Annotated in this window: 113 protein-coding genes; 80 read left to right on the forward strand and 33 right to left on the reverse strand. The window is 36.2% G+C overall.

From position 1 onward, the window contains the following. Positions 1-369: 369 nt before the first annotated feature. Together A5819_RS11200 and A5819_RS11205 are read left to right on the forward strand one after the other, a co-directional pair. Positions 370-1,167, forward strand: a complete 798-nt coding sequence (locus A5819_RS11200; RefSeq protein ID WP_086353057.1) for a hypothetical protein — start codon at positions 370-372, stop codon at positions 1,165-1,167. Between the two features lie 821 nt (positions 1,168-1,988). After that, the gene (locus tag A5819_RS11205; protein ID WP_086353058.1) at positions 1,989-2,897 is read left to right on the forward strand and encodes a bifunctional helix-turn-helix transcriptional regulator/GNAT family N-acetyltransferase; all 909 of its coding nucleotides are present in this window, start codon (positions 1,989-1,991) and stop codon (positions 2,895-2,897) included. A 352-nt stretch (positions 2,898-3,249) separates the two neighbouring features. Here the strand turns inward: A5819_RS11205 and A5819_RS11210 are convergent, their stop codons facing one another. From A5819_RS11210 to A5819_RS11230, 5 genes are all read right to left on the reverse strand, one after another. Further along, positions 3,250-5,586, reverse strand: a complete 2,337-nt coding sequence (locus A5819_RS11210) for a glycoside hydrolase (protein ID WP_086278870.1) — start codon at positions 5,584-5,586, stop codon at positions 3,250-3,252. A gap of 500 nt (positions 5,587-6,086) precedes the next feature. Further along, positions 6,087-7,493: a cell wall metabolism sensor histidine kinase WalK gene (locus A5819_RS11215; RefSeq protein ID WP_086278871.1), complete on the reverse strand. Its 1,407-nt coding sequence runs from the start codon at positions 7,491-7,493 to the stop codon at positions 6,087-6,089. Continuing rightward, entirely contained in the window at positions 7,477-8,121 is a 645-nt protein-coding gene (locus tag A5819_RS11220) for a response regulator transcription factor (RefSeq protein WP_086278872.1), read from the reverse strand. The genes A5819_RS11215 and A5819_RS11220 overlap by 17 nt, the downstream gene beginning before the upstream one ends. 15 nt (positions 8,122-8,136) lie before the next feature. Then, positions 8,137-8,763, reverse strand: coding sequence for an FtsX-like permease family protein (locus A5819_RS11225; protein WP_086278873.1), 627 nt, complete (start codon positions 8,761-8,763; stop codon positions 8,137-8,139). A 66-nt stretch (positions 8,764-8,829) separates the two neighbouring features. Beyond that, positions 8,830-9,399 (reverse strand): glycoside hydrolase family 73 protein, encoded by a 570-nt coding sequence (locus tag A5819_RS11230; protein ID WP_086278874.1) that lies wholly within the window; start codon positions 9,397-9,399, stop codon positions 8,830-8,832. Positions 9,400-9,637: 238 nt separating this feature from the next. Here A5819_RS11230 and A5819_RS11235 point away from each other — a divergent pair, with 238 nt between their 5' ends. The 4 genes from A5819_RS11235 to A5819_RS11250 are packed head-to-tail and all read left to right on the forward strand — an operon-like array spanning position 9,638 to position 12,153. Further along, positions 9,638-9,952, forward strand: coding sequence for a rhodanese-like domain-containing protein (locus tag A5819_RS11235; RefSeq protein WP_086278875.1), 315 nt, complete (start codon positions 9,638-9,640; stop codon positions 9,950-9,952). Continuing rightward, positions 9,952-11,604: an FAD-dependent oxidoreductase gene (locus A5819_RS11240; RefSeq protein ID WP_086278876.1), complete on the forward strand. Its 1,653-nt coding sequence runs from the start codon at positions 9,952-9,954 to the stop codon at positions 11,602-11,604. The genes A5819_RS11235 and A5819_RS11240 overlap by 1 nt, the downstream gene beginning before the upstream one ends. After that, positions 11,604-11,909 carry a rhodanese-like domain-containing protein gene (locus tag A5819_RS11245; RefSeq protein WP_086278877.1) on the forward strand — a complete coding sequence of 102 codons (306 nt, stop codon included), beginning with the start codon at positions 11,604-11,606 and terminating at the stop codon, positions 11,907-11,909. Before A5819_RS11240 ends, A5819_RS11245 begins: the two co-directional genes overlap by 1 nt. Next, the gene (locus tag A5819_RS11250) at positions 11,899-12,153 is read left to right on the forward strand and encodes a metal-sensitive transcriptional regulator (protein WP_086278878.1); all 255 of its coding nucleotides are present in this window, start codon (positions 11,899-11,901) and stop codon (positions 12,151-12,153) included. Before A5819_RS11245 ends, A5819_RS11250 begins: the two co-directional genes overlap by 11 nt. 42 nt (positions 12,154-12,195) lie before the next feature. Here A5819_RS11250 and A5819_RS11255 read toward each other — a convergent pair whose 3' ends face one another. Then, complete coding sequence (locus A5819_RS11255; protein WP_086278879.1) at positions 12,196-12,828, reverse strand: Crp/Fnr family transcriptional regulator; 633 nt, start codon at positions 12,826-12,828, stop codon at positions 12,196-12,198. Between the two features lie 208 nt (positions 12,829-13,036). Between A5819_RS11255 and A5819_RS11260 the strand changes: the two genes are divergently transcribed. The 8 genes from A5819_RS11260 to A5819_RS11290 all read left to right on the forward strand — a co-directional run bounded on the left by A5819_RS11260 (position 13,037) and on the right by A5819_RS11290 (position 19,421). Further along, positions 13,037-13,327, forward strand: a complete 291-nt coding sequence (locus A5819_RS11260) for a GntR family transcriptional regulator (protein WP_254907259.1) — start codon at positions 13,037-13,039, stop codon at positions 13,325-13,327. Positions 13,328-13,394: 67 nt separating this feature from the next. Continuing rightward, positions 13,395-13,745, forward strand: a complete 351-nt coding sequence (locus tag A5819_RS19820) for an ATP-binding cassette domain-containing protein (RefSeq protein WP_254907260.1) — start codon at positions 13,395-13,397, stop codon at positions 13,743-13,745. A gap of 180 nt (positions 13,746-13,925) precedes the next feature. Then, positions 13,926-14,099, forward strand: coding sequence for a hypothetical protein (locus A5819_RS19825; protein WP_254907261.1), 174 nt, complete (start codon positions 13,926-13,928; stop codon positions 14,097-14,099). 105 nt (positions 14,100-14,204) lie between these two features. Continuing rightward, on the forward strand, positions 14,205-14,726 hold the full coding sequence (locus tag A5819_RS11270) for a hypothetical protein (RefSeq protein WP_254907262.1): 522 nt from the start codon (positions 14,205-14,207) through the stop codon (positions 14,724-14,726). Positions 14,727-14,736: 10 nt separating this feature from the next. Continuing rightward, positions 14,737-16,746, forward strand: a complete 2,010-nt coding sequence (locus A5819_RS11275; protein ID WP_086278880.1) for an ATP-binding cassette domain-containing protein — start codon at positions 14,737-14,739, stop codon at positions 16,744-16,746. Positions 16,747-16,768: 22 nt separating this feature from the next. Next, the gene (locus tag A5819_RS11280; protein WP_086278881.1) at positions 16,769-17,299 is read left to right on the forward strand and encodes a hypothetical protein; all 531 of its coding nucleotides are present in this window, start codon (positions 16,769-16,771) and stop codon (positions 17,297-17,299) included. A gap of 146 nt (positions 17,300-17,445) precedes the next feature. After that, positions 17,446-18,450, forward strand: coding sequence for an IS30 family transposase (locus tag A5819_RS11285; protein ID WP_086278882.1), 1,005 nt, complete (start codon positions 17,446-17,448; stop codon positions 18,448-18,450). A 92-nt stretch (positions 18,451-18,542) separates the two neighbouring features. Continuing rightward, positions 18,543-19,421 carry a MurR/RpiR family transcriptional regulator gene (locus tag A5819_RS11290; RefSeq protein ID WP_086278883.1) on the forward strand — a complete coding sequence of 293 codons (879 nt, stop codon included), beginning with the start codon at positions 18,543-18,545 and terminating at the stop codon, positions 19,419-19,421. Here A5819_RS11290 and A5819_RS11295 read toward each other — a convergent pair. Next, positions 19,418-20,374, reverse strand: a complete 957-nt coding sequence (locus A5819_RS11295) for an NAD(P)-dependent oxidoreductase (protein WP_086278884.1) — start codon at positions 20,372-20,374, stop codon at positions 19,418-19,420. The genes A5819_RS11290 and A5819_RS11295 overlap by 4 nt on opposite strands. A gap of 239 nt (positions 20,375-20,613) precedes the next feature. On the opposite strand from A5819_RS11295, the gene A5819_RS11300 reads away from it, so the two are divergent. From A5819_RS11300 to A5819_RS11330, 8 genes are all read left to right on the forward strand, one after another. Next, positions 20,614-21,015 (forward strand): DUF3224 domain-containing protein, encoded by a 402-nt coding sequence (locus A5819_RS11300; protein WP_086278885.1) that lies wholly within the window; start codon positions 20,614-20,616, stop codon positions 21,013-21,015. Then, complete coding sequence (locus A5819_RS19830; protein ID WP_254907263.1) at positions 21,008-21,502, forward strand: YafY family protein; 495 nt, start codon at positions 21,008-21,010, stop codon at positions 21,500-21,502. The genes A5819_RS11300 and A5819_RS19830 overlap by 8 nt, the downstream gene beginning before the upstream one ends. Then, a complete protein-coding gene (locus A5819_RS19835) occupies positions 21,436-21,894 on the forward strand; it encodes a YafY family protein (RefSeq protein WP_254907309.1) in 459 nt (152 codons plus the stop codon). Before A5819_RS19830 ends, A5819_RS19835 begins: the two co-directional genes overlap by 67 nt. Before the next feature lie 81 nt (positions 21,895-21,975). Further along, on the forward strand, positions 21,976-22,407 hold the full coding sequence (locus tag A5819_RS11310) for a hypothetical protein (protein ID WP_086278886.1): 432 nt from the start codon (positions 21,976-21,978) through the stop codon (positions 22,405-22,407). Positions 22,408-22,877: 470 nt separating this feature from the next. Then, complete coding sequence (locus A5819_RS11315) at positions 22,878-23,147, forward strand: ACT domain-containing protein (RefSeq protein ID WP_086278887.1); 270 nt, start codon at positions 22,878-22,880, stop codon at positions 23,145-23,147. Positions 23,148-23,530: 383 nt separating this feature from the next. Further along, a complete protein-coding gene (locus A5819_RS11320; protein ID WP_086278888.1) occupies positions 23,531-24,874 on the forward strand; it encodes a PFL family protein in 1,344 nt (447 codons plus the stop codon). Between the two features lie 125 nt (positions 24,875-24,999). Next, entirely contained in the window at positions 25,000-25,389 is a 390-nt protein-coding gene (locus A5819_RS11325) for a DUF1149 family protein (protein WP_086278889.1), read from the forward strand. 460 nt (positions 25,390-25,849) lie between these two features. Beyond that, positions 25,850-27,241, forward strand: a complete 1,392-nt coding sequence (locus A5819_RS11330) for an L-cystine transporter (protein WP_086278890.1) — start codon at positions 25,850-25,852, stop codon at positions 27,239-27,241. Between the two features lie 75 nt (positions 27,242-27,316). Here A5819_RS11330 and A5819_RS11335 read toward each other — a convergent pair whose 3' ends face one another. Next, a complete protein-coding gene (locus A5819_RS11335; protein ID WP_086278891.1) occupies positions 27,317-28,126 on the reverse strand; it encodes an MBL fold metallo-hydrolase in 810 nt (269 codons plus the stop codon). Between the two features lie 121 nt (positions 28,127-28,247). On the opposite strand from A5819_RS11335, the gene A5819_RS11340 reads away from it, so the two are divergent. Beyond that, entirely contained in the window at positions 28,248-28,619 is a 372-nt protein-coding gene (locus A5819_RS11340) for a VOC family protein (protein ID WP_086278892.1), read from the forward strand. A 236-nt stretch (positions 28,620-28,855) separates the two neighbouring features. Then, positions 28,856-29,797 carry a rhodanese-related sulfurtransferase gene (locus A5819_RS11345; RefSeq protein ID WP_086278893.1) on the forward strand — a complete coding sequence of 314 codons (942 nt, stop codon included), beginning with the start codon at positions 28,856-28,858 and terminating at the stop codon, positions 29,795-29,797. Positions 29,798-29,852: 55 nt separating this feature from the next. Here the strand turns inward: A5819_RS11345 and A5819_RS11350 are convergent, their stop codons facing one another. The 3 genes from A5819_RS11350 to A5819_RS11360 all read right to left on the reverse strand — a co-directional run bounded on the left by A5819_RS11350 (position 29,853) and on the right by A5819_RS11360 (position 33,991). Then, positions 29,853-30,956, reverse strand: coding sequence for an SLC13 family permease (locus tag A5819_RS11350; protein ID WP_086278894.1), 1,104 nt, complete (start codon positions 30,954-30,956; stop codon positions 29,853-29,855). A 142-nt stretch (positions 30,957-31,098) separates the two neighbouring features. Then, on the reverse strand, positions 31,099-31,836 hold the full coding sequence (locus tag A5819_RS11355; protein ID WP_086278895.1) for an amino acid ABC transporter ATP-binding protein: 738 nt from the start codon (positions 31,834-31,836) through the stop codon (positions 31,099-31,101). A 1-nt stretch (position 31,837) separates the two neighbouring features. Further along, positions 31,838-33,991, reverse strand: coding sequence for an amino acid ABC transporter substrate-binding protein/permease (locus A5819_RS11360; RefSeq protein ID WP_086278896.1), 2,154 nt, complete (start codon positions 33,989-33,991; stop codon positions 31,838-31,840). A 572-nt stretch (positions 33,992-34,563) separates the two neighbouring features. Here A5819_RS11360 and uvrB point away from each other — a divergent pair. From uvrB to A5819_RS11395, 7 genes are all read left to right on the forward strand, one after another. Next, complete coding sequence (uvrB, locus tag A5819_RS11365) at positions 34,564-36,558, forward strand: excinuclease ABC subunit UvrB (protein ID WP_086278897.1); 1,995 nt, start codon at positions 34,564-34,566, stop codon at positions 36,556-36,558. A gap of 122 nt (positions 36,559-36,680) precedes the next feature. After that, the gene (gene uvrA / locus A5819_RS11370; protein WP_086278898.1) at positions 36,681-39,497 is read left to right on the forward strand and encodes an excinuclease ABC subunit UvrA; all 2,817 of its coding nucleotides are present in this window, start codon (positions 36,681-36,683) and stop codon (positions 39,495-39,497) included. A 443-nt stretch (positions 39,498-39,940) separates the two neighbouring features. Continuing rightward, positions 39,941-40,147 (forward strand): hypothetical protein, encoded by a 207-nt coding sequence (locus tag A5819_RS11375; protein WP_086278899.1) that lies wholly within the window; start codon positions 39,941-39,943, stop codon positions 40,145-40,147. 363 nt (positions 40,148-40,510) lie between these two features. Further along, positions 40,511-41,395, forward strand: coding sequence for an RNase adapter RapZ (rapZ, locus tag A5819_RS11380; RefSeq protein WP_086278900.1), 885 nt, complete (start codon positions 40,511-40,513; stop codon positions 41,393-41,395). Then, a complete protein-coding gene (gene yvcK / locus A5819_RS11385) occupies positions 41,392-42,390 on the forward strand; it encodes a YvcK family protein (RefSeq protein ID WP_176271415.1) in 999 nt (332 codons plus the stop codon). Before rapZ ends, yvcK begins: the two co-directional genes overlap by 4 nt. A gap of 31 nt (positions 42,391-42,421) precedes the next feature. Then, positions 42,422-43,357 carry a DNA-binding protein WhiA gene (gene whiA / locus A5819_RS11390; RefSeq protein ID WP_086278901.1) on the forward strand — a complete coding sequence of 312 codons (936 nt, stop codon included), beginning with the start codon at positions 42,422-42,424 and terminating at the stop codon, positions 43,355-43,357. A gap of 48 nt (positions 43,358-43,405) precedes the next feature. Next, positions 43,406-43,606 carry a hypothetical protein gene (locus tag A5819_RS11395; protein WP_086278902.1) on the forward strand — a complete coding sequence of 67 codons (201 nt, stop codon included), beginning with the start codon at positions 43,406-43,408 and terminating at the stop codon, positions 43,604-43,606. A 15-nt stretch (positions 43,607-43,621) separates the two neighbouring features. On the opposite strand, the gene A5819_RS11400 is transcribed toward A5819_RS11395, so the two are convergent. Continuing rightward, positions 43,622-44,143 carry a DsbA family protein gene (locus A5819_RS11400; RefSeq protein WP_086278903.1) on the reverse strand — a complete coding sequence of 174 codons (522 nt, stop codon included), beginning with the start codon at positions 44,141-44,143 and terminating at the stop codon, positions 43,622-43,624. Positions 44,144-44,247: 104 nt separating this feature from the next. Then, complete coding sequence (gene clpP, locus A5819_RS11405; protein WP_010760682.1) at positions 44,248-44,844, reverse strand: ATP-dependent Clp endopeptidase proteolytic subunit ClpP; 597 nt, start codon at positions 44,842-44,844, stop codon at positions 44,248-44,250. Between the two features lie 250 nt (positions 44,845-45,094). Here clpP and A5819_RS11410 point away from each other — a divergent pair, with 250 nt between their 5' ends. The 7 genes from A5819_RS11410 (at position 45,095) to A5819_RS11440 (ending at position 54,714) form a co-directional block, all read left to right on the forward strand. Then, complete coding sequence (locus A5819_RS11410) at positions 45,095-45,610, forward strand: hypothetical protein (protein ID WP_086278904.1); 516 nt, start codon at positions 45,095-45,097, stop codon at positions 45,608-45,610. Between the two features lie 481 nt (positions 45,611-46,091). Beyond that, complete coding sequence (gene ilvD / locus A5819_RS11415; RefSeq protein ID WP_086278905.1) at positions 46,092-47,783, forward strand: dihydroxy-acid dehydratase; 1,692 nt, start codon at positions 46,092-46,094, stop codon at positions 47,781-47,783. Between the two features lie 13 nt (positions 47,784-47,796). Continuing rightward, positions 47,797-49,491, forward strand: coding sequence for a biosynthetic-type acetolactate synthase large subunit (gene ilvB, locus A5819_RS11420; protein WP_086278906.1), 1,695 nt, complete (start codon positions 47,797-47,799; stop codon positions 49,489-49,491). Position 49,492: 1 nt separating this feature from the next. Then, the gene (gene ilvN / locus A5819_RS11425) at positions 49,493-49,975 is read left to right on the forward strand and encodes an acetolactate synthase small subunit (protein WP_086278907.1); all 483 of its coding nucleotides are present in this window, start codon (positions 49,493-49,495) and stop codon (positions 49,973-49,975) included. Positions 49,976-50,029: 54 nt separating this feature from the next. After that, positions 50,030-51,025 carry a ketol-acid reductoisomerase gene (ilvC, locus tag A5819_RS11430; protein ID WP_086278908.1) on the forward strand — a complete coding sequence of 332 codons (996 nt, stop codon included), beginning with the start codon at positions 50,030-50,032 and terminating at the stop codon, positions 51,023-51,025. An 82-nt stretch (positions 51,026-51,107) separates the two neighbouring features. Then, positions 51,108-52,361 (forward strand): threonine ammonia-lyase IlvA, encoded by a 1,254-nt coding sequence (ilvA, locus tag A5819_RS11435; RefSeq protein ID WP_176271416.1) that lies wholly within the window; start codon positions 51,108-51,110, stop codon positions 52,359-52,361. Between the two features lie 484 nt (positions 52,362-52,845). Further along, on the forward strand, positions 52,846-54,714 hold the full coding sequence (locus tag A5819_RS11440) for an acyltransferase family protein (RefSeq protein ID WP_086278910.1): 1,869 nt from the start codon (positions 52,846-52,848) through the stop codon (positions 54,712-54,714). Positions 54,715-54,849: 135 nt separating this feature from the next. On the opposite strand, the gene A5819_RS11445 is transcribed toward A5819_RS11440, so the two are convergent. Together A5819_RS11445 and A5819_RS11450 are read right to left on the reverse strand one after the other, a co-directional pair. Beyond that, positions 54,850-55,371 (reverse strand): GNAT family N-acetyltransferase, encoded by a 522-nt coding sequence (locus A5819_RS11445; RefSeq protein WP_086278911.1) that lies wholly within the window; start codon positions 55,369-55,371, stop codon positions 54,850-54,852. A gap of 39 nt (positions 55,372-55,410) precedes the next feature. Continuing rightward, positions 55,411-56,238 (reverse strand): NUDIX hydrolase, encoded by an 828-nt coding sequence (locus A5819_RS11450; protein ID WP_086279680.1) that lies wholly within the window; start codon positions 56,236-56,238, stop codon positions 55,411-55,413. A 195-nt stretch (positions 56,239-56,433) separates the two neighbouring features. Between A5819_RS11450 and A5819_RS11455 the strand changes: the two genes are divergently transcribed. The 6 genes from A5819_RS11455 to A5819_RS11480 all read left to right on the forward strand — a co-directional run bounded on the left by A5819_RS11455 (position 56,434) and on the right by A5819_RS11480 (position 62,718). Further along, complete coding sequence (locus A5819_RS11455; protein ID WP_086278912.1) at positions 56,434-56,979, forward strand: biotin transporter BioY; 546 nt, start codon at positions 56,434-56,436, stop codon at positions 56,977-56,979. Between the two features lies 1 nt (position 56,980). Further along, positions 56,981-57,286, forward strand: coding sequence for a CHY zinc finger protein (locus A5819_RS11460; protein ID WP_086444108.1), 306 nt, complete (start codon positions 56,981-56,983; stop codon positions 57,284-57,286). Positions 57,287-57,577: 291 nt separating this feature from the next. Next, a complete protein-coding gene (locus tag A5819_RS11465; protein ID WP_086278914.1) occupies positions 57,578-59,023 on the forward strand; it encodes a PTS mannitol transporter subunit IICB in 1,446 nt (481 codons plus the stop codon). A 29-nt stretch (positions 59,024-59,052) separates the two neighbouring features. Next, on the forward strand, positions 59,053-61,134 hold the full coding sequence (locus A5819_RS11470; protein ID WP_086278915.1) for a BglG family transcription antiterminator: 2,082 nt from the start codon (positions 59,053-59,055) through the stop codon (positions 61,132-61,134). Between the two features lies 1 nt (position 61,135). Next, positions 61,136-61,570: a PTS sugar transporter subunit IIA gene (locus tag A5819_RS11475; protein ID WP_086278916.1), complete on the forward strand. Its 435-nt coding sequence runs from the start codon at positions 61,136-61,138 to the stop codon at positions 61,568-61,570. Continuing rightward, positions 61,567-62,718: a mannitol-1-phosphate 5-dehydrogenase gene (locus A5819_RS11480; RefSeq protein WP_086278917.1), complete on the forward strand. Its 1,152-nt coding sequence runs from the start codon at positions 61,567-61,569 to the stop codon at positions 62,716-62,718. The genes A5819_RS11475 and A5819_RS11480 overlap by 4 nt, the downstream gene beginning before the upstream one ends. A gap of 57 nt (positions 62,719-62,775) precedes the next feature. On the opposite strand, the gene A5819_RS11485 is transcribed toward A5819_RS11480, so the two are convergent. After that, the gene (locus tag A5819_RS11485) at positions 62,776-63,963 is read right to left on the reverse strand and encodes a toxic anion resistance protein (protein WP_086278918.1); all 1,188 of its coding nucleotides are present in this window, start codon (positions 63,961-63,963) and stop codon (positions 62,776-62,778) included. Positions 63,964-64,244: 281 nt separating this feature from the next. After that, positions 64,245-64,910, reverse strand: coding sequence for a 5-bromo-4-chloroindolyl phosphate hydrolysis family protein (locus tag A5819_RS11490; protein WP_176271417.1), 666 nt, complete (start codon positions 64,908-64,910; stop codon positions 64,245-64,247). Positions 64,911-65,184: 274 nt separating this feature from the next. Between A5819_RS11490 and A5819_RS11495 the strand changes: the two genes are divergently transcribed. From A5819_RS11495 to A5819_RS11520, 7 genes are all read left to right on the forward strand, one after another. Next, positions 65,185-65,880: a hypothetical protein gene (locus A5819_RS11495; RefSeq protein WP_086278919.1), complete on the forward strand. Its 696-nt coding sequence runs from the start codon at positions 65,185-65,187 to the stop codon at positions 65,878-65,880. Positions 65,881-66,079: 199 nt separating this feature from the next. Beyond that, positions 66,080-66,664: an NUDIX hydrolase gene (locus tag A5819_RS11500; protein ID WP_086278920.1), complete on the forward strand. Its 585-nt coding sequence runs from the start codon at positions 66,080-66,082 to the stop codon at positions 66,662-66,664. Beyond that, the gene (gene macP, locus A5819_RS11505) at positions 66,661-66,957 is read left to right on the forward strand and encodes a cell wall synthase accessory phosphoprotein MacP (RefSeq protein ID WP_086278921.1); all 297 of its coding nucleotides are present in this window, start codon (positions 66,661-66,663) and stop codon (positions 66,955-66,957) included. Before A5819_RS11500 ends, macP begins: the two co-directional genes overlap by 4 nt. A 16-nt stretch (positions 66,958-66,973) precedes the next feature. Then, positions 66,974-67,666, forward strand: coding sequence for a 5'-methylthioadenosine/adenosylhomocysteine nucleosidase (locus tag A5819_RS11510; RefSeq protein ID WP_086278922.1), 693 nt, complete (start codon positions 66,974-66,976; stop codon positions 67,664-67,666). A 27-nt stretch (positions 67,667-67,693) separates the two neighbouring features. Further along, complete coding sequence (locus A5819_RS11515; RefSeq protein WP_086278923.1) at positions 67,694-68,242, forward strand: cysteine hydrolase family protein; 549 nt, start codon at positions 67,694-67,696, stop codon at positions 68,240-68,242. 179 nt (positions 68,243-68,421) lie between these two features. Beyond that, entirely contained in the window at positions 68,422-68,550 is a 129-nt protein-coding gene (locus A5819_RS19840; RefSeq protein ID WP_254907320.1) for a hypothetical protein, read from the forward strand. After that, positions 68,529-69,521, forward strand: a complete 993-nt coding sequence (locus tag A5819_RS11520; RefSeq protein ID WP_254907310.1) for a low temperature requirement protein A — start codon at positions 68,529-68,531, stop codon at positions 69,519-69,521. Before A5819_RS19840 ends, A5819_RS11520 begins: the two co-directional genes overlap by 22 nt. Before the next feature lie 43 nt (positions 69,522-69,564). Here the strand turns inward: A5819_RS11520 and A5819_RS11525 are convergent, their stop codons facing one another. Genes A5819_RS11525 through A5819_RS11540 form a run of 4 tightly spaced genes read right to left on the reverse strand, consistent with a single transcriptional unit; the run spans position 69,565 to position 71,475 of the window. Then, positions 69,565-70,038 carry a GNAT family N-acetyltransferase gene (locus A5819_RS11525; RefSeq protein ID WP_086278924.1) on the reverse strand — a complete coding sequence of 158 codons (474 nt, stop codon included), beginning with the start codon at positions 70,036-70,038 and terminating at the stop codon, positions 69,565-69,567. Then, positions 70,029-70,304: a GIY-YIG nuclease family protein gene (locus A5819_RS11530; RefSeq protein WP_086278925.1), complete on the reverse strand. Its 276-nt coding sequence runs from the start codon at positions 70,302-70,304 to the stop codon at positions 70,029-70,031. The genes A5819_RS11525 and A5819_RS11530 overlap by 10 nt, the downstream gene beginning before the upstream one ends. Continuing rightward, positions 70,294-71,028, reverse strand: a complete 735-nt coding sequence (locus A5819_RS11535; protein WP_086278926.1) for a tRNA1(Val) (adenine(37)-N6)-methyltransferase — start codon at positions 71,026-71,028, stop codon at positions 70,294-70,296. Before A5819_RS11535 ends, A5819_RS11530 begins: the two co-directional genes overlap by 11 nt. Before the next feature lie 30 nt (positions 71,029-71,058). Next, complete coding sequence (locus A5819_RS11540) at positions 71,059-71,475, reverse strand: GNAT family N-acetyltransferase (protein ID WP_086278927.1); 417 nt, start codon at positions 71,473-71,475, stop codon at positions 71,059-71,061. A gap of 158 nt (positions 71,476-71,633) precedes the next feature. Between A5819_RS11540 and A5819_RS11545 the strand changes: the two genes are divergently transcribed. The 4 genes from A5819_RS11545 to A5819_RS11560 all read left to right on the forward strand — a co-directional run bounded on the left by A5819_RS11545 (position 71,634) and on the right by A5819_RS11560 (position 79,956). Beyond that, the gene (locus A5819_RS11545; protein WP_086278928.1) at positions 71,634-72,254 is read left to right on the forward strand and encodes a 1-acyl-sn-glycerol-3-phosphate acyltransferase; all 621 of its coding nucleotides are present in this window, start codon (positions 71,634-71,636) and stop codon (positions 72,252-72,254) included. 199 nt (positions 72,255-72,453) lie between these two features. Then, the gene (locus A5819_RS11550; RefSeq protein WP_086278929.1) at positions 72,454-73,593 is read left to right on the forward strand and encodes an exonuclease SbcCD subunit D; all 1,140 of its coding nucleotides are present in this window, start codon (positions 72,454-72,456) and stop codon (positions 73,591-73,593) included. 1 nt (position 73,594) lies between these two features. Next, positions 73,595-76,738, forward strand: a complete 3,144-nt coding sequence (locus A5819_RS11555; RefSeq protein WP_086278930.1) for an AAA family ATPase — start codon at positions 73,595-73,597, stop codon at positions 76,736-76,738. A 20-nt stretch (positions 76,739-76,758) separates the two neighbouring features. Further along, positions 76,759-79,956, forward strand: a complete 3,198-nt coding sequence (locus A5819_RS11560) for a DEAD/DEAH box helicase (protein WP_086278931.1) — start codon at positions 76,759-76,761, stop codon at positions 79,954-79,956. 49 nt (positions 79,957-80,005) lie between these two features. Here the strand turns inward: A5819_RS11560 and A5819_RS11565 are convergent, their stop codons facing one another. Continuing rightward, complete coding sequence (locus A5819_RS11565) at positions 80,006-80,716, reverse strand: HAD family hydrolase (RefSeq protein ID WP_086278932.1); 711 nt, start codon at positions 80,714-80,716, stop codon at positions 80,006-80,008. 518 nt (positions 80,717-81,234) lie between these two features. Next, on the reverse strand, positions 81,235-81,582 hold the full coding sequence (locus A5819_RS11570; protein ID WP_086278933.1) for a hypothetical protein: 348 nt from the start codon (positions 81,580-81,582) through the stop codon (positions 81,235-81,237). Positions 81,583-81,853: 271 nt separating this feature from the next. On the opposite strand from A5819_RS11570, the gene A5819_RS11575 reads away from it, so the two are divergent. Then, complete coding sequence (locus tag A5819_RS11575; RefSeq protein ID WP_086278934.1) at positions 81,854-83,569, forward strand: ABC transporter ATP-binding protein; 1,716 nt, start codon at positions 81,854-81,856, stop codon at positions 83,567-83,569. A gap of 42 nt (positions 83,570-83,611) precedes the next feature. On the opposite strand, the gene trpS is transcribed toward A5819_RS11575, so the two are convergent. After that, on the reverse strand, positions 83,612-84,628 hold the full coding sequence (gene trpS, locus A5819_RS11580) for a tryptophan--tRNA ligase (RefSeq protein WP_086278935.1): 1,017 nt from the start codon (positions 84,626-84,628) through the stop codon (positions 83,612-83,614). A gap of 363 nt (positions 84,629-84,991) precedes the next feature. Here trpS and spxA point away from each other — a divergent pair, with 363 nt between their 5' ends. From spxA to pepF, 4 genes are all read left to right on the forward strand, one after another. Next, entirely contained in the window at positions 84,992-85,390 is a 399-nt protein-coding gene (gene spxA / locus A5819_RS11585) for a transcriptional regulator SpxA (protein ID WP_010760718.1), read from the forward strand. 256 nt (positions 85,391-85,646) lie between these two features. Further along, entirely contained in the window at positions 85,647-86,297 is a 651-nt protein-coding gene (locus A5819_RS11590; RefSeq protein ID WP_086278936.1) for an adaptor protein MecA, read from the forward strand. Positions 86,298-86,390: 93 nt separating this feature from the next. Continuing rightward, entirely contained in the window at positions 86,391-87,581 is a 1,191-nt protein-coding gene (locus tag A5819_RS11595) for a competence protein CoiA (protein WP_086278937.1), read from the forward strand. 36 nt (positions 87,582-87,617) lie between these two features. After that, on the forward strand, positions 87,618-89,435 hold the full coding sequence (gene pepF / locus A5819_RS11600; RefSeq protein WP_086278938.1) for an oligoendopeptidase F: 1,818 nt from the start codon (positions 87,618-87,620) through the stop codon (positions 89,433-89,435). A gap of 56 nt (positions 89,436-89,491) precedes the next feature. Here the strand turns inward: pepF and A5819_RS11605 are convergent, their stop codons facing one another. Beyond that, on the reverse strand, positions 89,492-90,142 hold the full coding sequence (locus tag A5819_RS11605) for a ClpXP adapter SpxH family protein (protein WP_086278939.1): 651 nt from the start codon (positions 90,140-90,142) through the stop codon (positions 89,492-89,494). A gap of 117 nt (positions 90,143-90,259) precedes the next feature. Further along, the gene (locus A5819_RS11610) at positions 90,260-90,844 is read right to left on the reverse strand and encodes a CYTH domain-containing protein (RefSeq protein ID WP_086278940.1); all 585 of its coding nucleotides are present in this window, start codon (positions 90,842-90,844) and stop codon (positions 90,260-90,262) included. Between the two features lie 194 nt (positions 90,845-91,038). Here A5819_RS11610 and A5819_RS11615 point away from each other — a divergent pair, with 194 nt between their 5' ends. The 6 genes from A5819_RS11615 (at position 91,039) to A5819_RS11640 (ending at position 95,967) form a co-directional block, all read left to right on the forward strand. After that, positions 91,039-91,719, forward strand: a complete 681-nt coding sequence (locus tag A5819_RS11615) for a GTP pyrophosphokinase family protein (protein WP_086278941.1) — start codon at positions 91,039-91,041, stop codon at positions 91,717-91,719. A gap of 10 nt (positions 91,720-91,729) precedes the next feature. Continuing rightward, a complete protein-coding gene (locus A5819_RS11620; RefSeq protein WP_086278942.1) occupies positions 91,730-92,527 on the forward strand; it encodes an NAD kinase in 798 nt (265 codons plus the stop codon). A gap of 7 nt (positions 92,528-92,534) precedes the next feature. Beyond that, positions 92,535-93,428, forward strand: a complete 894-nt coding sequence (locus tag A5819_RS11625; RefSeq protein ID WP_086278943.1) for an RluA family pseudouridine synthase — start codon at positions 92,535-92,537, stop codon at positions 93,426-93,428. A gap of 19 nt (positions 93,429-93,447) precedes the next feature. Continuing rightward, the gene (gene mgtE, locus A5819_RS11630; RefSeq protein ID WP_086278944.1) at positions 93,448-94,809 is read left to right on the forward strand and encodes a magnesium transporter; all 1,362 of its coding nucleotides are present in this window, start codon (positions 93,448-93,450) and stop codon (positions 94,807-94,809) included. Positions 94,810-94,979: 170 nt separating this feature from the next. Next, complete coding sequence (locus A5819_RS11635) at positions 94,980-95,618, forward strand: TetR/AcrR family transcriptional regulator (protein ID WP_086278945.1); 639 nt, start codon at positions 94,980-94,982, stop codon at positions 95,616-95,618. Between the two features lie 112 nt (positions 95,619-95,730). After that, positions 95,731-95,967, forward strand: coding sequence for a hypothetical protein (locus A5819_RS11640; protein ID WP_086278946.1), 237 nt, complete (start codon positions 95,731-95,733; stop codon positions 95,965-95,967). Between the two features lie 267 nt (positions 95,968-96,234). On the opposite strand, the gene A5819_RS11645 is transcribed toward A5819_RS11640, so the two are convergent. After that, positions 96,235-96,867 (reverse strand): copper homeostasis protein CutC, encoded by a 633-nt coding sequence (locus A5819_RS11645; RefSeq protein WP_086278947.1) that lies wholly within the window; start codon positions 96,865-96,867, stop codon positions 96,235-96,237. Positions 96,868-97,005: 138 nt separating this feature from the next. Between A5819_RS11645 and A5819_RS11650 the strand changes: the two genes are divergently transcribed. Both A5819_RS11650 and trmL read left to right on the forward strand, forming a co-directional pair. Next, positions 97,006-97,851 (forward strand): methyltransferase domain-containing protein, encoded by an 846-nt coding sequence (locus A5819_RS11650; protein ID WP_086278948.1) that lies wholly within the window; start codon positions 97,006-97,008, stop codon positions 97,849-97,851. A 240-nt stretch (positions 97,852-98,091) separates the two neighbouring features. Further along, positions 98,092-98,598: a tRNA (uridine(34)/cytosine(34)/5-carboxymethylaminomethyluridine(34)-2'-O)-methyltransferase TrmL gene (gene trmL, locus A5819_RS11655; protein ID WP_086278949.1), complete on the forward strand. Its 507-nt coding sequence runs from the start codon at positions 98,092-98,094 to the stop codon at positions 98,596-98,598. Between the two features lie 70 nt (positions 98,599-98,668). Here trmL and A5819_RS11660 read toward each other — a convergent pair whose 3' ends face one another. Continuing rightward, a complete protein-coding gene (locus A5819_RS11660) occupies positions 98,669-99,049 on the reverse strand; it encodes a VOC family protein (RefSeq protein WP_086278950.1) in 381 nt (126 codons plus the stop codon). 217 nt (positions 99,050-99,266) lie between these two features. On the opposite strand from A5819_RS11660, the gene A5819_RS11665 reads away from it, so the two are divergent. The 3 genes from A5819_RS11665 (at position 99,267) to A5819_RS11675 (ending at position 103,930) form a co-directional block, all read left to right on the forward strand. After that, complete coding sequence (locus A5819_RS11665) at positions 99,267-99,896, forward strand: histidine phosphatase family protein (RefSeq protein WP_086279682.1); 630 nt, start codon at positions 99,267-99,269, stop codon at positions 99,894-99,896. 32 nt (positions 99,897-99,928) lie between these two features. Next, positions 99,929-102,520, forward strand: coding sequence for an ATP-dependent RecD-like DNA helicase (locus A5819_RS11670; protein WP_086278951.1), 2,592 nt, complete (start codon positions 99,929-99,931; stop codon positions 102,518-102,520). Between the two features lie 294 nt (positions 102,521-102,814). Further along, on the forward strand, positions 102,815-103,930 hold the full coding sequence (locus tag A5819_RS11675; RefSeq protein ID WP_086278952.1) for a PLP-dependent transferase: 1,116 nt from the start codon (positions 102,815-102,817) through the stop codon (positions 103,928-103,930). Positions 103,931-103,980: 50 nt separating this feature from the next. Here A5819_RS11675 and A5819_RS11680 read toward each other — a convergent pair whose 3' ends face one another. Further along, the gene (locus A5819_RS11680; RefSeq protein WP_086278953.1) at positions 103,981-104,940 is read right to left on the reverse strand and encodes a diacylglycerol kinase family protein; all 960 of its coding nucleotides are present in this window, start codon (positions 104,938-104,940) and stop codon (positions 103,981-103,983) included. A 232-nt stretch (positions 104,941-105,172) separates the two neighbouring features. Here A5819_RS11680 and A5819_RS11685 point away from each other — a divergent pair, with 232 nt between their 5' ends. Both A5819_RS11685 and A5819_RS11690 read left to right on the forward strand, forming a co-directional pair. Beyond that, positions 105,173-105,679, forward strand: a complete 507-nt coding sequence (locus A5819_RS11685; protein WP_086278954.1) for a QueT transporter family protein — start codon at positions 105,173-105,175, stop codon at positions 105,677-105,679. A 159-nt stretch (positions 105,680-105,838) separates the two neighbouring features. Then, entirely contained in the window at positions 105,839-107,044 is a 1,206-nt protein-coding gene (locus tag A5819_RS11690; protein ID WP_086278955.1) for an aminoacyltransferase, read from the forward strand. A gap of 32 nt (positions 107,045-107,076) precedes the next feature. Here A5819_RS11690 and A5819_RS11695 read toward each other — a convergent pair whose 3' ends face one another. The 4 genes from A5819_RS11695 to A5819_RS11710 are packed head-to-tail and all read right to left on the reverse strand — an operon-like array spanning position 107,077 to position 110,055. After that, positions 107,077-107,721 (reverse strand): ECF transporter S component, encoded by a 645-nt coding sequence (locus tag A5819_RS11695; RefSeq protein WP_086278956.1) that lies wholly within the window; start codon positions 107,719-107,721, stop codon positions 107,077-107,079. Between the two features lie 16 nt (positions 107,722-107,737). After that, positions 107,738-108,280, reverse strand: a complete 543-nt coding sequence (gene coaC / locus A5819_RS11700; RefSeq protein WP_086278957.1) for a phosphopantothenoylcysteine decarboxylase — start codon at positions 108,278-108,280, stop codon at positions 107,738-107,740. A gap of 2 nt (positions 108,281-108,282) precedes the next feature. After that, positions 108,283-109,050 (reverse strand): phosphopantothenate--cysteine ligase, encoded by a 768-nt coding sequence (coaB, locus tag A5819_RS11705; protein WP_086278958.1) that lies wholly within the window; start codon positions 109,048-109,050, stop codon positions 108,283-108,285. 15 nt (positions 109,051-109,065) lie between these two features. Further along, positions 109,066-110,055 carry an oxidoreductase gene (locus tag A5819_RS11710; RefSeq protein WP_086278959.1) on the reverse strand — a complete coding sequence of 330 codons (990 nt, stop codon included), beginning with the start codon at positions 110,053-110,055 and terminating at the stop codon, positions 109,066-109,068. Between the two features lie 209 nt (positions 110,056-110,264). Between A5819_RS11710 and A5819_RS11715 the strand changes: the two genes are divergently transcribed. The 7 genes from A5819_RS11715 (at position 110,265) to A5819_RS11745 (ending at position 115,187) form a co-directional block, all read left to right on the forward strand. Next, a complete protein-coding gene (locus A5819_RS11715; RefSeq protein WP_086278960.1) occupies positions 110,265-110,804 on the forward strand; it encodes a biotin transporter BioY in 540 nt (179 codons plus the stop codon). After that, the gene (locus A5819_RS11720; RefSeq protein ID WP_086278961.1) at positions 110,801-112,144 is read left to right on the forward strand and encodes an AMP-binding protein; all 1,344 of its coding nucleotides are present in this window, start codon (positions 110,801-110,803) and stop codon (positions 112,142-112,144) included. The genes A5819_RS11715 and A5819_RS11720 overlap by 4 nt, the downstream gene beginning before the upstream one ends. Next, the gene (locus tag A5819_RS11725) at positions 112,134-113,288 is read left to right on the forward strand and encodes a thiolase family protein (protein ID WP_086278962.1); all 1,155 of its coding nucleotides are present in this window, start codon (positions 112,134-112,136) and stop codon (positions 113,286-113,288) included. Before A5819_RS11720 ends, A5819_RS11725 begins: the two co-directional genes overlap by 11 nt. Then, a complete protein-coding gene (locus A5819_RS11730; RefSeq protein ID WP_086278963.1) occupies positions 113,285-113,608 on the forward strand; it encodes a hypothetical protein in 324 nt (107 codons plus the stop codon). Before A5819_RS11725 ends, A5819_RS11730 begins: the two co-directional genes overlap by 4 nt. Before the next feature lie 6 nt (positions 113,609-113,614). Further along, positions 113,615-113,905 carry a hypothetical protein gene (locus A5819_RS11735; protein ID WP_086278964.1) on the forward strand — a complete coding sequence of 97 codons (291 nt, stop codon included), beginning with the start codon at positions 113,615-113,617 and terminating at the stop codon, positions 113,903-113,905. Then, positions 113,895-114,677, forward strand: coding sequence for an SDR family NAD(P)-dependent oxidoreductase (locus A5819_RS11740; RefSeq protein ID WP_086278965.1), 783 nt, complete (start codon positions 113,895-113,897; stop codon positions 114,675-114,677). Before A5819_RS11735 ends, A5819_RS11740 begins: the two co-directional genes overlap by 11 nt. Before the next feature lie 225 nt (positions 114,678-114,902). Beyond that, positions 114,903-115,187 carry a hypothetical protein gene (locus A5819_RS11745; RefSeq protein WP_086278966.1) on the forward strand — a complete coding sequence of 95 codons (285 nt, stop codon included), beginning with the start codon at positions 114,903-114,905 and terminating at the stop codon, positions 115,185-115,187. Positions 115,188-115,343 lie beyond the last annotated feature (156 nt).

Consider the following 115,343-nt stretch of genomic DNA (forward strand, 5'->3'; position numbering starts at 1 on the left):
GGTGTAACATTACAGGAGATAAAAAAATGATTGATATTAGCAATGAATTAATAAAATAGTATTGAACGAAGGAAAATTTAAGAGTACTAAAATGATGGATAGCTCCCTACATGAGATTTTAAGTAAATCAAAAGAATAATTTAAAATTGAATATGTATGATGTAATTAATTGATCAAGAATAAGCTAGTAATGCATTTGCTATTAAAAATAAAATCGTCATTATTTTTTGTTGAAAAAATATTAATATTTGATAGAATTAATATATTAATGAATTATATTCGAAAACAATGAGCTAAATAGAATGATTTTAACATTATTAAGGAATTTTTTTGATTTTGAATAGTTAAAATATTAAGGGGGAGTAGTGTATGTATTTTAATAAAAAAAGAAAATTTTTTTTCGTATTATGGACTTTGCTAATTGGTTTGGTTATTTCAGGCTGTTCTACATCAAATCAAGAGAACAAAACTGTAACATCTGAAACTACAATATCTGAGTCAGTAAAAAAAGAGGTAAAAAAGATTAATGAAAAAGCAGATGAAATTTTATCTGAAAAGGATAATGATAAAAAATTATCTGATTTGAAAGTTTTTATAGAAGAAGTAAAAGACTATTCAAAAGTTGACAAAAAAGAAAAAGATGTGACAAAAGCATATAATGATTCGAAAAATAAAATCATCAGCGAATTAAAAAAGGAAGACAAGAAAAATTTAGAAACTATTAAAGTGGAAGCTTTAAAAACCGAAAAAAGCGAATTATTAAGCACGAAAGTTGGTAATCTGGAAGAGCTTAGAGATTGGATGAACAAAGAAAATGGAATCATTTATAGTGAAAATGAAACAAAAGAATTAATAAGGGAAATAGATAGACTTATTGAAGCATATAAAGACCAATTAAAAAAAATAAGTATAGCCGAGAAAGCAGCGGCGGAACAAGCAGCAGCCGAGAAAGCGGCAGCGGAACAAGCAGCAGCCGAGAAAGCAGGGGCGGAACAAGCAGCAGCTGAGAAAGCAGCGGTGGAACAAGCGGCAGCCGAGAAAGCGGTAGCGGAACAAGCAAATAGTAACAGTACAGGTTATACGAAAGATTATAGAGGGCGTTGGCATAGGCCTAATGGACAATATGCTTCTAAAACCGAGATAGCAGCTGCTGGTTTATCGTGGTGATTGAAAAATTACTAAATGTATCAAACATTACTATTTTGAGGGACTAGCGCTAATATTAGTGAAAGTAAATAAAAAATCCGACTTTATTATGGGTAAGGTTGGCTTTTTTATTACTTATATAATCTACTATAAAATCAGCTTTTTTGATTCTTATTACTGGAAAAGTCATCAACCATTTTTACTTTATTATCTTTATTAGTGATTTTGTTTTTGTAATAATAGTTTAACAGAATAGTATCAAAATCTAATCCATTTATACACGTATAAAAATAACTTATTAAAACAAAAAATTTATGCTTCATCAATAAACCTAAAGTTATTATTTTTTCCAAAATAGCAACTGTAATCCTTTCCTTTTGAATTTTTAATAAATTTACTAAAACGTTAGAAAATTGAAATTTCTATGCGCACTTAAAGTCCTTCAATCATCCATGTAACTATTTTTCATAGTCGCAGATAAAAAGGCATAAATACTCTACTTTATAAAGTTATTAATGCTATGGATGCTCTCAAAATATCAAAACTATCATCATTTGTGAAAGTAATGGTTTCCTTGACATAGAAAAGTGTTCTCATTTATTTTAGTTGACAAAGTAAACTTTATATTATAAAGTTTACTTTGTCAACTAGTTTTTGGGAGATTTGCATATTTTCGAATTATAAATAATCAAGGTTGTTAAAATGAAGTTTATGCCAAGTTATTGACCAAAAAATATACAAATCTTCTTAGATCATAAGTTAAGATGGGGTCGAACTAACGTTAATTTAGCTTTAAAATTTTAACATGTTATGATGAATAGAATATGAGGGAGTGAAGCATAATGGATATTAAAGAATTCATTGGAAATTTTCGTGGATTTAATAGATATTATTCTAATTTATTAAGTAAATTTGATAAAAATTTATACGATAAATTATTGAATTTAGTTGAATCTAGAGTAGTTACGGAGATATTCAATAATGTAACAATTACGGCAAGAGAAATTAGTGATAATTTAAATATTAATAAGAGCCAACTGAGTAGAATCATTGCTCAACTAGAGAAAAAGGGGATAATTGAAAGAAAATCTATTGCTGGTGATAAAAGATCATATACAATTTTTCTAACAGCTGAAGGTAAAAAAATACACCAAGAACAAGTTGAAAATATACGTAAAGGTTTATATGAAGAACTGTCTGGTTATAATAAAAAAGAATTATTTTTGCTAAATTTAGCTATGAATATCTTTAGAAATACCTATGAAAGAAATCATAAGATTATGATTTATGAAGGTAAAACAAAAGATCTAGGTTTTATTAGCGATCTACATTGTCGCATATACACAGAAATGAAGTACAAAGACTCATTCCAAAAGTATGTTTTTTTATCTATTGCAAATTCTATTGATAGTATTAAACAAAGCAATATATGGATAGCAGAAGTTGATGGTATCAGAGTAGGAACTATTGCGATAGTGGAGACAAATAAAGGCTGGTGGCAAGTTAGATGGTTTGCAGTTGATTCAAAGTATCAAGGGCTAGGAATTGGTAAAAAATTAGTTGAAAAAGTAATGAAATATATTGAAAAAAGAAATATCTCTAAAATTTTTTTATGGACAGTAAAAGATTTAAGTGCTGCTCGTAGTTTATATGGGAAAAATGGTTTTTTATTGAAAGAAAGTGTAACGAATGAGGAGTGGAAAGATACCATAGTTGTTGAAGAAAAATGGGTTCTTGATAGAACCAAATAATAATTTGTATATGCAATCGGAAAAATACTAGAAAATAGTGTAGCTATAGAGACTATATATAGAGAGCTTTATGCTAATCCTGATGACTATAAAATTCTAGTAAAACCGATCTAAAGCTTATTACTAGTCCTGAGAATGGGAATCTGTGGCGTACAATGAAGCAAGAAAGAGATAGAAAATATTATTTAACTAAATATCGAAAAGATAAATTACTAAAGTAATAAAGTAATTAAGAGAAGTTTTGAAAACTGAAATTCACTTCATATGTAAAACAAGACTGAAAATCAATCTAACGATTTTCAGTCTGCTTTTTGTAGATTCAAACATATTTTATAAGCTCTTCCTTAATTTATTATCCTTCCGTTTTTATAACCGTTTCTTTCCCATCATTAATAATCAAAGCAGTCTTTCCGGCAACTTTTAACCCATCCGCTTCGTAATCTTGATCTGAGAAATTAGCAATGACAGACAAATTTTCGCCAAACTCCGTTTTTTGAATCAAGCGATCCCCTGTCAGTACCTTAAAATCGGTCATTTCATGTTGTAAAGCCGCTTTTTGGAAAGGTGCCCAAATTTTCGCATTATCAGAAATATCTTGCTTGTGTTCTTCCCAAGCCGCTTTGTCAAGGTGCATCATTGGCGGTGTATTGTATAAATATTCTCTCATACGACGCTCGCCAACTTGGCTTTTGATTTTATAACTATCCCATTCCCATTGATGTGAAGTGATCACAGAACGGTTATAAACAAGTTTATAAAGTGGGAGGGAATAAACTGGATCAGTATAGATGGCTTTATATTCTTCTTTGATCGGGACAACTTTTTTATATTTTGAAGGAATCCCGCCATCTAGTGTAGCGTAACTTCCTACATAATATTCACTTTCTTTATTTTCTCGCATATCAGGATCTGACCACATGATCACAGGAGTTTCAATCCCGTGTGCAAAGACCATTTCTTTTGAAGCAAAATCATTACCGCCTTCAGAACCCACAACAAGACCATTTTGATCGAAATAAGTCATGCGTTTTAAGCGACCAGCAACATCTTCGGTTTGCGTAGTTAGGTGATCAGGGCTGTAGTCATTATAAATTTCACCAGCTGCATCTGTGTCTAAGAACCAAGAATTAAATGGAATTCCATTTTCAGTGATGCCTTTAAACCGTTCTTCTACATCAGGAGAGATCAGTGTTGGGTTTAATTTACGACCTTTCCCTAAGAAACCAGCCACTTTTTCGCCGTTTTTCTTTGTTACTGTGGCATGTTCATAGAGATCTTGGTTAGGAAATGAGGCTGTGTTCCAATCGATACTAGCATTTTCTTGGATAGATTGATAAGAATCATATGGTCCGATCAGATAACCTTCATCAGCTGCTGTTTTGACCATTGTTGGATTCATCAAACCAGTGGCCCAATTAGGTAGGCCAATCCACGCATTTTCTACGCCAGCCTTTTTCATATCTTTAAAGACGTCGGATGACGTTGCTTGACCCCATTGTTCTAATGGAGGTGTCAAATCATCTAAGACACCTGCTAAAAGATGTTTATTTAATGTGTACCGTTCTTCTTCACTCAATTTATCGATTCCTTTATCCAGAAGTTTTTTTGCGTCAGCATCCGGATTTTTGAAAATTTCTTTATTATAGAACTGAGGATAAAGTAAAACATAATTAAGTGAAGTCAAAAACGTATTTTTTTCATATTTATAACCTTCATTGTGTTTAAATGCGTCTAAAGCTTTAAGATACTCCTCGGAACCATCTTCGCCATATTGACCTAGGAGTTCCCCAATCCATTGGAAAATCGGTTCGTCAATTTTCTGAGGTAATTTGTTCCATTTGATATCTTCTGTGTTTAAAATACGACTATTCCAGTAGTAAACTTGAATAGCGCCACGCATTTTTTTGATTTGAGGATTTTCTTTTTCTTTCTCGTCTAGGGGTTTGAATTCGCCTAAATTAATTCGATCCATTTGATACGTTTTAGCGATCGCAACAGGATCATTGTCGGTTACATAAAGTCGATAATTCAAGGTTTTATTTTTGTCAAAACCAATAAAATGGTGATTCGCAGTCAACCAAAGATGGGGTTCGGTAGATGTTAACATATCACTATTAAACGTGTTATCCATTACAAAAGTTGTCGCAAAGGTCTCTTGATTGGTGGTGAAAAAACTCATAGAAAAAGCTTCACTCATTGACAATTCTTCATTTTGCTTAAAGTAAGCTAACCAATCTTGTTGGTTGTTAGGAATGGTTTTACCTTCTGCAATTGGTAATACATAGTTTTTAGCATCTAATTTTGGCCAAGAGAAAGAATTATCTTCATCAGATAAACTTGTCAGTGACACTGCCAAATGGTTCTTTTCTTTTTTTAATTTGACTTTGATCTGTTCAGTCGGATAAGTCCAACTGATTTCGTCTTTACTCTTTTTTAAATCAGTGACTTCTTTTGCTTCCTGCGGTTTTGATACCTCTGCTTTTTCACCATTTTCAGTAATTGAGACAGTGAAAGTGGCAGGATCAACATCAAATGCAAAATCAGTTTTTGCATAAGTCTGGTTCTTTTCGATTTCTTTGTTGCTAATCAATTCTTCTGATTTGCTTGTTGCGCTTGTTTTGTTGAAATTACAAGCAGATAAAGAGAGTGTAATGGCAACTAAGCTGAGATAGATCGTAAATTTTTTCATAGGTTCCTCCTAAATTTAAAAGCTGAATGAGCTCGTTTAGCACCGACTGAAAAATAGAAAAACATGACTGAGGCGTTTTTTGCCTCATTCAGGTTTTATCTTTTTTCCGAGGTGCTAGCTCATGAAGCTAGATAACAATAAAAGCGGAGCGGGCTCGTTCAGGCTCGTAGAAAAATAGGAAAATATGTTTGTGACGTTTTTTGTCACAGGTATATTTTATCTTTTTTCCTAGAGACTAGCTCGCGTAGCTAGATAATGCACGGTAACAACGTTTCGTTTCGCTACACCTTGTATTTTTCAACATCTTAATAACTGATGGAAGCAACGTTCCTTTCAGTCACCTTGTACCATTCAACCTCAACTCAGTTCTTCGTTGTGTTTCTTGGCATGTTTCAAAGCAAAAGTAAAGCTTCATCCAACGTCCTGACACTTCTCAATCCTATCAACTCAATGTTACAGAAAAATGCCAAAACCACACATAAAAAAACAAGCGAAATTATTTACGCTTGTTTACCAGGTTTATAAAAATGTAAAACAAAAATCAATGTTTGGTGAACCAATCTTGCTTCAATCGTAAAACCATGTTCATTCATGATCGATTGAACAATGGATAAACCGAGGCCTGTTCCTGATAGGTTTTTATTGCGTGATTTCTCATGAACATAAAAGGCTTCCCATAATTTAGTTACATCAAAATTCGAAGTTAAAGAAGTTTGATTGCTGATTGAAAACTCAATAAAATCATCAGTTTCCCGCCAGCTTGCTTGAATTTCTTGATCCGTTGTATATTTAAGGCTGTTCGTCAATAAGTTTTCAAACACACGCTTGATCAAAATCGGATCGGCTTCGATCAAGGATAAGGGGCTATCAGTATCAGCTTCTAACAACATAATATTTTCCTCAGCTATGGTTGGACTAAGCGAGGTTACGGTTTGTCGCCAAGCATCTGACAGCTGTATAGGGACTCTGTTAATTGGCTGTTGCTGTTCTAATTTTGCGTAGTCTAACATTTGATCAACGATCTCATTCAGACGTTCAGTCTGTTGCAAGATTACATCTAAATAGGTTCCATCATCTAAATCATCTTCGATACCTGATCCATATGCTTTGATCAACGCAATCGGTGTTTTTAACTCATGTGTCAAATCGGCTGTAAATTGTTTGAGCTGTTCATTTTTAGCAAGTAAATTTTTTTGATAAGTGGCTAAAGCATAACTCATTTTATTGATACTTTGAGCTAATTCACCAATTTCATTTGCTGGGATGTCTTCAGTTGTAACGAAAGTCAGAGCAGTGATCTCTTCGGCTACTTTTTTTAAGTTTACCAATGGATCGGTTATTTTGCGGACAGTGATATAAATTAAGCTAATGATCAGAATCAAGGTTAAGCTTAAAGAAATAAAATTGAACGTATTGATCAAGCTGGCTGTTTCCGAAAAATTCACAGTGGAAACACCGACTAAATAAAAGGTTTGGTCAATGACTTGCATTTCAACTAAGAAACTGGATTTTTGTTTGCCTTGATCGAAATTACGCTGAATCGGCTGCGGGCTATTTTCTAGCTGATCTAACGTTTCCTGAGTGATCCAAAAGCGATTAAGCGCAACTTTTTTTCGATTTAATTCAATATTGAGTGATTCATTGAAATCATCTAGTGAACTCTGTTCTAAGCTTCGGCTAAGGATCGTAACTTGATTATTGTTTTCTAATTCAGCTAGTTGTTGCTCTGAATGAGCATTTTTCTGGATATCAGTCATGACGGAAGAAACTTTAGCTTCCATTTTGGAAAAATAGTAATGGGGAACGATCAGACTGTTTAAAATGAACATGATGATAAAACTACCAACAATGATCGATGAAAAAGTTAATGTTAGAGTCGTGCTGATTTTTCTAGTTTTCTTTTTCAATGAGATAGCCCACTCCTCTTTTAGTGGTGATGATCTCATCGCCGATTTTTTCACGAAGTCTTCTAATATGAGTATCTACAGTTCGTGCCACGCCATCATAATCCATGCCCCAAACACCGACTAAAAGCTGTTCTCTAGTTAGAATATGTCCGCGATTTTTGACTAACATCATCAACAAATCAAATTCTTTTTTTGTTAAATCCAATGCTTGTTCCTCTTTCCAAACTTTTAAATTAGCTGGATCGATCAACAACTCTTTTACATAAAATGAATGGGTCAAGCCTAGTAACTTTTTGACACGCAATAATAGCACTTGGGGATGAAAGGGCTTTGTAATGAATTCATCTGCACCACTGGATAAAGAAAGAAACTCATCTTCACCCGTCGTTTTAGCTGTTAGCATCAGGACTTTTAGAGAACTTTCCGCTTTGATCGTTTTGATGACAGCAATACCATCGATCTTTGGCATCATCCAATCAACAATGGCTAAATCTAATTTTTCTTGGTAAAAAATATCTAAGGCAGCTTCACCATCTAGCGCAGTAAAAACTGTAAAGCCAGCCTTTTTTAGATAAGCAATGACTATTTGAACCATTTCGGGACTATCATCGGCAACTAAAATATTCATACGTAAGGACTCCTTTTAAAGATCCGTTATTTTGTGTTTTAGAAAAAGAAACTGACAAACAATTAAAAGAGCAAAAAAGCTGATCAAGGGTAAATCTACAAAAATCAGGAAATAACTTGATGGATGTAAACGATCTGCGAGCGAAAAAGTTGAAAAATGTAGAAATGAACGATAAAGAATTTCAGCTGTAAGCAGTCCTAAGAGACAGCTCGGAACAATAAGCAATAAGGAGTCACAAAACGGCTCACTTGTTACTTGAAAAGCTGAACTACCCAATATTTTTTTAATAATGAACTCTTTTTTATCCAGTATCAATCTTCTATGGAAATGAATAAAGAGATAAAAAATGCCGAATAATAATAAACCAATACTGAAAATAAATAGGGTAGTGGTTAAACTATGTAATAAAGTCAGTAAACTATCGTTAGTATTTGACTGGGTGAAAAAATCAAAAGCTTCAGCTTCTCGCGCCGTATTTTCTTTCTCTACTTTGGCTAACTGGGTCACATTTATCCAACCGTGAAATAAGGAAGTCAAAAGAATGACATAAAGGAACGCAACAATACATTTAAAAACAGCAGCCCCTTTGTTTCGCAAGAGGATGGTGCAACTATCTTTTAACACATAATAAGCTTTATCCATACCAACAATACTCCTAATCACAAGGCTAACAAGGTTACTTGAGAACAGCTACAAGCCATCCCTTGGTTATTTATCATAACGATCCAATTTAAATTCAGCAATCAATTCAATCAATTTATTAGCATATTCGGGATCTGTCGCATAGCCACCATTTTGTAAAGCAACGGCTGCTTCACGATAATTTTTACTTGTTTTAATGGCATCATAGGTGCCACCTTTTAAAAACTCAACGTGGTCTGCCATGGATTCTTGGACTGTTTCATATTTTTTAAATGAATCATCAATGGTGATTCGTTCTCCATCAATAAACTCATCTGTAGGCATAATGCTCGATTGTTCATTAAAAGCGCCCTTGATCCCAAATAAATTTTTTGCTTCTACCGCTAAATCACTCCGGCCCCAATCTGATTCTAAGATCGCTTGGGCAATCGTGATACTGGCGAATAGATGGGTTTGCTTTTGTAAAAGTTTGGCTTCAGGTGCTATTTCATCAATAAAAATCTGCTGATAAGCAGTGGCTTCATCTTGGATTGGTTGTTCTTCTCGATTAAAAAGAAGAAAAATACTAGCAAATGAAAGAAGTAGAATCAATAGTAATGGTAAAATATTTTGCTTTTTTAGAATTCCTTGATTCATAGAATAACCTCTTTTCTATATGTGTTATCTCTAGTATAGAGGTTGAATGTTACAAAAATATGCCAAATAAGTTAATAATTGTTGGACTTTCTTAAGAAATGATTCAGTTTGATTAAGAATAGATACAGTGAATTTTTTAGTTACATTTAAAACAGAAAGCAACCCTCTTTACAAGTAAGTAAAAATCATTTATGATTACTTTTTAAAAATACCCTTTAGGGTATAAATGGAGGAGTATATGTTTTCATTTTTCAAAGGAAATGCCACAAGTACAACCGAACTTCAACAAAAACTAGCTTCAAAACCAGAAATCCTTGATGTTCGAGAAAAAACAGAATTTGCTGCAGGTCATATTCCAGGTGCAAAAAATAATCCATTAGGGAAAATCGCATCATACAAAGCAAAAGAAAATCAACCTGTATACGTCATTTGTCAATCAGGTATGAGAAGTCGACAAGCAGTTAAAAAATTAAAAGCTAAAGGCATCGATGCAATCAACGTCAAATGCGGGATGAGTGCTTGGCGTGGAGAAACCAGAGGAGGAAAGTTATAATGCGTGTAGTGATTGTAGGTGGAGTTGCTGGCGGAATGTCAACTGCAACTAGATTAAGAAGATTATCCGAAGAAATCGAAATCATTGTTTTAGAAAAAGGACCATATGTTTCTTTTGCAAATTGTGGTTTGCCTTATTATGTTTCAGGCGAAATCAGTGACCGTTCAGAATTGATTTTACAAACGCCTGAACAACTAAAAAAACGTTTTAATATCGATGTCTATCCAGAAACGGAAGCCATCAGTATCGATCGGAAAAATAAAACAATCGTAACAAACTCAAAAGGAAAAGAAGAACAAATCACTTATGATAAACTGATTCTTTCTCCAGGAGCGGAACCTGTCATTCCACCAATTGAAGGATTAGCTGATGCAACAAATGTCTATACATTAAGAAATGTACCTGATGTTGATAAAATCGTCACAACGGTAAAGCAGGAACGGCCTAAACAAGCGGTTGTGATCGGAGCAGGTTTTATTGGATTGGAAATGGCAGAAAACTTAAGTCACTTAGGAATTGAAGTGACTCTTGTTGAAGCCGCACCACAAATTTTACCGCCTTTAGATGAAGAAATGGCGGCCTTTGTTGAAAAAGAATTGAAACAAAAAGGCATTACGGTCTACACAGGAGCTGCCGCAACGGCTTTTAAAGAGTCTGGTGAAAAAATCGAATTAAGTTCAGGTAAAACCATTACAAGTGACTTTACCGTCCTATCTATTGGTGTTAAACCATCTAGTGATTTAGCGGTTAAAGCAGGTTTAGCAACTGGTTTGCGAGGTGGAATTCTGGTGGATCAAACTTATCAAACCAATGATCCTGCTATTTATGCTGTAGGTGATGCAATTGTGGTCAAACAACAAATCACAGATGAAGACGCCTTGATTTCACTTGCTTCACCAGCTAATCGTCAAGGACGCCAAGTTGCAGACGTAATTGCTGGAGTAGCTCGCAAAAATCAGGGTAGCATCGGAACTGCAATTGTCCGAGTATTTGATCTTGCAGCAGCCAGTACAGGTTTAAGCGAACGCCAATTACGAAATAGCCAGCTAGAATATGAGGCTGTTCATACAACATCAAAAAGCCATGCGGGGTATTTTCCTGGTAATCATCCAATCGTGATGAAACTATTATTCCACCCTGTAACAGGTAAAATCTATGGTGCTCAAGCAGTCGGTCAAGATGGTGTCGATAAACGTATCGATATTATTGCGACAGCGATAAAGGCGGGACTAACCGTGATGGATCTACCAGAATTAGAATTTACGTATGCACCGCCTTTTGGTTCTGCAAAAGATCCTGTAAATATGATTGGTTATGCTGCAGCCAATATTATCGAAGGTTTTTCTGAGAATATTCAATACTATGAATTAAAAGAAGCAATCCAAAATGGCGCATTATTCCTTGATGTGAGAAATCCTGGTGAGCTAAAAACTAATGGCTCCCTGCCATATGCTGTAAATATTCCACTAGATGAGTTAAGAGATCGTTTAGCTGCGCTACCAAAGGACCAAGAGATCATTGTCAGCTGTCAAAGCGGTCAACGCAGCTATTTGGCAGAACGAATTCTGAAAAATAATGGCTTTAACGTTAAAAATTTAGATGGTGCATTCCAAATATATAGTACAATTTACCCTCAGGAGGTTATAAAATAATGTATAAATCAATGATGATCGATGAATTTGAACAACTAGAAAAAAGAAATGAATTGGCAATTGTCGATGTGCGTGAAGAGGATGAATATGTTTCAGGACATATCAAAGGCGCAAAAAACATGCCATTAAGCCAGTTACAAGAGACAGCTACTTCGTTAGATAAGACCAAATCTTACTATATTATTTGTCATTCTGGCGGACGCTCACAAATGGCTAGTGAATATTTTGCCTCTTTAGGGTATGATGTTACTAATGTGATGGGCGGCATGTCTGCCTGGAGAGGAGACGTTGTGAATGGCTTGTGATCCTAAACTAGGAAATCGGCTAAAACGATCTGAAGGACAAATTCGTGGTATTTTAAAAATGATGGATGAAGGCAAAGAATGTCGCGAAGTTGTTACTCAGTTAATGGCAGTCCGTTCTAGTATCGATAAAGTCATTGGTCTTGTCGTGACTGAGAATCTGAAACAGTGTATGGAAGATGAAAACATCGACTTAGCTAGTGATGATCTAGCGAAAGCGTTGGAAATGATTGTAAAAACGAGATAAACTAAGAAAGTGGCAATCAACATTACGTTGATTGCCACTTTCTTAGTTTATGGTGATAGGGACCTTCTTTCTTAAAAGCCATCCAGCTCTTTCTAACTCACCTAAAGAAACAGAAACTCTAGATTGAGAGGTACGGCAGAATTTTGAAAGAATCTCCTGCGTAATAAATGTTGGCAGCTCCAAATGTTCAGCAGCCGTTAAAAGACCAATATGATCGCTTAAATAATGCAAAGCGTGTTTGATCCGTTCAGTGGTTGGTAAATGAAGAAAATTGAAATAACCGTAATGTCGCTGGAAAATATCAGCAAAATTAGTCAGTAATAATTCATAATAATCTGGTTCTTTATTTAGTAAGCGCAGCAGTATTTCTTTGGATATAGCAAAAATCGTTGCCTGCTCACTAATGACTCGAATACTGTGCTCTTTTTGTTTAAAGGTAGAGAAGCTGTCTAACCCGAAAAAATCATTTTGAAAAATGAAAGAAGAAATATAGCGTTTGCCTTCATTTAGAATTTCAACGGAGATAACACCTTCAACAACATAATAAAAAGTGGATGATTTTTCATATTCATCAATGATCAAACGGTCTTTCTCATATGTTTTTTCAGTCCATTTAGTGAGCGGGTCTTGTTTTAAGTAGTCAACTAAAGCTGAATTGTTTTTATATAATTCGATTTTTGGCCTCTCCTCGTATTTATAATTTCAAGTACAAAAAGTATAACATAAACGGGTTATTTTTTGAGTCAAAATCTAAATAAATGGAACAAGCAGCAATTTATATCATTGATATGAATTGTTTTTTTTATTTCCTCTAAAATAAGTTTTATCAGCTGAGTGTGTGACATGAGCATTACAGTGAGTAACTAGAGAAGGGAGGATGCATGTGAATTATGACGGGAACAGACCCATCTACCAGCAAATCATCGAGCAAGTCGAACATTGGATCGCCAGTAATCATTGGCAGCAAAATGAAAAAGTTCCATCTGTTAGACAACTAGCCGAAGATCTAGAAGTAAACCCAACCACCATCCAAAGAGCTTACAGTTTACTAGAACAAGAAGAAATTTTAGTTAGTCAGAGAGGAATTGGTAAGTTAGTGACAGATAAAACCGAAAAAATCAGCGATTTACGCTTGCGCTTGATCGAAGCCCATTTAACAGCATTTATCACGTAATTACGAAAACTTGAGCTAACACAAAATGAAAAAGAGCATATCATTGAGCAGATTGTGAGGAGTGCAAATGAATAAATTACAAATAAAAAATATTGGTAAGCACTATCGAAAAAGTGTTTTTCAAGACCTGTCTTTTAACTTAAACGAGGGTCAGATTCTCGGAATCCTTGGGAAAAACGGCACAGGGAAAACAACCTTATTGGATTGTATTTCAGGACAAAAGCAAATAAGCAGCGGCATGGTCATGTACAATGACCAACCGCAAAGCAGTCTGGTATTTAAAACAAGTGTTGCTCATGTTTCAACCAAAAATTATTTTGATGAAAGTGAAACGGTACAGCAGATTCTACTGGAATACACGCTTTTATTTCCAGATTTTCAGCTAGCAAAAGCTGTCGAACAATTGGAGTTGTGGTAGATTTCGCCTAAACAAAAATGGCAAGAACTTTCAGAAGGCAGCAAAGTTAAAGTCAAGATTGCTTGTGAATATGCCAAAGCGACAAGCCTTTTGCTATTAGATGAACCATTTGCCTATTTAGATTATTCCTCTCGTATCCAAGTGAAAAAGATGTTGAGAAGAGCCAGTGGTGAAAACAAGATGATCATAGTTTCGACTAATTTTATTGAAGATATGGATACATTGTTTACAGACGTTTTATTTATGAATCCATTTCGCTATTGCGAAGTGATCAATCTAGAAGACTTACGAGAACAAAAAGGAATGTCCCTGAAAGAAATCTATGAGGAGGAAGCCGATGATACATTTATTTAATTTTTACCATGAAAAAAGCAAGAAGTTCTTTTTTAGTAGTTTACTTTTGATTTTAATTAGCTATTTTGCCAAATACGTTTTTCAATGGATCATGCCTGAATCTCAGTGGGAACGTTTGCCGCTGTAGTGCTGACTTGGCGGATCAATCAGCTTGATATTCAGCCAAATCATCAAACCTTAGCAAGTACAGCAACACAGTCGACGTTAGAAAAAATCATTGCGAAGTATTTACTAGCTTATTTTCAAGTACTTGTAATTGGTACTGTTAATTTAGTATTTAATTTTACGACTGTTTCACTAGGAGTGATACAGCTGTTGATTATTGCATTAGAATTGGCCGTTTATCTAGCGAGCATGATCAGTTATGCCATTTTATTTAGAGGCGTGATCGCTAAACTTTGGTTACCAAATGTTTCCAAACCATTTGCTGTTGCAATCGGTTGGGTCATGATCGTTTTAATGAACGATGTGACACGTCATTATTTCCCTCAAAGCATAGATAGCATACTAACGGTTAATAATGGAGAGTTTTATCCAGGCACGTTTATTTTAAATGCATGCTTATCTGCAGCAATTGTATTCGTTTATCTATGGCTAGAAAAAAATCAACTAAAAGACGATCGTTAGGAGGAATAAAATGTATCAACTAAAAAAAATATCGAAAAGTTTTATAATCGATCATAATAAAGAACCGGTTTTACACGAGATCACGACCACCTTTAAAGCTGGCGATTTTGCTTTGATTTTAGGTGCCAGTGGGAGTGGTAAAACGACATTATTGAACATTATCAGTGGACTAGATAGCGATTATGAAGGTGAGATTCTTTATGAGGGGCAAAATTTAAAAAAAGAAAATATGGATGATTTTCATAAAAATGAGATTGGTTTTGTTTTTCAAAGCTTTAATTTAGTTTCGTATCTATCTGTACTTGAAAATGTCAAGAGCGCTCTTTATTTAGATAAAATGTTAAACCCTTCTGAGCAAACAGAACGAGCAGTTCAGCTTTTAACTAAAGTTGGTTTAGCGGAGCATGTCAATAAATACCCTAATCAGCTTTCAGGAGGGCAAAAGCAACGTGTGGCAATCGCCAGAGCACTTGCTAATGATCCAAAAGCAATTATCGCAGATGAACCAACAGGAGCTCTAGATTCAGTCACGGCTTCTGCGATTATTGACTTATTAAAACAATTGAGTAATGAAGGGACGTTAGTGATAACTGTTACTCATGATGAAAGTTTGATGGCTTATGCAACGAAAATTTTAAGAGTCAAAGACGGTCACATTTTAAGCGACGATCGAATCAAGACATCAGATTTCACTAAGACACAGTCGCAGCCAAAAGTTGCCTCTAGAGTTTCGCTTTCTTTAGGTGCTACCTTACAGCTAGTTAGTAAAAATTTTTTTAGTCGGATCTTGAGAAATCTGTTAGTCGCTTTCGGCACTTCGATCGGTATTACGGCAATTTTATTAGCACTGGGAATCGGTAATGGGATTACAGAAGTACTGGGTGATTTTTTTCAAACAGCCTATTCTCCCAATCAAATCACTTCTTATTATCAAGATCCAGAAAGAGGGGGACCGCCGAGACCTTCTGAATTGTTAAAAGGGGAAGAAATAAAAAAATTAAAAGAGCTCTATAAAAATGAAGGAATCACAGAAGTTTATGAGCGTGCCAATTTGGTGGGAATCCGCTTTAAATATGACGATCGATTAATTGAAAACTTAGCACCATCACAAATGGATGAAGCAAATTTAAATAAAGAAAGATATCAGACAAATACAGTGGCAGATGGCTATTTGTTAGCTGGAAATTTTATAAAAGCAGATGAAGCTGGTATTGTTTTACCAGCCTCTGTTGCAAGAGAAATCCTAGGCTTAAAAAGTTCAGAATTAACGCAAGAGAATGTGACACAGCTGATCAACAAGCCTATCAGACTAGTTTACCAAGGGCGAGAACAAGGAAGTGTAAATGGCTCAGTTGAGATCGAGACAGTTGTTAAAGGGATCACCTCACCAGATGAAGAAGGTTTTGTCCAAGGATTTATGGCCTCACCAAAAACCTTTGCGGAAATGATAAAGAGTATTGGGATCGATAAGCCGATCTATACGGTTGATGCTTTTGCAAAAAATCCAGAAGATGCTGAATCATTTATTGAAAAATATAAAGAAGATCCAGAATATGAAAATTATGCCATCACGAATGCATCTTCATTCTTAGATACATTTAAACAATTTACCGATATTATCGTTTATTTATTAGCCTTTATTGCAGGACTTTCATTGATCGTTGCCGGTGTGATGATAGCTGTTGTGTTATATATCGGAGTTGTTGAGAGGACGAAAGAAATCGGCGTACTGCGTTCTATTGGTTATAAAAAAGGCTATATCAAGCGTTTATTCAGGATGGAAGCAATCTACATTATGCTCTTATCAAATGTTATCTCAGTGGCTTTTGCTTATTTGATTCAAATTGTCGCAAACCCTGTCATCGAATCAAGTATCGGTTTTGACCAAGTGATTCAAATCGCACCGCTCAATGCGCTAGCTACGTTAGGGATCACTGGACTTTTAGGTGTCATTTTTGCCCTATATCCGGCAGCTAAAGCAGCAAAATTAGATCCAATAACTGCATTACGATACGAATAAAATCAGGAAAGTAGGAATAAAAATGAAAAAATTATGGGAAAATAAACTAATTAGATATGGCGTGCTCGGAATCCTTGTGATCGTTTTAGGAAGTGCTGGTTTTTTAGGGTATTACCGCTTGACCAGAGTTCAAGGAATTATTTCAAGTTATGAAATCAATGGAGCACTGAAGGATAAACCAAACGTATACAAAGCAATCATTTACACCCAAGATCGAGCGTTTAAAAATGAGGTGATAAATGAAGTGAAAAATAATTTAGCAAATGAAAATATCTATTTGAAAGTTGAACCAGTTGAAGAAATCGGAGAGAATAAGCTAGTGGATTGGGATAAAGTTATCATCTTATCTACTGTACAATCAAGCGACCCTCCCAAACCTGCTTTAGATTATATGAATAAGCATAAAGATGAAAAGAAACTGAGTATTTACTTAACGGCAGATTCAGGTGGGTGGTCAAAAGATCCTGGGTATCTAGATGTGACAACAGCAGCATCAAAATCAGAAAATATTACTGTGTTTAGTAGAAAAATCAAAGAATTTCTATTGAACTAAGAATAAGCCAAAATTTGGAACAAACAAAAAAATTATCGTAATGTTCGCTCTAGAATGTATAATTTAAGTGCAACACTAAAACTTGAAAGTAAAAAATCCTGTTATAATAGTGTTGACGAATTATATCGATTAGGAGGTATTCAGCTATGACTTCATACACACACCTTACGATACGTGAACGGGAAATGATCTTTCTCTATCATGGTTTTGGCTTTACTATTCGTAGAATTGGACGCTTAATCAAAAGAAGCCCTTCGACTGTTATGAGAGAACTTAAAAGGAATACTACAAAGTATAGAGCCTATTCGCCTTCTCTAGCACAAAAATCGTATCATAATAACAAGCAAAAATGCGGAAGAAAGAAAATCTTGGATCACTCGCCTTATAAGGAAGCCATTCGTAAACTACTTTTTGAAGATCAATGGTCTCCAGAACAGATAGCGAATAGAATTAATTTAGAGAGTAATGAATCAGTTGTCAGCTATCCTACTATTTATCGTTCTATTTACAATGGTCTATTTGATGAAGGATTTCCTGAAGGTAGTCCTGGGACACGAAAAATGTTAAGACGAAAAGGAAGAAAATCAGTGAATAAAAGAATTGGTGATCGTCGTGGAAGATTTACTGATGTGAAAACGATTCATGAACATCCGACAAAAGCTGAGACTAGAGAAGAACTTGGCCACTGGGAAGCAGATACTGTCTTGGGACATCGAGGAAAATCATGTCTTGTAACACTAGTTGATCGAAAATCTCGATTTTTGCTAGCGGGAAAAATTCCTAAAAATGATTCAATTTGCGTAAGGGATATGATTGTACAATTGTTATCTCCTCTAAACAAAAAGCAATGCAAAACTATTACGCCAGATAGAGGACCAGAATTTGCAAAGTATAAGTACTTCAGTAGAGTATGCGGTATTGATTGCTACTTTGCAGATCCTTGGTCTCCATGGCAGCGTGGAACGAATGAAAATACAAATGGATTAATGCGAGAATACTTGCCCAAACGTTCGGATATGACACCCGTATCAGAAAAATACATCGAATCTGTTGTTTACAAACTAAATAATCGACCTAGAAAGTGTTTAGGTTGGAAAACACCACATGAAATTTTTTATGATGCGTCGGCAAGAGCAATTCAAATTTGTTGATTATTGTGCTTTTCTATTAACAATTTTTTAAGTAAGAAAAGAAGTTTAGTAAGGTTGACTTTTTTATAGAATTTATACAAAGGACTGATTTAATGCTATTACTAGAGAAAATAGAACTTACTCGATTTTCTCCAACCGAAAAAATGGTTGTAGATTTCATGTTGGAAAAGCGAGAATCGATAGAAAAATACTCTGCAACCATGATTGCTGGAGAAACATATACTTCGCCTTCCTTGCTATCAAGAATAGCAAAAAAGCTTGATTTTAACGGCTGGAGTGAATTAAAAAGAGAGTTCTTAAATGAGATAGCCTATTTAGACTCAAATTTCAAAAATTTGGATGCAAATTTACCATTTAAAAAAAGTGACTCTATTATGGCAATTACTAATAAAGTGGCGCAACTCAAAACTGAGAGTCTGAAGGATACACTTACACTAATAAACCATGATTCTTTAAAGAAGGCGATTCGACTAATTGAAACTCATGATACTGTAAAGATATTTTGTCTTTCTAATTTGATATTTTTAGGAGAAGAATTTGTCTTTAAGATGAGACATATTAATAAAAAGGCTGAAATTTACCCAATCCAAAATACAATGTTTCAAGAAGCTGTTATGACAACAAATAGAGACTGTGCCATATTTATTTCTTATTCTGGTGAATCTGATCCACTGTTTAAAACAGTTCAGCTGCTTAAACAAAATGAGGTCCCAATTATTGCTATTACAAGTATTGGAGACAATCAACTATCTAGGCTCGCTGATATTACGCTACATGTCACTACACGAGAAAAATCATTTTCAAAAATTGCTGGTTTTTCTTCTATAGAGTCTATTTCCTTAGTTTTAGACGCACTATATTCCTGTTATTTTGCTATCAATTATGAAGAAAACTATGAGTATAAAATAAAATTGGCACAAGCTACAGAGCTGCGCCAAATAGATAATCAAATTGTTCGTGAAGACAGTTAGTTTTTAACGGAAATCCATTCGTTATCAATGTAACTTTTTAAGCTTTCTTCTATTACTTCCAAAGTGGAATATTCAGGAGAATAGTTGATTCGATCTTTTGCATTTTCAATACTGTATTTTCCACTTCTAGCAATATGAAAATAGGTTTTATCAATATAATCTTCATTATTTATAAACTCACACCACTTTTCCCAAGATAAGAATTTGATCTTGGGCTCTTTTTTAAAATAGTGATAGGTAGCTTGCGCATAACCAAAGAGAGTGAGTGAATCTTCTGCTACGGCATGAAAACTTTCTCCCAATGCTGACTCTCTATGCTTGATAGCATCCACAAATATTTGTGCCACATCACTAGCGTGAACATGATGTAATGTCTCCATTCCAAAATTTGGTAAGTAAATCACCTCACCATTTGCTATCTTTTGAAAAATCTCTGGATCATGATTAGCCAAAGGATTAATGATTGTCCATTTAGGGCCGGATATTTGTCCTGGCATAATAATAGTCGCTGGAAATCCGTTTGTGTAATATTCATTTTTTAGTAACTTTTCACTCTCATATTTTTGGATACCATACTCGTCTAGTGGATATTTTTTGCTATTGGGATCTGTAGGAAGAATCGTTGCTCGTCCATGAGCCCAAATAGAAGAGCAGTACAGATAGTGACTAATATCTGTTTCTTTCAATGCTGTAACCATTAACCGAGTATCTTCTACAGTGAAATTAATTAAATCAATGACAATATCTCCTTTTAATGCTGCAATTTTTTCTGGAAAATTAGGTTCTTTGCTTCTGTCCATAGTGATATGCGTTACCTGTTTCCATAAGATATCTTCTGTGTAAGGCTTACTCTTTCCTCGGCTGATTGCTATTACTTCATAGCCTGCTCTTATTAGTTTTGGAACTAAATATGATCCTATGTGACCATATGCACCTATTACAATAGCTTTCATGTGATAATTACCTCCTTCAATTTGGTTTAAGAGTATCATTTTTATTCTGCTATAGACATAGTTTTGCGTCATTTTAGAAAGTCTTTCTAAAAAAAATGAAAAGAACTTCTTTTTTTTGTGAAAATCGATTACAAACTCCTAAAGCCAAAACTTTTTATAATGTTGCACTTAATTAGACAATTCTAGCTTGTAAAAAGAACATATGTTTGCTATCCTGTTATTCATAAGGAGGGATCGTTATGAGCGCAACATTCAACGTGACAAGATGGGATGAACAACCAGTAGATGAACAAAAGATCAATTTTCCAGTGAATCGAGTTCAGGCAGAATATGAACTTGAAGGGGATCTAGAAGGCAAAGCTTGGGTCGAGTATCTTCTTTATTATTTAGAAAGCAACAAAGAAGATGGACACCTTGCAACAGCACGAATATCAGGATTTCTTCACTTTGAAGGCCAATATAAAGGAAAAACAGGAACCTTTACAGCGGCTGAAAAAGGAATTTTTGATAAAGGATCACTTGATTCACCAGGAATGATCATTAAAGGTACAGGAGAGTTACAAGCCTTGACGGGGTCTTATCAATATGATTTTGTTGGCGAAAACAGTAAGTTGATCTTGGACTTTAAGGCTGATGAATAATCTATCTAGATTATTTTATATTATGCATTATTTAACCATGCATAATAAAGCAAACGCGACAATTTTGGCAGAGCAACTGGAAGTATCGACTCGTACGATCTATCGAGATATTGATACACTGTCTTCCTTAGGTTTTCCAGTATATGCTCAAAGTGGACGAGATGGCGGAATCCGTTTGTTGGATACGCATCATCTGTCCGCAACGTTTGTGGATGATGAAGAGCAAGATCATATTATGGTGGACTTGCAGAATTTAGCCGCTACCAATCTAAAAAGCATTACCCCATTAATGAATAAGCTTTCCTCCTTATTTAAGAAAGAAGTCGAACCTTGGATCGATATTGATTTTTCAACATGGGGACGAGAAGATGAAGCAACTGTAATCGAATTGATCACTAAAGCAAAAAATCAAAAAAATGTATTACTTTTTCCTATACGAACGGAAAAGGAAAAAAAGCTGACAGAGAAGTCATGCCAAATAAATTGATCTTCAAACAAAATGCCTGGTACTTGGCAGGCTATTGTTGTGCTAGAGAAACGACTCGACTATTTAAATTAAGACGGATGAAGGATTTGCTAATTTCAGCAAACAATATTGATGATGCTTATTTGATCAAAGACTATCAACCAGAATCTGCCAAGATATGTGTTGAGTTTAAGATAAAAAATGCCCTGTTTTACCGCATACAAGAAGACTTAACAAATATTGAATTCGAGCAAGTGGGTGAATTCACCAAAGTCAAAACTTGGCAGCCAGAAGGCACGTGGCTGACTACTTATTTATTGTCATTCGGCGCGGCGGTTGAAGTGGTGAAGCCAATTGAATTGAAAGAGAAAATCAAAGAAGAGATCACGAAGATCACTCAAATTTATTTTTAATTCGTTTATTCAACTATTTCTATTTTTCCTCTTGAAAGAATGCTGATTGATTGAGATAATAGCAAAGAAAAGAGGGAGCATATGGGACAAATTTGGCTTGAACGATTACTTCGTTGGAATGCAAAGATTCAAAAATTATTGGTAGAACGATACGCTCAAATGGATCGATTGAACAATATGCTGATGAAAAGCACTCTAGTTTTATTATTGCTCAATTTAGTTTTACCAACATCGATCGCTTTTTGGCTAGCAGTAGCGCTATTAATCTGGATCAACTACCGCTTTTTTTCAAAAAGAATTTATCCGCGTTCGAATGAAAATACTCGTTATATTTTAAAAATGCAGCAATTAAGAAAAAAATTCAATCGTGTAAAAGAAAGAGTCAACACACGTAAGACGTATACTTTTTTTAAGTGTCCCACTTGTAAACAACAATTGCGAGCACCAAAAGGAAAGGGCAAGATCAAAGTAACTTGTTCAAGTTGTAAACAACAATTTACTAAAATAGTATGAAGAAAAACTTCTGAGAAGCTTCTAAAGCTCAGAAGTTTTTTAATTTATATAAAAAACGAACGATAAATCTATTTATAAGTATTTCGTTCTGATTTTTTGTTAATAATTGAACAAATTATGATATAATGAAAAAAACTTATTTTGCTTTGAAACACAGTGAACTGATGTTGAAAAGTACTGGGTGAAATGAAGCGGAACGTTGTCACTATATGTTATCTAGCTTCATGAGCTAGCTTCTCAAGAAAAAGATAAAAAATGAATGAGGTAAAAGGCACCTCAGTCATTTTTTCCTATTTTCTTGTCGAAGCTGACCGAGCTCATTCAGCTTTTAAAACTATCTAGCTTCATGAGCTAGCACCTCGGAAAAAAGATAAAAATCGAGTGAGACAAAAACGCCTCAATCAATTTTTCCTATTTTTCAGTCGGTGCTAACCAAGCTCATTCAGCTTTTAAAATTAGGAGGAATTTATATGCGTGCAGTATTAACAGTAATTGGTAAAGACAAGGTTGGAATCATAGCTGGTGTTAGTCATAAATTGGCTGAGCTTGATATGAACATCTTGGATGTTTCGCAAACAATCATGGACAGCTATTTTACAATGATGATGGTGTTAGAAATCTCTAAAGACAAAAATAATTTTGAAGAAATTCGTTCTGAGCTGAACACTCTAGGTGAAAAATTAGGTGTGAGCATTAGTATTCAAAACGAAGAGATTTTTAATGTTATGCATAAACTATAATAATTATCAGTTCCGCGGGTTTGTATCTCGGAAAAAAAGTAAAAATAGAGTGGGATAAGAAATGTCTTAATCGATTTTTCCTATTTTCCTGTCAAAGTTGGACGAGCCCGCTAAGCTTTTAAAACTATCTAGCTTCACGGACTAACCTCTCGGGAAAAAGATAAATTATGAATGAGGCAAAAAGCACCTCAGTCATAATTTCCTATTTTCCAGTCGAGGTTGAATGAGCCCGCTAAGCTTTTAAAACTATCTAGCTTCATGAGCTAGCCCCTCGGAAAAAAGATAAAAATAGAATGAGACAAGAACCGTCTCAATCGATTTTTTCTATTTTTCAGTCGGTGCTGACCGAGCTCATTCAGCTTTTAAAATTAGGAGGAATTATTTTGGAGACGAATCAAATTCTAGAAACGATCCGTATGATCGAAGAAGAAAATTTAGATATTAGAACCATTACAATGGGGATTTCATTGTTAGATTGTATTGATAGTGACAGTGATCGAGCTTGTCAAAAAATTTATGACAAAATAACGCGTTTAGCGAAGAATCTAGTCAAAGTTGGAGAAGAGATCGAATCTGAGTATGGGATTCCGATCATCAACAAGCGGATTTCTGTAACGCCGATTGGAATTGTAGCGGCAGCTAGTTCGGATTCAAATTATGTTAAATATGCGAAGGTTTTAGACAAAGCGGCTCGAGCGGTTGGGGTTAATTTTATCGGCGGATTTAGTGCTTTAGTTGAAAAAGGGTATCAACACGGAGATGAGCTTTTGATCAATTCTATTCCGCAAGCTTTAGCTGAAACTGATTTTGTTTGTTCTTCTGTAAATATCGGCTCAACAAGAGCTGGAATCAATATGGATGCTGTTCGTCATATGGGGTATGTCATCAAAGAAACAGCGGCCCAATCTGATATGGGCTGTGCCAAATTAGTCGTATTTGCAAATGCGGTGGAAGATAATCCCTTTATGGCGGGTGCTTTTCATGGTGTGGGAGAAGCTGATTGCGTAATCAATGTTGGTGTCAGTGGACCTGGCGTTGTCAAACGTGCGTTAGAGAAGGTCAAAGGAGAACCTTTTGATGTAGTCGCAGAAGTTGTCAAACAAACGGCATTTAAAATTACTAGAATGGGTCAACTAGTTGGGAAAATTGCGTCAGAACGTTTGAATGTTCCCTTTGGCATTGTGGATCTATCGTTAGCTCCAACGCCGGCTGTGGGTGATAGTGTGGCTTATATTTTAGAGGAGATGGGTTTAGAAAGTGTTGGGACGCATGGAACGACTGCTGCACTAGCTTTATTGAATGATGCAGTAAAAAAAGGAGGCGTGATGGCATGTAACCATGTTGGAGGATTATCAGGTGCGTTTATCCCTGTTTCAGAAGATGCAGGAATGATCGATGCAGTCAATAATGGTGCACTGAATTTAGAAAAATTAGAAGCAATGACGGCAATTTGTTCCGTTGGTTTAGATATGATCGCTATTCCTGGTGAAACATCAGCAGAGACGATTGCCGCAATGATTGCAGACGAAGCAGCAATCGGTGTGATCAATCACAAAACAACAGCTGTTCGTATCATTCCAGCTGAAGGAACAAAAGTTGGTGATATGGTCGAGTTTGGTGGTTTGCTAGGAAGAGCACCCGTTATGAAAGTTAATGATTATGCTTCAACAGACTTTATTCTCCGTGGTGGCAGAATCCCTGCACCAATCCATTCATTTAAAAATTAGATTAGAAAAAATGAGTATAACTATTTGTGATAAAAAGATGTATGGTATAATAAAAACATAGATAAACTATATTCATTATAGAGTGAACGAATAGTTATTGAACATAAAAAAGGAGATTTTAATACATGGAAATAAAACGTCAACAAGAAGTCGTAGAGGCTTTTCATTATGATATGCGTACCCAAGATATGGAAGAAGTCGAAACAGATCTTAGAGTTGGTTTTTCACCAATCGAATCAACTGATGAAAATTATCCAAAAGAAAATTCAATTATCGCAGCTCGTTTAGAGTTTCGTCTAGTTTTTGAAGAGTATGTTTTATCAGGTTCAGTTAGTCAAATCAATCATGTGATCAATCATAAGATTGAAAACCAAGAAGATATCTCACAAGAAGAAGTCGATGAATTAGTTAGTCCATTATTCAGCATTGTTCAACGTATGGCGTATGAAGTGACTGAAATTGCATTGGATAAACCAGGGATTCAATTGAACTTTCAATCTGCACCAGAACAGTAATTTAAATAAAGTAAAATCGAAGAGTTTGTGATAGTTAAAAACTATCACAAACTCTTTTTGCTATCATATTAGAGACAAAATAATACCCCATGACCTATTAAATCAGGTACAATAGACATATCACTGAAAATGAATTACTTTTATTTTTAGGGGGCTTGTTGAAGAATGATCCCCGGGAACCTTTACTTCCTTTGATGTACTTGTCATTTGTATTATCTAGCTTTATGAGCTACTACCTCGGAAAACGATAAAATATGGATGTGGCAAAAAACACCCCAGTCCTATTTTTCCAGTTGATACTAGGCGAGCCCGTTCAGCTTTTAATACATCTAGCTGCGCAAATCAATTCTTAGAAAAATAGATAGATTATCAATGAAACATAGATTGTTTCATTGCCAATTTCCTAATTTTCTACAGGATTAATCTATTTGCTACGCTTATAAATTTAGGAGGGAAAAAAATGACAACACTCATCACTGTTTTAGTGGTCCTTGCTTTTCTTGCAGTGTTATACGTCTTTTATCGTATGCAAACAAAACACTATAAGTTCTCTACACGTGTTTTTGCTGCATTAGGTGTCGGTATTGTATTAGGTGCAATTATTCAATTCGCATTCGGTACCCAAGACAAAGTTACTACGCAAGCAATGGAATGGATCGGTATTGTAGGTAATGGTTATGTAGCATTTTTACAAATGCTCGTAATCCCCTTAGTTTTTGTTTCTATCGTAGGAGCTTTTACTAAGATGAAAGAATCCAAACAACTAGGAAAAATCAGCTTCAATGTATTGGCAACATTGTTAGGTACAACCGCTGTGGCTGCGTTGATTGGAATCGGAACAACATTATTATTTGGACTACAAGGTGCGCAATTTACTCAAGGAACGGCAGAAACGGCACGAATTGCAGAACTTGCAACGAGACAGGAAACCGTTGAAAATCTATCGATTCCACAACAAATTTTAGCTTTTATTCCTAGAAATGTGTTTGCAGATTTTGCAGGGACGCGTCCAACAAGTACAATTGGTGTGGTGATTTTCGCAGCTTTTGTCGGTGTGGCATATCTAGGCGTAAAAAGAAAAGCACCGAAAGAAGCAGAATTTTTTGCTAATTTGATCGACAGTCTTTATAAGATCACAATGCGTATCGTAACCTTGGTTTTACGTTTAACACCTTATGGGGTTTTAGCGTTGATGACCAACGTTGTTGCAACTAGTGATTTTGATGCGATTCTTAACTTAGGAAAATTTGTGTTAGCTTCCTATACTGCGTTGATTATTGTAATGCTTGTTCATCTATTGATTTTAATGGCAGTAAAAGTAAACCCGGTGAATTATTTGAAAAAATCATTCCCAGTATTGAGTTTTGCTTTTACATCAAGATCAAGTGCTGGAGCATTACCTTTAAATATTGAAACACAAACAAAGGCTCTAGGTGTTGATGATGCAACAGCGAACTTTGCTGCAAGTTTTGGCTTATCCATTGGTCAAAATGGTTGTGCTGGTGTTTATCCTGCAATGTTGGCGACGATCGTTGCACCAACTGTGGGAATCAATGTCTTTAGTTTAGAATTTATTTTAATGTTAGTTGCAATCGTCACAATCAGCTCATTTGGTGTAGCTGGTGTCGGCGGTGGAGCAACATTTGCTTCATTGATCGTTTTAGGTGCTATGAATTTACCGGTCGCAATCGTTGGTTTAGTTATTTCTGTAGAGCCATTGATTGATATGGCAAGAACTGCTGTTAACGTTAGTGACAGTATGGTAGCTGGTATCGTGACAAGTTCTCGAATCAACGAATTAGATCGTGACGTATTAAATGATCGTAACTTAGTGATTGAAGAAAATGTTTAAGATGTGATCCGCTTCTTCTTCCCCAAGAGAGTTATAATAAAAAAAGTAAGATCGTTTAAACGATCTTACTTTTTTTTAATGCCATTCAAGCTGCAGACCAACGCCAACTTCTTCGATTGGTATATGATAATGAAGTTTAGCTTTGGCTTGAAAGGAAACACAATGACAAGGATAGAGCGTAGTAATTTGATTTTTTTCAAAATATTCAATCGTTTTGTCTAACTGTTGATCTTCATCAAATAAGTGGAACCCGCCAATAATACTCTTAATCGTCTGGATACCGGTGACTTGCTTGGCGTACTCACAAATATTACTAATACCACTGTGAGAACAACCAGTGATAATATAAAGACCATCATGACCTTCATAGATCAAGGCAGAGTCGTCTAGCACATAATCAGGTGTAAAATGATCAGATAATTTTGTTTCGCCTACTTGTTTACGTGGCTCGAAATCTACTAGTTGAGGTATTTCGCCTAAAAAAGTAATATTAGGTGAAAGTTTAACTGGATCTTTTGTAAGCACCAACTCATAGTTTTCTTTTAGTTCTTCTTTAGTCACAGCTGAACCGATAACCAATTCTTCTTCTTTTTTAGGAAAAAAAGTGAGTGGATGGGCTATGATTTGTGGTTTCTCTTTTGTAAAAATGCTAGAAATTAATTTCAAACCACCAGTGTGATCATTGTGACCATGAGATAATGCTAACTTTGAAACTTTGCTCAGGTCAATAGAAAGCAAGTCTGCATTTTTTATAAAAACGTCACTGTAACCTGTGTCAAAGAGAATTTTTTCGTCACCATCTTCTAGATAAAAAGATAAAGCGGGTTCTCCTAAGTAATAGTGATCGATATAGACATTATTATCTACCAAAACAGTTAAGTTCATTTTTTCTCCTTTTTGAAGCAAATTTATTTTCATAAAGCTTACCATAAGCTATGATAAAAAGTATATAATGAAAAAGCATTTAGTTTAAAATGAGAAAAAACAATGATGAGGAGCTAAAACCATGTTTACAAATCAAATTAAAATCATGCTATACGTCACAAATGTAGAAAAATCAAGCCAATTCTGGCAAAAAATCGGCTTTGTAGAAAAAGAAAGAGATGCAGTGGACGGTACCCTAGTAGTAGAGATTGCACCGAGTGAAACTGCGGAAACAATGATTGTGTTATATGACTTAGCATTTATCCAAAAACATTCACCAGAAGTTGCAGGAAATACACCATCACTGATGTTTTTTGCAGAAGATGTAGTGGAGCTATATAAAAAAATGAAAGATGCTGACGTGCGTGTCGGTGAATTAGTACAATTACCAACTGGTTTAGTCTTCAACTTTGCAGATAATGATGAAAATTATTTTGCAGTATCTGGTCAATAAAGAGTTAATTTAAATGAACTACCCACATTTTTTTTAAGTGTAGGTAGTTTTTCTATTTTTTAGTGCGTGCTAAACGGTTCATTTCGCCTTTCGTTTTATGTTCACTATTCCACAAGCAAATACCTCGCTTTTTGTATTTCTTTTTTTATATACTGAATACGTATGAATAGAAAATCGGAATTGTACAGTTATTTTGGAGATAGCTAAGCAGTTTCTAGAAAAAGGAGTAAGATAAAATGGATTACCGCGTATTACTGTATTACAAATATACGACGATCGAAAACCCGGAGGAATTTGCAAAGGAGCATTTAGCTTTTTGTAAATCGTTGAACTTAAAAGGTAGAATTTTAGTAGCGACTGAAGGGATCAATGGTACACTTTCAGGTACGATTGCTGATACAGATGCTTATATGGAAGCAATGTTAGCAGATGAGCGTTTCAAGGATACGTATTTCAAAATCGATGAGGTACCAGAAAATGCCTTTCATAAAATGTTTGTCCGTCCTAGAAAAGAACTGGTCTCTTTAAGCCTAGAAGAAGATGTGAATCCGTTAGAGTTAACCGGAAAATATTTGGAACCTATTGAATTTAAAGAAGCACTTCTAGATGAAAATACAGTAGTGATCGACGCTAGAAATGATTATGAATATGATCTAGGTCACTTTAGAGGAGCTGTTCGTCCTGATATTCGTAACTTTAGAGAATTACCACAATGGATCAGAGACAATAAAGAACAATTTATGGATAAAAAAGTGGTAACTTACTGTACTGGTGGAATTCGCTGTGAGAAATTTTCTGGATGGTTGATCAAAGAAGGCTTTGAAGATGTTGCTCAGCTACATGGTGGTATTGCTGTTTATGGAAAAGATCCAGAAACACAAGGCGAGTTATGGGATGGAAAAATGTATGTTTTTGATGAACGAATCAGTGTTGAAATCAACCATGTCGATAAAAAAATTATCGGTAAAGACTGGTTTGACGGGACACCTTGCGAACGTTATATTAATTGCGCTAATCCATTCTGTAATAAACAAATTTTAGCCTCAGAAGAAAATGAAGCAAAATACCTTGGCAGCTGTTCAGATGAGTGTCGTCATCATCCGGCAAATCGTTATGTAATGAGAAATGAACTGTCAGAACAAGATGTAAAGGCTAGACTTGAAGCAATTGCAAATTAATCACTAAAACAAAAAATTCGACACAAAGCGATTGACCGTTGTGTGTCGAATTTTTTTATAGTATAAAAGCAAAAAATAAGAGAAAGAAAAGTAAAAATACTAGATTCACAGCAGTGAACTGCCAAAGAAATGTTTTTGACTGGGTAGGATAATACTCTTTATACAATTTGAATCCGATCAGATTTGCTAAAGAAGAAATAATGGTTCCCAAACCACCAACATTCACACCCCAAAAAAGTGCTTGAGATTGATCTGTAAATGGCGCAATCAAAATGGCTGCAGGAACATTACTGATAATCTGACTGATTAGAATACTACCAAAAAAGGTCCGTGTACTTGTCGTAAATTGTACCTTTATAAATGAGGAAAGTAATTCTACTTGTGCAAAATTTCCAACGGCAATAAAGAAAAAAATGAATGTCCCCAACAGTTTATAGTCAAGTTGTATTAGCAAACGTTTATCATATACAGTGAGAATTATCACAGCAATTGGAATGACAATATAATATGGAAGGACATTGAAAATGCCTAAAAGAATGAGGCCTCCAACCATACTTGAGAAAACTGTTTTATTTTTGTTGACCGTTGGAACTGAGGTATGTTGTGTGGGAATCACACTTTTCTTTATAAACAAAAAAGAAATCAATAAAAATAAAATTGAAGAAAAAAGTAGCACTATAGACCACTTAAAAAAAGACAACGTGGAGAGGGAATAATAAGAAAATAAAAAGAGATTTTGTGGATTACCAAACGGGAAAAAACTACTCCCTAAATTTGCTGCAACAATCAGTAAGACAGCTCCCAAAATCTTATTTTCCATTTCAGGGAATTTTTTGATGATTGTTAAGTAAATCGGCATTAACGAAAGGATTGCGACATCATTCGTCAAAATCATAGAACTAACAAAGGATAAGATCACAATATTTCGAATCAGACTGCGAGTGTTAGCAGAGTAATCGATCATCTTGTCAGCAAAATAGGTTAGACTCCCTAGGTTCTCAAAATTTTTTACCAAAAGCATCAAACCTAATAAACAAAAAACAACTTTAAAATCAATTGAGTCTATAGAGAATCGACCAAATGCGCAACTGATGAGAGCAATAAGAAGCGAAAGTGAAAATAATAAATCATTGGTAAAAAAAGTGTATAATCGTTTCATTTAGTAACACTCCTTTTTTAGGAAAAGATATTCTGAAGACTGTTCAAATTTACTTTAAAAAGACTAAATTATCAAGTGTAACGTTAGAGGAAATAAAAAAAGATAGATTACTTTGTAATAGAAGCAATCTATCCTTTTTTATCTAAATATTAAGTACTTTATCCAAGAAATCTTTTGTACGCTCATTTTGCGGATTTTCAAAAATTTGTTGTGGTGTACCATCTTCTAAGAAATTACCACCATCAATAAACATCACGCGATTTGCAACTTCTTTAGCAAAGCCCATCTCATGTGTTACGATCACCATGGTCATACCTTGTTTTGCTAATTTTTTCATAACGTTCAGTACATCACCGACCATCTCTGGATCAAGTGCAGATGTTGGTTCATCGAATAACATGATATCAGGATTCATTGCTAAGGCACGAGCAATCGCTACCCGTTGTTTTTGTCCACCAGATAATGATTCAGGATAACTATCTTTTTTATCCGCTAACCCAACAGTATCTAAAAGCTTAATAGCTTTTTCTTCCGCATCTTTTTTTGAAAGACGACCTAGGTCGGTTGGGGCTAATGTAATATTTTCCATGATCGATAGGTGAGGGAATAAATTAAAATGTTGAAAAACCATACCGATGTGTTGACGTACTTTGTTGATATTCGTATTCTTATCCGTTAGATTAGCGCCATCGATGATAATATCACCACTAGTTGCTTCTTCAAGTTGATTCAAACAACGAAGAAAGGTACTTTTACCAGAACCAGAAGGGCCGATAACACAAACTACATCGCCTTCTTGAATGGATACATTGATATCGTTAAGCACGGTATTATCACCATATTTTTTTACTAAATGTTCTACTAGAATTTTTTCAGCCATATTATTTCACCTTCTTTTCTAAAACTTTAGCTAATTTCGTCAAGGCTGTGATCAAAATCAAATACATCATGGCAATCACGAAGTAGACCATTGTGCTTTGTAAGTTTCTAGCAACGATGATTTTACCTGTTTGCAACAACTCGATCAGACCAATCGCAGAAAGGATCGTTGTATCTTTTAATGAGATAACAAATTGATTGACGAAAGAAGGAATCATGATTTTGATTGCTTGTGGTAAAATGATTTTTTGCATTGTACGGTTGTATGAAAGACCTAAACTACGTGACGCTTCCATTTGACCGACTGGCACTGCATTGATCCCGCCACGGACGATTTCAGAGATATAAGCACTTGCATTTAAGGTCAGTGTAATGATTCCAGCAAGAAATACTGGAATGTTGAAACCTAGAATTCCAGGTAAGCCAAAGTAGATAAAGAAAGCTAAAACCATTAAAGGAATCCCACGAATGATATCAACATAAATCGTCGAAATCACACGTAAAGTTTTTGATGGTGAGGCACTGAATAATCCAAAAAGTACTCCAACGATCAGAGCTAAAATAAATGAAACCAAGGTTAATTGAATAGTCATCCATAATCCGTTTAATAATCGTTTCCAGTTATTTTGAATCATGCCGACAAATGTTGATTCATCCACTTTATTTTCAGTAGCGCCATCTTTTACGTATTTTCCGATGATCTCATCATATTCACCAGTTCGTTTTAATTCTGCTAAACCTTCATTAAACATTTGGATCAGTTCAGGATTTTTACCTTTTTTAACAGCAAATCCATATTTTCCGCCTTCTTCACGTGGAATTGGCGTTGTTAATGGTTGTTTTTGTGCCACACCATAACCAATGACAGGATAATCATCAATCATAGCATCGATCTCATTGATCTCAAGCGCACTGTATAATGCATCTGTCGTATCTAGATATTTGATCGAGTAACCATATTTATCTTTGTTCGATTCAAGGAAATCAGCACTTTCAGTCCCAATTTTAGCGCCAACTTTTTTATCTTTTAAATCCTCATAAGAATGGATTTTGTCATTGCCTTTTTTGACAGCGATTTGAATGCCACTATTGAAGTAAGGCGTAGAAAAGTCAAAGGAATTTTCACGTTCATCTGTAATCGTCATGCCGGCGATCATTGCATCTGCTTGACCAGACTCGACTGCTTGAACAGCAGAGCTAAAGCCGATAAATTTAAACTCGATAGTAAAATCTTGCAGTTCGGCAATTCGATTTACTAAGTCAACATCAATTCCTTCGTATTTACCATCAGCATTTTGAAATTCAAAAGGAGCGAAGGTTGAATCACTAGCGACTACATAGGTATCTTTTTTAGGTTGGATCTTTTTCATTTTAGAATCAGAATCTGTTTCAGTTCCTGTAGTAATATATTTCGCTAAGATAGCGTCATATTTACCTGAGCTTTTTAGTTCTTTTAAACCAGCATTAAACTTTTCAATCAATTCTTTGTTTTGCCCTTTTTTAACAGCGAAACCATATGAACTACCTGTTTCTTTTTTACCAACTAATTGCAGGTTCTGGCCATTCGTTACGGCATAGCCTAAAACTGGATAATCATCGAAAATGGCATCTGCTTCATTATTTTCAAGTGCTTGATAAAGACCCGTTGCATCATCGAAATTTTTGATTGTATAGCCGTATTTTTCTTGGTTTTTCTCTAAGAAAGCAGCACTTTCAGTTCCCACTTTAGCAGCAGCTGTCTTGCCTTTTAGATCATCATAGCTTTTGATTTTATCGTTTCCTGTTTTAACGGCCATTTGCAGACCACTATCAAAATAAGGATCTGAGAAATCAAATGATTTTTTTCGTTCATCAGTAATGCTCATACCGGCAATCATACCGTCTACTTGTTTTGATTGTACAGCTTGAATGGCGCTATCAAACCCAAGCGGCTTCAGATTAACTTTAAAATCTTGAGCTTCAGCGATTGCCTGAAGCAGATCCACATCGATTCCAACATATTCTCCTTTAGAGTCTTGGAATTCAAAAGGGGCGAAAGTCAAATCTGTTCCTATAGTATATGTTTTTTCCTCAGCCTGAGCGCTTTGCCCAAGTGTAAATGTCAGTAGACTTGCCATCATTACAATGAATGAAAGTAAAAAGTGTTTCTTTTTCATAAAATACCTCCTAATTTTAAAAGCGTAGTGGGCTCGTCCAGTCTTGATGAGATCGAAGTAGAGCGTAGTGACTAGCCCACCCAGCTAGATAACGTTTTAAAGCGGAACAAATCGTTTAGTCCTGTAGAAAGTTAGGGAATTGACTTTGAAACGTTTTCTGTTTCAATGACAATTTTTCTAGTTTCCTAAGAATTAATTTGTGTAGCTAGATAGCTCGCATATTGGATAATTATATAGTAAAAAAAGGCAAAAACACAAGTCATTCACAATGAGAAAGTCAAAAAAAACTCATTTCCTCACATCTTATGTTATGAAATGTGACATAAAAGAGTTGGGAATTATCGAAGGATACTAATTTAGAGGCAAACAAAAGATTAAATAAAATGTAAATTGGCAAAAAATACGTACACGCAAACCATTCTAAAACTAGCGAAAATATGTTCGGTATGTTAAAATAATGACAGTAGTTTCATTTCAACTTAAGGCGAGTTGTATCAGTTAGTGAGATTCATATTCCCAGTTGTTTTTAGTAAATGAAGCCGTAATTAAAAGAAGTAAAAGGAGGATGTTGGATGATAGAAAGAGAGACCTCCAATACATTTGATTTAGTCTCAAAATATAAACCAGATGGAGATCAGCCAGAAGCAATCAAACGATTAGTAGACGGTATCGAAGGCGGGGAAAAAGCACAAATTTTATTAGGTGCAACTGGAACCGGGAAAACATTTACGATTTCCAATGTGATTACCGAAGTAAACAAACCAACATTAGTCATTGCCCATAATAAAACATTAGCTGGACAGCTTTATGGAGAGTTCAAGGAATTCTTCCCTAATAACGCGGTCGAGTATTTTGTTAGTTATTACGATTATTACCAACCAGAAGCCTACGTACCCTCAAGCGATACCTATATAGAAAAAGATGCCAGTATCAATGATGAGATCGATAAGTTACGACATTCAGCGACAAGCTCTTTATTAGAACGAAATGATGTGATCGTAGTGGCATCTGTCTCATGTATTTTTGGTTTAGGTGATCCCAAAGAGTATAGTGAGCAAGTTGTTTCGATTCGTGTAGGCATGGAGATGGATCGTAGTCAGCTGTTGACTGATTTAGTAAATATTCAATTTGAGCGAAACGATATAGATTTTCAACGTGGGCGCTTTCGTGTTCGTGGCGATGTTGTTGAAATTTTTCCTGCATCACGAGATGATCATGCGTTACGAGTTGAATTTTTTGGCGATGAGATTGAGCGGATTCGAGAAGTTGATGCATTGACTGGTGAAGTGATCGGTGAGACAGAACATGTCGCGATTTTTCCAGCAACGCACTTTGTAACCAATGAAGATCATATGGAACATGCAATTTCACAAATCCAAGCAGAGTTGGATGCTCGTTTGACTGTTTTGCGCAATGAAAATAAATTACTGGAAGCACAACGTTTGGAGCAGAGAACAAATTACGATATCGAAATGATGCGGGAAATGGGCTATACATCTGGTATCGAAAATTATTCTCGTCATATGGATGGCCGTTCAGAAGGCGAACCGCCGTATACATTGATTGACTTTTTCCCAGATGACTTTTTACTTGTGATCGATGAGTCACACGTGTCGATGCCGCAAATTCGTGGTATGTATAATGGTGACCGTGCTAGAAAACAAATGCTGGTAGATTATGGTTTCCGTTTACCTAGTGCTTTGGATAATCGTCCGTTACGGTTAGAAGAATTTGAAAAACATGTGCATCAAGTGGTGTATGTTTCTGCAACACCTGGACCATACGAGTATGAACAAACAGATACTGTTATTCCTCAGATCATTCGTCCGACAGGCTTATTAGATCCATTGATCGAAGTTCGTCCGATCATGGGACAAATCGATGATTTAGTAGGCGAGATCCATGAACGAGTTGAGAAAGATCAACGTGTATTCATCACGACTTTAACGAAGAAAATGTCTGAAGACTTAACCGATTATCTTAAAGAGTTAGGGATCAAAGTCAAATACCTGCATAGTGACATTAAGACCTTAGAACGAACAGAAATCATTCGAGATTTACGTTTAGGTGAATTTGATGTCTTGATCGGGATCAACTTGCTCCGTGAAGGGTTAGATGTACCTGAAGTATCATTGATTGCGATTTTAGATGCTGATAAGGAAGGTTTCTTGAGGAGTGAGCGCTCATTGATCCAAACTATTGGTCGTGCCGCCCGTAATTCAGATGGTCGAGTTATTATGTATGCTGATAAAATCACTGATTCTATGCAAAAAGCGATGGATGAAACAGCACGACGCCGTTCGATCCAAGAAAAATATAACGAAGAACATGGTATTATACCGAAAACAATCATTAAAGAAATCCGCGAGTTGATTTCAATTTCTAAAACAAATGAAAAAGGCGAACCAATCAAGATCGATAAATCATATCATGAGTTGAGTCGCCAAGAAAAAGCTGATTTATTAATGAAACTAGAAAAAGAAATGCGCGATGCAGCTAAAGCATTGGACTTTGAAACAGCAGCAACTCTAAGAGATACGATTTTGGAGTTGAAAGCAGCAGAGTAAGGTGGATTGGCTAAAGGAAATAGAAAATAATAAGGATCAACGTTCCCTGTGGTCACCTTGTACTGTTCAACATCAGTTCAGAAAAACATTATCACTGTGTTTCACAGCAAAGGAGAGTAGTAATGGCAAATGATAAGATTGTTATTCATGGTGCACGTGCACATAATTTAAAAGATATAGATGTCACGATTCCTCGTGACAAAATGGTTGTAGTAACTGGGCTTTCTGGTTCTGGGAAAAGTTCACTGGCTTTTGATACGTTATATGCAGAAGGACAACGCCGTTATGTGGAAAGTCTTTCAGCTTATGCAAGACAATTTTTAGGTCAGATGGATAAGCCAGATGTGGATAGTATTGACGGGTTGAGTCCAGCGATTTCGATCGATCAAAAAACAACAAGTAAAAACCCACGCTCGACAGTAGGAACCGTAACCGAGATCAATGATTACTTAAGATTGTTGTTTGCTCGAGTAGGGCATCCAATTTGCCCAAATGATGGTACTGAAATTACTAGTCAGTCTGTTGAACAGATGGTAGACAAAGTCTTGGAACTGCCAGAAAAAACAAAGCTCCAAGTATTAGCACCTGTGATCGTGAAGAAAAAGGGTCAACACAAAAAAGTATTTGAAATGATTCAACGGGAAGGCTATGTTCGGATGCGAGTAGATGGGGAAACCTATGATGTCAGCGAAGCACCTGAACTTGAAAAAAATAAAAAACATGATATTGCGATTGTGATTGATCGTATTGTTGTAAAGGAAGGTATCCGTTCTCGTTTATTTGATTCATTTGAAGCAGCATTGAGATTAGCAGACGGTTATGCACTAGTTGATGTGATTGGTGGAGAAGAAATGTTGTTCAGTGAACATTATGCTTGTCCATACTGTGGTTTTACTGTAGGTGAATTAGAGCCAAGATTGTTTTCTTTTAATGCGCCATTTGGAGCTTGTCCTGATTGTGATGGATTAGGAATAAAATTAGAAGTCGATCGGGATCTAGTCATTCCAGATCCAACTAAAACATTGCGAGAAGGGGCAATTGCACCTTGGAATCCAATCAGTTCTCAATATTATCCGCAAATGTTGGAACAAGCAGCTGATAGTTTCAATATTGACATGGATACACCATTTAACGAACTTCCCGTGGAACATCAAGAAATCATTTTGAATGGTTCGAATGGAGAACCTTTCCACTTTCATTATGAAAATGATTTTGGCGGAGTGCGTGATGTGGAAGTTCCATTTGAGGGTGTCTTAACAAATATCAAGCGTCGATATCATGAAACAAATAGCGACTTTACTCGTGATCAAATGCGTTTATATATGACTGAATTAACTTGCAAGACATGTAAAGGATACCGTTTAAATCCACAAGCCTTATCAGTTAAAATCGATAATACAAATATCGGTCAAGTCAGTGAATTGGCTATCAAAAATGCAGTGAAATTTTTCGAAACAGTGACATTATCTGAACAAGAACAAATGATTGCCAAACCAATTTTAAAGGAAGTTGAAGATCGTCTGAACTTTTTAAAAAATGTCGGACTAGATTATTTGACACTTAGTCGAGCGGCAGGGACATTGTCGGGTGGTGAAGCACAGCGGATTCGTTTAGCGACTCAAATTGGTTCTAATTTGTCGGGAGTCTTATATATATTGGATGAGCCATCAATTGGTCTTCATCAAAGAGATAATGATCGTCTGATCGAATCACTGAAGAAAATGCGTGATCTAGGCAATACCTTGATCGTCGTGGAACATGATGAAGACACAATGAGAGCGTCTGATTACTTGATCGATGTGGGACCTGGTGCTGGACATTTAGGCGGAGAAATCGTAGCTTCTGGTACGCCGGATGAAGTCGCAAAAAATCCTAATTCTTTAACTGGTCAGTATTTATCTGGGAAAAAAGTAATCCCAGTCCCTAAAGAACGTCGTAAAGGTAACGGTAAAATAATCAAAGTTACCGGTGCAGCTGAAAATAACTTGAAAAATGTCACAGTAGAGTTTCCTTTAGAAGAATTTGTGGCTGTAACTGGTGTTTCAGGGTCTGGAAAAAGTACCTTGGTCAACCAAATTTTGAAAAAAGCTTTAGCTCAAAAAATCAATCGTAATTCGAATAAACCTGGAAAACACAAAAGTATTACTGGATACAAACATATCGAAAAGATCATTGATATCGATCAAAGTCCGATTGGGCGTACGCCAAGAAGTAATCCGGCGACCTATACAAGTGTGTTTGATGACATTCGCGATTTATTCGCAAAGACTAATGAAGCTAAAGTTCGTGGATACAAAAAAGGACGATTTAGTTTTAACGTGAAGGGCGGCCGTTGTGAAGCATGTCGTGGCGACGGAATTATTAAGATTGAAATGCATTTTTTACCAGATGTCTATGTTCCTTGTGAAGTGTGTCATGGTAAACGTTATAACTCAGAAACACTAGAAGTTCATTATAAAGGAAAGAATATTTCTGATATATTGAATATGACTGTTGAAGATGCAGTGGCATTCTTCCAACATATCCCTAAGATTCATCGTAAATTGAAAACAATTGTCGATGTAGGATTAGGCTATGTTACGTTAGGCCAACCAGCAACCACGCTATCTGGTGGAGAAGCACAGCGAATGAAGCTTGCTAGTGAGCTACACAAAAATTCAAATGGTAAAAATTTCTATATATTAGATGAGCCGACAACAGGATTGCATACTGATGATATTGCACGATTACTAGTCGTTTTGGAACGATTGGTTGAAGCTGGAAATACGGTTCTTGTGATTGAGCATAATTTAGATGTGATAAAATCGGCAGACCATGTAATTGATTTGGGTCCAGAAGGTGGAGATGGTGGTGGAACAATTGTAGCAACAGGGACGCCAGAAGACATCGCCAAAGTCAAAGCCAGCTATACGGGTAAGTATTTAAAACGAGTTTTATAAATTGGTATACTCCATTTTGAAAGTATTACCGTTGTTTTTAAAGAAAGTATGAAGTTTGGAACAAAATTGTCTATTGGTATTGATTTCTTAAAGTGGTTGCAGTAGAATCACAATCAGATAGATATATTGTTCAACCTAATTGGTATATATCTTTCCTTCTATAAATAATCCGTTCAAAAAAGAAAAGTACAGCCTTCATCAGTGAAGGTTGTCTTTTTTTTTTTAAAATAAGGACTTATTCCGTGAAAAGTAAATATAAGAGAACTATTTGATAAATAAAAATGAGAATTAAATGATAAAACGAATGAAAACATACGTTTTATAATCACTTTTATTTAAAAAAAGTCAAAAAAAGAAAGAATATATACGTAAGTTGAATAATAATTTCTTAAAAAACATGATATTCTATAGATATCAGAAGAGTATGAAAGGATGATTTTTTCTTGAAAAAAAGAGAAGTAAAAATTGGTGAACATTATGTTTGTCATGAATCAAATTTTTCTTGGTTTTTTGTAGGGGAAGCCATCTCCAAAAAAGAAGAAGATGTACAAGTCAAAGTGGTTAAATGCCATCCGTCTGATCGTCCAGTCATAAGTTGTGATGAGCCTATTTTGAATTTAGCCTATTTTAATGTCATTGAGAATGCATAGTTAGGTAGAGAGACTTGCTTAAATTATTTTATTCAAACATAAATAAACAAAAAACAAGAGAACAAAACGTTTGTTTTGTTCTCTTGTTTTTTTACAAATGTTTTTTTAATTCATTTTATATATATGGAATCCATTGTTATGTGGTTATAATATAGTAGAAAAGTGTCTTTGGCTCTAGTCGAAGTGATTTAGTGATGTATCAAATAGTAATCTGAAGCAATACTGATAGATAATACTGTTCCAATTTTTATTCGCATCAATTTATAAGAAAATCCGAATAAATCAATAGAATCGTTTGAAAAGCTTTCTTTGATACGCCCGGAATGCTATAATTAGTAAAATGTTTTCAAAGGAGCGCTATACATGGCTGATAATTTACAATTAGTGATAATCACTGGAATGAGCGGTGCAGGGAAGACTGTAGCCATTCAAAGTTTTGAAGATATGGGGTATTTTTGTATCGATAATATGCCCCCAAGTTTAATCCCTAAGTTTTGGGAATTGATCAAAGAATCTGGAAAAGTAACGAAGATTGCTTTAGTAATTGATTTACGCTCTCGTAACTTTTTTAGAGAAATTCAAGATATGTTAGTTGAATTAGAAAATACTAATTTGATCGACACAACGATCATGTTTTTAGATGCAACAGATGAAGAATTAGTTTCTCGTTATAAAGAAACGCGCCGTGCGCATCCATTAGCAATGGATGGCCTAATTACAGAAGGCATTAGAAAAGAGCGAGCGATTCTTGAAGAGATCAGAGGTGATGCGCAAGTTGTGATCGATACGACTGAATTATCTCCAAGACAATTACGAGAAAGAATCAATGAAGAATTCAAATCAAGAGATACCCATGAATTTCGTATTGAGCTGATTTCATTCGGTTTTAAATATGGATTGCCGATTGATGCTGATATTGTGATGGATGTGCGTTTTTTACCAAACCCTCATTATATCCCTGAACTAAGACCGCTGACAGGTCAAGATTCATCTGTTTATGATTATGTCATGAGTTTTCCTGAGACAGAAAGTTTTTATACTCGCTTTATCGATTTGTTGAAAAACGTGATGCCTGGTTATGAAAAAGAAGGCAAATCCAGTGTAACGATTGCTATCGGCTGTACGGGAGGACAACATCGTTCAGTAGCTTTGACAGAACGTGTGGCTAAGGAACTTGAACAAGATTACCATGTAAACATCACACATCGTGACAAAGGCAAGCGGAAAGAGACGGTGAACCGCTCATGAAAATGAAAACCTACCGGATTAGAAAACCTAAAATCGTCGTTGTTGGCGGTGGAACGGGTTTGCCTGTTATTTTAAAAAGCTTGCGGAACCAAAGTGCTGATATCACAGCTGTTGTGACTGTTGCTGATGATGGTGGCAGTAGTGGGGCGATTCGTGAGTCAATGAATATGACGCCGCCAGGAGATTTACGTAATGTGTTGGTTGCTTTGTCTGATATGCCCCAGCTTTATGAAGATATTTTTCAATATCGGTTTGATAAATCAGACAAGTATTTTGCCAACCATGCAATTGGTAATTTGATTATTGCTGCTGTTTCAGAAATGCGTGGCAGCACTTATGAAGCAATTCAGCTACTTTCAAAAATGATGCATGTAGATGGACATATCTATCCTTCGTCAGAAAGACCATTGACTCTTCATGCTGTATTTAAAGATGGTACGACTGCGATCGGTGAATCAAGCATTGCCGTTGATCGTAAAACAATTGATCATGTTTTTGTAACCAATACCAATGACGATGAGCAACCTAAAGCGGCTAGAAAAGTTGTTAAAGCAATTGAGGAAGCGGATATGATCGTGTTGGGACCAGGCAGTATGTTCACCAGTATTTTACCTAATTTGGTGATCAATGAAATTGGCGAGGCGATCATTAATGCGGAAGGTGAAGTAGTCTATATTTGTAATATCATGACTCAAAAAGGTGAAACAGAACATTTTACTGATGCTGATCATGTGTGTGTACTTCATGAACACTTGAATAGTAAATTTGTTGATACTGTTTTGGTCAATACAGAAAACGTTCCTGATGGCTATATGGATCCAGAAGTTTATGATGAGTACTTAGTCCAAGTGGAACATGACTTCCAAAAATTACGAGACGAAGGCTGTCGTGTGATTTCTACGGACTTCTTAAAGCTACGTGATGGTGGCGTTTTTCATGATGGGGATAAAGTAGTAGACGAATTATTCCGAATTGTATTTGGCGCAAGATATTAAGGACTTATCAATAAGAGAGGAGGGCTGAAACTTGTCATTTGCAGCAGATGTAAAAAAAGAACTGACGACATTAGAGGTTCATCGAGAGCACGCTCGGGCTGAGTTAGCTGCTTTGATTCGGATGAACGGATCATTAAGTATTGTAAACCAGCAATTTGTACTGAATGTTCAAACTGAAAATGCAGCGATTGCCAGACGAATCTATTCTCTTTTAAAAGATCATTACGATGTTCGATCGGAATTGTTAGTCCGAAAAAAAATGAAACTAAAAAAAAATAACGTGTATATCGTTCGACTAAAGCAAGACACGAAAAGTGTCCTAGCAGATTTGGATATTTTAGATGGCATGATGTTCAACACCCATGTATCCGATGATATTATCGGGAATGCACAAAAAATGAGATCGTATTTAAGAGGAGCATTTATGGCTTCCGGCTCGGTCAATAATCCGGAAACAAGTCGTTATCATTTGGAAATATTTTCGATTTACGAAGAACATAATGACGATATTTGCCAGATGCTGAACTACTATGACTTAAATGCCCGGACGTTGGAGCGGCGCAATGGTTACATTTCTTATTTGAAAGGTGCCGAAAGAATTGCCGATTTTTTAACCTTGATTGGTGCGACTAATTCAATGCTAAAATTTGAAGATGTCCGTATCGTTCGAGACATGCGTAATTCAGTGAATCGTTTAGTAAATTGTGAAACCGCAAATCTAAATAAAACCATCGATGCAGCATCGAAACAAATTGAAAATATCCAATATATTGAAAGTGTTGTTGGACTCTCAGCTTTACCGGAGAAACTGCAGGAGATTGCAGAATTACGCTTAGAATATCCGGAAGTCAGTTTGAAAGAGTTGGGTGAGATGATTCCATCTGGCGCTATTTCGAAATCTGGCATCAATCATCGGATTCGTAAAATCAATGAATTTGCAGATAAACTAAGAGAAAAAAGTGCATAGTTCCGTGTAGATGGCTAAATCCAAATAGCAGAGGGCTAGGTGAGTAGGATGGGTGTAGAAGATAAAGATTTTATCATGAGGCAAATCAAACAACTGGGAGAAGGACTAGGGACTTTTCTTGGAAAAGAAGATGTAGATAAGATTTTGAGCTTTGGTCAAGATGCTAAAAAAGAAGTGGAAGATGCCTCAATAGATAAAAGCGTAAATACCGATCATGAAAATAAAAAAAGTGAGACAAAGCCTAAATAGCTTTGTCTCACTTTTTTAGTTCCCTTCAATGTAGCGAATTAATTCTTCTTTTGTCACTGACTCATCAAAGATATGCTCACCAATTACGATGGTTGGCACAAATTTAATATTAGCAGCTTCCGCTTCCGCTACGATGGCTTGAACAATTGCAGGTTCTTCTTTTTTAGCTAGTTGCAAATTATCTTCTGCAAATATCGCGACATCTTCTAAAGAAAGATGTCCCCATTGATCTTGGGTATCATACATTTGTTTTAAATCAGTTAAACCCTTTTCAGGTAGATCATAATTGATATGATGATGCATGACATTACCACGTTGCAAACTTTCTTTTTCTTTATCTAAAAGTTTGATGATTCGTTGAACTTTACCGGCTTTAACATATTCATTTAACAAGTCAAAAGATTCTTCAAACCATTTTTTACAATAAGGGCAACGAACATTCATAAATTCTACCATTTTTACGGGTGCTGAATCATTACCAATAGCTAAACCGTTCTCTGTTGTAACTTTTGTTGCATCAATTACTGAAATATCCATTTTAATACCATCCTTTCATTTCTTCTCTCTTTAGTGTAGCGCTTTTTGTTCGTAGTTTAAATAAAAATGCCCAAAATTCTTAAAAGAAATTTTGGGCATTGAGTTTATTTGCTTAATGAGCTACTATTTTCCATTACTTCATCGATCAAGCCGTATTCTTTTGCTTGTTGAGCTGTCATAAAGTTATCACGATCAGTATCACGTTCGATAACTTCAAGTGGTTGGCCCGTGCGCTCTGCTAAAATTTTATTTAAGCGATCGCGCGTGTCAAGAATGTGTTTCGCTGCGATTTCGATCTCAGTTGCTTGACCTTGAGCGCCGCCTAGCGGCTGATGGATCATAATTTCAGCGTTTGGTAAGGCAAAACGTTTGCCTTTTGTACCAGCTGTTAGTAAGAAACTCCCCATAGAAGCAGCCATGCCAAGGACGATTGTTTGAACATCTGCTTTAACAAAATTCATTGTATCGAAAATAGCTAAACCAGCAGAAACACTTCCGCCTGGTGAATTAATATAAATATAGATATCTTTTTCAGAGTCTTGCGCATCCAAAAATAGTAATTGCGCAATGACTGAGTTGGCTACATTATCATCGATCGGACCACTCAACATAATGATTCTATCTTTTAATAATCGTGAATAAATGTCATACGCTCTTTCTCCACGAGATGACTGTTCAATGACTGTTGGTATTAAATTCATAGTATATTCCTCCTATATAAAAAACTCTTCAAAATCATTTTATCACAAAGCATACCTTAATGCTTAAAAAAAGTATACTTTATTGGTCAAAAAAGGTCAACGCTAATGCTCTCAAATAAACTGAAAAATCGAATGATATTGTTTGCTGATTTCATTCCTAAATCTTTGTTTTTTTTCTCTTATTTTTTTGCGCATATGAAAGAGTGTGTTATACTAAAAAAACAAGAACGAAAAGAGTGAGGGAATCCCAATGGTTGTTTTTATTGCAGGTATTACAGGTGTTTTGATCGGTGCTGTGATCGTATCAGTCGGGGTAGCATTACGTGTGACCTATGAGGAGCGTAAGGCTGTCCGGTATCGAGAACTAGAAAACTATGTCAAGGAAATAGAGACATTGAATCTTCTGAACAAGAAAATCAATGAGATCCTCCAAAAAAGAGACATCTATGTCGACAAATCAGTCAATTTTATTTCAATGGATGATTGTTATATCAGTATCGACGATTTTATCTATTTAGAATCGTTTTCGGCTCAAAATAATTTCTATTTGCCTACATACTTGATTGAAGAGTTTTTCAAAAAAATTGCACATAGAAAAGTCATTTTAACGCCTGATGAAGTGATCTCAATGGGCGGCAGTACGTATAAAGGCGGTCGGGTCATCTTAGAAAGTTTTTCAGATGAGTTACTTTCAATCATCGAAGACAAGAAACGACAAATGAAGCGATTAACACATAAACCGTTATATTATTTCCAAAGAGGTTAAAAATAGGTGGCACTCCAATCATTTGGGGTGTCTTTTTTTATATAGTCAAAAATATAAACGATAAGTAAGAAAAGCAATACGGATGTTTTTAGAATTTTCTGAATCTTTTTATCAAATTTTATTGACATTCTCATTTATTCGGTTTATAGTTAACAAAAGCTTTTATTTACCACATGCTATTTTAATCTTTATAGATTTTATAAAAGAGGAGACCATTGCTATGAAAAAAACAAACAACAACCACGTATTAGTCATTATTTTATCGTGTAGGACTTAGAACACTGAGAAATTTCGCAGATGTTTGAGTCCTGTTTGTCTTTGGTAGATGGGGTTCTTACTAAGACATCCCATTTAATCGATGGGATGTTTTTTTTGTAGAAAGTGCTGTGCTGTAAAGAGGCAATGCATAAATAAGAAACTGAAGCAGAAGAATCTGAAAAATGGAATTCTCTGCAGATAACAGAATTGGAGTGGATGAAACATGCGTAGTGATCAAATCAAAAAAGGAATCGAAGCCGCCCCTGCTAGAAGCTTACTTTATGCGACTGGACAGGTTAAAAATGCCAAAGATATGGACAAGCCGTTTATTGCAATTTGTAATTCTTATATTGATATTGTCCCGGGTCATGTGCATTTGAGAGAATTAGCGGATGTGGCAAAAGAAGCAATCCGTGAAGCGGGAGGAATTCCTTTTGAATTCAATACGATCGGTGTAGACGATGGGATTGCTATGGGACATATTGGTATGCGTTATTCACTGCCAAGTCGAGAAATTATTGCAGATGCTGCAGAAACTGTCATTAATGCTCATTGGTTTGATGGTGTTTTTTACATCCCAAACTGTGACAAAATCACTCCAGGAATGTTGATGGCCAGTGTTCGGACCAATGTTCCAGCCATTTTTTGTTCAGGCGGACCTATGAAAGCAGGCGTTGACCCAAGAGGACATACAACCACACTTTCTAATATGTTTGAAGCGGTCGGTACTTTTAAAGAAGGTAAAATGACTGAAGAAGAATTTAATTTTATGGAACAAAATGCTTGCCCAACTTGTGGTTCATGTGCAGGAATGTTTACGGCAAACTCTATGAACTGTTTGATGGAAGTTTTAGGAATGGCTTTACCGGGTAATGGTACGATTTTAGCTGTATCAGATGAACGTAGAGAATTAGTTAGAAAATCCGCTTTTCATTTGATGGACCTAGTTAAAAATCAGGTGAAACCAAGAGATATCATTACGAAAGAAGCAATTGATGATGCTTTTGCTTTAGATATGGCAATGGGCGGTTCAACAAATACTGTCTTGCATACCTTAGCGATCGCTAATGAAGCTGAGATTGATTATAACCTGGAGGAAGTCAATGCAATTGCAGAGCGTGTTCCATACCTTTCTAAAATTGCACCCTCTTCTGCGTACTCAATGCATGATGTACATGAAGCAGGCGGCGTTCCAGCAATCATGAAAGAGTTAGTTGATCTAGGTAATGCTATTCATCCAGATCGAATCACGGTTACAGGAAAAACGATTCGTGAAAATGTTCAGGATGCTGTAATCAAAAATGAAGAAGTCATCCATCCAAAAGAAAATCCATACAGCCCAGTCGGTGGTTTATCGATTTTATATGGCAATATTGCACCTAAAGGCAGTGTGATCAAAGTTGGTGGTGTTGATCCATCAATCAAAAAATTTGTTGGAAAAGCGATTTGTTTCAGTTCCCATGATGAAGCTGTTGCTGCAATCGATGATCATACAGTAACCAAAGGACATGTTGTTGTGATTCGTTATGAAGGACCAAAGGGCGGTCCTGGTATGCCAGAGATGTTGGCACCAACATCGAGTATCGTTGGACGTGGTTTAGGTAAAGATGTTGCCTTGATCACTGATGGCCGATTCTCTGGAGCAACTCGGGGAATTGCTGTAGGACATATTTCTCCAGAAGCAGCTGCAGGTGGTCCAATCGCTTTGGTAAAAGATGGTGACGAAATCGAAATCGATTTAATCAATAGAACACTAGAACTACATGTTTCTGATGAAGAGTTGGCGAAACGAAATGACCAATTGCCGAAATTCAAAGCTAAGGTAAAAACAGGATACTTAGCACGTTATACAGCATTGGTAACTTCAGCTCATACAGGCGGAATCATGCAGATTCCAGAAGATTTGCTAGACTAGAGGAGGGAAGCTCATGGCAGAACAACGAAGAAAAATGAAAAATGGCTCAAAGATTTTGATAGAAGCGTTGTTGAAGCAAAAGGTAGAAATGATTTTTGGTTATCCTGGTGGAGCAGTCCTTCCTTTATATGACGCTTTATATGATGGCGATATTCCTCATATTTTGACGCGACATGAACAAGGCGCTGTACATGCGGCTGAAGGTTACGCTAAAGCAACTGGTAAACCTGGTGTTGTGATCGTAACCAGCGGTCCTGGTGCAACGAATGCAATTACCGGGATTGCGGATGCGATGAGTGATTCGATTCCAATGGTTGTGTTTACAGGTCAAGTTCTCACAGATGGTATCGGAAAAGATGCTTTTCAGGAAGCCGATGTGATCGGATTAACCATGCCCATCACCAAAAATAATTATCAGGTTAGAGAAACCAAAGAGCTACCAAGAATTATCGAAGAAGCCTTTCATATTGCAACAACGGGCAGAAAAGGACCAGTTGTGATCGATTTACCAAAGGATATCACTATAATGGAATCAGATGCAGAGATTGAGGTCAAACTAAACTTACCAAGCTATCAACCAACCTTGAAACCGAATAAGCTTCAGGTGAAAAAATTGATGGAAGCTCTTGCTATAGCCAAAAAACCACTAGTACTTGTAGGTGCGGGTGTCTTACACGCTGATGCGGGAAAAGAATTAGTAGCATTTATCAATAAATATCAAGTACCAGCATTGAGTTCTTTACTAGGGTTAGGGGCTATCCCAACTGAACACGAATTATTCTTAGGGATGGGTGGTATGCATGGATCGTTTGCAGCCAATATGGCGCTGACAGATTGCGATTTGCTGATTAATATCGGCTCTCGTTTTGATGATCGTTTAGCCAGTGCACCAAAAGAATTTGCTTCAAATGCAATGATTGCTCATGTGGATATCGATCCAGCTGAAATTGGGAAAATCATTGAGACACAAATTCCGATTGTAGCCGATGCCAAAGAGACCTTAAAAGAAATGCTGAAAATCGAAGTCACATGCAGCGATACGACTGATTGGAAAAAATTAAATCTTTCTAGAAAAAAATTACATCCGTTTAAATACGATAAAGAGCAAACCACTGAAATCAAGCCGCAAAAAGTCATCGAATTCATCGGTGAATTGACGAAGGGTGAAGCGATTGTTGCAACCGATGTAGGTCAACATCAAATGTGGGCAGCTCAATTTTATCCATTCAAAAATGAGAAGCAATTGATTACTAGTGGTGGTCTTGGGACAATGGGGTATGGCATTCCAGCGGCAATCGGTGCAAAATTAGGGTGTCCAGATAAGGAAGTCGTATTATTCGTAGGTGATGGCGGTTTCCAAATGACCAATCAAGAATTAGCTATTTTGAACATTTATAATAGTCCAATCAAGATTGTGATCCTAAACAATCAATCATTAGGGATGGTTCGCCAGTGGCAGGAAAGTTTCTTTAACGAACGTCGTTCAGAATCTGTCTTTGAGAGCCAACCAGACTTTGTTAAAATGGCAGAAGCTTATCATATCAAAGGCGTTAGGCTTGATAATCCGGCGACCATTGAAGCTGATTTGACTGAGGCATTTAAAGAAACTGGTTCGATTTTGATCGAAGTGATGGTTTCGCCAACTGAACATGTACTACCAATGGTTCCGGCTGGCAAAGCTAACTATCAAATGCTGGGGGTGGACTAAAATGAAACGGATCATTACAGCAACAGTCAATAATAATTCTGGTGTCTTGAATCGCTTCAGTGGCGTGCTGACACGCAGACAAGTCAACATCGACAGTATTTCAGTTGGTCCAACAGAGTTAGATCATGTATCACGAATCACCATAGTGGTTCAAGTATCAGATTTAAAAGAAGCAGAACAGGTCACTAAACAATTAAATAAACAAATCGATGTGATTAAAGTTTCAGATATCACAGATGAAGCGCATTTAGAAAGAGAATTAGCATTGGTAAAAGTCAATGCACCAGCAGCAGTTCGCGCTGAATTATTCTCAGTGATCGATCCGTTTAGAGCCAATGTGATCGATGTCGGCACTCGCTCAGTGGTGATTCAAGTTACAGGAACGAGTGAAAAAATCAGTGCTTTCGTTGATGTTGTCGCACCATATGGCATCAAACAATTAGCAAGAACAGGCGTCACTGGATTTACCAGAGGCAACAACTAAAAATGGGTCTTAAAGCATACGCTTATAAGCATAAAAAATTTGGAGGGTTCAACAATGGCAAAAGTATATTACGATAATTCAGTAGAGAACAATCAATTAGAAGGAAAAACAATTGCAATCATCGGTTATGGTTCACAAGGTCATGCTCATGCGCAAAACCTAAGAGATAACGGTAATCAAGTGATCATCGGAATCCGTGAAGGAAAATCATCAGAAGCTGCTCGTAATGATGGTTTCGACGTATTATCTGTTGAAGAAGCATCTAAAAAAGCAGATGTTGTAATGATCTTAGCACCAGACGAAATTCAAGGAGATCTTTATGACAAAGAGATTGCACCAAATCTAGAAGCAGGTAACGCGTTAGCTTTCGGACACGGCTTCAATATTCATTTTGATGTAATCAACCCACCAAAAGATGTGGATGTTTTCTTAGTTGCTCCTAAAGGACCAGGACACCTTGTTCGTCGTACCTTTACAGAAGGGTTTGCAGTACCTGCATTATTTGCGGTTTATCAAGATGCAACAGGAAAAGCCAGTGATGTTGCCTTATCTTATGCCAAAGGAATCGGCGCAACACGTGTTGGTGTGTTAGAAACAACCTTTAAAGAAGAAACTGAAACTGATTTGTTCGGTGAACAAGCAGTATTATGTGGTGGTTTAACAAGCTTGATCGAAGCTGGATTTGAAACGTTGACAGAAGCTGGTTACCAACCAGAATTGGCATACTTTGAAGTATGTCATGAATTGAAATTGATCGTTGATCTGATTTATGAAGGAGGATTTGAGAAAATGCGTAACTCAATCTCAAATACTGCTGAATATGGCGATTATGTTTCAGGACCTCGTGTCGTAACGGCTGAAGCTAAAGCGAACATGAAAGAGGTTTTAACGGATATCCAAAATGGCAAATTTGCAAAAGGCTTCATTGATGACAACAAAAACGGCTTTAAAGAATTTAATCAAATGCGTAAAGAAAATGCTGGACACCCAATCGAAAAAGTCGGTGCAGAATTACGTAAGATGATGCCATTTGTTTCAAGAGAAGACTAAATTAAACGATTAGCGAGCAGAGGCTGAGAAAATAGTCATTTTTCTCGGTCTCTCTTACATACTGAAAGGTGGGGAGAATTTGTTGACATTAACAAAAACAAATGTTGAAGAAGCATATGATGTGCTAAAAGACGTAGTAACCAAAACGCCATTGCAATACGATATATATCTATCACAAAAATATCAATGCAACGTTTATTTAAAAAGAGAAGATCTACAGAAAGTTCGTTCATTCAAATTAAGAGGGGCCTATTATGCGATTAAACAAACTCCTCATGAGATGCTGCAAAACGGTGTAGTTTGTGCAAGTGCAGGGAATCATGCTCAAGGAGTTGCATACACTTGTCATGAAATGAACGTTGCGGCAACGATTTTTATGCCAACAACAACGCCGCAACAAAAAATATCTCAAGTAAAGTTTTTTGGTGGAGATGAAGTGACAGTTAAATTAATTGGTGATACTTTTGATGCATCCGCTAAAGCTGCTAAAGAATATGCTAATGCCAATCATCAAGCTTTTATTGATCCTTTTAATGATTTAAATATCATGGCTGGACAAGGGACAGTAGCCATTGAAGTTTTTCAGGAGGCGAATGAAGCTGCATTTCAAGTAGATTATTTGTTGGCAGCAATCGGTGGTGGTGGTTTAGTTAGTGGTGTTTCTACCTATACTAAAAGCGTTAGTCCAACGACGGCTGTTATTGGCGTAGAACCATTAGGTGCCCAATCGATGCGGGCGGCTTTTGATGAAGGCAAACCGGTAATGCTAGATAGTGTAGAAAAATTTGTTGATGGTGCAGCAGTTAAACAAGTGGGCAATTTAACGTATGAACATACGCTTGAATATGTTGATGAGCTTTTAGCTGTAGATGAAGGACAAGTCTGTTCTACGATTTTAGAGTTATACACTAAACAAGCAATTGTAGTCGAGCCAGCTGGCGCTCTGAGTGTTTCAGCATTAGAACTGATCAAAGATGAGATTAAAGGGAAAAATGTTGTTTGTATCATCAGCGGTGGTAATAATGATATCAATCGAATGGAAGAAATCGAAGAACGTTCTTTAATTTTTGAAGGACTAAAACATTACTTTGTGATCAACTTCCCTCAGCGACCAGGCGCATTAAGAGAATTCGTAACAGATATCTTAGGTCCAAATGATGATATTACCCGGTTTGAGTATACGAAAAAAGTCAATCGTGGAACAGGCCCAGTAGTGTTGGGTATTTTACTGAAAGACAAAGAGGAGTTACCTAATCTACTACAGAAAATGGCAGAGTTTGATCCTAAGTATATTGATTTAAGTGATAATCCGTCATTGTATGCGTTACTTGTTTAGAGGCCGAGACGAAAGTGTTTAGCTCCAAGAACCAAGTCCTTAAATTCCTAGTGTCGTTAAGGTATAGAGATTGATGAGATCGAAACGAAGTGTAGTAGCTACTTTTTTCTTGCCGTTTTTTCGCTCTCTTACAAATGAATAAAAAATGAGTTGCCGACTAGATGAAATTCTAACTGACAACTCATTTTTTTTATTTCAAAAGAATGTCTAAAATTTACTTAAAAAATGGAAAATAGGAGAGAGAGTTCTTGCCATTTGTCTGGAAAGAACGTATATTTAACTTACTACATTAAATCGGTCAGAAAAACACCGACCGTCAAAGAACATGAGCCCAGATAGAATTTTTTTAACACTTCAACAGACCACCTTTTTCGGGTCAAATAAGACTTATTTTTTCTATCGTCTATCATTTTTAAAATCATGTTCCTTTGTTAAAAATTACTCGAAATATAAAAAAGAATATTAGTAAAGTTGGAAAATATAAATGAATAATAAGAAAAGGTTAGAAAATCGCCGTTATATTACCGGGTTCGATGGAATACGAACTATTGCGGTCGTCGGCGTGATTCTGTATCATTTGTTCCCTAATATAATGCATGGGGGCTATTTAGGTGTCCCTATTTTTTTTGCAGTATCTGGTTATTTAATTACTGATTTACTAAGGCAAGAATGGTTACAAACTGAAGCAATCGATGTTAAAAGCTTTTATATTCGTCGTATGAAACGGCTTTATCCAGGCTTAGTCGCCATGCTGGTAGCAGCTTCAGCCTATATTGTTTTTTTCCAGCAAGACTTACTCAATAATTTACGTAGTGTAGTCGCCAGTAGTGTCTTGTACTATAATAATTGGTGGCAAATTTTTAAAGGATTTTCTTATTTTGATCGATTTACCACCCAGTCACCATTTACACATATTTGGTCTCTTGCAGTTGAAGCACAGAATTATTTGATTTGGCCGTTGTTATTTATTGTACTAAAAAAGTATGTGAAACATAGTGGTAAAATTTTTGGTTTGATCATGGCAGCGGCTGTTGGATCTGGTATTTTGATGGCAGTTTTGTATACTCCTGGTGCCGACCCGACAAGAGTTTATTATGGAACAGACACAAGATTATTTTCGATTTTAATGGGAAGTGGGCTGGCCTTTGTTTGGCCAAGTTTCCGTCTGAAAGAAGAAATACCGATAAAGGCTAAAAATTTACTGAATGGCGTTGGAATTACCTCCTTGGTTGTCTTACTGCTTTCCTTCCTATTTTTAGCAGACCATCTGGCTTTTGTCTATTATGGTGGAATGTTTATTGTCAGTATTTTTGCAACGATTCTAGTGGCAGTTACAGCTCATCCAGGCGCCGATTTAAATCGTTGGCTGACAAATCCTGTTTTCACCTGGTTTGGAAAAAGAAGTTACGGAATTTATTTGTATCAGTTCCCAGTCATGATTTTTTATGAAGCTAAAATCAAAAATTTAAGTGATCATGTGTTGTTGCATTCTTTGATTGAGATTGCTTTGATTTTAGGTATTAGTGAATTATCCTATCGATTTATCGAGAAACCATTGGGCAAATTTTATTATCAGTATACGTGGTTTGCTATCAAAGATTTTTTCCGCAAACCATGGTTTACAGTGGCTAAAGTGACAGCTTTGATCAGTGTTGTTTTATCTTGTTTTGCACTCTTTGCTCTAGCTGTTGCGCCTTCCAATGAAGTTACTGCAGAACAGCAACAACTACAAAAAAATATTGAAGCAAACAAAAAGAAAGCAGAACAGAGAAAAGCAGAAGAAAAAGCCAAAAACGAAGGCAGAACGACCGATTCGACAAAAGCGGCAACGCCAGAGTCAGAGGCGAATTTTGATTTAACTGCTGAAGAAGCGAAGAAAGCCAAAGAGATGGACGTTACAGCTTTCGGTGATTCTGTTATCTTAGATGCAGCTGCAGGATTACAAGAGATTTTTCCTAAGATGATCGTAGATGGTGAAGTAGGGAGACAATTATATACCAGTACACCAGTCATTGAAAAACTAGAGAAAGAACAATTATTGAAAGATAATGTTTTAGTTGGTCTTGGGACTAATGGATCATTTACCGAAGCGCAATTTGATGAATTCATGACAGCAATCGGTTCAAAACGCAAGGTCTTTTGGATCAACGTTCGCGTTCCTACTCGTAGATGGCAAAATGAAGTCAATGGAATGCTCGAAACAATGAAGAAGAAGTACAAAAATCTAGTCGTTATTGACTGGTACGGCTACAGTAATGAGCATGAGGAATGGTTTTATGATGACCGAGTTCATCCGAATGTAGACGGACAAGTAAAATACTCAAGTTTTATTGCAAAACAGTTAGTGAAATAGCGTCAGGTAAAGCTGCAACGTCCTAACTAACAATACATCTGCTGAGATAACTTTTACTAGAGAGAAAAGAAGAAAGTAAGAGACGAATTAAGCCTAAAACAAACGATTGAATTGTTTGTTTTAGGCTTTTTATAGTTAAGTCAATACCAATTGATAAGCTAATCGTTCGCCATCAGCTACTGGCAGTAAAATGTCACCGCAATAAGTGAAACCAGCTTTTTGAATCAATTGTTGCATTGTTTTATTTTCTGGATGGGTATCGATGCGAATATCAAGGTATCCATTCAATCTAGATGTCGTAATCAATAGATTCATTAAAAGCAATGCTAATCCTTTCCCTTGGTAGGTAGGATCAAGAGCGACTCTGTGAATCGCTGAATAGCTTCCAGGAGTCTGTTGCCATTGCCCATTTTTTATTTGTTCATATGGCGGTTCAGGACTTGTTGAAAGGATGCCCAGACCTGCAATTTGTTGATCGACGATCAAGACATAACACTGGTGTAAAACGATATCTTGTTTCAACTGTTCTTCATTAGGTCCTTCACCATTTTGCCATTGAGGAATATTTTTGTCATGGAGCATTTGTCTCGCAGCAGCAATAATTTCCATGATGTTAACTAGATCAGTTGCTTCAGCTTTTCTTAAATAAACGACCATTTCATCCGCCTTTCTTCACCGTAACTATGTGAGGAGATATTATTTTTTAACAGAGTTTTCAGGTTTTAGCTGATAAATTTTTGAAGGGCGACCAATACCTACCGGACGTTCTCCAATTTCTTCAAAATGATGAAGCATGGCTTTTTTAAAGTTTGAGTGGTCGATTGTTTTATAATCAATACCAGAAAACTTTGCAAATACTTTGCGAGCTTCTGTGATCGTAAAATCTTTCCCTAAAACTTGCAATACCTGAGGATCATGTTCCATTTTATTCGCCACTCGATTGAAAGCTTTCAGAATAATTTCACTATGGTCGAAAGCTAAAGTATCTTTCCCAGTTGAAGCACCTGTCTGTAAATCCAAAATGATTTCTACATCGCCATTGGTAAGAGCAAGTGTATTTTCTTTCCGTTCCATTGTAAACCAGCGGACTTCTTTAGCATCATCTCCTGCAATCAATGGTTCTTCACCAATAAAAGCGAGATAACTAACGGTTACTACCCAGCCGCGAGGATCTCGATCTGGTCGACTGAAACTATGAAGTTGTTCGATATTTTCTTTAGAAATAACCACGCCAGTTTCTTCTTTTGTCTCCCGTAAAACACTTTCTCCAGTTGATTCATTTCTATTGACGAATCCACCAGGTAAGGCCCAAGAATTTCTATAAGGATGTCCTTTTCTTTTAATCAGCAGTATTTTAAGTTGATCTTCTTCTTTGTTATAGCACATTAAAACAATATCTACAGTCAGAGAAGGCTTTTCATATTCAGGAAGTTCTTGTTGGTGATACCATTTTAAAAACTCAGTTTCGCTAGCTTCTTGTTCATAATATTGCTTTTCCGCTTCCTTTGAACTAAAGTGTGTCAAGTTGATCATCCTCTCTACATCCGATAAAAGTACTTTGTACTTTATTTTATCATTATCAACAGGAAAAACAACTAAAGACTGATAACACTTAAAATAAAATCTTGCAGTTAACCATTTTTATGTAAAGGTTGACATTTGTGCTTTTAAATAGTATTTTAGAAAGACAAAATATTATTTTACGTTTGGAGAGAACAAATGAAAACAAAAGATATCACGAGAATTGCTATTATGATCAGCATTATTATTGTTTTAGGATTTTTCCCACCGATACCGCTTGGTTTATTACCAGTACCGATCGTGATCCAAAATGCTGGCTTTATGTTAAGTGGATTGCTACTCGGTAAGAAAAATGGAACGATTGCAACCTTACTGTTTTTACTACTTGTTGCGATTGGTTTTCCTATTTTAGCTGGAGGAAGAGGGGGAATCGCTGTTTTTCTCGGTATCACAGCAGGCTACCTTTTTGCTTATCCATTTGCGACTTTTTTGATAGGCTGGGCTAGTGAAAGGGTCAATCCTTATAATCAAAATATTTTCTGGGGATTTGGAATTACCCTCCTTTTTGGTGCATTGTTTATTGATTTTTGTGGAGCAGTCGGGATGAGTATTTTATCTGATATGAGTTTGTCTAAAAGTTTGATGGCAAATCTAGCGTTTATTCCTGGAGATACGATCAAAGCATTTTTGACTGCTTTTATAGCACAAAGAATATCAAAATCGTTCGATCAAAGGAGAAACTAGTATAGTGAAACTATATGGAGCGACGATCGATCATGAAGGACGGTGTGTTCACTATAGTTCATCAGTCGATATAGTGGCGAATAAATGTTATTCTTGTAAAAAGTATTACGCTTGTTTTCAGTGCCATGATGAGCAAGAAGATCATCTTTTCTCTGCTTGGCCAGTTTCAAATGAAAAAATCGTTCTTTGTGGTTCTTGCCGTACGGAACTAAGTGCAATGGAATATAAAACACATGCTAAATGTGTAAATTGTGGGCACTTATTTAACCCCAACTGCGCATTGCATAGTCAAATTTATTTTAGTTAACAGGAATAGAGCATTGAAAGGATAATTCGGATTTAAAGAGTCAATCAAAACGGATGTTTCGTTTTGGTCGACTTTTTTGTTGTCTTTAAAAAGTTTAAACTCATTCAATTCATGAGCAAGATATCTTGTTCAAGTTTTGTCCAACGCCTTTGGACAAAACCGAATTTTCATCTTCTTGAATCATCTTTAGTGAGCGTTTACAATGTAAAAGACAACGAAGGGTTGTCTGAGAAGATCTGCGCAGATCGATGACTCAACATTTTTCTTGTTATAAGAAGAAGGAGGAAAAAAATGGAACAAACACAAGGTAATTTAAAAGTGAAAGTTCAACAATTCGGCAGTTTTCTTAGTGGAATGATCATGCCCAATATCGGGGCATTTATTGCTTGGGGAATCTTGACCGCTTTATTTATTCCAACAGGTTGGTTTCCAAATGAACAATTAAATGAAATAACAGGGCCGACGATCACCTATTTATTGCCGATCTTGATAGGTTTTACAGGTGGGCGCTTGGTTTATGATATTCGCGGTGGAGTCGTTGGTGCAATGGTTACAATGGGCGTGATTACAGGTGCAGAGATTCCTATGTTCTTAGGAGCGATGATCGTAGGGCCTGCTGGTGCATATTGTATTAAAAAATTTGATGAACTTGTCGATGGTAAAATCAAACCAGGTTTTGAAATGCTGGTCAATAACTTTTCATCAGGGATTATGTCCTCTATTTTAGCCATTATTGCATTTTTGATTGTAGGTCCTGCAGTTGAAGTATTGAATAATTTCTTGGCAACTGGAGTGGGTTTCTTAGTTGAAAACTCATTGTTGCCATTAGCAAGTATTTTCGTTGAGCCAGCTAAAGTGCTCTTTTTAAATAATGCCATTAATCATGGTGTAATCAGTCCAATTGCTATTGAACAAGCAGCCGAAACAGGGCGCTCAGTGTTATTTTTATTAGAATCAAATCCTGGACCAGGATTAGGTATTTTGTTGGCCTATACGATCTTTGGTCGAGGTAGCGCTAAACAAACGGCACCTGGCGCGATTATTATTCATTTTTTAGGTGGTATTCATGAAATATATTTTCCATATATTTTGATGAAACCTATTTTGATTCTTTCAGCAGTCGGTGGTGGAATGGCAGGTGTAATGACGTTTTCATTATTTAATGCTGGATTAGTAGCTCCAGCTTCACCTGGTAGCATCTTTGCAATTTTAGCAATGACACCTCGTGATGGTTATATAGGTGTATTAGCAGGAATTATAGTGGCGACGATCGTCTCGTTTGCGATTTCTTCCGTTGTCTTGAAAACATCAAAAGCAACGGATACTACGATTGAAGATGCTTCTGAAAAGGCAAGTGCTTTAAAAGGTCGTAAGATAATAGTACCAGAAGTTCAAAGTAGCTTTTCGTCTGCTGAAAAAATCAGTGATACTGTTGAAACGCTTGTGCATACGAAAAAAATTATTTTTGCTTGTGATGCAGGCATGGGGTCAAGTGCGATGGGCGCGTCTGTTTTACGAAACAAAGTGAAAAAAGCTGGGTTATCAATCGAGGTGATTAACTCTGCTATCGCACAATTACCTGAAGATGCGGATATTGTTGTAACCCATAAGGACTTAACTTCGCGAGCAAAGGAAAAATTGCCTAAGGCGTATCATGTGTCTGTTGATAATTTCTTAAGCAGTGATCGCTATGATGAATTAGTTGAAAAATTATTAGTTGTTAAAACATCTGTTTAACAACTAAAAGAGTTAGAGAGGAGAATTCCATGTATCTTTCAGCACGAGCTCGACTAATCATGGAACAGCTGTTAACAAGTAATCGTTCTGTTTCAATCAACGAACTAGCAGAAGATCTAAGTGTTAGTCACCGAACCATTCGACGTGATTTAAAGGAAGTCGAAAGTACACTGACTTCTTACCAACTTACGTTAGCAAAAGAGCATGGAATTTTATCCTTAATAGGTCTTGATTCTGATAAGCAACGCTTCCGTTGGCAATTGATGGATTTATCTTATAACGATTATAGTCCAGAAGAACGCCAACAGAAAATTCTTAAAGTTCTTTTAAAAGAAGAGTCAGTAAAATTAGTCGGACTAGCCAATGATTTAAGTGTTACGATTTCAACAATTAGTAATGATCTAACTAAAATTGAAGAACGATTACCAAATACAGTCAAAATTGAAAGAAGAAGAGGATTTGGTGTCTCTCTAAAAGCGAATGAAGTGCAAAAAAGACAGTTGATGAGCGAGCTTTTTGGGCAGCAATTTCCAGATTATCGTTTACTAAAATTTTTCCAAGAAAAATCTCGAGATCATACCACGAATGAATGGGTGGAAGATCGTTTACTCGATTTAGTTAGTGAAACGTTATTAAAAAAAGTGGAGCGCAGTGTTAAAAGCTGGCGCAATAACAATATAGAGGGAATCAATGATGAAGCTTATGCGAATTTGATCGTGCATATTTCGATTTCAGTTGAACGAATGATCGCAGGTAATTTTATCCAACCCAATGGCACTGGTGAAAAAATGACACAATACCCCGAGTTTACAGTAGCCAAAAACATGTTAGCTAATATTTTGGATATGGAAGCAGAATTCGTACCAGATGGTGAAGCGGCCTATGTTACGACGCATCTGAGAGGGGTTAAAAGCACTGAAAGTACAGTATATTTCTTGGAAAATGAAGAACTGGAAATCATGATGTTCGTCAAAAAATTAATTGCAAACGTTGAAGCAGAATTAGGTCAAAAATTACCAAAAGAGCTTTTAACAAAAGGATTGATCGCTCATTTACGGCCAACATTAAGACGATTAAAACAAGGTATGCGTATTTACAATCCCTTGATTCAATCAATCAAGCAAGACTATGAAGCTTTGTTTAAAGTAGTCAGACGAGCATTTGATCAAGTCTATCAAGACAAGAGTGTACCAGATGAAGAAATCGGGTATTTAGTATTACATTTTGGGGCAGTGTTGTTGCAATTAGAAAGTGAAAACAGTTTTTCTGGGTTGGTTGTGTGCGCTAGTGGCATTGGCACCTCTAGGATGCTTGTTACTCGATTACGGCAACGAATTCCTCAATTAAAAAAATTAGAAACAGTCTCTTTATTTGAGTTAGGGAAAAGGAAAGCTGAAGGTAAATACACTGTCATTATTTCTACGATCGATCTAGGTCAGGTAGATTTTGATTATTTTTTAGTTTCACCTATTTTGACGGAAAGAGAACTTTCACAAATCAGTGTTTTTTTGAAAAGTTTACACAGTGGGTATCATAAAAAAATTGCCCAAGAAGAGCAAGCAGTGCAGCTAACCTTGCTGGAAGCCACTCATTTTTTAGAACAGCAGAAAATGTTCACATCAATCGTTTTAGCAATTTTAAAGAACTTTAACTATTCTAAGTTAAATGAAAATGTAAGAACGATGGAAGATACGGTTCGAGTTATTTGTACGCAATTGTTAGAAAAAGTGCCAGGATTAGATGTAGAGTCATTAGTCAGTACTTTTTTACATGATGGGAATTGGAAAGCTTTTGGCATTCCAGATACAAAAATTGGACTGTTCCACGCTCGCAATGAATCAATCAAAGAACCATTTTTTCAATTGTTTTCATTAGAGCAGTCTATTCTCATTAAAACAATGGATCATACAAGAATACCTGTTGATCGAATCGTTTTACTTTTAGTTCCTGAGAAATTTTCACAAGAAGGCTTAAAAGTGATCAGCTATATCAGCACCTTATTTGTAGACGATCAACAAATGATCCAACTTTTGGAACATGGAGCGAACGAAGAAATCACATCCTATTTTGTTCAAAAATTATTATCTTATTTAGAAATGAGGAAAAAATAATATGATGACATTAAAAAAAGACGATATATTATTACAACAACATTTTTCAAATAAAAACGAAGCTATCCAAGCAGCAGGAAAACAATTATCGAATCAGGGATATGTATCGGTTGATTATGTTGAAAAGATGATTGAACGCGATCGTCTAACAACTACTTATATCGGCAATATGGTAGCAATCCCTCATGGAACCGACGATTCAAAATCGTTGATCAAGCAATCTGGGATCGTTGTTTTACAAGTGCCGGAAGGTGTGGATTTTGACGGAAATCAAGTGCGATTGATTATTGGAATCGCAGGCTTAGGTGATGAACACTTAGCGCTTTTATCTAGTATTGCATTAGTTTGTGCCGAGATGGAGAACGTACATCAATTGATTGCCGCTGGGACCAAAGCAGAAATTATCGATCTGTTTAAAGAAGAGGTGATCGCATGACAAAATTAGCTGTTCATTTTGGTGCTGGTAATATTGGGCGAGGATTTATTGGGTGGTTGTTGGTTCAAGCAGGTTATAAACTGGTATTTGCTGATGTGAATGAAACAATCGTAGCTCAAATCAATGAGCAAGGAGAATATGAGGTTATTTTGGCGAATGAGGAACAAGAGCAGTTTACTGTTCAAGGAATCAAGGCCGTTAATAGTATAACTGAAACTGAAGAGTTAGCGACTTATATTAGCAAAGCTGAGATAATAACAACTGCGGTCGGGCCAACAATTTTACCAAAATTGGCAGAAATCATTGCCAAAGGGATCGAGCTAAGAAAAAATGAGCAACACTATTTGACTGTGATTGCTTGTGAAAATATGATTGGGGGTTCTGAAATTCTTCGATCAGCCGTGTGGCCACTTTTATCTACTGAGGCTAAAGAATATGCGAATGAATTTGTTGCATTTCCTAATTCTGCGGTAGATCGGATCGTACCAAACCAGCATCATAAAAATCCTTTAACTGTAACGGTAGAGCCATTTTATGAATGGGTAGTAGAAGCGCCTATGAATAAAAGTCATGCACCAAAAATCGCCGGATTAAACTATGTGCCAGATCTAACGCCTTATATTGAGCGGAAACTATTTACCGTTAATACAGGTCATGCTGTGACAGCCTACTTTGGGCATATGCGAGATATAGAATCAATTGAAGATGCGATCCATAATGAAAAAGTGCTCTTTATCGTACGTAGTGCTTTGGAGGAGACGGGGGCGTTATTAGAAAAAAAATTTCAATTTTCCCACCAAGAGCACCAAGCGTATATCGATAAAATTATTGAACGTTTTAAAAATCCCTATGTTTCAGATTATGTAACTCGCGTCGGCCGCTCTCCAATTAGGAAAATTGGCGAAAATGATCGGTTTATTCAACCGGCGAGACAATTTGTGGAAGCCTTTAATGAAACACCAAAAGCGTTGGCGATTGCGATTGCGGCAGCAATGAAATTTGAAGAGCCAACAGATGCCGAAGCATGCGCATTGCAAGAGGCGATTAAAGAGCAGGGATTGGATCAAGCGATTGAACAGTACACTGGATTAAAACCATATACAAAATTATTTGAAAAAATTCGCACATCTTATCATGAATTAGTCTAAAAACATAAGCGTGAGGCAAAACTAAAGATAAGTTTTGTCTCACGCTTATGTTTATCGTTATTGAGTTAATTCTAATAATTTACTCTTCAAATCTTCTTCCATATGTCCTAATTCAATTTCAGCTGCTCGGCGTTTTTCTTTACCTTCTTGCTGAATTCTTAGGGTTTCTTGAATTGTTTCAACTAAATCATTTTGTGTTTTTTGTAATGTATCAATGTCAACGATACCACGCTCATTTTCTTTAGCAGTTTCGATGGCAGAGATTTTAAGCATTTCAGAATTTTTCTTCAATAGGTCATTGGTTGTTTCAGAAACTTGGCGTTGTGCTGTAACAGCATCTTTTTGACGTAAGAGTGTTAAAGCGATGACCACTTGGTTTTTCCACAGTGGGATGGCAGTATTGATTGACGCTTGGATTTTTTCTGCCAATGCTTGGTTTGTATTTTGGATCAAACGAATTTGTGGTGCTTGTTGGATTGTGATTTGACGTGCCAAGCGTAAGTCGTGTGTTCGTTTATCTAAACGATCTAAAAATTGGGTGTAGTCATTCGCAATTTGAACATCCATCTGATCGCCTGAGACTTCAGCTTTTTTCATGGCTTCGGGAATAATGGTGGTTTGTAATTCTTCCATCTTCAATTCTCCAGCAGCAATATAAATATTCAACGCATCAAAATAGTCTTTGTTTTTATTATATAATTGATCCAACATTAAGTTGTCTTTTAAAAGACCATTTTTTTCATGATCTAACTTGATTGAAATTTTATCGATTTGAGCACCGATTTTTTGGTATTTTGCAGTGATTTCAAAAACAGATTGTTTAACTTTTCCAAGCATTTTTGAAAAGAAATTTCCTTCACCAGCTCTAAGCTGATCAGGGTTTGCTTCGCTTAAACGATACATCAAATCAGTCAATGAATCACCGACAGGTCCGATATCTTGTGCTTGTACATGATTTAACATTGATTGTGAAAATTCACTTAGCTTTGTTTGTGCGGCTGATCCATACGTGATAACTGCTTGCGAATCTTGAACATCGATTTTTGAAGCAAGCTCTCTTGCTTGAGCTTGTCTATCAGCAGGTAGTTTATCAACTAAACGTTCAGCAACTTGTTGATCTTGTAATGCAGAAATTTCACTCTGTTGAGTCGTAGTCAATGAGTCAACAGGGGTTGAAAAGGGATTATTTAATAAATCATCCAGTGTATCATTCACTGGTGTTACATTTTTTGGGTCATTTTCCATTCTGAGTCCTCCTAAATTTAAAAGCGTAGCGGGCTCGTTCAACTCTGACAGGAAAATAGGAAAAATCGATTGTGGTGCTTTTTGCCACAAACTATTTTTATCTTTTTCCCGAAGAGTTAGCCCGTGAAGCTAGGTAACATCCGGCAACAACGTTCTTTTCAGTCATCTTGACCTTGTACCAAGTCTTTTCGTACGGCGAGTAATCGCAGGAGCAATCAATATCAGCTCATAACGTTATTGTATTTCTTGGCATGTTTCAAAGCAAAAGTGAAACAAAACGATTATTCTTGATGATTGTTACCTTCATTATCTCTTTTTAAGCTATTTTTAGCAACAGAAATCTCAACATCTAAGTCTTCTAAATCCTCTGCTACAAACTGTTCATAGTCTTTTTTGATCAATTTAGAGACTTGATCGATGATTTGTGCACTTTCCTCTAACTTTTCATAAGTTTGTTTATTTTTGATCTCATGATCATCGATTTCCAAGTATTTGCTTGTTAAATCAACTAAGTTAGGTAGGTGAGTGTAAAGAAAGTGATTCGCTAAATGCAATTTTTTTGGTTCTTTCACTAATTCTTTAAACAATGCTTTTGAAACTCTTAATGTATCATTGCGTAAGTCGATCGCTCTTAATTTAGTAGAGGCATTCATATTCTCTTGTAGCTGAACGATTTGTTTCTTGGTAATGTTCATTGTATCACGGAAAAAATCGATTTCCTGATCGGTCATTCCTAAACTGGCATAATGCTCTTCTTTAGTTTTCGTAAGGTTAGGCAGTGGATCTTCTGTTTTTCCAGGCTTTTTCTTTGATCCGACAAAAAATAAAATCAATAGGATCAAAAGAGCCACAGCAATAACTGGTGTATGGATACCAGTGACAAGGCGCAAAATTAAACCTACTAAAAATAAACCTGCAATTATTATGAACATGTTTCTATTTCTCATTTAAATTCCCTCCAATCATTCATTCCATCGAAAGTGGTTAACCTTCGCTACATAAGTTATTTTAGCACATTCTGATATAGAAAGAATATCAGTCCAAAGGTTGATTTTGATATTTAGAGAAAATGTAAGAAATGACAAGGCAAAATCGTGTTTTTTCCTACTTTAGATGTAGAATGAACTAAATTGTTCACAAAAAAGTCAAAAGAAAAAAGAGAAAAAATTAAAAACGTGAGGTATAATGAAAGGTAACGATCTGGATAAAAGGAGAAACATTGTGAAGAAAATAAAAATCATGACACTACTGTTGGTTGGCTTGTTGGTCACAGGCTGTTCTGGACGTAAAGTTGAAGAAGAAGAAGATTTCGATGCTTATCGGGATCAAACTAGTTCTAGCGTTGAGGAATCAAGCTCATATAGTGACGATGAAGTATTCTATGAACCACGCGATAAAACAAAAACAAGCGATACTGTTGATGAGAATAAAACAGCTACTGAAACAACCCAAGATTTATCAAAAGAGGCTAAGGGCAAGATAGAGGTAGTCAAGACTAAAAATGGTAATTTTAAAATAGAATTGACGGATGGCTGGCAAACTGTTGAGGCAAAAGAGTTAAGTGATAATGCCGATGTTAGTTTGAAAAATGCGGTGAATGAAGAATACTATATGGTATTGAGTGAAGCTAAAAAGGATTTTGCCAACTTTGATGCTTTCAAGAGTTCTGTTGATCTATCTGATTTAGGTGAGATCAAAGATGAAAAAAAAGAAGAGATTAAATACCATGAACTAAAAGGTGAACGTCGTAAGTTTACTGCGAGTAAAGATGGTGTCGAGGTTTATTATATCTATGATTTAATGGAAGGGAAAGATCATTATTTACAATGTATCAGTTGGACATTAGATAGTAAGAAAAGTGATAATGAATCTGATTTAATTAAAATCATGAACTCTCTAGCCGAATTAGAAAAATAATAAAATGATTGAAGATCAAGATCTTTAGAGAGCGATAAAACTAGATTCTTAGTTTTATTCCTCTCTATTTTTCTTAAATTGATTAAATAAACTCAAAAAATACCTCGATAGAATCTATAAAGGATTCACAAAAAGACCGATAAGTGATAAAATTTCAAAATTAGGGTATGATATATCCGTAGAAAGATTGGTGAACTGCATGATGAACTTTGAAGAGTTTGAAGAAAAGACGATTTCTAGAAAAGAAATATTTAAAGGTAAGATCATTGACGTTGTTTTAGACGAAGTCCGCTTACCAAATGGAGAAACTGGTACTCGTGAATTGGTTTTCCATCCAGGAGCGGTTGCAGTCATTCCGATTACAGCCGATCATAAAATGATCATGGTCAAACAATTTAGAAAACCGATGGAAAAAATTCTTTTGGAGATTCCTGCTGGAAAAATCGATCCTGGTGAACAACATCACCCAAAAGTAACAGCAGAACGGGAATTAGAAGAAGAAACTGGTTATCGGGCTAATAAATTTACCTTTGTAACGTCGATGTACGTTTCGCCTGGGTTCGCTGATGAACTCCTTCATATTTATTATGCAGAAGACTTAGAAAAAGTGCCTAATCCTCGTCTTCAAGATGATGATGAAGTTTTAGAATTATATACACTAACACTGGATGAAGCAAAAGCAGAAATCGCCAGTGGCTTGATTTGCGATGCAAAAACGATATTTGCTGTACAGTATTGGGAACTGCAACAATTAAAAGAGCTGCTGAAGGAGGATAAACGATGAGTAAAGGTCCGCTGGTCACTCGGACAGAATTACGGAAACGAAAAGAAGAAGAAGAAAAGGCCGCACAACGAATATTTGAGCAGGAACAAAAAGAAGCGGATAAAGAGTATCGTAAAAAAGAAAAGGAAATCTCGAATTTTTATCGAAAAGAACACAAGAAGCAAAAAGAAATAACCAAATCACGCTCAAATGAGCAAACAAAAATTCGCGAACGTAGTAATACGCTGACCAAAGCGATTATTGTTGTGGCAATTTTGTTGGCTATTGTACTATTTATAGTATTGAATTTATAGAAAAGAGGATGTCACTATGAAAATTGGAATTATCGGCGCTATGGATCAAGAAGTAAAAATTTTAAAAGAGAGCTTATCTGATATGCGTTCTTGGGAAAGAGCTGGTGCAGTATTCGTTTCAGGTTCTTTAGGTCGTCATGAAGTGATCGTTGTCCGTTCAGGTATTGGAAAAGTGTTATCAGCTGTGACAACAACATTATTGATTCATCAGTATGGTGTGAACATGGTGATCAACACAGGGTCTGCTGGCGGTATCGGTCAAGGTTTAGCTGTAGGTGATGTCGTGATTGCCGATAAATTAGCTTATTTTGATGTAGATGTCACAGGATTTGGCTATAAACTAGGTCAATTACCAGGTATGCCGTTATATTACGAATCAAGCGATTATTTAAAATTAGAAATGAAAAAAGCGGCTGAAAAGACAGGTATGTCGATCCGTCATGGATTGATCGTAACTGGGGATTCATTTGTGAATGACAAAGAAAAGGTCAAAGAGATCATCAACGAATTTCCTGAAGCATTAGCTTGTGAAATGGAAGGTGCAGCGATCGCTCAAGCAGCGGCACAATTCAATATTCCATTTTTAGTTGTTAGAGCAATCAGTGACACAGCTGACCATGAAGCGTCACAAACATTTGATGAATTTATTGAAGAAGCAGGGGAAAAGTCAGCTCAAATGGTGATTAATTTTGTAGAACATCTTGTTTAGTCGATTCTATTAATTGGAGGTCTTAGAATGAAGGCATTGATTTCGATTGATTATACGAATGATTTTGTTGCGACAAAAGGCGCTTTGACCACGGGAGTTGCCGGACAAGCGATTGAAGAAGCAATCGTAGCGGTGACAAAAGCGTTTACTCAAAATAAAGATTTCGTTGTTTATGCGATTGATAGGCACGACCAAAATGACCCGTATCATCCAGAAAATGCTTTGTTTCCACCTCATAATCTTGCGAATAGTTCTGGTCGAAATCTGTATGGGAAACTTGCAGAAGTCTATGAAAAAAGTCGTGAAAATGCTAATGTTTATTGGATCGATAAACGCTACTATTCAGCTTTCAGTGGAACTGATCTAGATATTCGTTTACGAGAAAGAGGTATTTCAGAAGTTCATTTAGTGGGTGTTTGTACAGATATTTGTGTATTGCACACCGCTGTGGATGCGTACAATTTAGGGTATAAAATCGTGATCCATAAACATTCGGTTGCAAGTTTTGATCCAGTAGGTCACGAATGGGCTTTGAACCATTTTAGACAAACCTTAGGTGCAGAAATAATAGAATAGCAATGTCGTTTTTTCTCCCCTTTTTCGGATTTAGAGCCCTGAAACAAAACTGATGATAAGTCTTGTTTCAGGGCTCTTTTTTTTGACGACAAAAAGTCACTATTTTTGTATTAACTAGACCAACGCGATTATAATAAAAATAAACGATGATAACTATCAATCAGAATGGACGTGATCGAATGCAGGTATTAAAAAAAGAGGTTTCCGAATTCGAACTGTTTTATGATTTGATTTTGCTTATGCCATTAGTCGTATTGCAGCAATCTTGTTTGTTGATGCAAATCAAGTGTTATCTTTCCAAAGCCTAGGTGAATTTTTAATGTTGACGCTGGTATTTTGGACAATTTGGACCTATCAAACCGTTTTTGCTAATCGTTTTTCTATCAAAAATAAGACCAATGCATTGTTTTTATTTTTTGATATGTTCTGGGTAATGGTTTTGGCTCAATCAATCAATGTGGATTTTGAAAAGACCCATTTTACTTTTGCCGGAGCTACATCGATCTTATTTTTTAGCATTGCATTACAGTATTATTTAAAAATGAGAAGTACAGAAGATCTTGTGGTCAAAAAATTATGTTATCAGCTGGCAATTATTTTATGTGCAAGTGGGTTGATCGGTTTTATTACCATTTTACCTTGGGGGACCTATGCAATTCGCTTTACCGTATATGCTTTTTCAATTTTTATTACAGCCTTTTTCCCAATTGTAATGAAAAAAGCGTTAGAAGATTTTCCCACGAATTTTAGTCATTTGACGGAACGTTATAGTTTATTTACGTTATTATTATTTGGTGAAGCAGTGATTGCTGTAGCGAGTATGTTTGCCTTTAATAAGATAAGCTTTGGTAGTGTTTTGTTCTTTCTGTTAGTTGTGGTGATGTTTCTCTTTTATAATGCTGTATACAAATCAGGGATTGACCGGAAAAAGTCGACAGCTGGCTTAGTATTGATCCATTCTCATTATTTTGTTTTTGTTGGTTTGGGGCTGTCGATCGTTTTATATGAAAATTATGTAAATGGCGAAATTCAACCGCTATTCTTTATTTTATGTTTGGCAGCAAGTTTGGTATGTTTCTTAGGTGGAAGCATTGTGAATATGGTTGTTTATAGTAAACGAGAGCATAACTATCTTCCGTTTATTAGTAAAAGTGTCTTGTATTTTGTAGCTTGGATCGTGGCAAGTTTACTACTACAAGATTTTATGGTACCATTTTTATTTGTTAATATTGTATTTCTGCTATTCTTACTTTATAAAGTTAAACAAGAGCTTAGATAGATGCGCTATAAAATCCTCCGTTGAATGAATGACGGAGGGTTTTTTAACGTCGCTTTTCCATCCGAATATAGCCGTTCTCATCTTCAATGCCTTCAGCATGTTTTAGCTGATACCCTAAATGTAGATAAAATTCTTTGGCAGTTCTAGATGCAGGAACTTCGATGCGATGCGCTCTAAGATAAAATTCATCTTGTTCAAGGTACTTCATAATAACTGAACCAATCCCTTGTCCATGGAATTCTGGTTGAACAAACAGACTCAAAATAATACTTTCCGTTTGACTATTCCAAAATGGACAAATCGTTTCTGTACCGACTAGAGTACCATTTATTTCAGCTACATAAGTATGACCAAATATTGCTTGAGTAGAAATTTTTTCTGGCGTGTATTCAGCAGCTAATTTGTGCATCTGGACAAGTGGATAGTCGTTGCTGTTTATTTCTAAGAAGTTTCTTTTTAAGAGTAGGGAAATTTTAGTCGCATCATTATTGTTGAATGGTCGAATGATTAAGGCCATTTTTTTACTCCTTTCTCTCTTAAATAAGCAATTTTATGCTTTCTTGTTAATTTTTTAAAAGCATATTCTGCTTTAGTCGCATCACTACGGCTAGTGAATTTTTCGACATGGATCATTTTAGCAGGTAAGCGGGAGGAAAGCCGTGTGTATTTTGCCCCTGTACCACTATTATGTTCTTGCAATCGTCGCGCGGGATCAGTTGTGTAGCCACCATAAAAAGTATCATCTTTGCAGTGCAGTACATAAAAATAATGATCAGTTTCCATACAACATCGCCTTCATTTCTGGTGAGTAGTTATTTTGTTCATCATACGTGAACAAGGGTGGTAAAACCCGAAAGCCGTCTTTTTTCCCTTGTTTGATTCCTTCAATCAATAAGGTATTTGCTTCTTTACCGACTTTAGGATAGACAAAACGAACTCGTTTGGGTGCAATATGGGCAGATTCCATTGCGTGTAAAATGTCTAAAAAGCGATCAGGACGATGAACCATTGCTAAACGGCCATTTGTTTTTAGCAGTTTTGCAGAGACTTCAACGACTTCGGTTAATGTAGTATGAATCTCATGACGAGCGATTGCTAAATGAGGATTCGGATTTTTTTGACTAGTAGGCAGCTCTTTGAAATATGGTGGATTACACAAAACTAAATCAACTGAGTCTGGTTTAATTAAGGTAGTTGCTTGTTTTAAATCCAGTTCAACCATCGACAGTTGCTCTTCCAATTGATTTAGTTGAATACTTCTTTGACCCATATCCGCTAGACGCTCCTGCAACTCGATTTGCGTAATTTTTGCATTGGTTTTGCGACTAGCAAATAAACCAACGGCTCCATTTCCAGCACAGAGATCTACAATATTGCCATTTTTAGGATATGCTGGGAAATTTGCTAGTAAGACAGCATCAATGGAAAAAGAGAAAACTTCTTTGCTTTGAATGATTTGAATATCATCTGCAAATAGTTGATCGATTCGTTCGCCTGGTAATAACATGTATGATTCATTCCTTTAATTTTTCTTGTGTTAAATTTGCTTAACTAAATAATATTTTGTGGTTCCAACAAAAGGCGTATCAGCTAGTTGTCCAAAAACGTGATAGCCCTGTTTTTCATAGAATGTTTTTGCTTGATAATCTTGAGTATTGATTGTGATAAGCGCTGCGCCTTCTTGTTTAGCAAAAGTTTCGGCTTTTTTTAGTAACTGTGTACCATAGCCTTGATGACGGTATGATTTGCTGAGTGCTAGTAGTGAGATATGGGTAGCATTCATCCATTTATTCGCTGTAATGCCACCGATATATTGATTACCATCATAAAGTGCTAGGGAAAATACTCTATTTTCTTCGACAGGAACTTTTTTGACTTCTACTTGATTTTCAGAAAGTAAATCAATCAGGCAAGCTTCGTTTTCCGTAATAGCGAGTGGTTTAAATTCGATCATAGGTGGCACCTCCAGTTTTTCATAACACTCTTTAATGGAACATAAGATATCCTTATATTATACTACGATTAAGATACAGAAGAAACCTATGAAAAAGACTTGTCAAAAGCAACAGTTTTCGGCATACTTATAGCTAGTGAAAAGAAAGGAAGAAGACTATGTTTTTTACGTTTATGCGTGGCGTTGTCCGGGTTGTTTTATTGATTATCAACGGCAATGCACACTATGAAAAGAAAGACCGTATTCCTCAAAATGAAAATTTTATTTTAGTTGCTCCTCATAGAACCTGGTGGGAGCCGTTATATTTAGCGGTTGGCGGATCACCAAAAAAGTTTAGTTTTATGGCGAAAAAAGAATTATTTAAGAATCCATTTTTAAGTTTTATTTTAAAACATGCGAATGCTTTCCCAGTAGATCGGGAAAAACCAGGTCCAAGTGCCATCAAAACACCTGTGAAAAGCTTAAAAAATACTGATTTAAGTTTAGTGATGTTTCCAAGTGGAACACGTCATTCGTCTGAGTTAAAAGGCGGCGTTGCCTTGATTGCCAAAATGGCGAAGGTGCCAATTGTTCCTGCAGTATATCAAGGACCATTAAAATTGAAAGATTTATTTAAACGTCGTCGTGTGACCGTTCGTTTTGGTGAGCCGATCGATGTAAGTGATATTGCTAAGATGGATAAAGAGGGGATTGCAGAAGTTGAACGTAGAATGCAGGCTTCTTTTGATACTCTAGACAAAGAAATCGATCCTGATTTTAAATACGAAGTACAAGAATAGAACATAACGAATCAAAACAAGCATAGTTTTGGTTCGTTTTTTTGATTAGCTCGATCGTTAATCAAGTTTCAAATTAATCAAATTTAGACCCGTTAAGACCTAATTTTTTTACAGTAATTAAAATAGGATACATTTGAACAATAAATTTCTCCATAAATTTGGTATAATAGTAAGAAGGACTTTTTTAGGTGGTGGGAAAATGCGTTTTTTACATACAGCAGATTGGCATATTGGTAAAAAATTACATGGCTATGATTTATTAGAAGAGCAGACCGATGCATTCAAGCAAATTTTAATGATTGCTAAAGAGGAAAAAGTGGAGGCAATCGTTGTTGCGGGCGATTTGTATGATCGTTCAGTTCCTTCAGTAGAAGCAATCGAGGTCTTTAATCGGATGATCGTAGAAATGAACTTGCAGGAAAAATTTCCTGTGTTGGCAATTTCTGGAAATCATGATAGTAGCACTCGTTTAGAGACGGGAGGACCATGGTTTATTCAATCGGATTTCCACTTGAACACTCGCTTAGATCAAGCGTTTCAGCCAGTGGAACTGGCGAATACACAATTTTTCTTATTGCCATATTTTGAACCAATTTCAGCTCGTTTGTACTTTGATAATGAAGAGATTCGGACGATTGAACAAGCAATGAAGGAAGTCATTGCAGCAATGGAAAAACAATTCAAGCCTAATATGGCCCATGTTTTGGTTAGTCATTTTTTTGTCGCTGGCAGTGAAAAGTCTGATTCAGAGACCAAACTGATGGTTGGTGGTTTAGATACAGTCCCATTGTCATTATTAGAATCATTTGATTATGTCGCATTAGGCCATTTGCATGGGAAAAATGCGTTGCAAGCTGAAAATGCTCGTTATAGTGGATCCCCACTAAAATTTTCTTTGTCAGAAATGAACCAGAAAAAAGGGGTTTGGATCGTTGATACTCAAGTAAATGAAACAACATTTGAGTTTAAAGAGATTACACCACTGAGAGATGTGTTGCAAATAGAAGGTAGTTTTAAAGAGCTGACGACACCAGAAATTTATGAAGCGATCAATCGTGAAAATTATTTACATATTCAATTAACAGATCGAGCTGTGATTCCAAATATGATGAATCAGCTACGGCAAGTTTATCCGCGAGTGATCGGTGTTGAGCGTCTATTTGGAAGAGAAGAGCAACAAAAAAGCAATCAAGCCAAAAAAGAGATCAAAACCTTGGCGCCAACAGAGTTAGTTGACCAATTCTTTTCAGAAGTAACGGGAGAGGAATTGACGGCACAACAACAGGTATGGATCAAAGAAAATCTAGCAGATATTCATCAAGCAGAAAGAGGGAAATAAGTTGAAACCATTAGCACTAACATTGAAAAACTTTGGACCTTATATTGATGAAACAATCGATTTTACTAAATTTGAAGATTCATCTTTATTTTTAATCAGTGGAAAAACAGGTTCTGGTAAAACTACGATCTTTGATGGGATGAGCTATGCTTTATTTGGCGAAAGCTCAGGGAAATTACGGCAAGGAAAAGAAATGCGTTCAACGTTTGCTGATCCATCGGAGCCGACAGAAGTTCATTTGGCTTTTTCTCATGGCGATTATTTTTATGATATCACGAGAAAGCCAGAACAAGAGCTGTATAAAAAACGCGGTGACGGTACTAGGACTCAAAGCGCAAAGATTTCATTGATCGTTAAAGATCATGCTGGCAAAGAGCTGAGAGAGTACACGAAAAGACGAGAAGTTGATAATTTTATCCAAGAGCTTCTACATTTAGATGCGACTCAATTTGCGCAGATCGTTCTTTTACCACAAGGAGAATTCCGCACCTTTTTGATTGCCAATAGTAATGATAAAGAGAAAGTTTTGCGTAACTTGTTTGGCACGCAATTGTATCAGACCTTAAATGAACAGCTAAAGCTACAACTAAAGGCAGTTAATAAAGACATTGAGGGAACACAGCAGACGATCCAAGCAAAATTGGATCAATTATATTGGCAAGAGCCATTGTCGGAAGAATTGACGGTAGAACAACAATTAACCGCATTAGCTCAGCAACAAGCAACACTAACCAAGCTACAGGAAACTGAAAAAACTGCGTTATCCAGTTTGCAAAAACAAAAACAGCAAAAAGAACAAGAAAAGTTTGCTTTAGAAGAACTAGCTAATGAATTTACAAAGCAAAGCCAACTAAAAAAACAAAAAGAAGAGCTGGATCAAGCGGCCATTATGATTGAAAAGCTACGCTCAGAAGAGCAACAACTTCAATGGGTGCAAAAGCATCAAAGCATGATTGAAAAAATCGATGAAAAAGCCAAGATGATTTCAAACTATGATCAAGAACTGAAAACGAATCAGACTGAGCAAGCAACACAGTTGCAATTGATCGGGCAATGGGAACAAAGGCAAGAAGAAAATCTTAATCAAGCTACTGAAATGAATGCTTTAAAAGAACAAGTAACCAAGCTGAAATTTCAACTTCCTTTATATGAGGAAAAGGAAAAAGTAGCAAGCAAGATTGAAAAAGTTCGTTCTGAGTTGGACATATTAGCAACTCAGCTTACAGCAATCAAGAAAATCCAAGAGAGCGCTGAGCAAACCTATCAAAAGGAACTTGCAGTTATCGAAGGAAAAGCACAAATTGAAAAAAATCAATTGGAACTGGAGCGACAACAGGATCAGTGGTTGATTTTTTTGGAGAGTTGGGAAAAACAGCAACAACTTGAAGCAAAAACGAGCACCACTATAGAGCAATTAACCGCAAAGGAAGCAGAACTAAAAGAAGCGGTGCTTGAAAAAGAGGCGATCTACCATCAAGTTGCGCAACAAAAAAGTCAGTGGGCTAAGATGCAAATTAGCCGTTTAAGTTTATTTTTAGTAGATGGAGAGCCTTGCCCAGTCTGTGGCTCCATGGAACATCCAAGTCAAAAAGAACATCAAGAGTTTACATTAGAGGAAATTCAATCGATTGAACATCAACTCGATGTAATTGAACAGACTGCTCAAAAACAAGCAGCGACTGTTGCTAAATTAGAAACTCAAGCGACTCAAATGAAGCTTGCTGAACAAGAATTACAAAAGGAATTAACTCAACAAAAGAGCAAGGTTAGTTCATTATTTGAAAAACTACAAGAAAAACAAGTCATTACGTTACAGGCACCGTTAAATTCAGAAGAAATCGACCAAGTGACCACTGATTTAAACAGTAGAGCTGACCAACTCAAATTTGAATTAGAACAAATCAAAACTGCTGAAGCTAGCATTATTGAGATAGAAAAAACAGTTAAAGAGCAAGAACAAAAAGTTCATGAACAAGAAAAAATCGTTATTGAAAAACAGCAAGAGCAAGCAACCAATCAAACAAAACTAAAAACAATCTCAGAACAATTGAACGATGAAACACTTTCCTTAGCTGAAATAACAGAAAAACAAGAGCAACTTGAACAACAAGTTGCACAGTGGGAACAACAAAAACAAGAAATTGAAGCTCAACTAGCAAACGCAAAAGAGCGTCGATTATTACTAAAAAATAGTGAAGAACACCTAGAAAAAGAGCAAGCGACAAACCTAGCTGAAAAAATATCATTAGAGCAACAGTTGACTAAAGCGTTAAAAGAGTCAAGCTTTGATTTAGACGAGAAAGTTGTACGAGTTTTATTGAGAGAAGTCCCTAAATTAGAAGCTATCAAAGAAGAACTAACTGCATTTGATAAAAAAAAGGATCAGCTGACATTTCAATTGATAGAACTAGAAAATAAATTGGCAAATAAAGCGAAACCAGAGCTAACAAGTTTGCTAGAGGAAATTGAAGCATTAACAATCTCGCTTCAAACGAAAGAAGCTAATTATTATCAACAACAAGAAAAAATCCAAGCAAACGAAAAAATTCAAAAACAAGTTAAAGAATTGATCGCTTCAATCGAACAGCAATGGGAATCAGTGACAGCTTTGCATCAATTGGCAACCACTGTCAATGGGGATAATCCCAGAAAAACTAGTCTTGAAAGATACGTGCTACAGACCTATTTGGAAGAAGTTTTAAAAGTTGCAAATCAGCGTTTAGGCTTATTGACGAAAAATCGTTATCAATTTGAATTGAATCAGGATTCTGGGAGTTTTAAAAATCAAACGGGGCTTGAAATCAATGTGTATGACGATAATGCAGGGAATGCACGTAGCGCTCATACTTTGTCAGGTGGGGAAAGCTTTATTGCAGCCCTAGCATTAGCCTTATCTCTTGCAGAAGTAATTCAAGAGCAAGCTGGTGGTGTTTTAATCGAAGCGCTCTTCATTGATGAAGGGTTTGGCTCTTTAGATGAAGAAGCCTTGGAAATGGCGATGGAGGCATTGGAAACAATCGAAAACGAAGGAAGAATGATCGGTATTATTAGTCATGTAAGTGAATTAAAAGCGAGAATTCCACAACAGTTACAAATCAGAACAAGTGGAAACGGTCAAAGTCAAGTGACCTATCAAACGGCTTAAAGAGCCTAGGAGGTGAGAACATGAAGTGGAGTATTCCAGAGCGAATTGTTGAACGAGGTCGAGAATATATGAAAGAAGGCAGAGTCCTGTCAGTTGTTCAAGACTCTGAACGTAAAATATGGCATGCAGAAGTCTTAGGCAATGAACTATATCGAGTGCAATTAGACGGTACAGCCAAAGAAAATGATATTTGTGAATGTCCTTATTGGAAGGATCATGGTTATTGCAAACATACAGTTGCCGTCGAATTATATTTACGTCAAAAAGGAACTGCTCGAATCATAAAGGCAGATCAACCTGTTACATTTGAAAAACGGACTTTATCAATCTCAGAAATGTTTACGAAAGGTTTCGCCAAACTAAATCAGTTAGAGGAAAAAACGACTATTACACCATTGACTGTTGAGTATATCGTTGATGTAATTGAAACAAATAGTTATTATCCTGAATTGGCCGTTTTAGGGATTTCATTACGACTTGGTTACCAAGGCGTTAAACCGAAAACCTATATTATTAAAAATATCGGTGAATTTTTCCAAACTTTTCAAAAAGAAGGCACTTTTTTGATCAATAAACAACATCATTTTGATTTAAAGAAAGAAGCTTTTCCAATTGGAAATCAGGAGTTGTTAGAGCAATTAGCAGCGATTTATCAAACAAGTCAATTATTAGGTGCCAATGGACTTCAAGTTAAAGGGAAGATCGATAAGCGATATCTCGTTTTACCAATCGATCAAGGTCAAACACTACTTGAAAAAATGAGTAAAACCCCTCATTTTCAATTAAATGATGAAGGTAAAAAATATCGACATTTGTCCTTTGTAAAAGGAGCTTTACCGATTTACTTTAGTCTGAATAAGCTAGAAGATAACCATTATCGACTAACGATCGATGACCAGTTGACTACCTTTTTAGCCCATTATCAATGGGGCTTTAGTCAAGAGCAAGTTTTTATTTTTACGCAAGAGCAAGAAGCAATTTATACGACATTACTGCAATTATTAAAGCGTGTGGAAAAACCAGAGATTCTTTATGAAAAAAATGAATTATCTGATTTATTTGGTTCAGTCATTCCTTTGCTGAAAAAAATTGGAACAGTTTCTGTTAGTGATGTGGTGGCAAAAGAAGTGGTTTATCATCCTTTAGAAACGATTTTCATTTTCCGTAAAATCAAAGGAATGATCAAAGTACGGGCAGATTTTACCTATGGAGCAGTCGTCTTTTCAACTGATAAAGAACATTCAGTTGCATCAGATGATAATCAGGAGGTCGTGCGCGACAGTAAGAAAGAACAAGAAATTTTAGAGCAATTAGCAGCTTTTGGTTATCAAAAAACAGTAGATGGCTATGAAAAAGCATTACCAGCCGGTGAACGATTGTACTACTTTTTCAAAGCAGAAGTACCGACTTTTCGACGTTTGGGAGAAGTTCGAATGGGCAAAAAACTACGAGAACTGTATTTAGATGCCGCCCATCATCAACCATTGATTGAAGTGTCTGATTCAGATTCTTGGCTAGATGTTCGTTTTGATGTCACAGGTATCGCTGAACAAGAAATCGATGCGGTACTGGCCAGCTTATTACGTAATGATCGTTTTTATACGTTGGAAACCGGAGAAGTCTTATCATTAGATTCGGAAGAATTTCAACAAACTAGTGAAGTCTTAACCATGTTGAGGCAGAATATGAAAAACGTTCAAGGAACGATCCAAGTACCACGAAACCAAGGACTGATGATCGAAAATATGTTGGAAAACAATAGTCGTGCGCATTTTTCAGATTCTTTTAAAGAAATGGTTTCAAATTTGACTCATCCCGAAGAGTTTGCAGCAACATTGCCTGAAAATATTCAAGCGACGCTTAGAACTTATCAAATAGATGGATTCAAATGGTTAAAAATGCTTAGCTATTATCAATTTGGCGGTATTTTAGCGGATGAAATGGGGCTGGGGAAGACTTTACAAACGATCACCTATTTATTGTCTGAAAAAGAGGAACAAAAACAAAAAGGGGCCGCGCTGATTGTGGCACCTGCTAGTTTGATTTATAACTGGGCAGCGGAAATCAAAAAATTTGCGCCAGCATTACAAGCCGAAGTTGTTGCTGGAAATAAATCAGAACGTGAGTGGCTAGCCAACCAAACGGGCTTAGACATTGTGATTACTTCGTACGCTAGTTTAAGACAAGATATCGAGATGTATCAAGCTTTAAATTTGGGTTACTTGATTTTAGATGAAGCTCAAATGGTAAAAAATAGTGCGACAAAAACAGCACAAGCACTAAAAAGCTTGACCGTTCTTCAACGCTTTGCCTTAAGTGGGACACCAATCGAAAATAATATCGATGAATTATGGTCGATTTTCCAAATGATCTTGCCAGGATTATTTCCATCTAAAACCTTGTTTAGATCGATGAAACCAGAAGAAATCGCCAAAATGATCCAACCGTTTATTTTAAGAAGAGATAAGAAAACGGTACTGGCCGACTTGCCTGATAAAATTGAAAGTAATTTGTACAGTGTTCTGACAGAAGAACAAAAGACAGTTTACCTGGCTTATCTGAAACAAATGCAAGAAGATGTCAGTCAAATGGACCAAGATTCCTTCAAGAAAAATCGTTTGAGCATTTTAGCTGGTTTGACTCGTCTGCGCCAAATTTGTTGTGATCCTAGTTTATTCATTGATGATTATACAGGTGGCTCTGGAAAACTAGAGCAAGTTAAAGACTTACTAGTAGCGGCTAAAGAAAATAATCGACGAGTATTACTTTTTTCACAGTTTACAAGTATGTTGTCGATTATCGAAGAAGAATTAACTGAATTAGGTTTAACGACCTTTTATCTACGAGGCAGTACAAAACCAAAAGAACGGATGGCAATGGCGGACGCATTCAATGCAGGTGAAAAAGATGTCTTCTTGATTTCATTGAAAGCTGGGGGCACAGGATTAAACTTAACGGGTGCTGATACCGTGATTCTTTACGATTTATGGTGGAATCCAGCAGTAGAAGAACAAGCGGCTGGACGCGCCCATCGAATCGGGCAAAAGAATGTTGTTGAAGTCTGGCGCATGATTGCTGAAGGAACTGTTGAAGAAAAAATGGATTCCTTACAACAAGAAAAGCGTGAGTTATTCCAAAAAGTAATTCAAGGAAATGAGGAGCAATTAGCCAAAATGACGGAAGACGATATTCGAACGATTTTGAGTATTGGTGAATAAAAAGAGCTTGTAGCATACCAGTGGTATGCTACAAGCTCTTTTAGATTTATTATGAGAATAATGATTGGATCGTTGGGAAAAGGTCTTCAAATGAAGTGACTTCTTTCAGATGATGTGCTTTTTCACCAACAGGCATTTCTCGTAAGCGGTGGTTGAACCATAAAGATTTCCAACCGCCGTTGGTTGCACCGGCAATATCGTTTTCAAAACTATCACCAACATATAATGTATGAGCGCATTCCATGTTAAATTCTTTAGCAGCAAGGTCGAAAATTTCTCTCTCTGGTTTTTGGAAACCAGTGCTTTGGGAAATAATGATATTATCAGTAGGAACCCAATTTTCCAATTGAAGCTGTTTCACTTTTTTGAATTGATGATCTGTTGGACCATTTGTGATGATCCCCATCGGAATGTTGTTTTCCTTTAAGAAATCGAACACTTTTTTTACTTCTGGATGCATCACGATATTATCCAGCTCTTCTTCATATGTTTTTTGAAAAATCAGCCCGTTATCTTGTAAAACACTTGGATAATTTAGGTCTTTTAATGACTCGTTAATTCGATAAAAGCGCATAAACTCTAGTGTCCAGTCATCAGACATGACTTTGGGAAAGGTTTCATCACTATGAAAGCGAAAGCGAATATATAGCGCATGCATGTCCTCAGGTTTTACATCTGGAAATACTGAGTTTATTGCATTTCTAAATGGTTGTTGCTGGTCATAAATCGTATCATCTACATCAAAAACAATGGTTTTCATTAAAAAAATTGCACCCCTTATTAATTTTCACGAAAAATTTCTGAATCCTTTTTCATTGTAGCGAAGTTCTTCACAAAAGAACAGAAAGAAATTTTTAATATAGATTAGAATGCTGTCAGGAAGGGGCTATTAAAAAGTATGTTTGGGTAAATAAACTCATAAAAAAAATATACGCTAAAAAATTCACTTTCATGATCAGAAAGCGAATAAAAAAACATATTTTGACAATTTGTTCTTCAAAAAAGTACTATCGATAGTCCTTTTTTGAAGTGGTGAAAAAACCCTACATTTAGTATAATAAAAACAGAAACACCGATCAGGCCTATCTTCCCCAAGACATAAGCAACTCATCGGTGTTTTTTATGATGTACATGTATATGTCTAATTTAACAAATTGCTTGCTGCTTTTCAAGTTATTGACATAACAGCAATTGGAGTTTTTCAAAATGTCTAAAAAACTGGAGAGAATGTCTCCTCTCCAGTTTGGAAACTCATTATTTACGATGTAATTATCTTAGCTATTTTCTTTTTTTCGTATCCCCAATCACGAAAGTTGCTCCAAAAATAATCGACAATACGGACCAAATATATAAATCTCCGTAGCCGCCAGCAAGTAAGAAGGCAATAATCCCTCCAGCAATATAAAATCCAGCTGCGACAAAACCGCCATTACCAGACGAATTTCTAGTTGCAATCGCTACAATCCCAGCAACTAATAAACAGATAGCTAACAACATACCAGCGCTTCCGCCAGCTTCCCCATTATTGTTTATACTGTTTGATAGCCCGGCGACGCAGGATTGGAATAAAACTAATAATGATAAAATAATACTGATAATGCCAATCACTAATTTTGTTGTTTTCACTTAAACACTCCTTATAATAATCAATGTTGACTGTATATCTAACTATACAACCCTATATATAATATAGTTAAAAGAACTTTTTTTCAATATGAATTTTGGTTATTATTATTCTATTTTGGGTTGCTTTTACCTTAAAATGAATAGAAATATGTTTTGAGCGGTTTTACTACCAAATTTAGCGTTATTTTCTTACAATTTTACGTCTTTCAAGCTTTGCATCCAATCATTCTTTGCGTATAATGGTGGTAGTGTCGAAAGAAAGAGGGAGATTATGTTAGAACGATTTTTTGGTTATTATCGACCATATAAGCACTTATTTATTTTAGATTTTGGTTGTGCTGTTTTAGCTGGTTTGCTGGAATTATCATTTCCAGTTGTGGTAAATCAAGTCATTGATAAAATCATGCCTAAAGGAAATTTCCGATTGATCGCATTAGCGTGTCTAGGTTTGCTTTTATTTTATATACTTAACACTATTTTACAGTATATTGTGGTCTTTTTCGGTCATAAATTGGGGGTCAATATTGAAACAGATATGCGTCGCGAATTATATGGACACTTACAGACGCAACCGTTTGAGTATTATGATAATCAAAAGACTGGGAAATTGATGAGTCGGTTGACAACAGATTTATTTGAAATCTCAGAAGTTGCTCATCATGGTCCAGAGGATATATTTATTACAATCATGACGCTAGTAGGCTCTTTTTATTTAATGCTGAGAATTCATGTACAACTAGCTTTGGCAACGTTTATCGTCTTGCCGTTCATCACGATCGCATTAGTCTTTTTCAATAAAAAGATGACAAAAGTCAATACCAAAATTTATGACAATCTAGGTGACTTTAATGCAGGTGTCGAAGCCTCCGTTAGTGGGATTCGTGTTACACAATCTTTTGCTAACGAACTATTTGAACGTCAGCGCTTTGAGGGGTTGAATCAAGCGTATCGCCAATCAAAAATTACGTTCTATAAAGTGATGGGGATCAGTTCGGCATATAATTACTTTTTGATTCGTTTGATCAATTTGTTTACACTGATTTTTGGGGCTTATTATACAATCAAAGGTGAGATCACTGATGGGCAATTTGTTGGATTTATTCTATTATCCAATGTTTTTGTTCGTCCAATCGAGAAGGTCAATAATATGATTGAAAGTTACCCGAAAGGGATTGCAGGCTTTAAACGTTTCACGGAAGAAATCGATAAGAAACCGTCTATTGAAGACAAACCTAATGCGGTTTCTGTTGACCATTTACATGGAGATATTATTTATGACGATGTTTCATTTTCGTATGCGGACTCAACGAAAGTTTTAAACCATATCAATTTGCAGATTGTTCCCGGTGAAACGGTTGCTTTTGTAGGACAAAGCGGTTCAGGAAAAACGACACTATGTAACTTGTTGCCGCGTTTTTATGAAGTGACAGAAGGAAAAATCACAATAGATGGTATTGATGTTCAAGATATGACATTGGCTTCTTTAAGAAGTCAAATTGGGATCGTGCAACAAGACGTATTTCTATTTCCAGGAACGATTCGAGAAAATATTGCTTATGGTAAACTTGATGCCACTGAAGAAGAGATCCAAAGAGCTGTTCAGTTAGCTCATTTGGAAAAAGTAGTTGATCAAATGTCTGAAGGTTTAGATACAATGATCGGTGAACGTGGAGTCAAACTTTCCGGAGGACAAAAACAACGTGTAGCAATTGCGCGGATGTTCCTAAAAAATCCGCCAATCTTAATTTTAGATGAAGCAACTTCTGCTTTAGATACTGAAACAGAACAAGTGATTCAAGAATCTTTGAATTCATTGGCGGAAGGGCGAACAACATTGATTATTGCCCATCGTTTGGCAACGATCAAACATGCGACTAGAATCATCGTTTTTAGTGATAAAGGCATCTTAGAAGAAGGAACTCACGAAGAATTATTAGCAAAAGGTGGCCATTATCGCCGATTGCACGATGCTCAATTTAGAGATTAATAAAAAGCCAAGCTGATTCGTTCAGCTTGGCTTTTTATTAATTTAATTTCTTTTTCGTGGTTTTCTGCCTAAACCAATTGCATTTTTCATACGTTGTAAGGTTTTATTGGCAACCAGACGAGCTTGTTCAGCTCCAGTATCAAGAATATCATCTAATTCATCAGAGGCTAATAATTCATGATAGCGCTCTTGAATCGGAGCAAGTAGTTCAACGACAGCTTCTGCTAAATCTGCTTTAAATTCGCCATAGCCTTTTCCAGCATACGCTGTAGCCAGTTCTTCAATTGGGCGACCTGTTGCAGCAGAGAAAATACTTAGTAGGTTAGAAATACCGGGTTTGTTCTCTGGATCATATTCAATGATTCCCGTTGAATCAGTGACGGCCGATTTGATTTTTTTACGAATCACATTTGGTTCATCCAACATAGAGATGAAACCTTTAGCATTTGTATCTGACTTACTCATTTTTTTAGTTGGATCTTGTAAGCTCATTACACGTCCGCCTTGTTCAGCGATTTTAACTTCTGGAAGCACTAGAATTTCTTGATTCGCTTGACCGTATCGTTTATTGAAGCGTTCAACAAAATCACGTGTTAATTCCAAATGTTGCTTTTGATCGTCACCAACAGGAACTAAATTGGCATTGTACAAAACAATATCTCCAACCATCAATGGTGGATAAGTTAAAAGTCCGGCACTAACACCTGTCCGGCCATTTTTTTGAGATTTATCTTTAAATTGAGTCATCCGTTCTAACTCACCAATCGTTGTGTTACATTGAATGATCCATGCAGCTTCAGCATGAGCTGAAACTTCTGATTGAATGAAGATTGTTGCTTTTTCAGGATCAAGTCCTACAGCTAAATACAAAGCAGCTAAACCACGCGTCTGTTGTCGTAATTTCAAAGGATCTTGAGGGACTGTTATAGCATGTTCATCAACAATACAAAAATAACAGTCATAGTGATTTTGTAAATCAATAAATTGTTTCATTGCACCAATATAATTTCCAATAGTTGGTGTACCGCTTGGCTGAATGCCAGAAAATATCGTTTCCATAAAGTAACCACCTTAATCAATTAATAAAAAGTCATTGATATCATTATACAGCTAAAAGAAAAAAAAAACAGGATTACAAGAAAAAAATAAAATGTCAGAATTTTTAGACTAGTACAGTTATAGTAGTTTGTGAAAGCTGTATCATTTTTCTTGTTTTTGAAAACGTTATAATTTTATGTTGAAAAATGGTTCGCTTTATTTCAATATTTAAAAAAAAACTTGTAAAATAACTAAAAACTATGTTTTTTTTGGAAAAAGAGCTAGTATTTTTAGTAGAAGTTGGGTATACTAGCATTAAATAGGAAAACAGTTTGATTTCCTGTTTCAAAACAGTGATGAGAATCACAAAAAGGAGTGATGCACATGTTGACACTTTATACTTCCCCAAGTTGTACGTCTTGCCGTAAGGCTCGTGCATGGTTGCAAGAACACGAGATTCCATTCAAGGAAAGAAATATTTTTTCAGAACCATTGAATATTTCTGAATTGAAAGCAATTTTGCGAATGACAGAAGATGGAACAGAGGAGATTATTTCCACTCGTTCTAAGGTTTTCCAAAAACTTAATATGGATTTGGATGAACTTCCGTTGCAGGACTTGCTAGAGTTAGTAAAAGAGAATCCTGGATTGTTGCGTCGACCAATAATGATTGATGAAAAAAGATTACAAGTTGGTTTTAATGAGGATGAAATTCGACGTTTCTTGCCAAGAGGAGTTCGGCAGTTGGAATTACGTCAAGCGCAATTGATGGCAGGTTTATAAAAGGTACTGGAGAACCTTTGTCCTTGTGACAGAGGTTTTCTTTTTCTATTTTTCTCTACATAGTAAATGATTTATTGATTTTTTATAAATATTTATAAAAAAAGTGCACATATGTTTGTAGAACAAGTTTTAAGGAATATACTAAGACAACAGTTTATTTAGGAATATTGTTACTTTTCCCTTTACATTTGGCGTGATTCCGCTACAATGTACGTAAGAATAAGTTTCCTGATTAGCAAAAGTGAGGTGTAGCGACATGGAAATGGAACATATCAATGAAAATACCATACGTGTGTTGATCGGCAATGAAGATCTAGCAGATAGAGGCATTACCTTCTTAGATCTACTTGGCAACCACAAAGAAGTGGAAAATTTTTTCTACAGTATTTTAGAAGAAGTTGATGTGGAAGATGAATTTCAAGGCAGTGAAGCTGTTACCTTTCAGGTTCTGCCAAAAAGTGATGGGTTAGAACTATTTATTAGTAAGAATGCATCAATCGATGAAGTATCTAATTTTGAAGGCTTTAGCGATTTAAATTCAGAAGAAGTTAGTAATATAATTCGCAAACAAATCGAAGAAGATTTTGCTGATGAGACGCAAGAATTTGCTGATAATACAGTTAAAAGTTTAGTATTTGAACTTAACGATTTTGATACAATGGTTCAATTGGCAAATGAAGTTTTCTTACAGTCTGTGATAGCAAATCTATATACATTTAAAGGGACGTATTATCTCCAAACTATTTTCTTATTAGAAGAATTAGGAAAAAATGATGTAGAAAATGAATTGGCTCAATTATTGGAATATGCTAATTTATCTGCTGTTACATCTGAAACATTGACTGAATACGGTACATGCATCATGGAACGCAATGCTTTAGAACTAACAAGATATTACTTTGAATAATTTAAAAACTGAGACAAACGATTATCGTTTTGTTTCAGTTTTTTTTGATGAAAAAGCACTTTTCTTACGTATCTTCATTATGAGGTGAGTGATATGTTAAGTGCTTATTCAAATAACAAAGAAATGATAACACTATTGAATTTATCTAGAGAAGAAATCGAACAGTTAAAAACGGAAAACTATTTTTGTCCTGTTTGTGATCATCCAGTCAGGATAAAAAATGGCAAGGTAAAAGTCCCACATTTCTCACATTATAATCAAAGTACTTGCAGTGTTTATTCAGAAGGTGAGACGATTGAACATCTGACGTTAAAGAAGATGTTTGTTAGATGGTGTGAGCAAGAGGACCTCTCGTATGAATTAGAAAAGTATCTACCTGCTTTACATCAGCGGCCCGATATTTTAATAGGAAATATTGCTGTAGAAATTCAATGCAGTTCTCTAAGTATTTCAAGATTAGTAGAACGAACTCGTAGCTATCAGGAACACGGGTATATCCCACTTTGGATCTGTGGTAATAAGTTATTCTCAAAGCATCATAGTTTAAATGAATTAGCCAAAAATTTATGTTGTTATTCTGAAAAATTAGGCTTTTACTTATGGAGTGCTGACTGGGAGCAAGCAGAATTGACGGTGCATTTTCACATTGAAGAGGATTGGAAAAAAATGCTATTCGCTTCAAAGAGAACCTGGTCTTTTTACAGTGAGTCATTAATAAATATCTTTCATTTTCCCACTAAAGGCAATATTCATAGTCAACGTAAATATAAAATAGGTGAGCTATTATATAATTATTACACTGACTTGAATAAAAAATTATATCGACGAGATGAGAAAATTCGAGTGATTCAAGCTGAATTATATAACAATCGTTTTCATCTGATTCAATTACCAAATTGGTTTTATTATCCAGGTCTACACATTTTCTGCTGTAGGGGATCAGACCTCCTGCTAAAAGTCCGAATTTGGAAATTGGTACAGTTTTTTGATCAGAATGTTATTAGCCATTTTGAGCTGATCCATGCGTTAGAAAAAGAGTTAGCCAAAGGAAGTGAGTTATTTTACGAGCTACCTAATATCCCTCGTAATGTCATCCAGGCTTATTGTCTGAACCAAGTATTCAATTATCTGATCGATTGTCATCATTTAATCAGAGTTCCAACAGGTTGGAAGGTCAGTCTTGAGCAACAGGATCAAAGCACCTCCACTATTTTAGAATGGTTGAAAAGAATTGAAAATAACTATCTAATCACTGCTACTCCATTAAAAAATGTGATAAGATAAGTTTGTTGTAAGAATAATTGAAAAGGGGTAGATCGAATGAGTGAAGCAAAACAATTACCAGAACGTTCAAGTTTACCAGTAGAAAAAACGTGGGACTTAACGAAAATTTTTAAGGATGATCAAGCTTTTGATGAGGCGTTTCAAGCATTATCTGATGAGTTGAAAGAAGTTGAACAGTTTAAGGGGACTTTAGATAAAGGCAGTGATGCATTTCTAGGCAGCATTGAAATGTTATTAGCGATTTATCGTAAAGTTGAAGTCATTTATGTTTATGCTCATTTGAAAAATGACCAAGATACGACGAATACAACGTATCAAGCCCTTTATGCTAGAGCAAGCTCTTTATTAGCTCAGGCTAGTGAATCAGTTGCTTGGTTTGAACCAGAAGTATTATCGTTGGATGACGAGAAAATTTGGGGTTATTTTGATGAAAATCCTAAATTGGCAACCTATCGTCATTTTATTGAAACTATTTTAAGTGAACGTCCGCATATCTTGTCTGCTGATCAAGAAGCTTTATTGGCTGGTGCAGGGGAAATTTTCGAAGCGTCTAGTAATACGTTCTCAATCTTAAATAATGCCGATTTAAAATTTCCAGTTATCGAAAATGAAAATGGTGAGAAGATCCAATTGACTCATGGTGTCTATGGACAATTGATGGAAAATATCCATAGAAGCGTCCGCGAAGAAGCATTTAAAGGACTATATAGCGTTTATGAACAGTTTAAGAATACATTTGCTCAAACGTTAAGTTCACATGTTAAAGCGCATAACTATAAAGCAAAAGTTCGCAACTATTCCTCAGCGAGAGCAGCAGCACTAAGTAACAACCACATTCCTGAAAGTGTTTATGATACATTGGTGGACGTAGTAAATCACAATTTACCATTGTTGCATCGTTACGTGTCCTTGCGTAAACGTCTATTGAAAGTGGACGAACTGCACATGTATGATATGTATACGCCTATTTTAGGAGAAGCATCGATCAAGTATTCTTATGATGAAGCCAAAGCGAAAGCCCTCACTGCATTGAAACCTATGGGAGAGGAATACCTAACGGTTGTTGAATCTGCTTTTAATGATCGATGGATCGATGTTGTTGAAAACCAAGGGAAACGTAGTGGGGCATATTCATCAGGGACATATGACACAGCGCCATATATCTTAATGAATTGGCATGATAGTTTGGATCAACTATATACCTTAGTTCATGAAATGGGACATAGTGTTCATAGCTATTTTACTAGAAGCAATCAGCCATATGTTTATGGAGATTATTCAATTTTTCTAGCTGAGATAGCATCTACGACAAATGAAAATCTATTGACCGAATATCTATTGGAGACTGAGACAGATCCCCGAATTCGTGCGTATGTCTTGAATCATTATTTGGATGGTTTCAAAGGAACAATTTTCCGTCAAACACAATTTGCTGAATTCGAGCACTTTATTCATACGGAAGATGCCAAAGGAACACCTCTAACGAGTGAATATTTAGGTGAGTATTACGGAGATCTGAATCAGAAATATTATGGACCTGATGTTAAGAAAGATCCAGAAATTTCATTAGAGTGGTCTCGTATCCCTCATTTTTATTACAATTATTATGTCTATCAATATGCTACAGGTTTTTCAGCAGCATCAGCGCTAGCAAATAAAATATTAGCAAATGAGCCCTCAGCTTTAGAAAATTATTTAACCTATCTGAAGTCTGGAAGTAGTGATTATCCAATCGAGGTAATGAAAAAAGCTGGAGTAGATATGACAAAACCAGAGTATATCGAAGATGCGATGACGATTTTTGAAGCGAGATTAAATGAATTAGAACAACTTATAGAATCTTTAGAGCAATAAAAAAGAACGATCAGATTTCCTCTTATTCAGAAGAAATCTGATCGTTCTTTTTTTCCTCAAAGTAAATGTAAATGACCATGAGGAACACGAGATTCCTCAAAGTGATTTAATTCAAATTTTTCGTGAAAATACTGTAGATTATCTTCTGACGTTTCACAAAGTCTTTTGATTTCATCCATTGAATCACAGTCTTCTACGAGTACGCCAAAATCACGATCACATGTATAATTATAAACTACTGCAGAAGGGTGTTTCACGATCCCCATTTCACGAGCAATTTGTTGATCTGTTTGAAAAGATTCCTTTACAAAGTCAGATTGACGATCTGCTTTAAACATATCTAGGTCACCGCCAGCTTCTACTACTAATTTTTCAGCTAACTCTAACGAGTAGGGTGTGTTTTCTTCGGCTACTGCTTGTTGTAAACCGAGTAGTAAATGGCGTCCTTTTTTCTTTCCTTGTAATTGTGCTGCTTTGTAATCAAGTGCAGCTGAGTAAACATCCTCAAACAATTGATTTCGTTGTTCGATATCATGTGCTGGTATCTCGAATAACTTTATAAGATGGTTTATGGTCCGCATATTAACCAGCGGAATGAAACGAAATTGAATTTTTTTATTCTCAGTTTCAACCAATTTTAAAATATCCTTTTCTACGTTGAGACAAATGCCCCCCAAAGGATTAACGAACAGATAGATTTCAATCATTCATACTTCCTCCAATTTGACTCTTTTGCGACTAGACATCATTTCTCAACTAAGTGACCCTAATTTATCAGAAAAACTAGGAAAAATGAAATGATATGTTTTTACTATTATAACTTCTTAATCTTTCTCTTTTGAGCTTAGCATCATGCGTTGGATTTTGTTGGGACACGGGGATTCTTTGATAGTCAAAGTATCCAATAAGGAAAGAAAATCTTTCTTACCGTTGGTTGCGTCACTTACTTCTAACTCCAGCTCAAAATCATGTTGCTTATTATACCAACTTTCATCTAGCGCAAGTAAACCTTGGGGAAGTTTTATTTCTGCTCGTTTAGTTGTTAAGCTGCCGATTAAACGTAAATCACTTTGGTCAATTCCTAATTGATTCAATTTGGTGTAAACATTTCCAATAGTTGGAAGTGTGGCCGATTCAACAATAGCATTTGCTTCTTTAACAGAAAGCGCATCATTGATTTCCAACAAACCGACTTTTTCAGGAACTTTTAAAGTGATTTCTGCATTATCTGATAGGACACGAACTCTCAGACCCATCCGCCTTTTTCTAAGTTGAAAATCGGCTGAGTCAAAATAATAATTGATTTGGGTAAAAAATTGTTCTTCTTTAAGTTGAAAGTAGTCAATCACACGTGAAAATTCTTCTATAGATAATAATGTCTTAAATTCTATTTCTAAATTTTCACTCACGTTTTTGGACCCACCTTCTTTAATTTAATTCAATTTTTGCATACTTCCCCTATTTACGTCAAGAAAAGTGAACTAGAAGTTAAAAAATTTCCTATTGTTGAAAAAATTTATACAATTTCTCAATTTACCCTATTTTTCTCAGCTCTATGGTAAAATAAGCAGTGAATCAAATTCAAGGAAATAGAGGGATTAGGATGGAGAAAGAGTGGGAGCTTTTTCTGGCACCTTATGAACAGGCTGTTGGAGAAATGAAAGTTAAACTGCGCGGTATTCGTAAGCAGTTTCGAGAGCAAAATAAACATACACCTATTGAGTTTGTAACAGGCAGAGTGAAACCTGTAGATAGTATTTTAACGAAAGCGGCATTGCGTAATATTTCTGTTGATCGTTTAGAAGAAGAGATGCAGGATATTGCAGGTTTGAGGATCATGTGTCAATTTGTTGAGGACATTCGGCAAGTGGTAGCGATTATTCGTAATCGAAAAGACTTGAAAATCATTCAAGAACGAGATTATATTACCAATAAAAAAGAGAGTGGCTATCGTTCGTATCATTTAGTGATCGAATATCCAGTTCAATTGATTACAGGCGAAAAAATGATTTTAGCTGAAATTCAAATCCGGACATTGGCGATGAACTTTTGGGCTACGATCGAACATTCATTAAATTATAAATATCAAGGTGCTTTTCCAGAAGAGATGAAAGAACGGCTACAGCGTGCGGCTGAAGCTGCCTATCAATTAGATGAAGAAATGTCCACAATCCGTGAAGAAATTCAAGAAGCTCAACATTTATTTTCACATGGACGAGGAAAATCAAAAGCTAACTATTATCAAAATTTCAATGATCATAAAAAGCAGTTAGGGAAAGAATAGGAGGAGCAAAATGAAAGTAGCCATTGTTCATAATCATGAACATAAATCAAGTGAAGTTACCCGCCATTTGCTTCTGCTTCTGAAAAAAAATAAAATTGAAATCGATGATCATCAACCCGATCTTGTGATCTCTGTAGGTGGTGATGGAACGCTATTATCTGCTTTTCACCGTTTTAGTCATCGATTAGATGAAGTCAGTTTTTTAGGTGTTCACACTGGTCATTTAGGGTTTTATACGGACTGGCGGGATTATGAGCTAGAAGAATTAGTTCAAAGTTTGTTAGTTCATCAAGAAAAAAGTATTAGTTATCCCTTGTTAGATGTGAAAATCAGTTTTCATGGAAATAAACCGGATAAACATTTTCTGGCATTAAATGAGTCAACAATCAAGCGAGCCAATCGGACGATGGTTGCGGATGTATTGATCAAAGACGAACTTTTTGAGCGCTTCCGTGGTGATGGGTTGTCCGTTTCCACCCCGACAGGTTCAACGGCGTATAACAAGAGTATTGGCGGCGCCGTACTGCATCCAAGTATTAATGCATTTCAATTAGCTGAAATTGCTTCATTGAATAATCGCGTGTTTCGAACATTAGGGTCTCCGATCGTGATAGCTCATGCAGAATGGTTGGAAATTAAATTGCAGGAAAGCAATGATTATTTGATTACCGTCGACCAGCTAGATATCTATCAAGATGATATCAAGTCGATTTATTATCGTATTGCGGATGAGCGGATCCACTTTGCCTCATATCGACATATGCACTTTTGGCATCGTGTAAAAGATGCCTTTATTAGCGAGGATTAATAACTTAATGGAATTTTATTGGACAGTAGAAAAAGAAGAATCACAACAAGTAAAAGTTTTTTTAAAAGAGCAAGGCATTTCAAAAGGTCTATTAGCGAAAATTAAGTTTCAAGGCGGTAAAATCGAAGTCAATCACTCAGTTGAAAATGCCTTGTTCAAATTATCTTTCGGAGATCAAGTTAAAGTCACGATTCCAGATGAAAAAGAGCATGAGACATTACTTGTAGAGGATGTGCCAATTGATATCGTATTTGAGGACGATCATTATCTAGTTGTGAATAAGCCAGCAGGAGTTGCCTCGATCCCTGCTCAATATCATCCTAATGGAACTATGGCCAATCGTGTAAAAGCCTATTATAAAAATCAAGAATATAAAAATCAGGTGATACATGTCGTCACTCGCTTGGATCGAGATACGACAGGTTTAATGTTGTTTGCTAAACATGGTTTTGCTCATGCGATGCTGGATCAAGAATTGCGTAAAAAAGCAGTAATCAAAATTTATCAAGCACTAGTAGGCGGTTCGACTTCTGAATTAAAAGAGCATACAACCATTCAACTTCCAATCGGTCGAGATTTATCTTCTATTTTGAAACGAACAATTGTTGAAACTGGACAACAAGCTGAAACGGAATATTGGCTGACAAAACGCAAAGGCGATGAAGCTTTGGTTAATATTCAACTTCATACAGGTAGAACCCATCAAATCAGAGTGCATTTTGAGGCGATTGGGTGCCCTTTGTTGGGTGATGAGATGTATGGTGGTAAAATGGATAGTGGTATTGAGCGTCAGGCGCTACATTGCTGTAAATTGAGTTTTATTCATCCGTTTACCAAACAGCGCTTAGAATTAACTTCTCCTTTGGCAGAAGATATGAGGAAAATTGTAGATCGATTATAGATTGAAAGGAGCGGTTTGAGTGAATGAAGGGCAAGAAATGGACGATCATTTTTCGTTACTGTTAGAAAAATTGAAAGACCAACAAATGGCTGAATTCAGAGAATTGTTTTTAGAGCTCCACATATACGAACAAGGACAATTCTACCAATCGATTGACGAAACAGATCGAAAGCAAATTTATAGTTATCTGTCACCAAAAGAATTGGCGGATATGTTTGATGTTATTGAAGAAGATAACGAAAATATGAAGGATTATATTGCTGAAATGCGTCCTAGCTATGCTGCAGAAATGTTATCAGAGATGTATACGGATAACGCAGTTGATTTATTAAATATGCTGGATAAAGGTCAAAAAGCAAAATATTTAAGTCTGATGAGCACAGAAGATGCCGGTGAGATTAAAGAACTATTGCATTATGAAGATGACACCGCAGGCTCGATCATGACAACTGAGTTTGTCTCTATCGTGGCTAACCAAACGGTGCGTTCTGCAATGTATGTCTTGAAAAATCAGGCAGATGTGGCCGAAACGATTTACTATGTCTATGTGGTCGATCAGGAAAACCATTTAGTCGGTGTTATTTCTTTGCGTGATTTGATCGTAAATGATGATGACACGATGATTTCTGATGTTCTAAGTGAGCGGGTCATTTCTGTTCATGTTGGAGATGACCAAGAAGATGTTGCTCAAACGATTCGGGATTATGATTTCTTAGCATTACCAGTTACAGATTATGATGATCATCTTTTAGGGATCGTAACGGTTGATGATATCATCGATGTTATCGATGATGAAGCGGCCAGCGATTACTCTGGTTTGGCTGGGGTCAACGTCGAAGAAGTCAGTGAAAATCCATTCAAAGCAGCTTCAAAGCGTTTGCCTTGGTTGATTACGTTATTATTTTTAGGGATGTCTACAGCAACATTGATTAGCCATTATGAAGAATTAGTAAGTGAAGCAAGTATTTTGGCTGTATTCATTTCATTGATTACAGGGACTGCAGGAAATGCGGGCACCCAATCATTAGCGGTGGCAGTTAGAAGACTAGCTGTATCAGATGAAAAAGATAATAACTTTGGTCGATTGATTGTCAGTGAAGTATTGACTGGTTTAGTAACAGGAGCAATTACAGGAGTAGCAATTTTTCTGGTTGTTGGTGTTTGGCAGCATAATTTTCCATTAGGGTTTGTCATTGGAATGGCGATGTTATGTGCGATCACTGTGGCGAACCTAGCAGGAAGTTTGATTCCGATGCTGATGGATAAATTAGGTTTTGACCCAGCAGTAGCTAGTGGTCCATTTATTACAACTTTAAGTGATTTAACCAGTGTTTTGATCTATTTCAACATTGCTAGTCTTTTTATGCAGTATTTTGTTTGAAAGCAATGCGTTGCGGTGGTGCAGAAGGTATTACTTCTGTACCACCGTTTATTTGGATCCTCAGACACCTTTTTAGTTGGCTAAATTGAAGTCGAAATAAAAGGTCATTTGACAAATCTATTTTTGTTATATATTATACATACTAACGGTATGTAAAGAGGAGTTTTTTTATGGCACGCAATAAGTATCCAGAGGAAACAGTAAAAAAAATATTACAAGTATCAGAGCAGCTTTTTCTGGAAAAAGGGTATGATCAGACTACGATCCAAGATATTATTGATCATTTAGGTGGATTAACTAAAGGAGTTATTTATCATCATTTTAAGTCAAAAGAAGAAATCTTTAATACCATTTTAAAAAAGAAATATACGCTTGGTATTACGAATCAAATTGAGTTGATGAAGAATTTAACTGGTTTTGAGAAGATTAGAAAGATCAATTCAATGAGTTTGCAGGCATTAGAACATCAAAAATTAGCATTTTCAGCCAAATCCTTAATTACAAATCCTAGAATTATTGGTGAGTTATATACAGACGCATTTGCCAATATTATTCCCTATATCAAAACAATAGTAGAACAAGGGGTTGCTGATGGTTCAATCAAAACAGATTATCCTCAGGAAATCGCAGAACTGATTGTTTTTTCAACTAATTTTTGGTTAGCTCCCTCACTTTATAAAATGACAGAAGAACAGCTTTTGACTAAACTTAATTTTTTTAAGTTATTATATGAAGGGGTTAATTTTCCTTTAATCGATGATGACTATATTAATGACCTCATCGGAATGTTTAGAGCAATCAAAGAATAATCAATGCTTAACTGCATTTTTTATTTTTATCCATACATACCGTTAGTATGTATCTGTGGAATGAATAGATCAATGTACAGTAAAGTTAAAGTATGAAAAGGAGGGAAAATGAATGATTCAACATTTAAACAAAAAAATTAGCAAGCTTAATAAGAAATTAGGCGTAACAGTTCAAGTACCAGAATTTACCAGCAACAGACTGAACCAAAGCGCAGTAATGAATTTAATTATTGGTGGAGGTTTAGCAACTGCCGGAGTATTGTTTGAAAGAAAAGAGTTATTCTATTTAGGGGGATTGGGTCTTTTGAGTAGTATTGTGCTGAGTTTTGAAGCGAAGAAATTGAAATAACAATAATGGGCTAGTTATAAATCAAGGGTGTGGGACAAAAGTAAAAAACACTTTTGTTTCACACCCTAAATACGAATAAACGGCAGGAGCAAATGTTCCTCCATGCTTCGAGGATCGGAGTGAAACGAGAACCGTAGATGCATAAGCAATCCCTTCGGAAATAAGCCGAAATTGCTGTAAAACACAGCGAGGTACGAGCTGATGTTGCACAGTACCTACTTGGTTCTCGGGATTAAACGCTTCTGTCCCAGCCTCTTGGTTTCATAATTAACCTACAATTTTTGTTCCATGAACTTCGCTGACTTTTAGCGCAGCTACTACAGTTTCAATGTTCTTATCAGAGATGCCGCCGCCAGGTAAAATAATGATTCGATCCTGAGCATAGTCAATTAACTCCTTCAGGTGGTCTAAATTGTCTTCGATTGCTGTGCCAGAAGGTCCACCGTGCGTTAAAATGCGATGCACATCGTGTTCAGCAAGCCAGTCAATAGCTTTAAATTGATTTTCTTTACTTAGCACATCAAAAGCCATATGGAAAGTGATCTGAAGACCTTCCGCAGTCTCAATCAGTAACTCTAATGCTTCTTCATCTAGCCAGCTATCTGCTGTTAGACATCCTAAAACAACGCCGTCTGTCCCAATTTTTTTCGCTTCGATCAGGTCTGTGTGCATGATTTTAAGTTCAATATCATTGTAAACGAAGTCGCCACCACGAGGTCTGATAATTGTCATGACTGGAATCGATTTTTCTCCAGCGTATGAAACGACTTCTTCGATCACACCAGTACTGGGTGTTGTACCGCCCACAGCCAGATTATCGCATAATTCGATTCTTCCAGCTCCGTTTCTGATAGCAGTTGGAATATTTGTGAAATTTTCAGCGCAAAATTCTTTGATCATTCGATCCACTCCTCATTTTTTCTTCACAGGCATTGTACCATAATTCTTGCGGTTGCCAAAGTCTAGTTCTCGTTGTAAGATAAATAGCGATAGTTTATCAGCAAGTTTCAGAATTTATAATGAATAGGAAGTAGCATTATGTTAAAAAAGATTGATTTTGCTCGTAATTTTTTAGAAACACATCAAGAACAGTTTCTTTGTCCAGTTTGCAAACAGGCATTTCAATTGCAAGAATATAGTTTGATTTGTGCACAAAATCATCTATTTGATTTATCAAAGAAGGGAACGCTCTATTTTCTTTCTCACAGTATTCAGACGGAATATAATAAAAAAATGCTACTTCACAGAGGTCGTTTGATTCAAAGTGGCATGTATCAGCCTTTGTTGGAAAAAATCATTGCTGCAATGGATTTAACTGGATCAACCTTAGATGTTGGCTGTGGTGAAGGAAGCTTTTTAGCTGAATTGTCTCAATTAGGATTAGCAGGTTCAAAATATGGCTTTGATATTTCAAAAGAGGGAATTTACTTAGCTAGTAATCAGCCGATCGAGGCTTTTTGGTCAGTGGCAGATCTGACCAATCTACCATTTGCAAACCAATCAATGAATACCATTTTGAATATTTTTTCTCCCTCTCATTATCAAGAATTTCAGCGTGTTTTGAAACAAGGTGGAACTGTGATCAAAGTGATTCCAGAAGCTGATTATTTGAAAGAGTTAAGAGCAGCATTTTACCCAGAAGATAAAACAAAGCAAACCTATTCAAATGAAAAAGTTTTAGCCAAGTTTTCTAAAGAAATGGCTGTTTTGAGCGATGAACGCGTGACCTTCACGTATGCTATTCCGAAAGAGTATCGTTTAGATTTATTGGAAATGTCTCCGCTTGAATGGGGAGTGGCTGATCAAGTAAAAGAAGCGCTTCAAGAAAATCCATTATCTGAAATTACAATTGACGTTCGGATGTTAAAAGGAAAGTTTAGATAACGCTTACATTCAGTTAATTTGCTAAAAGGTATTGCAAAGCTCTGGTAATGGTGTTATATTACATACAAGTTGTTTTTTCGTTGGTTTTTATCAGGTTCCTGTTCTGATAAAAGTTAGTGAAAAGAGCTTCACTAACGTAGCGACTCGCAGTGATTGACACCGAGGCGATACGTTTTTTTTATGTTGATTTTAATAAATAAAATAGATAATGCGTCATATAATTGAAAGGAAACTGTAATCATGACAAATCATATCGTTCTATTTGAACCACAAATACCAGCAAATACAGGCAATATTGCCCGAACTTGTGCAGCAACAAATTCTCCACTACATCTCATCGAGCCGTTAGGTTTTTCAACAGATGACAAACACCTGAAAAGGGCTGGTTTGGATTATTGGAATGACGTTAATATTATGTACCATAAAGATTTAGCAACCTTTTTAGACTATTTGGAGGATCGACCATTGCATTTGATCACAAAGTTTGCAAATCAAACGTATAGCGAAATGGATTATACGGATGGAAAAGATCATTATTTTATGTTTGGAAAGGAAACAACAGGACTACCAGAAGAATTTATGCGGGAAAATGAAGAAAAATGTTTACGGATACCAATGAATGATGAGCATGTCCGTTCATTGAATTTGTCAAATACAGTGGCTTTAGTGGTCTATGAAGCATTACGCCAACAGGATTTTCCAGCTTTAGAATTGAAGCATCATTATGAAAATGATAAATTAGATTAAGAGCTTAAAAAACTGTTCCTTTGATTGCAAAGAGAACAGTTTTTTTGCTATCAAAGAGTAAGTGAATGCTCTATTCATGTAATTCTAGAGGCAGACCATCTGGATCAAAGAAAAAAGTCATTTTTTCTCCTGTAAATGTATCTGTCCGGATTACTTCACATTCGATTCCTTTAGTATTTAAAAAGGCAATAACTTCTTCAATGTCTTCGACTTTAAAAGCGAGATGACGCAACCCTAAAGCTTCAGGATAAGATGGCCGTTTAGGCGCATTAGGTGTTATAAAAATCTCTAATTCCTGTTGCCCTAATTTTAAATCCAATTTAGTATCATTTTTATCTGTTCTTTGATTTTCACGGATAATCTCAAAACCTAGTTTTTCAACATAGAATTCTTTTGTCTTATGATAATCAGAACAATTAATGGCAATGTGATGGATGTGGTTAAAAAACAAATCAGGTTCCTCCTAGATCTAAATACTAGTAAAGTTAGTGAGTTAAAACTACTTAGTCTAATTTACTTTTTTTTAGGCAGATAATCAAGTAGTCTGTTTAGAGAAACATTTTGGTTAAATGGAATTTTCACAGTGAAAATGATACACTAGATAAGATAACTTAGCGATAAATGGGAAGCAACGAATGAATAAATCAGAATTAAGGGAGCAAAAGCAAATGAAATTATATTTTACTCGTCACGGAAAAACAGAATGGAATCAAGAGCTTAGATTTCAGGGAATGAGCGGTGATTCACCACTGCTTCCAACGAGTTATGATGAAATAAAGCAATTGGGTCAAACGATTAAAGATGTGCCTTTTGAAAAAATATTTTCAAGTACCTCAATGCGTGCGAGAAAAACCGCTGAAGGCATCAATCAGGAACTTGAACGACCAGTAAAAATCGTTTACACAGATGAGCTGAAAGAACTAGGTTTAGGAAAATTAGAAGGACAATCGATTGCTGAAATGAGAAAAACATACGAAAAAGAATTAGAGCATATGCGCTATCGATTAGACCGTTACAATCCAGAGGTCTTTCAAGGAGAACCCATCGAACAGGCAATTTCCCGTATTGCAACAGTAGTTGAAGCGGCGGTAGAATCAGGTGATGGACCTTATCTTTTTGTAGGGCATGGGGCATCGCTAACAGCTGCAATCCAGGCGCTTACTGGCAAAGACTTGGTTGATTTACGTAGCATGGGTGGTCTTAAAAACAATAGTTTGTCAATTCTAGAAACAACAGAAGCTGAGGCTGATTCAGCTTACACGTTAAAATTATGGAATGACGATTCTTTTTTACAATAAAAAATTATGTTTGATGGAACGAGGTGAAAATGATGGAAACATTGTTTGGTGATGAGGAAAAAGAGTATGTGGTAGGGCAAGTTCAAGCAATCTTTTTTCAGAACCCTAGCAATTTTTATAAAGTTTTATTAGTAAAAATCACGGATACGAATACAGATTATTTAGAAAAAGAAATCGTAACAACGGGCAGCTTCGGTCAAATACAAGAAGAAGAGATTTACCGTTTTTTTGGTCATTTCGTCGATCACCCTCGTTATGGTAAACAATTTCAAGTCGATAGCTACCAGCAAGAACGACCAACTTCTGCAAGTGGTGTGGTAAATTATCTTTCAAGTGAAAAATTTCCAGGAATCGGAAAACGAACAGCTGAGAAAATCGTGGAAATCTTAGGGGAAGATGCAATTGACCGAATCATTGCTACACCTGATGTATTAGCAGAAGTTCCTCAATTAAATGAAAAAAAACAGCAAACAATTATTGAAACGATCCGCTTGAATCACGGAATGGAACAAGTGATTGTTGGCCTAAATCGTTATGGTTTTGGTAGTCAGCTTTCCTTTGCGATTTATCAAACATACAAAGAAGAGACCTTAGATATTATTCATGAAAACCCCTATCAATTAGTAGAGGACATTGAGGGTATTGGCTTTAAACGAGCAGATAATATTGCGGAACAACTTGGCATTGGAGCAGATTCTGATAAACGAGTCAAAGCTGCGATCACACATGAGATTTTTCAACATTCTGTTCGGTCAGGAAATACCTATGTGGAAGCGGAAATACTCCTTCGTGAAACGATCAATACCTTGGAAGCCAGTCGTCCTGTTGAAATATCCTTAGATCAAGTAGCAGAACAAATCATTCATTTGGTGGAGGAAGGTAAAATCCAGCAAGAAGGCACTAAACTGTTTGAAAACAGCTTATATTTTTCTGAGTGGGGAATTGGGACCTCGATCCAGCGTTTACTTTCGCGAAAAAAAGAAATTAAATACGATAAAAAAGAGATTGAAAAAAATATACGAGGTGTGGAAAAACGTTTAGGTATTCTATATGGCGATTCTCAACAAGCAGCAATCGAAGAAGCGATCAAGTCGCCATTATTTATCTTAACTGGCGGACCAGGAACGGGGAAAACTACTGTTATCAATGGGATTGTTTCAGTTTTTGCTGAACTAAACGGCCTTTCTCTCGATGTAAAAGATTACTCTCAGGAAATGTTTCCAATTTTGCTAGCGGCTCCAACTGGTCGTGCAGCCAAACGAATGAATGAAACAACAGGCTTGCCTGCCAGTACGATCCATCGTTTATTAGGGTTAACTGGAAGGGAAAAAAATCCCAGTATGACAGCCAAAGAACTAGAGGGTGGTCTCTTGATCGTCGATGAAATGTCGATGGTTGATACTTGGTTAGCAAATACCTTGTTTAAAGCTATTCCAACTAATATGCAAGTGATTTTCGTTGGAGATAAGGATCAATTACCTTCTGTTGGTCCGGGACAAATATTGCACGATTTGATGCAAATCAACGAAATTCCCCAAAAAGAGTTAACCGAAATCTATCGACAAGGGGATGGGTCAAGCATTATTCCATTGGCGCACGAAATCAAGCAAGGCAAATTACCTCAGAATTTTACTGTAAATCAAAAAGACCGTTCATTTTTCCCTAGTGATGTCCATCATATTGAGACCTATGTTCGTCAAATCGTGACCAAAGCAAAGGCGAAAGGTTTTTCACCGCAAGATATTCAATTATTGGCTCCGATGTATCGTGGAGCTGCTGGGATCGATGCACTGAATAAAATGATGCAAGAAATTTTCAATCCAAATGATGGTACAAAAAAAGAAGTAAAGTGGAATGAGTCGGTTTACCGTATTGGAGATAAGGTCCTACATTTGGTCAATACGCCGGAATTGAATGTTTTTAATGGCGATATGGGAGAAATTGTCGGGATCATTTTAGCTAAGGAATCAGAAGATAAAGTCGATGAATTGGTGATTCAATTTGATAACAATGAAGTTAGCTATAAGCGTAATGAGTGGAATAAAATCACACTTTCATACTGTTGTTCGATTCATAAAGCCCAAGGTAGTGAATTTAAAATGGTTATTTTGCCAATGGTTCACCAGTATCATCGGATGCTACAACGAAACTTGCTTTATACGGCAGTAACTCGAAGTAAAGATATTCTAATTTTACTGGGAGAAGTTCAAGCGTTTAATACTTGTGTTGCTCATGAATCTGCGAGTCGCTTAACAATGTTGAAAGAACGGATTACTAGTGCTGATGATATGTCACTGACTACTAGAATGCAGCTGGAAGCCTATGAAGAAGGCTTAAATAAAGAGGCACCATTTTCTGAAACAGTGGGAGCAGAAAAGTCGATCGTTTATGAGGCAGCCAATGAGAATAAAGTAGCGGTAATCGAAGAAACAACAGAGCCGATCATTACACCTGCCAAACCTAAAATAGAAGAAATTTCATTATTTAATGAACCGGTACAGGAAAGTGCGGAGCAAGTCAACGAAGTCTTAGATCGATTACTAACGCCAGACCTAGTAAAAACGCAGACAATTGATCCAATGATCGGCATGGGGCAAACAACACCTTATGATTTTATGAAATAATCGCTAAACTGGAAGGAACGGATCGCCGTTATTCCAGTTTTTTTCTTGCTTTAAGCGAAGACTGGTGTATATAATGAAATGCAAAGGCTGGGACAGAAGTGTTTAAAATCGAGAACCAAGTAGGTACTGTGCAACATTAGCTCGTACCTCGCTGTGTTTTACAGCAATAAGAAGGGGTTGCTTCTATATCTACGGTTCTCGTTTCACTCCGATCCTCGAAGCGTGGAGGACCGTTTGCTCTCGCCGTTTATTCACATGAAGGTAGTTTAATTTTGGTAGAAATGAGGGAAGTTAATGGAACAGCAAGAACAATCGGGACAAATTCAAACCGACACATTTTTGGCACAAATCGGTAATCATCAAAACCCAGTAACTGGATCGATCAATACGCCTATTTATTTTTCAACAACGTATGAACATCCAACACTAGGAGAGTCGACGGGCTATGATTACACAAGAACTAAAAATCCAACTAGAGAAGTTGTAGAATCCGCTTTAGCTGTATTAGAAAATGGTGCAGTTGGTTTAGCAACAAGTTCTGGCATGAGTGCGATTCAATTAGTCTTCAGTCAGTTTCCTGTAGGCAGTCAAATCGTAGCATCAAGAGATTTATATGGTGGTAGTTACCGCTATTTTAAAGAATTAGAGTATCAAGGGGTATATCAATTTATTTATGTTGATGATGAAGCAGGCTTTGAAAAAGCCATTACAGACGAAACAGCAGCAGTATTCATTGAAACCCCGACCAATCCTTTGATGACTGAAGTTTCACTAGAAAAAATTGCGTTTTTTACTAAGCAACATCAAGCGCAATTGATCGTGGATAATACCTTTTACACACCATTGATCCAGCGCCCCTTGGACTTAGGAGCGGATATTGTGTTGCATAGCGCAACTAAATATTTAGGTGGGCATAATGATTTATTAGCAGGTGCTGTGATTGCACGCTCTCAAGAAGTTGGCGAAAAACTAGCATATAGTTTGAATACAACAGGAGCTGTCCTGTCGCCTTTTGATAGTTGGTTGTTGATCAGAGGGCTCAAGACGTTAGCTTTGCGTATGGAAAGACATGAAAAAAACGCGCAGGCGGTGGTAGCCTATCTAAAATCGAGTCCCTATGTTAACGAAGTGATGTATCCAGGACGTGGCGGTATGCTGAGTTTTAAAATCAAAAATCAAGAAATAATCAAAGAATTTCTACGGAATTTAACGATTTTTACCTATGCAGAAAGTTTAGGTGGTGTTGAAAGTTTGATCACCTATCCCACAACACAAACCCATGGGGACATTCCAAAAGAATTAAGAGAATCATATGGTCTAACACCAGATTTATTAAGAATATCTACTGGAATTGAAGCAAGTGAAGATTTGATCGCTGACTTGAAGCAGGCCTTTGAATCATTAGCATAAAAAATAAGGTTGAAAAAACAGCGAATGTTTTTTCAACCTTATTTTTATGCTTAAAACCAAAATAATCTAGTTTCTGTTCCAAAAGAAATATCAGCACTTCTTTTTCCTAGAATTTCTCCATCTGCGTGAATATATTGTGGAACGGTAGAAACGATTCTAAATTTACTGGATTGAAAATGATGAAAGTATTTCGATTTCATATGTTTTTTTTGAATCAATAAACTAATCAGCCAAAAAATTTTAAACATATTCACTCGTTCCACTAAAACAAAATCCAGAACAGGTTTACGTGGATCAGCAACTGGAGCAATCGGTACCCCGCCACCAAAATAAGGATGCTTTGTCAACGTACATAAAAAAGCCCGGTCAAATTCATGATTCTTTCCATTTACTTCAACAAGAATTGGAAAGCCTTTTTGCGTGAATAATACCTTTAGAATAGAAAAAATATAAGATAATGACCCCATGTTGAATTTATTTAGTGCATTTTTTGATGCAGAAGTATTGGCTGCATTGACGATCGCAGCATCTAGACCAATCCCGATATTATTGACCGCAAGTCCAGTTTCTTCTTGAATCGATTCATTATAAGTAATCACTTGGATTTCTTGTGGTATTTCCGTTTTGAGCAGTTGAAAGAAAGCTTTTTCGGCTTGTCTATTGATTCCAACACCACGGGCAAAATCATTTCCTGAACCGCATGGAATATAACCAATCGGAATCTTAGGGTCAAAAGGTTGTAAGGCGTTAAGAACACTATGCAAGGTACCATCTCCGCCAAGAACAACTAAAAGTGGGAAAGTATCGATCTCTAAATCAGCGCTCCATGGAATCAGAGTATCTTGTGCTATATTTTGGACAATCTCAATTTCATGTCCAGCATGATCTGTATAAAAAGTCGTATAATCAATAGTAGCCGTTTGTAATTGTTTAATGATTTTATCTGCAGCTTTACGCCCAGTAGAGCTGCCGGCATTCTCATTGATGACGAGATAAAAATGTTTCTTCATTTGTTTCCTCCTTGTACAAAGTCTTATTATAACAGACATGTGAAAAATTAAGAATAATGGATGCTTAAAAACGATAAATAAACCTGCACAAAAATGAATTTGTTTAGACTTTTTATTGTGAAACCACTAATAATGCGATATAATGCCTACGTATCAATTTTTGAGGAAACTGATTCTCAACAAGGTTCATCAACCATCCCTTGTAAAAAAACTCGGAGAAAGTGGGGAAACTATGCAAAAAACTGTTACAACAAACAGTAAAGTAAAAGCAATCACCATGAATGGTATTGTGATGGCGTTATATCTTGGCTTAACGATTTTAGTTGCACCTGTTTCGTCAGGACCTGTCCAATTTAGAATTTCTGAAAGTTTGAATCACTTAGTTGTTTTCAATCGGAAATTGATGTGGGGTGTTTTAGGTGGTGTTGTGGTCTATAATTTTTTCTTTGGCTTTGGTGCAATTGATGCATTATATGGCGGACTACAATCCTTTATTTCGTTAGGACTGACAGCATTATTACACAAAAGAGTACCGAATGTTATTGCACGCTTAGCGCTAAATACGGTATTCTTCACTGCGACAATGTGTATTATTGCCTTTATGCTAGCACCAAATGGCGGTGCAGCTTTCTGGGGGAACTACGCAACACTTGCTCTTAGTGAATTTGCAACTATGGCAGTTGCGGCACCTGTGATGTACTGGATCAATAAATCCGTTCATTTTGAAAAACGACTTTGATCAATAGAAAATAATAAGAGGTGCTTTCTAGACTAAAAAATAGTCTAGAAAACACCTCTTATTATTTTTTAACCAATTTCATGAAAAACTTTACTGTTCCTGTACAATAAATTATGATATGGTAATACAGAAGCTAAAATGTAGAGGAGTTTTTTTATAATGTTTGAATTTAAAATTGGCGTTGATGCCAAAGAACACGATAAATTTGTGAAAAACCATCCCTTATGCAATTTATTACAGTCATCTGCATGGGCAAAAGTAAAAGATAATTGGGGCTCAGAAATTGTCGGAGTTTACGAAAATGATACCCTGGTTGCCTCTAGCTTGGTATTGATCAGACCACTACCAATGAAATTTTCGATGCTTTATACACCACGTGGACCAATCATGGATTATACAAATTCAGAACTAGTTGCATTCTTTTTAAAAGAGCTAAAGCAGTTCGGTAAGCAAAAACGCGCTTTATTCGTAAAAATGGATCCAACGGTTCATTATAAAGATTTTCATCTTGGGGAAGAACAAACAATTGATCCAATGGCACAATCAGTCATTGATAATATCGTCGCAAGTGGAGCGAAACACCAAGGCTTGACGATGGCGATGGATGCGACGATCCAACCCCGTTTTCAAGCAAATATATACAAAGAAGATTTCAGCGAAGAACAACTATCAAAAAGCACAAAAAAAATGATGAAACAAGCCCTGAAAAAAGGCGTTACGGTTAAAAAGGGGCATACTGAATTAGTGGATGATTTTGCTAAAGTGATTGAATTGACGACGGAACGTCAAAATATTTCATTGAGAAATAGCGACTATTTTGAAAAACTATTAACGATCTATCCAGAGAATTCATTTATCATGTTAGCAGAAGTAAATTTAAAAGAACGTTTTGAAGAAACTAAGAAACGCTTTGATAAAAACAAAGAGGATCTAGCGAATTTAAAAGAAAATCAAGTCAAGAAACGTCATAATTTAGAAGAACTTGATTTTTCTCTAACGCGTGAAATGACAGAATTGGAAGAAAATATCGCCCATTCCGGTGATATTGCAGTGGTTGCTGGAGCCTTAGCAATCACCTTTGGGTCAACTAGTGAGATTTTGTATGCAGGGATGGACGATCGCTACAAGCGCTATATGCCTGCATATCTAACCTGGTTTGACGCAATCAGTGAATGTTTTGAACGAGGCTGTACGTCTTGCAATATGGGTGGCTTAGAAGGTAGCTTGAGTGATGGCTTGATCAAGTTTAAAGCGAACTTTAACCCAACCGTAAATGAATTTATAGGTGAATTTGATTTGCCAGTTAATGGCTTGTTATTTAAAGCGAGTGAATATGCTTATAAATTAAAAAAACAAAAAAAATAAAGATTGGGGCAGGATTAGCTGCCTCAATCTTTTTATAATTTCTGCGTAGCATTCCTTTTCACTAAACGTAATAATACTGAAGCGACCCCAACAGTCGCAACTGCTGCAACGATTGCTTCAACAACACCACTAGTAAAGATAACGGTCAAAATACCAGTATAAATGGCTGCGCCACTAACGCCGATACTTTGTGCATAAGAATCTTTAAATAGAAAATAAATCAGGTTCATTACAAGAATCGTATTAGTAGCTGATCCTAGGAAGCCTGCGATGAATAAACTGACTGGTTGAGAGCTCGGTTTATTTTTTGTTAGTTTTTTAAGACCGATAAAGACAAAATAAGGTACGATACCGATTAAAATTCTTGGGACCATCGCTACAATAATCGCTTTCCAGCTTCCTTGATCTGTTCCGATCACAGGAATAAATGGTGAGAAAATAAACGACAACGGAGATAGTACAATCGTACTGCGAATCATACTGATGATTCCGAAGACACCGCCTAAAAACGCACCAATTTTTGGACCTAAAACAATAGAAGCTATAATCACAGGAATGTGCATAGTGGTTGCATTGATAGGTCCAATTGGGATAAACCCTAAAAAAGGAACGGCGGATAACAAAATCAAGATTGCTAAAAACATAGCGGTTAAGGTAAATGTTTTTGTATTTTTCATAAATGACTCCTCAAAATTATTTCGCTAAAACTTCATTGATCGTCGCAACAATCTCCTCAACGGTTGCCAGAGCGCCACGCCCAAAATCACCACAAGCTAATAATGCTTCACGGGGATCAATTTCATGATACCCAACTTCTTTCAGTATCGTCAAATTCCGTTGTGTGATTGGGTTTTGGTACATATACGTATTCATCGCAGGGGCGATAAACTTCGGAACTTCTTCTTTTAAAGCTAAGGCAACAGTTGAAAGCATGTCATCCGCAATTCCGTTTGCCAATTTGGCTAGAATATTAGCAGAAGCTGGAGCGACTAAAAAAAGATCTGCTTTTTTTGCTAATTCAATATGATTGATCTTATCTGGTGCAATTTCTTCCATAACATCGGTATGGACCGGATTTTTAGATAGTGATTGCAACGTCAATGGTGTGATGAATTTGGTACTATTCGTTGTCATAATGACGTCAACGTTATACCCTAATTTCGTGAGTTGACTAGTTATATCTGCAGCTTTATAAGCAGAGATACTGCCGGAAATTCCTAACAGTATGTTTTTCATCATTAGTTCCTCCATTTTTCTTCAACTTTGTTTACGATCAGTTGAGCGATCTCATTTTTAGTCTGAGCTGTTTCGATTCGACCTTGTGCGTCAATCAAGATCCCTTTATGTTGATCTCCATGAATCTCTTCAAGATCATTTGCTAATACGAAGTCACAATTATTTTTTGCTAAAATTGATTGTCCCACATGTATCAGTTCTTCTTTGGAAACGCCGACCAACAACTTAAATCCAACAAGAATTGCCTGTGGCTGTTGTTCCTTCAGCATTGCAATTATTTTAGGGTTTTTCTTCAAAAAAAGCAAGAGGCGATCAGTTCCGGAAGGGATTTTTTTTTCTTGTTGGCTAGTTTTACCAATTTCATCCAGACTAAGGTAAAGAGCTTCAGTTAATTTAGTTAAATCGGATAAAGTAGGCTGTTTTGCTAGTGTAGCAGCCAGTTTTTCAATAAAGGTCTCTTCTGACATAGTTGTTTCAGTTGTAAAATCACTGACAGCCATGCTATGAATGATTCCGTCGAACGACTGCTGCTTAAATTGTTCAAGCAAAGCTGATTCTAAGTCTTTTGTTGTTTCGATTTCAATAAGGGTCAAATTTTCTTCTGCTTTTGGTCTGACAGCTTGAGGAGTTGTTACATAAGTTAAGTGATGACCGTTAGCTAAAAAGTGTTCACTGATTTCTTTTCCCAAACGTCCTGTCGAATGATTCGTGATGGAACGGACATTATCAATCTTTTCTGAAGTTCCACCTGCTGTGATTAAAATATTCATTTATGTGATGCTCCTTTACTTCATTTTGACGATAGTACGACCATGATGAGTACCAGATTGTAATTGGTCAAAAATCGTTGAAAGTTCTTCTAAAGAAATCTCATTCGTTAGCGCCTGTTGACTTACATTTAAATCAGTTGCTAGACGTTGCCAAATAGCTACTCGTTGATTCATTGGCACGTTGACTGAGTCAATCCCTAATAAATTTGTTCCTCTTAGAATAAAGGGTAACACAGTTGTGTTTAACTTAATTCCTGCTGCATTTCCGCAAATCGCAATACTACCACCATAACTAAGTTGGGATAAAAGGGCACAAGTAACCTCGCCACCAACAGTATCGATAGCAAAATCAATCGCTTGTTTTGCTAAGGGTTTAATTTTTTCAGGAATAAATTCATCTAGTAAAAGAACTTTAGTTGCTCCGATTTTTTTCAAGGAATCAGTAACTGTTTTTTTTCGACTTAAGGCAATGATATTCCCATAACCTAATTTTTTCAACATTGCAATTGCTAAAGATCCTACACCGCCAGAAGCCCCAGTAACTAAAATTGTGGCTTCTTTATTTTGAGGTAATCCATGTTGTTCAAGAGCTTGAATTGATAAGGCTGCCGTAAAGCCGGCAGTACCGAAAAGCATAGCTTCTTTTAAAGTCAGATTATCTGGTAAAGGAACGATCCATTCTGCTGGGACTCGAGCGATTTGGGCAAAACCTCCTGTTTGTGTAACGCCTAATCCATAACCTGTTACGAGAACCTTATCAGATTTTTTAAAGCGATCGTCTTGAGAGGACAAAACAGTCCCACTTAAATCGATACCGGGAATCATCGGATACGTACGAATGACACCACCATTTTGTTTTACGGCAAGTGAATCCTTATAATTGACGGAAGAATAAGCAACTTGAATGACCACTTCACCTTGAGATAGTGCATCAATCGTTGTTTCTTCTATGTTTAGAGCAATATTTTCCTCGTGTTTATTAATTTTTAGTGCTGAAAATTTCACTGTAGCTAACCTCCTTTATTTAGATGTTTATTTGATTGTTACTATCATACCATATTCTGTTTTTTTTCTTTGGTAAAATCGACTTAAACTTTTTTTTGGGTGAAAAGAATGAAGGGAGAAACAAAAAGTTCTTGCCAAATATAATTTTTTTTGGTTTACTATTGTTAACTTTGTTTTAAAATAGGTTTACAATTGGAAGGGGACTTCAAATGAAGACAAAAGTACTGACTAAGATAGCGCTATTTCTAGCATTGATTATTGTTTCAGGGTTTATAGCAATTCCGATTCCTGGAATCGGTGTACCAATTGTTTTGCAAAATATGATGATTATGTTAGCAGGAGGATTTTTAGGTAAACGTTGGGGAACCTTGACTGTTGGGAGCTTTCTACTGTTAGTTTTAGTAGGATTCCCCCTTTTATCAGGAGGACGAGGCGGCCCAGCAGTTTTTTACGGTCCAAGTACAGGATTTTTAATTGGCTATCTTTTTTCTGCATTTACGATTGGTTTTATGCTTGAAAAAGTTAAAAAATTAAATTTCTGGACTGTTTTTCTGATTTACTTGATTGGAGGAGCGTTTATGATTGATTTTTGTGGCAGTTTCTCATTAGCTTATTTTAGTCAGACCTCTTGGTTTTCAGGGCTTAAAATAGCTGCTTTCTTTCTACCGGTCGATACGCTTAAAGCAATTGTAGCAACTTGGATCACTTTGCATTTAAGGGATTATACTTTTCGGGAGGATAAAAAATGAGGATCGATATATGGCAAGGGTCAAAAGAGCAAATAGCCCTGATGATCGACGATAGGTCAATATGTTATGGAGAACTAGAACAAGCAATAGTTAAAAAGACAAAAGAGCTTCGATTGATCCAAGAGCACATCGTCTTACTACCTTTAAAACGTGACCTTGAGACGGTAGCCACACTTTTTGCCTGTCTAAGATCCCAAAAAATCTTTGTTCCCTTAGAAGAAACGCCTTCTGCAATAAAAATAGCGACGATTGCTGATCAATTTAAAGCAGCAGTCTATTTTGGTGGAACAACAAAAAGATTTACGAATCCAACTATTACGACTGAACTTCCTGACGACACTCTTTTTGTTGGTTTTACTTCTGGAACAACAGGAGCACCCAAAGGTTTTGTTAGAAACCATGAAAGTTGGATAAAAAGCTTTCAAGGGTTAGACAAGGAACAATGGATGGAAGCAGGAGCTTATGTGGCTTGTTTGTCTCCGCTAAATTACACATTGGGTTTATTTGCATTGTTGAACGCTCTGTATTTAGGAAAAACCTTTTTACTTAAGCCAAAAAATCTAGCTGAGTTATTTAAGAGAATTGATAGATATTCCAACTTACAAATTTTTGGTGTTCCGACATTTTTCCGAGATTTTTTTAAGAAAGAAAAAGGCACGAATTCCAGTTACTTTCATGTGATCTTATCAGGCGAATATATTGATCATACTCTTAGAAGTGATTTTTTTACCTTTTTTCCTAATGCTAAGTTGTCAGATTTCTATGGAAGTTCTGAAACTAGCTTTATTGCAATCAATCAAAAAAAGAACCCAGATATAAATGAATTAGGCAAGTTGTTTACAGGTGTGAAGGTTAAAATCTTAAATCCTGATGATTATGGCATTGGTGAAATTACTGTGGAAAGTCCACTAAACTTTCAAGGGTATTATGGTAAAGAAAGGATCCAGCAACCTGATTCATTTATAAAAACAGGAGATCTCGGGAGGATTCAAGAAAGATTATACTATTTTGGACGAGTCGATGAACGAATCAATCGAGGTGGGGAAAAAATTATTCCCTTTATATTAGAAACGACTTTAAGAAAACGAGCTGAAATTGAGGACATAAAGATTGTCAGTGCACCCGATGAAATACTTGGGCAAAAAGTCATTGCAATGATTAGTTGGCGGTCGCAAAAATTGAATGTAGAGCGGCTTAATGCATACTTAGACAAAGAACTCGTTTTTAAAGGGAAAATTGATGAAATCGTTGACCGTCAAACGTTTAAGGTAAACCCTAGCGGCAAACGAGCGACCTTTTCACTAAATAAGATCACAGAGGAGCGGCCAAATGCAAACTGAAAAAATCTATATCATTGATAGTGCTCGTTTGCCAATAGGAAAGTATGGTGGAGCCTTGGCACAAGCAACTGCAGAAGAATTAGGCGCAGTATTATTGGAAAAATTAATGGACCGTAATGTTGAAATAAAACCGTTTGTTGATGAAGTTATCATTGGGAATATCATAGCAGGAGGTGGAAATGTTGCACGTAAAATAGCTTTATTAGGCGGATTGAACGAGGAAACTCCGGCTTTCACCATTGATAGGCAATGTGCCTCAGGTTTAGAAGCTTTTATTGTTGCCAGAGCTAAATTGATCAGCCAGGATTGTCAGCTTATTGTGTGTGGCGGGGCTGAAAGTACTAGTCGAGCGCCATGGCAAATTGAACGTCCCAAAAGATTATACGGTGTGCCGCCAAGAATGTTGAAACGTCAAAGCCTATCAGCAGGTTCTTTTGGTGATCCAGATCTTGGTATTGCTTGTGAAATTCTAGCTGAAAAATACACTATTTCCAGAGAAATGCAGGACCAATACGCTCTTCTTAGCCAAAAAAGATATCAGTCAGCTAAAGTGGAGGCTATTTTTACAGAGGAAATAATACCATATGAAGATATAACAGAAGATGAGTGTCCACGAAAAGAGACATCAATTGAAAAATTAAAGAAGCTTGCTCCAGAGTTCTCAGCTGACGGATCGATTACAGCAGGTAATTGCTGTCCATTAAATGATGGTGCGGCGCTGAGTCTATTGGCAAGTGGCCTTTTTTGCCAACAACATGATATAAAACCAGAATTTGAATTAGTTGGAGGTGTATCAATTGGGATAGCACCAATTGATTTTGGGTTAGGACCAGTCGTTGCAATTCAGAAGTTAATGGCCCGTTTTGGCATCACTATGGCGCAAATTGATCGCTTGGAAGTCAATGAAGCCTTTGCAGCTCAAATGTTGACTTGTTTAGCTGAAACGAATTGGCCTAAAGAAAAACTCAACGTTTCAGGTGGGGCAATTAGTTATGGACATCCCTTTGGTGCAACAGGTGCAATCTTAGTTAGAAGGTTGATGACGGAATTAAAACAGCATGAGTCTTTTCGCTATGGTATTGCTGCGATGTGTGTTGGTGGTGGGCAAGGAACGGCGGTTTTGATTAAGAAGGTGATCGCATGACAAAAATCTTTATCGAAGAAAAGGCAATTGAACAGTATAAAAAAGTTGTTGGTTATATAGGCACAGATTGGCCTAAAGCGTATCTATTAGTTTTTTGGCAAGCTTTTTCAACACCTGAACTACATGACAAAGAATATCTATTAGTGAGGCAAAACATCCAAATAAACCAAAATTTAACCATAAACCAAGAGTATGAGTGTACATTACAACGAACCGAAATCAAACAGAAACCCCATGGTGAATGCTGGACGTACACTCTACTATTTTTTTATGAAAAACAAGTCATGGCAATTTGTGAAAGCGATCTTTATGTGAGGTGATAATTATTGAAAAAAATTCGATTTACAAAAGCTGATTTAGTTGCTTATCAAGGTATTTCTCAAGATAAAAATCCAGTTCATGAGACAGGTGTTGTGTATGGTATCCAACTAATGGCACGCATTGAAGGATACTTAAAAGAATGGTTGAACCTTAATGAGGTAACTAGCTTTGAATATCACTTACTCCAACCGTTGATAATCAACCAAACGGCTAGCTTAGTGATTGCTACAGATGGTAACTTTGAACTTTTTTATGGTGTGAAATGTCTTGGAAAGGGGAAAATTAATGGTAAATAAAGTTGTCTTGATTACAGGAGGTACACGCGGAATCGGTCGATCTCTGGTTGATAAATTTCTACAGAAGCAGTTCATCGTTGCTTCATTTTCAAGTAATGCTAAAAATGTGTCTCTTTTGCGACAAGCATATCCTGAAGAAAACCGTCTTTTTTTGCGAACCGTCGATATCAATAATAAACAAGCTTCACTAGCTTTTGTTACCGATACGATAAAAAAATTTGGTCGAATTGATTATCTTTTTTTGAATAGTGGTATTTGTGAAGATATCACGTTTAGTAAAATGACAGATAATCAGTGGGAAAAAGTACTTAGCACCAATATAAGTTCCTTATTCACTTTGTCGCAGGCTGTTTTTAAGCAGATGATGCAACAATCTGGTTCTAAAAAAATTTACACGATGACTTCAACGGCAGGAATTTACGGTGTTTTTGGTCAAACTAATTACAGTGCAAGTAAAGCTGCGATCATTGGTTTTTCAAAGTCTTTAGCACTTGAAGGAAAGAAGTATGGCATTCAAGTGAATGCCATTGCGCCAGCAGCTTTGACCGACATGACAATGCCAGTAATGAATAAAATAGCGAAAAAATATAATAAGAAAAATCAGCCTCTTCCAGATTATTGGCAAATAGGAACAAGTGAAGCCTTAGCTGATACAGTATATAAATTAAGCCAAATGGATGGAGCACTAACAGGGAAGGTTTTTGGCATTAATGGTAACCAAATTGTTTTATATGAAGAGCCGTCTAGCAGTTTATTTGATCTTACACCATAACTAGTTGTGACTACTGTTCTGACCTCAATTGATTTATTTAGACAAAAAGTAGTTGTAGATTCACTACTTAATGGGAAAAATCAAGCCGAGTCATCCTGTATACTTAGTAAAATAACATAATTAAAAAACAAAAGAACAGTAAGAGAATTTTTTTTTACATAAATGGATCCTGTAAACCTTGTAAAAATAAATCACTAAAAATAGAAAAGGAAGGACAAACATAGTATGAAGGAATACATTTATAAAAAATATTCAGCCGTGATCGAGCAAGAAAGTGACGCTGCAAAAGTGATAGAAGTCATTAAAAAGCGGGACGTATCGATTAAATATCCAACGAATACTAGCATGACTAAAATCAATTTATGTCATGCTAAAGGAAAAGCTGATAAGTATGAGTTCACCAATATCATATCTAATAACCCGATATTAAATCTCACAATCAAAAAAAATGAAAAAGAAGCGGTCGATCAACTTTGGCAGGATTATATACACTACGGAATGAATAAATAATTATCAGTAAACAGAAAAGAGGCACGATCTGTGATGGATCATAAGAAAAAACAAGAGCAACGCATGGTGCGATTAAGAATTATTGCATTGATTGATACATATCCAGACTGGGAACAAAGAAAAATATTACGCAACAAATTGAAAGCTTAAGAGAAG

It is taken from the genome of Enterococcus sp. 7E2_DIV0204, from assembly GCF_002140855.1.
Taxonomy (GTDB): domain Bacteria; phylum Bacillota; class Bacilli; order Lactobacillales; family Enterococcaceae; genus Enterococcus_L; species Enterococcus_L lemimoniae.

What these genes read in the sequence shown, in the direction of transcription:
- A5819_RS11670 (WP_086278951.1), top strand. Translation starts at nt 99,929, where the DNA reads ATGGAAACATTGTTTGGTGATGAGGAAAAAGAGTATGTGGTAGGGCAA.
- A5819_RS19840 (WP_254907320.1), top strand. Translation starts at nt 68,422, where the DNA reads ATGCAGGTATTAAAAAAAGAGGTTTCCGAATTCGAACTGTTTTATGAT.
- yvcK (WP_176271415.1), top strand. Translation starts at nt 41,392, where the DNA reads ATGAAAATGAAAACCTACCGGATTAGAAAACCTAAAATCGTCGTTGTT.
- A5819_RS11665 (WP_086279682.1), top strand. Translation starts at nt 99,267, where the DNA reads ATGAAATTATATTTTACTCGTCACGGAAAAACAGAATGGAATCAAGAG.
- pepF (WP_086278938.1), top strand. Translation starts at nt 87,618, where the DNA reads ATGAGTGAAGCAAAACAATTACCAGAACGTTCAAGTTTACCAGTAGAA.
- A5819_RS11680 (WP_086278953.1), bottom strand. Translation starts at nt 104,940, where the DNA reads ATGAAGAAACATTTTTATCTCGTCATCAATGAGAATGCCGGCAGCTCT.
- A5819_RS11470 (WP_086278915.1), top strand. Translation starts at nt 59,053, where the DNA reads ATGTATCTTTCAGCACGAGCTCGACTAATCATGGAACAGCTGTTAACA.
- A5819_RS11515 (WP_086278923.1), top strand. Translation starts at nt 67,694, where the DNA reads ATGAAGGCATTGATTTCGATTGATTATACGAATGATTTTGTTGCGACA.
- A5819_RS11310 (WP_086278886.1), top strand. Translation starts at nt 21,976, where the DNA reads ATGGGACAAATTTGGCTTGAACGATTACTTCGTTGGAATGCAAAGATT.
- A5819_RS11410 (WP_086278904.1), top strand. Translation starts at nt 45,095, where the DNA reads ATGGTTGTTTTTATTGCAGGTATTACAGGTGTTTTGATCGGTGCTGTG.
- A5819_RS11685 (WP_086278954.1), top strand. Translation starts at nt 105,173, where the DNA reads ATGCAAAAAACTGTTACAACAAACAGTAAAGTAAAAGCAATCACCATG.
- A5819_RS11360 (WP_086278896.1), bottom strand. Translation starts at nt 33,991, where the DNA reads ATGAAAAAGAAACACTTTTTACTTTCATTCATTGTAATGATGGCAAGT.
- A5819_RS11355 (WP_086278895.1), bottom strand. Translation starts at nt 31,836, where the DNA reads ATGGCTGAAAAAATTCTAGTAGAACATTTAGTAAAAAAATATGGTGAT.
- uvrA (WP_086278898.1), top strand. Translation starts at nt 36,681, where the DNA reads ATGGCAAATGATAAGATTGTTATTCATGGTGCACGTGCACATAATTTA.
- A5819_RS11300 (WP_086278885.1), top strand. Translation starts at nt 20,614, where the DNA reads ATGAGCGCAACATTCAACGTGACAAGATGGGATGAACAACCAGTAGAT.
- A5819_RS11455 (WP_086278912.1), top strand. Translation starts at nt 56,434, where the DNA reads ATGAAAACAAAAGATATCACGAGAATTGCTATTATGATCAGCATTATT.
- A5819_RS11690 (WP_086278955.1), top strand. Translation starts at nt 105,839, where the DNA reads ATGTTTGAATTTAAAATTGGCGTTGATGCCAAAGAACACGATAAATTT.
- ilvD (WP_086278905.1), top strand. Translation starts at nt 46,092, where the DNA reads ATGCGTAGTGATCAAATCAAAAAAGGAATCGAAGCCGCCCCTGCTAGA.
- A5819_RS11590 (WP_086278936.1), top strand. Translation starts at nt 85,647, where the DNA reads ATGGAAATGGAACATATCAATGAAAATACCATACGTGTGTTGATCGGC.
- ilvB (WP_086278906.1), top strand. Translation starts at nt 47,797, where the DNA reads ATGGCAGAACAACGAAGAAAAATGAAAAATGGCTCAAAGATTTTGATA.
- A5819_RS11400 (WP_086278903.1), bottom strand. Translation starts at nt 44,143, where the DNA reads ATGGATATTTCAGTAATTGATGCAACAAAAGTTACAACAGAGAACGGT.
- A5819_RS11330 (WP_086278890.1), top strand. Translation starts at nt 25,850, where the DNA reads ATGACAACACTCATCACTGTTTTAGTGGTCCTTGCTTTTCTTGCAGTG.
- spxA (WP_010760718.1), top strand. Translation starts at nt 84,992, where the DNA reads ATGTTGACACTTTATACTTCCCCAAGTTGTACGTCTTGCCGTAAGGCT.
- A5819_RS11290 (WP_086278883.1), top strand. Translation starts at nt 18,543, where the DNA reads ATGCTATTACTAGAGAAAATAGAACTTACTCGATTTTCTCCAACCGAA.
- A5819_RS11465 (WP_086278914.1), top strand. Translation starts at nt 57,578, where the DNA reads ATGGAACAAACACAAGGTAATTTAAAAGTGAAAGTTCAACAATTCGGC.
- A5819_RS11620 (WP_086278942.1), top strand. Translation starts at nt 91,730, where the DNA reads ATGAAAGTAGCCATTGTTCATAATCATGAACATAAATCAAGTGAAGTT.
- A5819_RS11545 (WP_086278928.1), top strand. Translation starts at nt 71,634, where the DNA reads ATGTTTTTTACGTTTATGCGTGGCGTTGTCCGGGTTGTTTTATTGATT.
- A5819_RS11205 (WP_086353058.1), top strand. Translation starts at nt 1,989, where the DNA reads ATGGATATTAAAGAATTCATTGGAAATTTTCGTGGATTTAATAGATAT.
- A5819_RS11280 (WP_086278881.1), top strand. Translation starts at nt 16,769, where the DNA reads ATGAAAAAATTATGGGAAAATAAACTAATTAGATATGGCGTGCTCGGA.
- A5819_RS11315 (WP_086278887.1), top strand. Translation starts at nt 22,878, where the DNA reads ATGCGTGCAGTATTAACAGTAATTGGTAAAGACAAGGTTGGAATCATA.
- A5819_RS11235 (WP_086278875.1), top strand. Translation starts at nt 9,638, where the DNA reads ATGTTTTCATTTTTCAAAGGAAATGCCACAAGTACAACCGAACTTCAA.
- A5819_RS11625 (WP_086278943.1), top strand. Translation starts at nt 92,535, where the DNA reads ATGGAATTTTATTGGACAGTAGAAAAAGAAGAATCACAACAAGTAAAA.
- A5819_RS11645 (WP_086278947.1), bottom strand. Translation starts at nt 96,867, where the DNA reads ATGATCAAAGAATTTTGCGCTGAAAATTTCACAAATATTCCAACTGCT.
- A5819_RS11295 (WP_086278884.1), bottom strand. Translation starts at nt 20,374, where the DNA reads ATGAAAGCTATTGTAATAGGTGCATATGGTCACATAGGATCATATTTA.
- A5819_RS11250 (WP_086278878.1), top strand. Translation starts at nt 11,899, where the DNA reads ATGGCTTGTGATCCTAAACTAGGAAATCGGCTAAAACGATCTGAAGGA.
- A5819_RS11725 (WP_086278962.1), top strand. Translation starts at nt 112,134, where the DNA reads ATGCAAACTGAAAAAATCTATATCATTGATAGTGCTCGTTTGCCAATA.
- A5819_RS11285 (WP_086278882.1), top strand. Translation starts at nt 17,446, where the DNA reads ATGACTTCATACACACACCTTACGATACGTGAACGGGAAATGATCTTT.
- A5819_RS11340 (WP_086278892.1), top strand. Translation starts at nt 28,248, where the DNA reads ATGTTTACAAATCAAATTAAAATCATGCTATACGTCACAAATGTAGAA.
- A5819_RS11540 (WP_086278927.1), bottom strand. Translation starts at nt 71,475, where the DNA reads ATGATCGAATTTAAACCACTCGCTATTACGGAAAACGAAGCTTGCCTG.
- A5819_RS11275 (WP_086278880.1), top strand. Translation starts at nt 14,737, where the DNA reads ATGTATCAACTAAAAAAAATATCGAAAAGTTTTATAATCGATCATAAT.
- A5819_RS11575 (WP_086278934.1), top strand. Translation starts at nt 81,854, where the DNA reads ATGTTAGAACGATTTTTTGGTTATTATCGACCATATAAGCACTTATTT.
- trpS (WP_086278935.1), bottom strand. Translation starts at nt 84,628, where the DNA reads ATGGAAACGATATTTTCTGGCATTCAGCCAAGCGGTACACCAACTATT.
- A5819_RS11475 (WP_086278916.1), top strand. Translation starts at nt 61,136, where the DNA reads ATGATGACATTAAAAAAAGACGATATATTATTACAACAACATTTTTCA.
- A5819_RS11510 (WP_086278922.1), top strand. Translation starts at nt 66,974, where the DNA reads ATGAAAATTGGAATTATCGGCGCTATGGATCAAGAAGTAAAAATTTTA.
- A5819_RS11245 (WP_086278877.1), top strand. Translation starts at nt 11,604, where the DNA reads ATGTATAAATCAATGATGATCGATGAATTTGAACAACTAGAAAAAAGA.
- A5819_RS11730 (WP_086278963.1), top strand. Translation starts at nt 113,285, where the DNA reads ATGACAAAAATCTTTATCGAAGAAAAGGCAATTGAACAGTATAAAAAA.
- A5819_RS11335 (WP_086278891.1), bottom strand. Translation starts at nt 28,126, where the DNA reads ATGAACTTAACTGTTTTGGTAGATAATAATGTCTATATCGATCACTAT.
- trmL (WP_086278949.1), top strand. Translation starts at nt 98,092, where the DNA reads ATGACAAATCATATCGTTCTATTTGAACCACAAATACCAGCAAATACA.
- A5819_RS11230 (WP_086278874.1), bottom strand. Translation starts at nt 9,399, where the DNA reads ATGAATCAAGGAATTCTAAAAAAGCAAAATATTTTACCATTACTATTG.
- A5819_RS11210 (WP_086278870.1), bottom strand. Translation starts at nt 5,586, where the DNA reads ATGAAAAAATTTACGATCTATCTCAGCTTAGTTGCCATTACACTCTCT.
- A5819_RS11500 (WP_086278920.1), top strand. Translation starts at nt 66,080, where the DNA reads ATGATGAACTTTGAAGAGTTTGAAGAAAAGACGATTTCTAGAAAAGAA.
- A5819_RS19820 (WP_254907260.1), top strand. Translation starts at nt 13,395, where the DNA reads ATGAATAAATTACAAATAAAAAATATTGGTAAGCACTATCGAAAAAGT.
- A5819_RS11720 (WP_086278961.1), top strand. Translation starts at nt 110,801, where the DNA reads ATGAGGATCGATATATGGCAAGGGTCAAAAGAGCAAATAGCCCTGATG.
- A5819_RS11325 (WP_086278889.1), top strand. Translation starts at nt 25,000, where the DNA reads ATGGAAATAAAACGTCAACAAGAAGTCGTAGAGGCTTTTCATTATGAT.
- A5819_RS11490 (WP_176271417.1), bottom strand. Translation starts at nt 64,910, where the DNA reads ATGAGAAATAGAAACATGTTCATAATAATTGCAGGTTTATTTTTAGTA.
- uvrB (WP_086278897.1), top strand. Translation starts at nt 34,564, where the DNA reads ATGATAGAAAGAGAGACCTCCAATACATTTGATTTAGTCTCAAAATAT.
- A5819_RS11530 (WP_086278925.1), bottom strand. Translation starts at nt 70,304, where the DNA reads ATGGAAACTGATCATTATTTTTATGTACTGCACTGCAAAGATGATACT.
- A5819_RS11605 (WP_086278939.1), bottom strand. Translation starts at nt 90,142, where the DNA reads ATGATTGAAATCTATCTGTTCGTTAATCCTTTGGGGGGCATTTGTCTC.
- macP (WP_086278921.1), top strand. Translation starts at nt 66,661, where the DNA reads ATGAGTAAAGGTCCGCTGGTCACTCGGACAGAATTACGGAAACGAAAA.
- clpP (WP_010760682.1), bottom strand. Translation starts at nt 44,844, where the DNA reads ATGAATTTAATACCAACAGTCATTGAACAGTCATCTCGTGGAGAAAGA.
- A5819_RS11445 (WP_086278911.1), bottom strand. Translation starts at nt 55,371, where the DNA reads ATGGTCGTTTATTTAAGAAAAGCTGAAGCAACTGATCTAGTTAACATC.
- A5819_RS11650 (WP_086278948.1), top strand. Translation starts at nt 97,006, where the DNA reads ATGTTAAAAAAGATTGATTTTGCTCGTAATTTTTTAGAAACACATCAA.
- A5819_RS11225 (WP_086278873.1), bottom strand. Translation starts at nt 8,763, where the DNA reads ATGGATAAAGCTTATTATGTGTTAAAAGATAGTTGCACCATCCTCTTG.
- A5819_RS11525 (WP_086278924.1), bottom strand. Translation starts at nt 70,038, where the DNA reads ATGGCCTTAATCATTCGACCATTCAACAATAATGATGCGACTAAAATT.
- A5819_RS11695 (WP_086278956.1), bottom strand. Translation starts at nt 107,721, where the DNA reads ATGAAAAATACAAAAACATTTACCTTAACCGCTATGTTTTTAGCAATC.
- A5819_RS19825 (WP_254907261.1), top strand. Translation starts at nt 13,926, where the DNA reads ATGATCATAGTTTCGACTAATTTTATTGAAGATATGGATACATTGTTT.
- A5819_RS11565 (WP_086278932.1), bottom strand. Translation starts at nt 80,716, where the DNA reads ATGAAAACCATTGTTTTTGATGTAGATGATACGATTTATGACCAGCAA.
- A5819_RS11675 (WP_086278952.1), top strand. Translation starts at nt 102,815, where the DNA reads ATGGAACAGCAAGAACAATCGGGACAAATTCAAACCGACACATTTTTG.
- A5819_RS11740 (WP_086278965.1), top strand. Translation starts at nt 113,895, where the DNA reads ATGGTAAATAAAGTTGTCTTGATTACAGGAGGTACACGCGGAATCGGT.
- A5819_RS11350 (WP_086278894.1), bottom strand. Translation starts at nt 30,956, where the DNA reads ATGAAACGATTATACACTTTTTTTACCAATGATTTATTATTTTCACTT.
- ilvN (WP_086278907.1), top strand. Translation starts at nt 49,493, where the DNA reads ATGAAACGGATCATTACAGCAACAGTCAATAATAATTCTGGTGTCTTG.
- A5819_RS11485 (WP_086278918.1), bottom strand. Translation starts at nt 63,963, where the DNA reads ATGGAAAATGACCCAAAAAATGTAACACCAGTGAATGATACACTGGAT.
- A5819_RS11715 (WP_086278960.1), top strand. Translation starts at nt 110,265, where the DNA reads ATGAAGACAAAAGTACTGACTAAGATAGCGCTATTTCTAGCATTGATT.
- A5819_RS11745 (WP_086278966.1), top strand. Translation starts at nt 114,903, where the DNA reads ATGAAGGAATACATTTATAAAAAATATTCAGCCGTGATCGAGCAAGAA.
- A5819_RS11615 (WP_086278941.1), top strand. Translation starts at nt 91,039, where the DNA reads ATGGAGAAAGAGTGGGAGCTTTTTCTGGCACCTTATGAACAGGCTGTT.
- A5819_RS11220 (WP_086278872.1), bottom strand. Translation starts at nt 8,121, where the DNA reads ATGAATATTTTAGTTGCCGATGATAGTCCCGAAATGGTTCAAATAGTC.
- A5819_RS11640 (WP_086278946.1), top strand. Translation starts at nt 95,731, where the DNA reads ATGATTCAACATTTAAACAAAAAAATTAGCAAGCTTAATAAGAAATTA.
- coaC (WP_086278957.1), bottom strand. Translation starts at nt 108,280, where the DNA reads ATGAAAAACATACTGTTAGGAATTTCCGGCAGTATCTCTGCTTATAAA.
- A5819_RS11345 (WP_086278893.1), top strand. Translation starts at nt 28,856, where the DNA reads ATGGATTACCGCGTATTACTGTATTACAAATATACGACGATCGAAAAC.
- A5819_RS11240 (WP_086278876.1), top strand. Translation starts at nt 9,952, where the DNA reads ATGCGTGTAGTGATTGTAGGTGGAGTTGCTGGCGGAATGTCAACTGCA.
- A5819_RS11535 (WP_086278926.1), bottom strand. Translation starts at nt 71,028, where the DNA reads ATGTTATTACCAGGCGAACGAATCGATCAACTATTTGCAGATGATATT.
- A5819_RS11395 (WP_086278902.1), top strand. Translation starts at nt 43,406, where the DNA reads ATGGGTGTAGAAGATAAAGATTTTATCATGAGGCAAATCAAACAACTG.
- A5819_RS11635 (WP_086278945.1), top strand. Translation starts at nt 94,980, where the DNA reads ATGGCACGCAATAAGTATCCAGAGGAAACAGTAAAAAAAATATTACAA.
- coaB (WP_086278958.1), bottom strand. Translation starts at nt 109,050, where the DNA reads ATGAATATTTTAATCACAGCAGGTGGAACTTCAGAAAAGATTGATAAT.
- A5819_RS11560 (WP_086278931.1), top strand. Translation starts at nt 76,759, where the DNA reads ATGAAGTGGAGTATTCCAGAGCGAATTGTTGAACGAGGTCGAGAATAT.
- ilvC (WP_086278908.1), top strand. Translation starts at nt 50,030, where the DNA reads ATGGCAAAAGTATATTACGATAATTCAGTAGAGAACAATCAATTAGAA.
- A5819_RS11595 (WP_086278937.1), top strand. Translation starts at nt 86,391, where the DNA reads ATGTTAAGTGCTTATTCAAATAACAAAGAAATGATAACACTATTGAAT.
- A5819_RS11200 (WP_086353057.1), top strand. Translation starts at nt 370, where the DNA reads ATGTATTTTAATAAAAAAAGAAAATTTTTTTTCGTATTATGGACTTTG.
- A5819_RS11480 (WP_086278917.1), top strand. Translation starts at nt 61,567, where the DNA reads ATGACAAAATTAGCTGTTCATTTTGGTGCTGGTAATATTGGGCGAGGA.
- A5819_RS11440 (WP_086278910.1), top strand. Translation starts at nt 52,846, where the DNA reads ATGAATAATAAGAAAAGGTTAGAAAATCGCCGTTATATTACCGGGTTC.
- rapZ (WP_086278900.1), top strand. Translation starts at nt 40,511, where the DNA reads ATGGCTGATAATTTACAATTAGTGATAATCACTGGAATGAGCGGTGCA.
- A5819_RS19830 (WP_254907263.1), top strand. Translation starts at nt 21,008, where the DNA reads ATGAATAATCTATCTAGATTATTTTATATTATGCATTATTTAACCATG.
- A5819_RS11550 (WP_086278929.1), top strand. Translation starts at nt 72,454, where the DNA reads ATGCGTTTTTTACATACAGCAGATTGGCATATTGGTAAAAAATTACAT.